60 protein-coding genes, 2 tRNA genes and 3 pseudogenes are annotated in these 98,672 nt (G+C 63.8%); 19 read left to right on the top strand and 46 right to left on the bottom strand.

What is annotated here, in order from left to right; translation table 11 throughout:
* The first annotated feature begins 535 nt into the window (after positions 1-535).
* The gene (locus DSM100688_RS10560; RefSeq protein ID WP_152359051.1) at positions 536-1,510 is read left to right on the top strand and encodes a DUF5692 family protein; all 975 of its coding nucleotides are present in this window, start codon (positions 536-538) and stop codon (positions 1,508-1,510) included.
* Positions 1,511-1,960: 450 nt separating this feature from the next.
* On the opposite strand, the gene DSM100688_RS10555 is transcribed toward DSM100688_RS10560, so the two are convergent.
* From DSM100688_RS10555 to DSM100688_RS10515, 9 genes are all read right to left on the bottom strand, one after another.
* A complete protein-coding gene (locus DSM100688_RS10555; RefSeq protein ID WP_152359050.1) occupies positions 1,961-3,229 on the bottom strand; it encodes a diacylglycerol/lipid kinase family protein in 1,269 nt (422 codons plus the stop codon).
* Positions 3,230-3,314: 85 nt separating this feature from the next.
* A complete protein-coding gene (locus tag DSM100688_RS10550) occupies positions 3,315-3,683 on the bottom strand; it encodes a hypothetical protein (protein ID WP_152359049.1) in 369 nt (122 codons plus the stop codon).
* Between the two features lie 292 nt (positions 3,684-3,975).
* A complete protein-coding gene (locus DSM100688_RS10545) occupies positions 3,976-4,374 on the bottom strand; it encodes an Rv3654c family TadE-like protein (protein ID WP_239519437.1) in 399 nt (132 codons plus the stop codon).
* A 77-nt stretch (positions 4,375-4,451) separates the two neighbouring features.
* Entirely contained in the window at positions 4,452-4,838 is a 387-nt protein-coding gene (locus tag DSM100688_RS10540; RefSeq protein WP_152359060.1) for a TadE family type IV pilus minor pilin, read from the bottom strand.
* A 5-nt stretch (positions 4,839-4,843) separates the two neighbouring features.
* Positions 4,844-5,086, bottom strand: coding sequence for a DUF4244 domain-containing protein (locus tag DSM100688_RS10535; RefSeq protein ID WP_239519443.1), 243 nt, complete (start codon positions 5,084-5,086; stop codon positions 4,844-4,846).
* 399 nt (positions 5,087-5,485) lie between these two features.
* A complete protein-coding gene (locus DSM100688_RS10530; RefSeq protein ID WP_240811858.1) occupies positions 5,486-6,103 on the bottom strand; it encodes a hypothetical protein in 618 nt (205 codons plus the stop codon).
* Positions 6,104-6,164: 61 nt separating this feature from the next.
* Positions 6,165-6,884 (bottom strand): type II secretion system F family protein, encoded by a 720-nt coding sequence (locus DSM100688_RS10525; protein ID WP_239519438.1) that lies wholly within the window; start codon positions 6,882-6,884, stop codon positions 6,165-6,167.
* A 97-nt stretch (positions 6,885-6,981) separates the two neighbouring features.
* Positions 6,982-8,178, bottom strand: coding sequence for a TadA family conjugal transfer-associated ATPase (locus DSM100688_RS10520; RefSeq protein WP_152359047.1), 1,197 nt, complete (start codon positions 8,176-8,178; stop codon positions 6,982-6,984).
* Entirely contained in the window at positions 8,166-9,188 is a 1,023-nt protein-coding gene (locus tag DSM100688_RS10515; protein ID WP_163146951.1) for a P-loop NTPase, read from the bottom strand. Before DSM100688_RS10515 ends, DSM100688_RS10520 begins: the two co-directional genes overlap by 13 nt.
* A 1,059-nt stretch (positions 9,189-10,247) precedes the next feature.
* On the opposite strand from DSM100688_RS10515, the gene DSM100688_RS10510 reads away from it, so the two are divergent.
* From DSM100688_RS10510 to DSM100688_RS10500, 3 genes are all read left to right on the top strand, one after another.
* Entirely contained in the window at positions 10,248-12,485 is a 2,238-nt protein-coding gene (locus tag DSM100688_RS10510) for an RNA degradosome polyphosphate kinase (protein ID WP_152359045.1), read from the top strand.
* 238 nt (positions 12,486-12,723) lie between these two features.
* Positions 12,724-13,884, top strand: coding sequence for an NUDIX hydrolase (locus DSM100688_RS10505; RefSeq protein ID WP_420837505.1), 1,161 nt, complete (start codon positions 12,724-12,726; stop codon positions 13,882-13,884).
* 1 nt (position 13,885) lies between these two features.
* The gene (locus DSM100688_RS10500) at positions 13,886-14,569 is read left to right on the top strand and encodes a hypothetical protein (RefSeq protein WP_152359057.1); all 684 of its coding nucleotides are present in this window, start codon (positions 13,886-13,888) and stop codon (positions 14,567-14,569) included.
* 757 nt (positions 14,570-15,326) lie between these two features.
* Here the strand turns inward: DSM100688_RS10500 and DSM100688_RS10495 are convergent.
* A complete protein-coding gene (locus DSM100688_RS10495; RefSeq protein WP_152359043.1) occupies positions 15,327-19,301 on the bottom strand; it encodes a glycoside hydrolase family 2 TIM barrel-domain containing protein in 3,975 nt (1,324 codons plus the stop codon).
* 257 nt (positions 19,302-19,558) lie between these two features.
* On the opposite strand from DSM100688_RS10495, the gene DSM100688_RS10490 reads away from it, so the two are divergent.
* Positions 19,559-20,431: a glycerophosphodiester phosphodiesterase gene (locus tag DSM100688_RS10490; protein WP_152359042.1), complete on the top strand. Its 873-nt coding sequence runs from the start codon at positions 19,559-19,561 to the stop codon at positions 20,429-20,431.
* A 654-nt stretch (positions 20,432-21,085) separates the two neighbouring features.
* Here the strand turns inward: DSM100688_RS10490 and ilvC (DSM100688_RS10485) are convergent.
* The 14 genes and pseudogenes from ilvC (DSM100688_RS10485) to DSM100688_RS10420 all read right to left on the bottom strand — a co-directional run bounded on the left by ilvC (DSM100688_RS10485) (position 21,086) and on the right by DSM100688_RS10420 (position 41,337).
* Complete coding sequence (gene ilvC / locus DSM100688_RS10485) at positions 21,086-22,138, bottom strand: ketol-acid reductoisomerase (protein ID WP_100497085.1); 1,053 nt, start codon at positions 22,136-22,138, stop codon at positions 21,086-21,088.
* Between the two features lie 545 nt (positions 22,139-22,683).
* Entirely contained in the window at positions 22,684-23,736 is a 1,053-nt protein-coding gene (gene ilvC / locus DSM100688_RS10480) for a ketol-acid reductoisomerase (protein WP_152359041.1), read from the bottom strand.
* 411 nt (positions 23,737-24,147) lie between these two features.
* Complete coding sequence (locus DSM100688_RS10475; protein ID WP_152359040.1) at positions 24,148-25,512, bottom strand: MFS transporter; 1,365 nt, start codon at positions 25,510-25,512, stop codon at positions 24,148-24,150.
* Between the two features lie 500 nt (positions 25,513-26,012).
* Positions 26,013-27,794 carry an MFS transporter gene (locus tag DSM100688_RS10465; RefSeq protein ID WP_163146952.1) on the bottom strand — a complete coding sequence of 594 codons (1,782 nt, stop codon included), beginning with the start codon at positions 27,792-27,794 and terminating at the stop codon, positions 26,013-26,015.
* A 281-nt stretch (positions 27,795-28,075) separates the two neighbouring features.
* Positions 28,076-29,248: a LacI family DNA-binding transcriptional regulator gene (locus DSM100688_RS10460; RefSeq protein WP_152359037.1), complete on the bottom strand. Its 1,173-nt coding sequence runs from the start codon at positions 29,246-29,248 to the stop codon at positions 28,076-28,078.
* Between the two features lie 202 nt (positions 29,249-29,450).
* Positions 29,451-29,828 carry a fluoride efflux transporter FluC gene (locus tag DSM100688_RS10455; protein WP_152359036.1) on the bottom strand — a complete coding sequence of 126 codons (378 nt, stop codon included), beginning with the start codon at positions 29,826-29,828 and terminating at the stop codon, positions 29,451-29,453.
* Positions 29,825-30,847 (bottom strand): CrcB family protein, encoded by a 1,023-nt coding sequence (locus DSM100688_RS10450; protein ID WP_239519439.1) that lies wholly within the window; start codon positions 30,845-30,847, stop codon positions 29,825-29,827. Before DSM100688_RS10450 ends, DSM100688_RS10455 begins: the two co-directional genes overlap by 4 nt.
* A gap of 103 nt (positions 30,848-30,950) precedes the next feature.
* Positions 30,951-32,237 (bottom strand): adenylosuccinate synthase, encoded by a 1,287-nt coding sequence (locus tag DSM100688_RS10445; protein ID WP_152359035.1) that lies wholly within the window; start codon positions 32,235-32,237, stop codon positions 30,951-30,953.
* Positions 32,238-32,795: 558 nt separating this feature from the next.
* Positions 32,796-32,866 (bottom strand) — tRNA-Gly (locus tag DSM100688_RS10440).
* Between the two features lie 344 nt (positions 32,867-33,210).
* Complete coding sequence (htpX, locus tag DSM100688_RS10435) at positions 33,211-34,161, bottom strand: zinc metalloprotease HtpX (protein WP_152359034.1); 951 nt, start codon at positions 34,159-34,161, stop codon at positions 33,211-33,213.
* 257 nt (positions 34,162-34,418) lie between these two features.
* Positions 34,419-35,879, bottom strand: a complete 1,461-nt coding sequence (locus tag DSM100688_RS10430; RefSeq protein ID WP_152359033.1) for an FAD-dependent oxidoreductase — start codon at positions 35,877-35,879, stop codon at positions 34,419-34,421.
* 340 nt (positions 35,880-36,219) lie between these two features.
* Positions 36,220-37,911, bottom strand: a pseudogene (locus DSM100688_RS10425) (HAD-IC family P-type ATPase); the annotation flags it as partial.
* Positions 37,912-38,058: 147 nt separating this feature from the next.
* Positions 38,059-38,688: pseudogene (locus DSM100688_RS12390) on the bottom strand (hypothetical protein); the annotation flags it as partial.
* 567 nt (positions 38,689-39,255) lie between these two features.
* Positions 39,256-41,337, bottom strand: a complete 2,082-nt coding sequence (locus tag DSM100688_RS10420) for a trypsin-like peptidase domain-containing protein (protein WP_152359032.1) — start codon at positions 41,335-41,337, stop codon at positions 39,256-39,258.
* A 238-nt stretch (positions 41,338-41,575) separates the two neighbouring features.
* Between DSM100688_RS10420 and tgt the strand changes: the two genes are divergently transcribed.
* The gene (tgt, locus tag DSM100688_RS10415) at positions 41,576-42,901 is read left to right on the top strand and encodes a tRNA guanosine(34) transglycosylase Tgt (protein WP_152359031.1); all 1,326 of its coding nucleotides are present in this window, start codon (positions 41,576-41,578) and stop codon (positions 42,899-42,901) included.
* A 236-nt stretch (positions 42,902-43,137) separates the two neighbouring features.
* Positions 43,138-44,805: a gamma-glutamyltransferase family protein gene (locus tag DSM100688_RS10410; RefSeq protein ID WP_152359030.1), complete on the top strand. Its 1,668-nt coding sequence runs from the start codon at positions 43,138-43,140 to the stop codon at positions 44,803-44,805.
* 315 nt (positions 44,806-45,120) lie between these two features.
* Here the strand turns inward: DSM100688_RS10410 and DSM100688_RS10405 are convergent, their stop codons facing one another.
* A complete protein-coding gene (locus DSM100688_RS10405) occupies positions 45,121-45,366 on the bottom strand; it encodes a hypothetical protein (RefSeq protein WP_152359029.1) in 246 nt (81 codons plus the stop codon).
* Positions 45,367-45,599: 233 nt separating this feature from the next.
* Between DSM100688_RS10405 and DSM100688_RS10400 the strand changes: the two genes are divergently transcribed.
* Positions 45,600-45,685, top strand: a tRNA-Leu gene (locus DSM100688_RS10400).
* A 362-nt stretch (positions 45,686-46,047) separates the two neighbouring features.
* Positions 46,048-46,779, top strand: a complete 732-nt coding sequence (locus DSM100688_RS10395; RefSeq protein ID WP_152359028.1) for an SDR family oxidoreductase — start codon at positions 46,048-46,050, stop codon at positions 46,777-46,779.
* Positions 46,780-46,955: 176 nt separating this feature from the next.
* Here the strand turns inward: DSM100688_RS10395 and DSM100688_RS10390 are convergent, their stop codons facing one another.
* The 6 genes from DSM100688_RS10390 to DSM100688_RS10365 all read right to left on the bottom strand — a co-directional run bounded on the left by DSM100688_RS10390 (position 46,956) and on the right by DSM100688_RS10365 (position 55,249).
* The gene (locus DSM100688_RS10390) at positions 46,956-48,590 is read right to left on the bottom strand and encodes a glycoside hydrolase family 43 protein (protein WP_152359027.1); all 1,635 of its coding nucleotides are present in this window, start codon (positions 48,588-48,590) and stop codon (positions 46,956-46,958) included.
* A 126-nt stretch (positions 48,591-48,716) separates the two neighbouring features.
* Positions 48,717-50,102: a GH1 family beta-glucosidase gene (locus DSM100688_RS10385; protein ID WP_152359026.1), complete on the bottom strand. Its 1,386-nt coding sequence runs from the start codon at positions 50,100-50,102 to the stop codon at positions 48,717-48,719.
* A 5-nt stretch (positions 50,103-50,107) separates the two neighbouring features.
* Positions 50,108-51,046, bottom strand: a complete 939-nt coding sequence (locus DSM100688_RS10380) for a carbohydrate ABC transporter permease (protein ID WP_152359025.1) — start codon at positions 51,044-51,046, stop codon at positions 50,108-50,110.
* Positions 51,047-51,069: 23 nt separating this feature from the next.
* A complete protein-coding gene (locus DSM100688_RS10375) occupies positions 51,070-52,209 on the bottom strand; it encodes a carbohydrate ABC transporter permease (protein WP_152359024.1) in 1,140 nt (379 codons plus the stop codon).
* 155 nt (positions 52,210-52,364) lie between these two features.
* Complete coding sequence (locus tag DSM100688_RS10370) at positions 52,365-53,657, bottom strand: ABC transporter substrate-binding protein (RefSeq protein WP_239519440.1); 1,293 nt, start codon at positions 53,655-53,657, stop codon at positions 52,365-52,367.
* A 542-nt stretch (positions 53,658-54,199) separates the two neighbouring features.
* Positions 54,200-55,249 (bottom strand): LacI family DNA-binding transcriptional regulator, encoded by a 1,050-nt coding sequence (locus DSM100688_RS10365; protein WP_152359023.1) that lies wholly within the window; start codon positions 55,247-55,249, stop codon positions 54,200-54,202.
* 737 nt (positions 55,250-55,986) lie between these two features.
* Here DSM100688_RS10365 and DSM100688_RS10360 point away from each other — a divergent pair.
* A pseudogene (locus DSM100688_RS10360) lies at positions 55,987-57,336 on the top strand (amino acid permease); the annotation flags it as partial.
* Positions 57,337-57,789: 453 nt separating this feature from the next.
* Here the strand turns inward: DSM100688_RS10360 and DSM100688_RS10355 are convergent.
* The 5 genes from DSM100688_RS10355 to yicI form a co-directional block, all read right to left on the bottom strand.
* Positions 57,790-59,025 (bottom strand): AGE family epimerase/isomerase, encoded by a 1,236-nt coding sequence (locus DSM100688_RS10355; RefSeq protein ID WP_152359021.1) that lies wholly within the window; start codon positions 59,023-59,025, stop codon positions 57,790-57,792.
* A gap of 220 nt (positions 59,026-59,245) precedes the next feature.
* Complete coding sequence (locus DSM100688_RS10350) at positions 59,246-60,523, bottom strand: serine hydrolase domain-containing protein (protein WP_204316733.1); 1,278 nt, start codon at positions 60,521-60,523, stop codon at positions 59,246-59,248.
* A 152-nt stretch (positions 60,524-60,675) separates the two neighbouring features.
* On the bottom strand, positions 60,676-61,818 hold the full coding sequence (locus tag DSM100688_RS10345) for a glycosyl hydrolase (protein ID WP_152359019.1): 1,143 nt from the start codon (positions 61,816-61,818) through the stop codon (positions 60,676-60,678).
* A 189-nt stretch (positions 61,819-62,007) separates the two neighbouring features.
* The gene (locus tag DSM100688_RS10340; protein WP_239519441.1) at positions 62,008-64,233 is read right to left on the bottom strand and encodes an alpha-galactosidase; all 2,226 of its coding nucleotides are present in this window, start codon (positions 64,231-64,233) and stop codon (positions 62,008-62,010) included.
* Between the two features lie 183 nt (positions 64,234-64,416).
* Positions 64,417-66,630 carry an alpha-xylosidase gene (yicI, locus tag DSM100688_RS10335; RefSeq protein WP_152359018.1) on the bottom strand — a complete coding sequence of 738 codons (2,214 nt, stop codon included), beginning with the start codon at positions 66,628-66,630 and terminating at the stop codon, positions 64,417-64,419.
* A gap of 187 nt (positions 66,631-66,817) precedes the next feature.
* On the opposite strand from yicI, the gene DSM100688_RS10330 reads away from it, so the two are divergent.
* From DSM100688_RS10330 to DSM100688_RS10320, 3 genes are all read left to right on the top strand, one after another.
* Positions 66,818-67,753 carry a hypothetical protein gene (locus DSM100688_RS10330; RefSeq protein WP_152359017.1) on the top strand — a complete coding sequence of 312 codons (936 nt, stop codon included), beginning with the start codon at positions 66,818-66,820 and terminating at the stop codon, positions 67,751-67,753.
* 70 nt (positions 67,754-67,823) lie between these two features.
* The gene (locus DSM100688_RS10325; protein ID WP_152359016.1) at positions 67,824-68,474 is read left to right on the top strand and encodes a YesL family protein; all 651 of its coding nucleotides are present in this window, start codon (positions 67,824-67,826) and stop codon (positions 68,472-68,474) included.
* A 207-nt stretch (positions 68,475-68,681) separates the two neighbouring features.
* Positions 68,682-70,019 (top strand): ATP-binding protein, encoded by a 1,338-nt coding sequence (locus tag DSM100688_RS10320; protein ID WP_152359015.1) that lies wholly within the window; start codon positions 68,682-68,684, stop codon positions 70,017-70,019.
* A 79-nt stretch (positions 70,020-70,098) separates the two neighbouring features.
* Here DSM100688_RS10320 and DSM100688_RS10315 read toward each other — a convergent pair whose 3' ends face one another.
* The 5 genes from DSM100688_RS10315 to DSM100688_RS10295 form a co-directional block, all read right to left on the bottom strand.
* Positions 70,099-71,121 carry a LacI family DNA-binding transcriptional regulator gene (locus tag DSM100688_RS10315; protein ID WP_152359014.1) on the bottom strand — a complete coding sequence of 341 codons (1,023 nt, stop codon included), beginning with the start codon at positions 71,119-71,121 and terminating at the stop codon, positions 70,099-70,101.
* A 219-nt stretch (positions 71,122-71,340) separates the two neighbouring features.
* Positions 71,341-74,112, bottom strand: coding sequence for a glycoside hydrolase family 2 protein (locus tag DSM100688_RS10310; protein ID WP_152359013.1), 2,772 nt, complete (start codon positions 74,110-74,112; stop codon positions 71,341-71,343).
* Between the two features lie 157 nt (positions 74,113-74,269).
* The gene (locus DSM100688_RS10305; RefSeq protein WP_033492665.1) at positions 74,270-75,166 is read right to left on the bottom strand and encodes a carbohydrate ABC transporter permease; all 897 of its coding nucleotides are present in this window, start codon (positions 75,164-75,166) and stop codon (positions 74,270-74,272) included.
* Positions 75,163-76,212, bottom strand: coding sequence for a carbohydrate ABC transporter permease (locus tag DSM100688_RS10300; RefSeq protein ID WP_152359012.1), 1,050 nt, complete (start codon positions 76,210-76,212; stop codon positions 75,163-75,165). The genes DSM100688_RS10305 and DSM100688_RS10300 overlap by 4 nt, the downstream gene beginning before the upstream one ends.
* Before the next feature lie 228 nt (positions 76,213-76,440).
* A complete protein-coding gene (locus tag DSM100688_RS10295) occupies positions 76,441-77,838 on the bottom strand; it encodes an ABC transporter substrate-binding protein (RefSeq protein WP_152359011.1) in 1,398 nt (465 codons plus the stop codon).
* A 496-nt stretch (positions 77,839-78,334) separates the two neighbouring features.
* Here DSM100688_RS10295 and DSM100688_RS10290 point away from each other — a divergent pair, with 496 nt between their 5' ends.
* Both DSM100688_RS10290 and DSM100688_RS10285 read left to right on the top strand, forming a co-directional pair.
* Positions 78,335-80,296, top strand: a complete 1,962-nt coding sequence (locus DSM100688_RS10290; protein WP_163146954.1) for an ABC transporter ATP-binding protein — start codon at positions 78,335-78,337, stop codon at positions 80,294-80,296.
* A 512-nt stretch (positions 80,297-80,808) separates the two neighbouring features.
* A complete protein-coding gene (locus DSM100688_RS10285; protein WP_152359009.1) occupies positions 80,809-81,915 on the top strand; it encodes an ATP-binding protein in 1,107 nt (368 codons plus the stop codon).
* A gap of 372 nt (positions 81,916-82,287) precedes the next feature.
* On the opposite strand, the gene DSM100688_RS10280 is transcribed toward DSM100688_RS10285, so the two are convergent.
* Together DSM100688_RS10280 and DSM100688_RS10275 are read right to left on the bottom strand one after the other, a co-directional pair.
* Positions 82,288-84,369: a beta-galactosidase gene (locus DSM100688_RS10280; protein WP_152359008.1), complete on the bottom strand. Its 2,082-nt coding sequence runs from the start codon at positions 84,367-84,369 to the stop codon at positions 82,288-82,290.
* A gap of 240 nt (positions 84,370-84,609) precedes the next feature.
* Positions 84,610-86,007, bottom strand: coding sequence for a GH1 family beta-glucosidase (locus tag DSM100688_RS10275; protein WP_152359007.1), 1,398 nt, complete (start codon positions 86,005-86,007; stop codon positions 84,610-84,612).
* Positions 86,008-86,263: 256 nt separating this feature from the next.
* Between DSM100688_RS10275 and DSM100688_RS10270 the strand changes: the two genes are divergently transcribed.
* The 3 genes from DSM100688_RS10270 to DSM100688_RS10255 all read left to right on the top strand — a co-directional run bounded on the left by DSM100688_RS10270 (position 86,264) and on the right by DSM100688_RS10255 (position 90,986).
* Positions 86,264-87,574 carry a GDSL-type esterase/lipase family protein gene (locus DSM100688_RS10270; RefSeq protein ID WP_420837504.1) on the top strand — a complete coding sequence of 437 codons (1,311 nt, stop codon included), beginning with the start codon at positions 86,264-86,266 and terminating at the stop codon, positions 87,572-87,574.
* 4 nt (positions 87,575-87,578) lie between these two features.
* A complete protein-coding gene (locus DSM100688_RS11950) occupies positions 87,579-89,876 on the top strand; it encodes a sialate O-acetylesterase (RefSeq protein ID WP_239519442.1) in 2,298 nt (765 codons plus the stop codon).
* Between the two features lie 654 nt (positions 89,877-90,530).
* A complete protein-coding gene (locus DSM100688_RS10255; protein ID WP_152359006.1) occupies positions 90,531-90,986 on the top strand; it encodes an Hsp20/alpha crystallin family protein in 456 nt (151 codons plus the stop codon).
* Between the two features lie 336 nt (positions 90,987-91,322).
* On the opposite strand, the gene DSM100688_RS10250 is transcribed toward DSM100688_RS10255, so the two are convergent.
* On the bottom strand, positions 91,323-93,248 hold the full coding sequence (locus DSM100688_RS10250; protein WP_152359005.1) for a glycoside hydrolase family 13 protein: 1,926 nt from the start codon (positions 93,246-93,248) through the stop codon (positions 91,323-91,325).
* A 607-nt stretch (positions 93,249-93,855) separates the two neighbouring features.
* Here DSM100688_RS10250 and DSM100688_RS10245 point away from each other — a divergent pair.
* Positions 93,856-95,064, top strand: a complete 1,209-nt coding sequence (locus tag DSM100688_RS10245) for an ROK family protein (protein WP_152359004.1) — start codon at positions 93,856-93,858, stop codon at positions 95,062-95,064.
* A 413-nt stretch (positions 95,065-95,477) separates the two neighbouring features.
* On the opposite strand, the gene DSM100688_RS10240 is transcribed toward DSM100688_RS10245, so the two are convergent.
* On the bottom strand, positions 95,478-97,847 hold the full coding sequence (locus tag DSM100688_RS10240) for an alpha-galactosidase (RefSeq protein WP_152359003.1): 2,370 nt from the start codon (positions 97,845-97,847) through the stop codon (positions 95,478-95,480).
* A 210-nt stretch (positions 97,848-98,057) separates the two neighbouring features.
* The gene (locus DSM100688_RS10235; RefSeq protein ID WP_152359002.1) at positions 98,058-98,507 is read right to left on the bottom strand and encodes a nucleoside deaminase; all 450 of its coding nucleotides are present in this window, start codon (positions 98,505-98,507) and stop codon (positions 98,058-98,060) included.
* Between the last annotated feature and the right edge of the window lie 165 nt (positions 98,508-98,672).

Below are 98,672 nucleotides of genomic sequence, written 5' to 3'. Positions count from 1 at the left end.
CCCCGTCGGCCACGCCCGCGCTCTCTCCGCCGCATTCTCGTCGCCCACGACCATCGCCACCGTGACCATTCCGACTCCGCCCCCTCGCCGTACTCTCGCATCATCCCACCACAGCCGACCCCCCACAAGCCCAACCACACGCCACACACAACCAACCCCACACCCCCGCCCCAGCCGACTCCCCTCACCGCGAGGGATCCGCCACCGCAGGCGACCAAGGGGAGCACACCCGACCATCCCCTGCGTGGCAGAAAACGCTCGCTGGGAGGTCTCCCAGCGAGCGTTTTCTGCCACGCCTGTCTCGTCGTGGCGGTTTTCACTCGCTAAATGGCACCTCAGCGAGCGAAAACCGCCACGCGCGACAAAGGCGCACACGACGTCACGCAGTGAATTGACATACTGTCAACATCGTCCTATACTCGATGCCGCAATACATTGACACTTTGTCAACACGCGCAACGGAGAGCGTTTCACGGCAGTTTCACGTCGCCTCATCGCCCCTCGCCGCGCACGGAAGAGTAAAGAAAGGACCATCATGCTGTTTCAGGTCTATGGCGACAACGCCGTGTGGCAATGGCTCGGCTGGATACTTGTGTTCTGCTGCCTGATCGGCGCGAACGAACTCGCCCGCCGCACCAAAACCGGCGGCATCGTCGCGTTTCTCGTCGTCCCCGCAGTCCTGACCGTCTACTTCGTCACGATCTACGTGGCGGCCGCAGCCGGCGCGGACTGGGCGCTGAACAATCCGACCTACGTGCACATGACGTCATGGTTCCACTACGCGAAACTGTACGCGGCCACCGCCGGCTGCATCGGCTTCATGGCGCTCAAGTACCGCTGGGGCAACATCGGCAAGTCCGACTGGTTCAAATGCTTCCCATTCGTGATCGTCGCGATCAACATCCTCATCGCCGTCGTTTCCGACTTCGAATCCGCGTTCCGCGCGTGGGGCACCACGTGGGTGTCCACCGAGGGCGTGACGCTCATGGGCGGCTGGCACAACGTGTTCAACGGCGTGGCCGGCCTGATCAACATCGCGTGCATGACCGGTTGGTTCGGCATCTACGTGTCCAAGAAGAAGGACGACATGCTGTGGCCGGACATGACGTGGGTGTTCATCGTCGCCTATGATCTGTGGAACTTCTGCTACACGTACAACTGCCTGCCGACGCACTCGTGGTACTGCGGTCTCGCGCTGCTGCTCGCGCCGACGGTCGCGAACTTCTTCTGGAACAAGGGCGGATGGATTCAGAACCGCGCGAACACGCTGGCGATCTGGTGCATGTTCGCGCAGGTGTTCCCGATGTTCCAGGATTATTCCGTGTTCTCCACGCAGTCGGTGAACAATACGAACGTGAACCTTGCGGTGTCTCTCGTGGCTCTGACGGCAAACGTGCTGGCACTGGGCTATATCCTGATCCGCGCGAAGCGGCAGGGCGTGAACCCGTGGATTCAGGAGGCCTTCAAGGGCACCCGCGACTACGAGCAGGCCATCGCCCGCGCCGAGTAGGTTTCCGTACCTTTCTCGTCTCCGTCCCGGACGTACCACCACCCTTTCCCCGCGCATACCGCACAGCCCTTCCCCCTGACGGACATGCAGCCGATTTCCCCACCCGAATCGGCTGTATGTCCGTTGAGAAGAGACGCGATACTGAGCGCAACCCACCCATAAGCTCTTTTTTCGTCTCCACCCCTTCAACGGACATACAGCCGATAACGATGTGGAAAACGGCTGGATGTCCGTTGAAGGGGTGGGCTGCATCAAGGATCGGGAAGCATCGCTTGGTCAGATGCAAGCTCCTCCAGCACAAGTCCCGCTAACGCAAGTCCCCCAACGCAGGTTCCTCTAAGCAATCCCTCTAATGCATGCAATCCCCTCTAACGCACGCAATCCCCCTAACGGGCATACAGCCGATTTTGCGTTGTAATCGGTTGTATGCCCGTTAGAGGGGATTGCGCGTTATGCGCGCAGAAACTCGCCGGTTACGGGATCGCGGCCGTCGCGTTCGATTGCGGCGAGTGTGCGGCTGCCGTCATCAAGTTCGTGATCGCGCGCCACGGCTGGCGGCACCAGCACCCGTAATGCACGATCCTGCGCCGTGACTTTCACCGGCAGATGACCGATGTATTCGCCGTCGGCCATGAGCACCGGCGGCTCGTCGCCCTCCGCGGCCCGCGTGATCTCGACCTCGCGCACGCGTTTCCACCCGAACACGTGCGAGGCGAGCAGCCGCCCGTTGTATCCCTTGGAAATCGCATCCGCGATCTCCAGCACGTTCGGCATGTGGTCGATCCACACCAGATCCAGCAGTCCGTCCGCGAACCGCGAATACGGCGACACCTCGAGTCCACCGCCGATATGCCGCGAATTGGCCACCGTGATCATCGGCGAGATGATGTCCCGTTCCTCGACGCTGCCGTCCGCGAGCACGGCTTTGATGTGGTACCCGTACTGCTTGAGATGCGCGACCTCGACGAGGACGGCCGCGAAGTACCGCAACGACCCGCCCGGCAGATGCGAATGGTTGGCCCGGTCGTTGATGCTGGCGTCGAGACCACAGTTGAGCATCCCGCCATAATACCGGTCGATCGGCGGCCTGACCGTACCGTCCGCCTCGTCATCGTCATCGACGCCGACGCGGCCCATGTCCGGCGACATCGTGCCGCTACGGTTACTGACGTCACCGCGGCGGCCATGCGCCGCCGTCGGCATCGTCACGTCATCGTCATCGACGGCGTCCGCTCCGCAGGTCAACAGATTGCCGGTCGCCGCGTCGACCGCATACCCTCCCGGCAGCGATGTGACGCGACCCATGTCCACATCGATGTGACTACCACGTACGATCGCCCCGACGATGCCTTCGACCGCCGTCGCGATACGGTTGACCGGCAGGCCCAGACCGCGCGCGAAGTCGTTGCCGGAGCCGGTGGCCACGATGCCCAGCGGTTTGCCGCTGGAGCCGACGGCATTCGCGCCCAATGCGATCATGCCGTCGCCGCCGACCACCACGAGATGACTGTAGTCGTCGCGATGGTCGCGAGCGTTGCGCAACGAATCGTCGAAACTGGTGCCGGTCAGGTCGATGATGTCGAATCCATGCCGACGACCGGCGTCGTCCAGCAATGCCATGACCTGCGCGTCGATCTTGGCGCCCCTGCCCTTGTCGGACACAGGGTTGCCGATCATCGCCACCACGGTACGCGGCGTGCCGCTGCTCACATCACTCATACCGCCCACGATAAACCATGCGCTGCGACGCGCGCCAGCGACAGTGACGAATTATCCGTTCGGTTTCGCACGGCACGAACGGATGTCACTTCGCCGCGGCGAGTCCTTGTTCGATCAACGCGCGGATCGCCTCGGACACCTTCATGCCATGCTGCTTCGCATATTGTTTCACGCGTTGTTCCCCGTCGGGGTCGATGCGGAACTGCATGATTTTGTCGGCCCGCACACGGCCGATCTTCAGCGGACGCCCGCGACGAAGCCACTTGCGCTCCTGCGGAGTCAGCTCGCGCCGCCAAGCTTTTCCCTCGCGAATCCGCTGCTCCGTGGCCTCTTCGGAAAAATCGATATCATAGCCACGTTCGGCCTCCTCTACCGCCTGCTGGAACCGAGCGGCGACTTCGGGCGGAAAATCAGAGTCCTCATAAATCGGTACACCGTGGTGGTAGTAAACCATCGGGCGCTCCTTTCTAGCTTGGCAAGATATCGCTTACGTATCGGCATGGAGTGAATCAGCCACCACCGGTCATCGTCATAGACCAGAATCACTTCAAGCATTACGCCATGCTGAGTAAAACCCAGCAGCATCTCCTTCGGGGGCTCCTCCTGCATATGTTCCTGATGCCAGTAGTGCTCCACCACATACATCGAGTCCTCCAACGGCACGCCGTGCTTGAACGCCGACCGCTTCACGCCGATCCCATTATTGTAATACATAAATATCCCTTTCGGCAACGGACATGCGCGGATTATTCGCAGTCGACCGGGCCGGCGCGGGCACTGCGCGACACCTGCGCGGCGAACGGAACCTGCGTCGGCACGATGGTCGTTACCTGCACGTCCTCCGCATCGACGACGCAGGTCCGCAACCGCACCTCGTTGGCGGACGCCGTAACGCGCGCGATCACGCATGGATCATCGGAACCATTGCGCAACGCGTTCGCAGCCGACACGGCGACCACATCGGCGACGGCCTGTGCCCGCCGCTGGCACACCAGCAGATGACCGGCCGCCGCGACCACGCTGAGCATGACGCCGACAACGAGGATCAGCATCGCGCCGGCGACCGTGCCGGACCCACGATCGGATTCATACGAGATACTGCATATGACGCCGCGCATGACCCGGTACACACGGTCACGCATCATCCTGCGCACGTTGCGCGCCACCGTAGTCCGGCCCGGTTTTCGTCGTCGCACCGGACTACGGGGGCGTTGCCGCGCGGTCATGACGTCACCCCGGTCGCGGCCGCACTCACCCGCGTCGGCAGGACGCCGAGCGGATCGGGAACCACCGGGCACTGCACGACCACCGTCACCTGGTCTGATGCGCGGCGCACCGATGCCATCGCTCCCGATCCGGCTACCGCCCGAGCCACGGACTGCGGATCGGCGTCATCGCCGGCGACGATGAGTTCACGTACCGCCGCCGACGCGGCGTCCTGACAGTCCATCGACACGACGACCGCACGCGACAGACACAACAGCAGCGCCGCCACGGCAACGACGGCGGGGAGCACCACCGCGAATTCCGCGGTGGCCGCACCCTCATCCGCCGACCGGTCGATATCACGATGCACGTCATCGCTATCGCATGCTTTTCGCCGTATCATCATGGTCACCCGACGTTCAGCGCTTTCTTGACGAGGCCGGTCAGCAGCGTTTTGATGCCATCCGATTTGAGCACGGCCATCAGCACCGCCGCGAAACTGGTTGCCGCGACGAGCACCACGGCGTATTCGGCGGTGGCCGCGCCTTCCTCTGGTTCGGCGGTCAACGTGCGTAGCCGGGCATCCAGACAGCACAGCGCACGACTGCCACGTTCGTACAATTCGACGGCGGATCGTCGGGCTTGCGCCATCGGGCCGACCGTCCGGTCAACATTGATCGTTACGTCACTCATAGCGTTCCTTTCACTCGAGCACCGCACCCACATTGGTTGCGATGCTGCCACTATGGCCGATCGGCCGGCTGTGGCAGGAGGAAAACGGACTATGTGGTCGAAAGGTATCGCGGTTATCCACACCCCGGCGTGTCGTCCACATTGATTGTGGATAACACGGCCCATGCGGGGCCGTCACCAATCCCCACAACGGACAACCAGCCGAAAAACAAGACCGAATCGGCTATATGTCCGTTGAACGCTGACGTCAGCAGCGGACACAAGGCCGTCCTACATGACTATGGCCGACACCCTTAACGGACATACAGCCGATTAACCAGACGTTTCCGACTGTATGCCCGTTAGTGAAGAGGGCCGTTACGGCATGAAGGATGCAATGGAGGGGATGATGCCGATGAGGATGAAGGCGGGCAGAAAACACAGACCCGTGGGAATCAGCAAACGTACCGACAACCGGGCGGCGTGCTCCTCGATGCGGGAACGCTCATCCGCATCGCATTGATCCAACGCCGCCTCCAACCGCGTCACCGGCGGAGCGCCACGCGTCCACGATGACTCCAACGCGTGGCGCAACATATCGAAGACCCGCCGTCTCCATGCATCGTCGGCCGCAATGTGCAGTGCGGCGCCCGAATGGGCACCATGTCCCCGCGTGCAATATTTCGCCCCCACCGTCACGACGTCGACAGCCGTCACAGCAGCCATCCCCGCACGCCATGCCGCATTCCATTCGTTCCCCCGTCGCAACGCATCGGCCACGCGGCACAGTCCCGTACCGACTCCATCGTCGTCATCGCCGATCGACTTCCCCACAGCATCCAACGCATACGGAATGGACGCACCCTGCCGCAACGCGACAGCCGTCAACGACAACACCGTCGTCACCGAAATTCGACCCGCCGCCGCGCCGCACAGCCATCGTCTATCAGCATCGACCAGCCGCCGCCGCGGAACATCATCTCTTGCGAGCGCCACCGCCGCACCCGTACAGCACGCGGCCAATAGCCCATACCACACCCGCCTACCTCCGCATCCGTTATTCAATGTCGCGCATCATCGCGCGCATCCACGCCATGCCAATCGCATAACAGATCGCACCAAGCATCAAGCATCCCCATCCCTGCGCCGAGCCAAGCAGAAACGCCATCGGCCGCGCGCCCAAAAACTCGCCGAACAGCACCGTGACCGCCGGCAATGCAGAGAGCAGCCGCACCGTGGCCTGCGGCACGGCGAACGACTGCGCGCGTAGATCGTCCAGCAGCCGGGATCGGCGATATGCCGCGCCCACCGTCTCCAGGCATTGCGCCATCGGGCAGCCTAATGCATCGCTCAAACGTGCGGCGACGGCGATCTCGCAGGCCACAATGCCGATGCTTGCCGCTGATTCTTTGGGCAGTGCGCGTTCGACCAGCAGCGCACGCACCCGCGATTCGGTCAGCCGTGCGACGGCGAAACGGCGACCCAACTGCGTTTCGAATGCCTCGACAGGTGTCGCCCCGCTGCGCAACGACGCGCATGCCGCGGCGATCACCGCGGCGATGCCGATACGACCTGCGGATGTGACGGCACGATCAGTCCGACCGCACCGCACGGACACGTCAGGATCGGCAACGGTCCGGCGAGCGTCGTACGGGCACCCGCAGGAACGCCCGACGGTCAGCGATCGCAACCGTCGCGCACACCGGTCGGCATCATCGCCGATCATGATGGCCATCATCACCAGCCCCGCGGCCATCGCCGCAGTCATATCGCTCATCGGCATCCGATCCTCCCTCGCGCATCCGCACGCAACCCATGCACAGCCACGCGACCCGACCGCACGGCCCGTCCGCGCAACCGCAGCCGGCCGCCGGTCATTCCAGCCATCGCGCCGCAAATGGCCGCCACAACGGGCCGATCATCGGCACGCCGATGCCGTCCCACACGGCGATCACCCGACCGGTCAGCCCCGCCACACCGCCATGATCATCGGCATGCCGCCCGGTCATGCCGTCATCGACATGATCGACGTACTCGACGCGCTCGGCACCCCCATCGCCCCGCACGCAAACCGCACCGTCACACGCGCCCACGCTCCCGCGCGCACTGCCTGACGTTCCGCACGACGCACCTCCTGACACACCGTCCGTCAGCCATCCAATCTGCGCGATATGCCGCCGCCCGGCGGCGTCACGTTCCACGTGAAGCACCACGTCAAAGGCATGCCGAGCCAGCATCGCGGTCGCCTCCACCGGCAATCCGGCAAGCAATCCCAACGACGCCAAACGCGATGGCACACGCGCGACATCATCCGCGTGCAGCGTCACCATGCCGCCACGATGCCCGGAATTGAACGCACGCAGCAGATCGGCGATCTCCTCGCCCCGGCATTCGCCCAACACCACACGATCGGGACGCATGCGCAACGTGGCCTTGACCAGCTCCGGCAGCCCCACGGCGCCGGCGCCTTCGACGTTCGCCTCGCGCGTGACCAGCGACACGCGATTTCCACCGCCGATATCGCCCAGCTCGCGTACCTCCTCCACGGCGACGATACGTTCCTCAGGAGGGCAACGCACCAGCATCGCCTTAAGCAGCGTGGTTTTGCCGGCCCCGGTGCCGCCGGTGACCAGCACCGTCGCGCGTCGGTCGACCAGCGCACGCATCAGCGGCAACCAAACGGCCGGCAGGAAACCAGCCGCGCACAACGCCTCCAAGCTGGGCGGCGAACGTGCGGGAAACCGAATCGACAAGGCGGCACCCTGCGGCACCAGCGGCGCGATCACCGCATGCACGCGCACGCCGTCCACGGAACAGGCATCGGCGATCGGGCAGGCGTCGTCCAAACGGCGGCCAAGCTGCGCGCACAACTGCATCGCGTAATCGCGCACCATGCCCGCCGAGCGGAACGGCACCGGCAGACGGCATTCCTCCATGCCATGGCCACGGTCCACCCATACGCGACCATCACCAGTCACGGTCACATCCGTCACCGCAGGATCGATCGCAAGCCCCGCCAGTGGTCCCAGCATCAACGGAGTCGCCGATCCGCCGGCGGTCACGGATCGCATGGCGCACCGCCCAGCAATCCGTCAGCCCATCGGACCATCGCATCGACCGCCCGCCGGTTCGTGGAGCCGACCGACTGGATGCCCAGCCCGGTCAGCACGTCGGTGCGCAGTTTCGGATCGTCGGCGAGCGGACCGGCAACGTCGCATCCGAGATAGTCGGCCGCCTCATCCGGCGACACCGCACCACGCCGCCGCTCCGCGCCACGCGGCCACGCACCGACCACCAGCACATCCGCGCGGCCGTCAGCCCCCGCAACCGCACCTCCACCAGCGCCAGAACCGATACCGCCGCCCGCCGCGCCCACGTCATCCCGTCGGTGCCGCAACGCGTCCAGATGCGTTCTGGCGCGGGCCAACCCAAGCACGGACAGCTCCACCACGACCAGATGCGCATTGCACGCCAACTCATCGACTTCCGCGACGATTGCGCCCCGCCCGGCATCGACGATAGCGACGTGGTTTGCGTCGGCCAACGCACGAATGGTCGCCTGCGCCTGCCACCAGTCAGGAGGCGGACCGTTCCACGAATCGAACGCCAGCAGCCGCACACCGTCCCAACTCGGCAGCTCATGGTTCAGCGCATCGCCTTCCACACGACCGAGCGGCGCGTCGATCGTCTCGAACCTCGTGCCCGGATCGTTTTCCATGCCCAGCAGCACGTCGAGCCCACCACCGACAAAATCCGCGTCGATCAGCGCGACGGATTCGTGGCGCGCATGCAGCGCACGGGCGAGCATGGCCGCGACGACGCTGAGCCCTACGCCGCCACTGGGCGAGGTGCAGGTGATGATGTTGCCGCACGTGGTCGGCATCGGCTGCTGCGGGTGTGCCGGTTGGATTGGTGCACGCTGTGGCTGGACGACCGGCAGGTATGCGGATTGCCGTTGCGATGATCGGATCGACGGGGACGACTGGGACTGCTGCCACGTCAAGGATGACTGACGCGCGGGAGACTGCGGCGGTGCCGTCTGCTGCGACGACGTGCGATCAGTGTGATAGGTGATGTTCATGCTCCGATTCAATCGCAGTGTGATCGATGGACGTTGGCGAAACGAATGATGTGGTCGAAAGGTCGCCAGGTTATCCACAGGCCGGCGTGTTATCCACATCGATTGTGGACGGATCGCACGTGGAATCATACGATCGTTGTCATTGCGCGGCTCAGCGGCGCATGCCACAACTCCCTTCAACGGACATACAGCCGATTCACCCACCCAAATCGGCTGTATGTCCGTTGAAGGGTGTCTGTCAAGGGGGAAGGGAGGAAGAAGAAATAGCTTGCGGAAACAAAGCACAAACAAGCTCTGCTTAATTCCTTAATGGACGCACCACTTCTTAACTGGTACATAACTTCTCAACGGACATACAGCCGATTCACCCACCCAAATCGGCTGTATGTCCGTTAAGGATTAAGCATGTCCGTTAAAGGTTAGGGGGAGACAGCAAAGGAAGTGACCACGCGACAGTAAAACAGGACAGCCCTTACAAACGCATACCGGTCGCAACAAACAGGTCGCAACAAACCCAACCCCGTACAAACGAAAAGGCCCGCCGAAGCGGGCCTTTTCCCCAAAAGCAGCTGGAGCAGAATCTCTGCACAACATCATCGTCGTAACGGTAAGTCTTTCCAATGCCCGTTCAACGTAACAGTCTTTCGTGACCATACACTCATTGTGGGCTCTGCTCTGTTCAGTTGTTTTGGTACTTCCATAATCTAGTCGCGGCCCGCATCACGCGCAATTCGAGCACCGGTCATGTGCGCTTTTTTGCCGAACTGGTCGATCGCACACCACGACGCAAAACAAATGTGCGACCATGCGCGCATCGAACCGGTTATCTGTTCCACATTGTGCGTTTCGCACGTCCGCGCGGCGTGTCGCGCAGCCTCTCGTGCGTGGCGGAAAACGCTCGCTGACGCCGCGCTTAGCGAGCGTTTTCCGCCACGCACGAGTCAGCCGCCAGCCCAGCCGCACCCGCGATCCGCCCGACCGCCGACAAACGTGAACGCCCGTTGAATTATGAGACGTTTTCTCGCGTTGCGCACATTCCAGCGCATAAAGTAGGGCAGTATGGCACAGATATTTGACGCACCCTCAAAGGCGATTCTCCGCAGCCAGATCGCGGAACACATCGCCGAAACGGACAAGAATGACCGCCGTGAGACGCGTCCCGACGAGCAGCCGTTGCCGCCGGACCGCTTCTTCGACCGTGAACTGAGCTGGCTCAAGTTCAACAAGCGCGTCCTCGAGCTCGCCGAGGACGAGGACCAGCCGATCCTCGAACGCGCCAACTTCGCCGCGATCTTCGCCTCCAACCTCGATGAGTTCTTCATGGTCCGAGTCGCCGGACTCAAGCGCCGCATCGACTCGGGCATCGCCGTCCCGTCGGCCAGCGGCCTGAGTCCGCGCCAGCAGCTGCGCGCGATCAGCGACCAGGCCCACCGCCTACAGGACGAGCACGCGCACTACGTGATCAACCACATCCTGCCGGAGCTCGCCAAAGAGCGCATCGTGCTGCTGAGCTGGGACAAGCTCACCGCCACCGAGCAGGAGCGCCTGTCCCGCTACTACCGTCAGCAGGTCTTCCCCGTCCTCACGCCGCTCGCCGTCGACCCGGCCCACCCGTTCCCGTACATCTCGGGCAACTCGATCAACCTCGCAGTGCTCGTCGAGAACCCGACCTCCGGCAAGTCGCACTTCGCCCGCGTGAAGATCCCGGGCAACCTCAACCGTCTCGTCCCGGTCGACGACATGACCGAGGACGATTCCGCCGAGGTGCGCTACGGCTTCATCACGATGGAGAACCTCATCATCGCCCATCTGGAATCCCTGTTCCCGGGCATGATCATCAAGGAGGCGCGCTCGTTCCGCGTCACCCGCAACGAGGACATCGACGTCGAGGAAGATGACGCCGAGAATCTGCTCAACGCGATGGAGAAGGAGCTGCTGCGCCGCCGCTTCGGACCGCCGATCCGCCTCGAGATCTCCGACGCGACCAGCCCGTTCCTCTCCCAGCTGCTCGCCGACCAGCTCGGCGTGAGCGCGGACGAGGTGTACCGCCTGCCGTCGCCGCTCGACATGACCGTCCTGTTCGAGCTGCAGGGCATCGATCGCCCGGATCTCAAGTACCCGCCGTTCATCCCGACCACGAACCGCCAGATCGCCGAGGTCGAGTCGAGCCGCGCGCAGGACATCTTCGCCGCCATCCGCGAGCGCGACATCCTGCTGCACCACCCGTACGACTCGTTTTCGACGTCTGTGCAGGCCTTTCTGGCACAGGCTGCTGCGGATCCTAAGGTTCTAGCCATCAAGCAGACGCTGTACCGCACCAGCTCGAACTCGCCGATCATCGACGCGCTGGTCGACGCCGCGCACGCCGGCAAGCAGGTCCTCGCGCTGGTCGAGATCAAGGCCCGCTTCGATGAGGACGCGAACATCATGTGGGCGCGCAAGCTCGAACGCGCGGGCGTGCACGTGGTGTACGGCATCGTCGGCCTGAAGACGCACTGCAAGCTGAGCCTCGTCGTGCGCCAGGAGCAGGACGGCCTCAAGCGCTACTGCCACGTGGGCACGGGCAACTACAACCCGAAGACCGCGCGCATCTACACCGATCTGGGTCTGCTGACCTGCGATCCGGTCGTCGGCCAGGATCTGACCCGCCTGTTCAACCAGCTGTCCGGCTACGCGCCGAAGTCCAGCTTCCACCGTCTGCTCGTCGCGCCGCGCACGATCCGCTCCGGCCTCATCCAGCGCATCCGCCGCGAGGAGGACGCCGCCCGCGCCGGTAAGGAAGCGTGGATCAAGATCAAGGTCAACTCAATCGTCGACGAGAAGACCATCGACGCGCTGTACCGCGCCAGCCAGGCCGGCGTGAAGATCGACATCGTCGAGCGCGGCATCTGCGCGCTCAAGCCGGGCGTTCCGGGACTGAGCGACAACATCCGCGTGCGTTCGATCCTCGGCCGTTTCCTCGAGCACAGCCGCATCTACGCGTTCTGCAACTCGGACGGCCCGCAGATCGGCGAAGGCCCGATGTCCGGCCCGGAGGTGTGGATCGGCTCGGCCGATCTGATGCACCGCAACCTCGACCGCCGCGTCGAGGCGCTCGTGCGCATCACCGCCCCGGAGCAGGTGGACGAGCTCATCAAGTACGTCGACCTGCAGATGTCCGACACGATCGCGTCGTGGCACATGCAGCCGGACGGCACGTACGTGCACGTCAGCCACGCCGACGATGGCAGCCTGCTGACCGACAGCCAGGAGCTGCTCATCAAGCGGCACACGCGTCGCCCGCGCACGAACAACTGACGGCGGTGCGTTTTCGACACGGCGTGTGTGACGTGACGAAGACGAAGTGCGTATCGCGGCGACGTGACGTCGTCGCGACCGACACCGTCACGTCGCGCACGTGATAGGATTGTTCACGCTAACAATTCGATATTCGATGGCCGATCCCATTGTGGGGTCGGCCATCGTCGTTTCGGGGACGACTACGTAGCAGTTGCAACTGCAATACAATGGGAGGATGGGCAAAGTGAGACGCATCGTGGAAGCGGCCGGAGGCATTCTCTATCGCATGATGTCCGACGCCGACCAGCCGTCCGATATTCCTGACATTCCCAGCGGTTCCGGTAACGCCGGTCCGATTGACGGTTCGATCAACACGACCGCGGACGCGACGGCCGACGCAACGGCGAATGCAGCCGCACTCGACCACACCCCAACCCCAACCGACATCACCGACCGTATCGAGGTCTGCATCGTCCACCGGCCGAAATACGACGATTGGAGCTGGCCGAAAGGCAAACTCGAGCTCAACGAATCTCACCGCCACGCCGCCGTGCGCGAAATCAGCGAGGAGACCGGCATCTCCGTCGAACTCGGACCGTATCTCGGCGAGATCGAATACCCGCTGGCCGAGGAAGGCAGCAAGAACCGCCATTCCAAGGATCGCACGGTCGACACGAAGCACATCCTGTACTGGATGGCCCGCCCGATCGACGCCGTCGAGGCCGAGCAGCTCATCGACGCGTTCGGACCGGTGCACCGCGCCGATATCGGCGAGATCGACGACATCCTGTGGGTGTCGATCACCGAAGCACGCAAGATCCTGTCGCATTCGACCGACAAGGACGTGCTCGCGCTGTTCGTCGACCGGCTGCAGGAAGGCGCGGCGGACGCACAGAATGTGATCATCGTGCGACACGCCAAGGCCGAGGCGCGCAAGACATGGAACGGCACCGACGAGAACCGGCCGATCACGCCGCGCGGGGCCGCCGCCGCATACGCGCTCAACCGCGAAATCGCCTGCTACAATCCGACGCGGCTCAGCACGTCGCCGTGGATGCGCTGCCAGGAGACGCTGCACGTGTTCTCATGGCAAACGAACCGGCCGATGAACCATCTGGACGCGCTCACCGAGGACGCTTTCGCGGAGAACAACGAACGCGCATGGGACTGCTTCCGCGAGGAGATCAGCTACGCGCTGGAGCATCGCGAAGGCGTGGCGATCTGCATGCATCGGCCGGTGATCGGCGGCATCTTCGACCATCTGCGCGAACTGTGCGCGTCGAAGTCCCTGACGAAGCGGCTCATCGCGAAATCGCCGTACATGCCCACCGCCACCGCGGTAACCTTGTGCGTTGCAGGTTCGCCTGAACATCCGCGCATCATCGATATTCAGAAGGTTTCGCCACTTGTCTACTAGCTTGCATCATGGATCCGGCTCGGTCGTCGCGAGCCGCACCGCGTTCACGCCGACCGGCTCACCGCGCCCGAATCGTCCGGGACAGCTCGATCCCGCCATCGTCGCCGGGATCGCGGGCGGCGCCGATCCGAGCGTGATCAGCGAGATCAGCCACACGTCGGCGGCCGCACTGCTTGACCGGGTGCATCATACGGCCGATCCCGAGGTCGTCGCGCGCGTGCTGACATTGGTCGATCACGAAGGCATCGATCTGATCGCGGAACTGTGGAGCCATGCGGAACCGGATTCGCTGCCGGGGATTCTGTGGCGGCTGTATGTGTTGCGCACGTGGATGCGGCGGCATGACGCATCGATCGCGCGGCTGTGGCGGGTCGGCGAGCCAGTGGCGACGGCGGCGTCGGCGATCGCGGGCGTGGATGATGCGCCGACCGAGGCGGACATCGCACGGACGGCGGATTCGATTCTGGCTGGCGCGTTCGTGGGCGATTTCGCCGTGGCGCTGGAGCGGGCGGCCGCGTTCACCGATGTGGTGGCGCTGGGACTGCGCGTCGAGGCGAAACATCTGAGCGGCGGCGGGCAGCGGGACAAGGCCGCGCGGCTGCTGCACACGTCGGGGAACCTGATGGTCACGTCGCGTGATTTCCGGCACGGCGCGAATCTGTGGCGCCGTGGCAAGCTGGAATAGCAACCTAGTCATGTGCCTTTCTTGAAACTGAGAGGCAGATTCCGTGATGCGCATGGGTCTTTCCGCAAACTGAGAGGCAGCCGCCATCACGTCAGACGCGACTCACAGTACTTTTCGGGGGTATATCATGTGATATGACTCCTGTGTCTGCCTCTCAGTTTGGAGAAAGACCCCGGCAATCTCGGAAATTTGCCTCTCAGTTTGAAGAAAGCTGATCCTGGTTGATTCCGATCGGAGGGAACAACACGCGGATGCTCATCGCCCTGGCACCCGCTATACTGAGTATTCGCGTCGGGCCGTGCATAGCCCCGGGCTCCATTTTTTGCCGCTGCGAGCGGCCTTTGCGCCGACAGGCGCTTTCACGGTTCGACGCTTCATCGCTTGCTTATGTATCTTCTGACCACTTGTGTCATACTGTGCGCCCCTATGCACACTCCCCTTCAACGGACATACAGCCGATTTCACCGTCGGAATCGACTGTATGTCCGTTGAAGGGGAGTGACATTCCTAAGAGGAACGTAAAAACACAACAACATCCTCGCCGTCCCCTTCCAGTCCTGTCCCTCAACGGACATACAGTCGATTGACCCTACGGAATCGACTGTATGTCCGCTAAGGGGGAGGCCGGACGCCCCGCGTCTGAGGAACTCGCACAAGCACACTCCACCCAGCCCCTAACAACTCCGCCCAGCAAAAAACGGAATACAGCCGATTCCGGTGGCGAAATCGGCTGTATGTCCGTTAGAGAAAGACGACGCTACGCGACGGCGGGACGCAACGCCACGGCGAACGTGAACTCGGCCTCGTCGAGGCGGTACTCCTCCGCCAGCGCCGGTCCGCAGCTGTTCGAACCGATGCCGGACTGCATGTAGTCCACGCACACCACGGTCGAATCCGCACGCTCCAGCTCGCTGTTATGCGCCTTGCGCGTCAGCTCCTCGGCCGTGTACGGCAGCGTCTGGAAGTCGAACGTCCGCTCGCCGAACACCGTCAGCTCCACGCCGTCACCGGACACGGACGCCCAGTCGCAGTCGTGGTGGTTGCCGTTCTCCTGCGGCTTGATGTACGGCTCGAACAGCGATTCCGGCGTGCCGGAGAACACGCCGTGCCAGCTGGCGCGATGCTTGTCGACGTAGCTTTCGACCGGACCGAGACCGCAGTAGGCCACGTCGCGCATCGACTTGGGCACGAACAGGCGCAGGCCGAAGCGCGGCAGGAACGGAAACGCCGTGTCGCGCGTCACATCCATCGACAGTTCGACGGTGCCGTTCGGGTGGATCGTCCATGTCGCGTCGATGTCGGCGATGCGCTGCACGATCGGTGCGACCAGTCCGATGCGCGCCTGCACCGTCACGTCGCCGGCCACCGCGACCACGTCGACGTCCGCATCCGCACCGTCGCCGAACGACGCCACGAACGTCGGCTCGCCCTCGGTCTGCGCGGCGGTATCCGCGTCAACCAAGTCCACCGCGGACACCTCGCCGGTCTCCGGCGCGACCACGTCGTCCTCGTCCACAAGCACACTGACATCGTATGCACGGGCGTACGCGCGGTCGTACTGCGCACGCTGCCACTTTTCGCGGATGTACTGGTCGTTGTCGGTCGGTGCACGCCAGACGTTGAGTTCCATCGGACGGTCGAGTAGCGACCGGTTCGCGAACGTCATCGTCGAGAACAGACCGGTGCGCTTGTCGATGACGTAGCGGAAGTCCGGCGATTCGATGGTGACGCTGGCGTCGTCGTCTTCGACCGTGAGCAGCGGCGGAATGACGGAACCGGCCGCGCAGGCGTTGCCGGATGCGTCCTCGGCGGGCACGTCGTCGGAGGGCGCAGCGCATGCACAGTCGTCGCCGCAACCATCACCGCATCCGCACCCGCAGCCAGCGGCAGCGACCTCACCGGCACCGCCAGCCTCCTCATCGTCGCGCGCGGCGGCGAGCAACGCCACGACCGTCCGGTTGCGCGGGTCGGCGGTCGGCACCGCGACCTCGTCGAAGCCGAGCGGGAATCCGGCGAGCAGCACGCCGTCGTCGGTCAGACGATATGTGCGCACGAGCAGCGTCACCTTGCCGGCGGCCGCGCCCAGTTCGTCGATCGCCGCACGGATCGCGGTCGGCAGTTCCACCGTCGTCTCGCCGTGCGGTTCGATCGCCGGCATGCCCGGCGTGTAGTTGCCGGGGTGCTCCGCGCGGTACGCGTCGCCCGCGGCCGCGTCCTCCTCCCAGGCCGCGTTGACGACCGGCCGGCCGTCGACCACGAGCGTGAAGTCGAGGAACAGACCCGCGTCGGCGGTGTTGAGGAAGTCGTAGTAATTGTGCAGCGTGACCGTGCCGGTGGCCGCATCGAATCCGGCGACGCGCACCGGCCGGTACACGTTCTTGAATTCGAGCAGGCCGGTGTGCGGCGTGCGGTCGGGGTACACGAGGCCGTCCATGCAGAAGTTACCGTCGTTCGGGTATTCGCCCGAATCGCCGCCGTACGCGTATTCGCGCCGGCCGGCCGGGCTCGTGCCGCGGTCGATCGCGTGGTCGCACCATTCCCAGATGCAACCGCCGACGAGTCCGTCGTACCGCTGGATGCGGTCGAAGTAGTCCTCGAGGTCGCCCGGGCCGTTGCCCATCGCGTGGCAGAATTCGCACAGGAAGTACGGTTTGACGCCGTTGTCGCCATCGTCACCGCCGAACATGCCGTCGCGCTTGCCGTCCGGCGTGCGCGGGCCTTCCTCGCTGAAGTACTGGTCGATGTCCTTGATCGACGGGTACATGCGCGAGTGCACGTCGAGATGACTGAAATCGTATTCACGGTCGGCGGTCACATAGCGGGCGGACTCGTAGTGCGTGAGTCGGCTCGGGTCGAACGCCTGCGTCCATGCGAGCGCGGCCTCGAACGTGCAACCGTATGCACACTCGTTGCCCATCGACCAGAAGATGATGCTCGGACGGTTCTTGTCGCGTTCGACGCAGCGCTGCACGCGGTCAACGGTGGGCGCGGTGAAGGCCGGGTTGTCGGCGATCATACGCGGCCAGCGCGCGGCGGACGCGTCCCAGCTCGTGTCCTCGGCGATCTCCTGATCGGTGCCGTGGCTTTCGTCGTCGGCCTCGCCGATCACGTAGAAGCCGAGCCGGTCGTACAGGTCGTAGAAGTGCGGCGCGTTCGGGTAGTGGCTGGTGCGGATCGCGTTGACGTTGTGCTCTTTCATGAGCGTCAGGTCACGCATGATCTGCGCCTCGCTGATGACCGGCCCGGTGACGGGGTCGGAGTCGTGGCGGTTGACGCCGTGAATCTTGATCGGCTTGCCGTTGACCTTGACGACGTTGCCGTCGACGCTGACCTCGCGGATGCCGACGTGGTCGGTGATCGTCTCGTTCGCGGTGGTGTAGACGATGGTGTACAGGTACGGGGTTTCGGCGGTCCACAGCTTCGGATCGTCGACGACGAGCCGCGCGTGGGCGGTCGGCAGGAACGCGCTGTCGCCGGCGGCGGAGTCCGTATCGACGATGGTGGGCGACGCGGTGCCGGTGGCGATCGCGAGGTGCAGTGCGGCTTCCGCGTCGGTCGGTTCGGTATCGTCGGCGATCTCGTCGATGGATTCGATCGTGCCTTCCTCGAGGTCGTCGGCGGCGGATTCGTCGGCGGCCTCGGCGGCGTCGAGCAGCGCGTCCTCGGCCTCGCCGTCCGCATCGTCCGCGGGATCGGCAACGTTGTCATCCGACTCGGCATCGCCATCGTTCGCAGCCGTGCCATCGTTCGCAACATCGGCATCCGCAACGCCGTCGATCGGCTCGGCCTGCGTCTCGGCGACCAACTCGCCGTCCGCATCGAACAGCTGCACGGTCACCGGCACGTCCACGTCGTCGAAGAACGCGAAGTCGACGTCCACGGTCGCATGGTCGACCGGCGACGCGTCGTATTCGGCGTCGGTCAGATCGTCCAGCAGACGCGGGTCGACATTGCGCCAGATCGCGGTGTGCGCGAAATAGTCGCGGATCGCGTCCTCCGGGCGATCCAGCAGGTACACGTCGCGGAAGATGCCGGACATGCGGAACTTGTCCTGATCCTCCTGATAGCTGCCGTCGCACCACTTGAGCACGAGCACGGCGAGCATGTTCATGCCGTCGACGAGTGCGTCGGTCACGTCGAACTCGCTGGTGGAGTGCGAGACCTGCGAATAGCCGATGAACGTGCCGTTGAGCCACACGTAGAAGCACGAGTCCACGCCCTCGAAATCAAGGAAGGTGCGCGGCGCGTCCGGGTTCGGCGTGTGCTCGAACTCGTGGATGTAGACGCCGCACGGGTTGTCGTGCGGCACGAACGGCGGGTCGAGCGGGAACGGGTAGTTGACGTTCGTGTACTGGTGGCCGTCGAAGCCGTGGTTCTGCCAGACGCTCGGCACCGGGATCGCGGTGAAGCCGGCGGCCTCGCGGCCGTGGCTGACCGCCGCGCGATGCTCCCAGACCTCGGCGTCGGCGTCCGTGCCGACTCCGTCGAAACCGTCGTCGCAGAACGCGGGCAGCCCGGCCTTGCGGGCACGGCGCACATCCGCGTCGAGATCGTAGATGCTGGCGTAGTACTTGAAATCCCAGTCGCCGTTGAGCAGCGTGAACCGGTCGGAGTTCACACGTCGCTCGCCGACCGTGTCCATGCGGCGCGAGGCGGGGATGTAGTAGGCGCGGTTCGGCTCGGTGCCGACGTGCAGGGTGTCGAGATCTTCGTAATACCGTGGGATGAACATGGGTTCGGCGCTCCTTCGGGCTGGTTGGACGGTATCGATGATAACGCTACCATCATGCGTTGTCCGGCGCACTCGCGACGCGCGCACCGGCCATCGCGCTCTCGTGACACACGCCGGCCGCCGCACTCTCGCGATGCACGGCACCCCGACCGGCCACCCCGATTGTTCCCGGAATCAACCCGGAGAACGATGCCCCGCGCGGCCCGCCCGGCCGATAATGAAGGTACCGATACGAACGGTTCGGCAGGGAGGTGCAGATGACGAATCATCACGACTGGAAGCAGTACGCGCTGCAGGCCGTCGTACTGGCGGCCGTGACCGCGCTGGCGTTCGGCATGATCGTCGCGGCGATGCCGCACCGGATGCCCGCCGACCCGCACACGTGGGTCGTGCGACCGCTCGCCATCGCCCATCGCGGCGACGACACCGCCCCGGAGAACTCATTGCGATCCATCGCCAACGCGGCCCGCAATGGCGCCGACTACGCCGAGATCGACGTGCGGCTCACCGCCGACGGCACGCCGGTCGTCTTCCACGACCGCCGCACCGGCCGCCTGTCCCTGCGCGGGCGCGATGTGCCGGTGTCGTCGCTCACCGTACGGCAACTGCAGCGCATGGTGATGAGCCAGCACGGCGAACGGTACCGCGTGCCGACGCTGGCGCAGGTTATCGACGTGGCGCAGCGGACGTCGAGCGACATGGATCTGCTGCTTGATCTCAAAACGAACGTCCGACATGCGCGACGGCTGACCGATGCGGTCGCCGCACAGATCGAACGATACGGTTTCGCCGACCGGGTGATGATGATGTCCACGAACGACGAAATCGTGACGATGATCCGACGGCGGCACCCGGATTGGATCGTGGGTAAATGCGTGAGTCCTGCCGGGCGGACAGCCGTCGAATGGACGCGCGACGCGGATTTCGTGGTGATGCGCGGCGATCGGGTGACGCGTGAGATCGTGGACCACGCGCATCGCGACAACCTGTCGGTCTATGCCGGCGTCGGTGGCGACGCGCGGCAGGCGAACCGGTGCCTGGGACTCGGCGTCGACGGCGTGCTCAGCGACAGCGCAGGCATCGCGCTGCGTGCCGCCGAACGCCACGAAACCCGGCTGGCGCGCGGCTGAATCACGCGACTGTCCCGCGGCTGGTCCGCGGCTAACCGGACATCGATCGTCCGACCGAATCACGAAACTGACATCGTGCAACTGGATCACGCGATTAGCCGGACGTCGATCGGCTGACTTGCAGCTGATCGGACTTGGTCATCCAACCTCGACTGACCGGACGTCAGTCGTCCAACCGACCACGCGACCGACCATCCATCTGCTTTTCAGCACACCCAGCCATCCCCATCTCATCCGCTTCTCCCCCTTAACGGACATACAGCCGATTCGGGTGGGCAAATCGGCTGTATGTCCGTTAGGAGGGGGGGGGAAGAAGCCTCACTAACGGAACAAGAATCATCCCCATGCATAACCGACGTAAGTCCACACACGCCAACGTCAGCCCCCCCACACACAACAACGGACATACAGTCGATCCCACGGGAGAAAACGGCTGTATGTCCGTTGAAGATAGCGCCTTCATTGACTGAAGATAGAGCCTTCACTGACTGAAGCAAGAATCACCGCATACAAAACACATGCAAAAACGGACATACAGCCGATTCCGTACGGGAAATCGGCTGTATGTCCGTTAAGGATGGATGACCGGCGGCGACTTACTCGCCGCCACGACGATCACCGCACAGACTCACTGTGCAGACCCACCGCACAGACTCACTGCACCTGGGCGCGGGCGATCTTGCCGGTGAAGGAGTTGGCCTCGTCGGCGTCCTTCACGCCGTCCTTGTTCCAGGAGAACATGGCACGCAGCTTCGGGCCGACGGTCTCGATGCGCTCGTTGGAGTACTTCTCCTGCAGCTCCTTGAAGTGCGGGGCGCCGGCATCCTGGTCGTCGATGAACTCCTTGGCGAAGGAGCCGTCCTGAATGCGCTTGAGGTGGTATTCCATGCGCTTGCGGCAGTCCTCGTTGATGACGGTGTTGGTGTAGTCGCCGTACTGGGCGGTGTCGGAGCAGGACCAACGCGCCTTGTTCAGACCGCCCTCGTTCATCAGGTCGACGAGCATCTTGAGCTCGTGGCAGACCTCGAAGTAGGCGATTTCCGGCTGGTAGCCGGCGTCGGTGAGGACCTCGAAGCCCATCTCGACGAGCTTGTTCACGCCGCCCATGAGGACGTTCTGCTCGCCGAAGAGATCGGTCTCGGTCTCCTCCTTGAAGGTGGTCTTGATGGCGCCGGCGCGCAGCGCACCGAGGGCCTTCGCGTAGGCCAGGGTCAGCGCCCAGCCGTCGCCGCGCGGGTCCTGCTCGACGGCCACGACGACCGGAACGCCACGGCCGGCGGCGTACTCACGACGCACGATGTGGCCCGGGCCCTTCGGCGCGACCATGAACACCGGGTGGTCCTCGGTCGGCTTGATGTAGCCGTAGTGAATGTTGAAGCCGTGGGCGAACGCGACGGCGGCGCCCGGCTTGATGTTGGGCTCGATGTCGTTGGCCCAGATGGTGCGCTGGTACTGGTCCGGCGCGAGGATCATGATGACGTCGGCCTCGGCGGCGGCTTCCGGAACGGACTTCACTTCGAGGCCCTGCTCCTTGGCGAACTCGACCGACTTGGAGGTCGGGCGCAGGCCGACGACCACGTCGACGCCGGAATCGCGCAGGTTCAGCGCGTGGGCGTGGCCCTGCGAGCCGTAGCCGATGATGGCGACCTTCTTGCCGTCGAGCACGGAGAGATCGGCGTCGTTGTCATACCAGATTTGTGCAGCCATGTAAGCACTCCTTGTACTTGCGTGCCGTCGTCCACAAGGATGCGGCGCGGCACACGGTGTTGTGTGGTTGCGCATGATGTGATGCGCGTTTGGGGGTTCGGGCGCGGTTCACCCGAGCGGTCTCAAGCGTGAGGATTTTGTCCTCGAAACTGCTCCCCATCCTACCGGCAACCCCGCCGCCATCCGGTCATCGTCCACAACGTGAGCCACGTCACGTTCCAAACGTGGACATCGCACGCGCGTCCCGGTCCGATCATACGGTCGTGCAGCCGCACACCGTCACTCAGTGCGCGCAATCGACTCACCTGCGCGTACTGAGTGATGATTCCGCACCCCGAACCATCACTCAGTGCGCGCCGACCATACGATTGCGCGCACATAGTGACGATTCGCTGACGGTTCGTTGACGATTCTGACGATTCGTTGACGATTCGCACCGCAAACGCAAAACAGCCGCCGCCCCCAACAACACGGGAGCGGCGGCTGTTGCAAAAGCCGTCTGCTATCGGCTACCTGCGCCTAGCGACGCAGCGGAGCGGCAGAAGTCACTGCACCTGGGTACGCGCGATCTTGCCGTTGAAGGACTCGGCCTCGTCCTGATCCTTGGCCGGGCCGTTGTTCCAGGAGAACATGGCGCGCAGCTTCGGGCCGACGGTCTCGAGGTGCGGGTGCGAGTACTCCTCCTGCAGCTTCTTGAACTTCGGGGCGCCGGCGGCCTGATCGTCCATGAACTCCTTGGCGAAGGAGCCGTCCTGAATGCGCTTGAGCTGGTACTCCATGCGCTTCTTGGTCTCCTCGGTGATGACCGTGGAGGTGTAGTCGCCGTACTGGGCGGTGTCGGAGCAGGACCAACGGGCCTTGTTCAGACCACCCTCGTTGGCGAGGTCGACCAGCATCTTCAGCTCGTGGAACACCTCGAAGTAGGCGATCTCCGGCTGGTAGCCGGCCTCGGTCAGCACGTCGAAGCCCATGTCGCACAGGTGGTTGATGCCGCCCATCAGCACGTCCTGCTCGCCGAACAGATCGGTTTCGGTCTCCTCGGTGAAGGTCGTCTTGATGGCGCCGGCGCGCAGCGCACCCAGAGCCTTGGCGTAGGCGAGGCACAGCGGCCAGGTCTTGCCATCCGGGTCCTGCTCGACGGCCACGACGACCGGGACGCCACGGCCGGCGGCGTACTCACGACGCACGATGTGGCCCGGGCCCTTCGGCGCGACCATGAACACCGGGTGATCGGCCGACGGCTTGATGTAGCCGTAGTGGATGTTGAAGCCGTGGGCGAAGGCCAGCGCGGCACCCGGCTTCAGGTTCGGCTCGACGTCCTCCTTGTAGACCTTGGCCTGGTACTGGTCAGGCAGCAGGATCATCACGACGTCGGCCTCGGCGACCGCTTCCGGCACCGGCTTGACCTCAAGGCCCTGCTCCTTGGCGAACTCCACGGACTTGGAGGTAGGACGCAGGCCGACGACCACGTCGACACCCGAGTCACGCAGGTTCAGCGCGTGAGCGTGGCCCTGCGAGCCGTAACCGAGGATGGCGACCTTCTTGCCATCGAACACGGAGAGATCGGCGTCCTTTTCGTACCAGATAGTTGCTGCCATGATAGGCACTCCTTTATGTTGCTTGTGGGCGTTGGTAAGTCGCCCGACAATCGGTGAGATTGGTAGGGCTTTCGACGTTGGGATTGTGTCCCGTAGAGGAAAGTCATCGTCTCCTGCCGCACTGTTCTAGTCCGGTAGGGGTTGGCGTGGATGATCACGTCCAAATATTGAATGATTGGTTTGATTGGTAATGTTTGGATGATGTGACGACGTGATTACTTCGTGAAATCAACGTCCGTGCTGAGCCGTCAAGCGGACGACGAACTTCGTTCGTCCTTCGCCGCAAGCGGCTCACTTCGCCTAGTGACAGTCCACAGGACTGTCACTTTAACGGCTCAGCAGTGGGCTTCCGCAGGCGAAGTGAGCGATCGCAAGACAGGCGATCGCGAAGCCGACAATCAGTCGTTGATTTCACTTCGTGAAATCAACGTCCTTAGTCTCCTTGCAAGTGAGCACCGCGACGAGGCAGCAGACGGCCATCACGCCGAGGTAGAGGCCCACGGAGTGCACGCCCCAGTGGGAGCTGAGCCACGTGGCGATGGTCGGCACGAACGCCGCGCCGACGATCGCGGCGAGGTTGTAGCCGATGCCGGAGCCGGAGTAACGCACATTCGCGTCGAACAGCTCAGGCAGGAACGCGCCGATCGGTCCGAACGCGGTGCCCATGAGCGCGAAGCCGACGCACAGGAACACCATGTTCGCAAAGAAGTTGCGCTGGCCGACGACCTGGCCGTTGAGCAGGAACGGGAACAGCAGCGCGAACACGACGAGCAGCACCGACGAGGTCACGATCACGCGACGACGGCCGAACTTGTCGGCGTTCACGCAGGAGATCACGATGAACACGGCGAACACGCAGATCGCGATCATCAGCATGAGCAGGTACTCCTGATTGGTGAATCCGAGATCGCCGCCGCCCTCGGCACCGGTCTTCGTACCCCATGCGAGCGACCATGTGGCGAGCGTGTAGAACAGCGTGTACGTGACGGCCACGAGGAACGTCGCCTGCAGCACCTGCTTCCACGACTTCCTGAACACCTCCACGACCGGGGCCTTGACGACCTGCTGCTGCTCCTGGGCCATGCGGAAGATCGGCGTCTCCTCCATCTGGACGCGCACGACGAGACCGACGACCACGAGCACCGCGCTCAGCAGGAACGGCACACGCCAGCCCCACGCGAGCATCGCATCGGCATCGTTGAACGACTCGAGCACGAAGTACGTGCCGTTCGACAGGAAGAAGCCGATCGGCGCGCCCAGCTCCGGGAACGAGCCGTACAGCGCGCGCTTGTCTTCCGGCGCGTTCTCGGTGGCGACCAGCGCTGCACCCGACCATTCGCCGCCGAGGCCGACACCCTGCACGAATCGCAGCAGGCACAGCATCGCGACCGCGCCCACGCCGGCCGTCTTGTAGGTCGGCAGGCAGCCGATCAGGAACGTGCCGACGCCCATCGTCATCAGTGAGACGACCAGCGTGGCCTTGCGCCCGAGACGGTCACCAAAGTGGCCGAAGACGAGCGAGCCGAGCGGTCGGGCGATGAACGCGATCGCGAACGTGAGGAAGCTCGCCAGCATGGCGACGGTCGGGTTGGTCTTGTCGGAGAAGAAGATGTGCGGGAAGTAGTTCGCCGCGGCGGTGCCGTAGGCGTAGAAGTCGTAGAATTCGATAGCCGTGCCGACCATCGAGGCGGCGATGACGGTCTTGACCGAGTCGCGGGCGACGGATTTCAGCTTGCTCGCCACGGCGGTGCGCGTCGTGGATTCCACTGCTGACATGTGATGCTCCTGTAGGTCTGTGTTGTGTTGTTTGTCGGGGTTCGTTACATCCTGTGCGATTGCGTTCGTGTGCTGCTTGTGATTCTGACCGGTGACCTTGTGGGGCGTATCAAAAAAGCCCCGCCGTTCAGGCAGGGCTTCTTGCGAAGATCGCGACTTCTCGCTTGCGCCCTGCCTTCGTTGGCGGGGCTTCAAGCTGTATGCCGAATCAGTCCGCCAACGAAGACGGAATAATAATTCGTGCGGACAGCAGAGCGTTGTTCACGGACAGAACGTTGGACTCAACGGTTGCAGTGTATCCAGTCATCGCGGCGAACCTCCTTTCGGTATCGAACGTTACCACCGAGCTGTGTGCTCGACTGGCTCCATACGATAGGAGCGGCCGCCGTGGCGAACCAGCGCATGTTCACTATGTGACCCTCGCGCGGTGATCCTTGGCACGATCACCGCGCATCACGCAACCGATCACACGGATGCGCCGGATGCCGTCAAGGACGACGTCACGCGGCCTTCGGCGCGAGCGCGGCGGCGATCAGCACGACGACGATCGCGACCACGAGCAGCGCGACGTAACCGAACGTCATCACCGCGACCACGCCAAGGCAGGCCGCGAGCACGACGCCCCACGTATTCGCCGCGTTGAACACCGCGAGATACCGCGCGTTGTCACGCGGATCCGGAATCGTCGCGGCGACGACGTCCTGGTTGAACACGTCATACAGACCGAACGCGACCCCGGCGACCGCGCCGTACACAAACAGTCCGACGTTCGCGACCGCGGGAGCGATCAGCAGTCCCAGTACCAGCGGCAACAGGATCGCCGCGGCGTATACCGCGCACGCCACGATCACGACGGTGCGCGTGGCGACGTCCTTCGCCTCGCACCATTCGCCAAGCCGGCCGGACCAGCCGGCGGCGACAGCCGCACCGACCAGCGTGCCGAGTGCGATCATGAGCATCGCCACGCACACCGGCCAGATCAGCGGCGCGGACGACACGGCCGACCGCGCGTCCATGTACCACGCGGCGAGCACATAATGCCGCACGATCAGCCACTGGAACACGGTCATCAGACTCACGCCGGTCATCATGCAGATGCGCGCGATATACGCGCGACGGAAGGCGGCGTTCTCGTCGCCGGCCGGCAGCGTCAACACCGTCTTCACCGCAGCCTCCGACGAGTACTTCTCGGCCGCGATCGACTCGCTCGTTCCTTCCTTCGGCCATACGAGCACCGGCACGACGCCGGCCAGCACGAACACGAGCGCGGTCAGGCCGAACGGCAGGGCGCCGTCGATCGCAATGCCGCCCACGCCGAGCGCCACGCCGAGCATCTGGCCGACCATGAGGCCGATGCCGCGCCAACGCATCGCCCGTTCGCGGAACTTGTCGGGCAGGCGTTCGCCGAACGCGGCGGCGAGCGGCGCGGCGAGCATCGCGTACGTGATCTGCAGCAGCAGCCAGAAGAACAGCAGACCGCCCACGTTGGCAAGCGCGCCGAGCGGCAAGACGAACACCGCGCTGAGCAGACCGCCGGCCAGAATCCACGGGGTGCGGCGGCCGTACTTCGTGCGCGTGTGATCGGAGTGGACGCCGACGACGATGTTCGCAAACAGGCCGACGATCGAACCGACCGCGACGACGATCGCGAGCCACGGCAGCGGCGCGATACCGGCCATGCGCGAGGCTTCCTCGGTGGCCGACAGCGATGCGCCGGCATGGGCGGTTCCGGCGAACGGGTTGCCGTACATGCGGTCGACGAGCGCGGGCAGCGCGACCATGTTGAGCATGGCCCACGGCAGGGTGCGCAGCAGTGCGGCGAGCGTGAAGCTCACGGTGAGACGGTGGACCGCCGGCTTGGCGGGCCGGCTGCCGTCGGCGGCGACCATCGGGTCGCGCATGTCGAGGAAGGCGGAGGATGCGTCGGCGATCGGCGTGGGCGGGATCGCGGTGGCGACGGCGGGCGATCCGGCGGTGGACATGCGCACGGCCTGCGTTTCGGTGTGCGCGGCGGAGTCGTCGGGCTGTTCGCGTTCGATGTGGACGGCGAGGCGCGCGATGGCCTTCTTGTCTTCGGGGGTGAGCGCCTTATCGAGGTCCGGGCGGTCGTCGATGCCGGGGCGGATGTAGATCTGGCCGGGCAGCGGCTTGGGCTGCGGCGGCTGTTGCGGTTCCTGCGGTTGCTGCGCGGACTGTTGTGACTGTGCGGATTGCGATTGCTGCGATTGCGCAGACTGCGATGATTGGCTTGCGGATTGCTGGTTGTACTGACTGTCGGTCATAGTTCGGCCACCTCTCCCGTTCTGCATATGATTCTTCTCTACGCAGCTATGGTAACGGCCGCCCTCAACGATTCCTGCTCCCGTTCAACGGACATACAGCCGAAAACGGTACCTAAATCGGCTGGTTGTCCGTTAGAGGGCGGGGCATATTGCACAAAGGAACGTCCTCAAAGATCGTCCACTCGTCTGCGTCCCCATTGTTATCGGACACGCAAAACCACTAACGGACAACCAGCCGATTCGGACCCGCTTTTCGGCTGGATGTCCGTTGGGGAAAGAGATCACCGCGTGGAGTCGCCGATCCGCAACGTCAGCGGCAGCAGATCAGCGGTACCCGCACCCGCCGCACCGGACGAACCGTCCGCACTGCCCGCAGACGCACCGGCGCCCGTCGATCCGGCCGCATCACGATCGGCATCGCCGGCACCGACGGCACCAGCCGCACCGCCAGCACCGCCTGCGATCAGCCCGGTCATACGTGCCGCCACGGCCGCCGCCAACCCCTCGAAATCCTGCCGTACCGCGGTCAGCCGCACGCCCGCGGTCCCCGCCAGATACGTACCGTCGTACGCGACGATCTGCACGTCGTCGGGAATCCGCACACCGCAGCGGATCGCCTCCTGCACCGCATACGACGCACCGAGATCCGAGCTCACGATCGCGTCCACGGCATCCTCGCCGCGACCGTCGCCCGCGCCGCCGAACCAGTCGAACACATGATGCGCGGCAACCGCATACCCTTCGAAATCACCGACTTCGCCGGCCTCGACGTAATCGTAGCGCACGCCGGCCGCCTTCAGCTCGCGTTCGAGCGTGAGGTAATACCGCACGGTCGGGAAGGTCGTGTCGCGCACGCCCGCGCCCACGGTGTCCGCGCCGCCGACGGCCAGGTCGTGGAACTGCGAACGCGGCCCGCCGATCATCACCACATGCCGCGCGCCGGTGCGGATGAGCAGTTCGGCGAGCATCCGCCCGCCCTGCTCGTGGTCCGAACCGACCGACGGAATCCCCGTGCCGAGGTACCGGTCGAACGCGACAACCGGCCGCCCGATCGATGTCCAGTAGTCGGTCGGGTGCGCCGTGTGCGCGGCCATGACGATGCCGTCCATCATGTGTCGCTGCAGCATGTCGATGTACTCGGATTCGCCGGTGTCGGAGTCGGCCGTGGAGCACAGCATGGTGCGCAGGCCACGCGCGGAGAACTCGCGTTGCAGCGCGGCGGTGAACGTCGCGAAGAACGGATGGCGGATGGTCGGCACGATCACGCCGATCGTGTTCGTGCGGTCGCGGTACAGGTTGCGCGCGAGTTCGTTGGGGATATAGTTGAGTGATTGCATCGCCTCGGTGACACGCGCCCGCATGTCGTCGGACACGTATCCCGTGCCGTTCACCACCAGCGACACCGTACTCAATGACACTCCGGCCTTCTTGGCCACATCACGCATGCCGACCATGGCACACCGCCTTTCCACATCGAATTGCGAGTCAACCACCACTCAATTACCGACTGGTATGTATTCTACTCGAACCGGTTCGGCGGGGATGCCGTGTCGTGCATCGTGTCGTTCGCCATGTCGTGACGACTGCGGACAGCTGCGGACGATTACGGACGATTACGGACGTCCGCTGCGGACCGACCGCAACTGACGTCTCAGCTCACGACTGCGTCACCGCGATGCAGAACCACCCGGCGGCGACGCATAGCAGCGGCACGACGATCGTCAGCGCGCAGTACAGCGCGGCCATGCCGAACCGTTCCTTGCGCGTGAGCGATACCATTTCGTTGATCGCGGTCGAGAACGTCGAGAAGCCGCCGAGGAACCCGGTGACGAACAGCAGGTACGTGTGCTGGTCGACGGTCTGGTATGCGTAGGCCGCCGCCGCGATGCCCGCGCAGAACGTGGCGATGACGTTGATCACGAACGTCGACAGCGGGAACGCGTTGTTCCACAGCCGTTGGATCGACGTGTTGAGCACGAAGCGCGTCACCGCGCCCAGGCCGCCGCATGCGGCCACCAAAAGGAACGTCGTCATTGCTCGTGAGCCTCCCCTCGTATCGGATCGGCGACCATCGGGATCTCGTCGGTCACGGGATCGGGCTCGAACGACGGCACCAGCGTCGTGGCCGGCTGCCCGTAATCCCCCTCCGGTGCCGTGGATCGCACGACGTTCGCGCCGTCGCCGCGACGCATCTGCTCGTGCAGCGCCCGCACCGACCGTTTGGCGGCGAGCGACAGCGCCAGTTTCGTGCCGATCCACGCGACGATCAGGCCGCACGCGAAACTGACCAGCGTATAGAACAGGAACCCCGCGATCTGCCCCTTGTGCGCCGACGTGAGATCCTCGATCGCCATCGCCGACAGCGTCGAGAACCCACCGCACATACCCATGCCGACGCCGCGGCTGGTGAGCTCGCGGACGCGCTTGCGGATCCACGACGCCTGCGACATGTACGCGCTGAGCGCCGCGAAAATGAAGCACGCGCACATGTTCGCGATGAACGTGGACGGGTGGAACGCGTGGAAGAACCCGCTCGGCGCGGCCGGATTCGGCAGCAGCAGGTTCAGGCCGTAGCGCAGGCCGGTGCCGACGAAGCCGCCGACGAATACGACGAGATACAGCATGCCGTCCGCGAGCGGATTGAACCGCGCCTGCATGCGTTTCATCGGGGCCAGTGGGATCTGCGGAGGAGCGGGCTGTCCCTTGCCGAGGAAGGCCGCAATGGGGCGGCCGGACGACGCGTTGATGCGGGTGGACGCAAACTCGGTGGTGACCGGTGACGGATCGGCGGTCGCGTCGCTGGACGCGGACGGGGCGGCGTTGTTGGTGGTGACGACATCGGTACCGTCATGCGGCATAGTGTCGTCGGTACTGTCAGTACTGACGACATGATCGGCACCATCAGCACTGTCATGTGGCACGTCATCATGCGTCGCACCGTCAGACGACGACGCAGCATCGGCGATCGTCAGATCATCGTCCGCCGGCGTTGCTCCGGGCATGACCGGCTTGAGTATCGGCATCTCCAGAGACGGCAGTTCTTCCTCGGTCATGACGAATCCCTTCTCTATAACGAACGCGGCGGAACGGTCCCACAACGGCGATCGGCCGGTCGACCAAACGGCGACCGGCCGATCACATCAGCCAACCAGCAGGTCAGTCGATCAGCGAGTGGACGGAGATGATGTGGTCACGCTGCGGGCCGGTGCCGATCGCGGAGATGCGGCAGTTCGACAGCTCCTCGAGACGCTTGACGTACGCCTGGCAGGTGGCCGGTAGGTCCTCGAACGCGTGCACGGCGGAGATGTCCTCATCCCAGCCCGGCATCGTCTCATAGATCGGCTTAGCGACGGCGAACGCAGCCTGATCGGTCGGCATGTCGTCGTACCGCTCGCCGTCCACGTCATACGCGACGCAGATCGGGATCTCCTTGAGCCCGGTGAGCACGTCGAGCTTGGTGAGGACGATGTCGGTCAGGCCGTTGACCTGGCTCGCGTAACGGTTGACGACCGCGTCGAACCAGCCGCAGCGACGCGGACGGCCGGTGGTCACGCCGTACTCGTGACCCTGCGCACGCAGCCAGTCGCCGGATTCGTCGAACAGTTCGGTCGGGAACGGGCCTTCGCCCACGCGGGTCACGTACGCCTTGGAAACGCCGATCACGCGGGTGATCTTGGTCGGACCGACGCCGGTGCCGGTGCACGCGCCGCCCGCGGTCGGGTTGGAGGACGTGACGAACGGGTACGTGCCGTGATCCACGTCGAGCATGGTGGCCTGCGCGCCCTCGAACAGGACGGTCTTGCCCTCGTCGAGCGCCTTGTTGAGGATCAGGCCGGTGTTGGCGACGTACGGCTTCAGGCGTTCGCCAAGCTTGAGCAGTTCGTCGGTGGTCTGGTCGACGTCGATGGCGCGGCGGTTGTACAGCTTGACCAGGATCTGGTTCTTCTGGTGCAGGCTGGCCTCGACCTTGTCGTGCAGGTGGTCGGCGTTGAACAGGTCGTGCACGCGAATACCGACGCGGTTGATCTTGTCGGCGTAGGCCGGGCCGATGCCGCGGCCGGTGGTGCCGATCTTGTGCTTGCCGAGGAAGCGTTCGGTGACCTTGTCGAGCACGCGATGATACGGCGCGATGACGTGCGCCGCCTCGGAGACGAGCAGACGCGAGCAGTCGACGCCGCGCGACTGCAGGCCGTCGATCTCCTCGAACAGGACCTCCGGATCGACGACGACGCCGTTGCCGATCACCGGGGTGACGTTCGGGCTGATGATGCCGGACGGCAGCAGATGCAGCGCATACGATTCGTTGCCGACGACCACGCTGTGTCCCGCGTTGTTGCCGCCGTTGAAACGCGCGACGTAATCGACCTTCGTCCCGATCAGATCAGTCGCCTTGCCCTTGCCTTCGTCGCCCCACTGAGCGCCGATCAACACGATTCCAGGCATTTCACACCTCCGCCACATCGCCAATTTCCGCCGTCGAATAGGTTACCTTACGGCCTCTACTGCCGCCATCCCCCGTCTCATCTCGGCGGCGCTCCGTGTGCCCGCCGCCGTCGGCACTCCCCGTCTCGGCTCGCCCCGTCTCGGCTCGACCTCCTACTTCCTAACGGACATACAGCCGATTTACCCGCCCTTTTCGGCTGTATGTCCGTTAGGAGAGAGGTCTCGGCCTTGTAACGGACATACAGCCGATTACGTTGCCCGAATCGGCTGCATGTCCGTTGGAGTCGAAAACGCGTCCCGGATGGCCGCACCGCGACATCCTCCCCGCTTCTCCGGCGCAAGAAATTCGGGAAAACAACCCTTTCGTCCCGAAATCCTTGCACTGACCGGATCTCAGTGCACGATATTCGGGGAATTATCCCCAATCTCCCGAATTTCTTGCACTGACGCTCGCTCAGTGCAAGAAATTCGGGACGATCGGCTTCATATCCCGAATTTCTTGCGCATCAGCTATACACAGTACAAAAAACACAAAAGGCGGCAACCGCCGCCCATCGGAGCGAATGACGGGAGTCGAACCCGCCTCTACAGCTTGGGAAGCTGTCGTTCTACCGATGAACTACATTCGCGATGTCTCACCGACGCGAGACACAAGCAGACAGTATAGCAGACCGTCGGCCCACGCGTCGCCGTCCCGCACTGGCAAGCAAGCAGTCGCCCGTCGGTGCCGACCGTGTCGTCCTGCACATCCCACCCTGTCGCGATTCTCGATTCGCCGATTCGTCAATCCATCAATCCCCCATCAACGGACATACAGCCGAAATCACGCCCGTAATCGGCTGTATGTCCGTTGGAGTGACGGAAAGTTACAGCAAGAGACAGTAAGCAATGATGGGAAAGTTACAACAAGCGACAGCAAGCGACGGAAAGTGACGGAAAACAGAAAGCGACACAAAAAAACAACAAAAAGCCGTTAGTACCGCACCTGCGCCGGACCATAACCGGCACCGCCCACGCCGGCGTCCGCGGCGCGCATCTCCTGGGCCATCTGCATCAGCCGCGCAATCCGCTGCTCGGTCGGCGGGTGCGTCGAGAACAGCTTCGAAAAACCGGCCGCGGAGAACGGATTCGCGATCATCATCGCCGCTACCGACTGCGTGCCCGCGGTCTTCGGCATCGGCGTCGTCTGCGCGCCGTACGAGATCTTGTTCAACGCCGACGCCAGCGCCTCCGGATCACCCGTCAGCAGCGACCCGTCCTCGTCCGCATCGTATTCGCGCGTCCGCGAAATCGCCATCTGAATCAGCGACGCACCGATCGGCGCAAGAATCGAACTCAACAGCACGCCGATCAGACCGAACGCACCCGAATCACCGTCACGGTCGTCGCGCGAACCACCACCGAAATACATCAGCGAATAGCCGAGATACGTGATCACCGTCGCCATCGCCGACGCGATCGCCGACGTCAGAATGTCGTGATTGTACACATGCATCAGCTCGTGGCCGAGCACACCGCGGATCTCACGTTCGTTGAGCAGCTGCAGGATGCCCTGCGTGCAGCACACCGCCGCATGCCGTTCGTTGCGGCCGGTCGCGAACGCGTTCGGGCTCATGGTCGGGGCGATATAGATGCGCGGCATCGGCTTGCCGGCCTTTGCGCTCAGCTCACGTACGATGCGGTACAGCGCAGGGGCTTCGGCCTCGGACACCTCCCGCGCGCGCATCGACGCGATGGCGAGCTTGTCGGAGAACCAGTACGACCCGAACGTGGTGATCAGACCGATGACGATATACATGCTCAGCGTGCTGCGGCGGCCGCCCGTGGCCCACCAGATGAGCATGATCACTGCCCACATCAACGCGAAAAGCAGCGTTGTCTTCAGGCCGTTGAAGTGGCCGTGCACCCGCAGTTTGCCGTTCATAATGCACACAGTAAATTCACTGTCTGAGTGTTGGCTGGATGGATGCGGCATGTCCGCCGCCAGCGGAACCGGAGCGAAGCGCCGCGACGAACGACGGCGTATTGCAATACGCATACGACGGCACATATACGACGGGCGGCCGGTCGCGATTCCATCGCAACCGGCCGCCCGTCAACGTCAGACGTTAGATGTCAGACATCAGCAAACATCAGGAATCAGCCGCCCGCCGCAACCATCAACGTCAAACGCAACCCGCATCACGCATGCGCCAGCGCGCGCATCTGATCCGGATCAATGACCTTCTTGTGCTCGCGGCCTTCCTTCGCGCCTTCCGCACGCTCGAACGCGTCGACCTTCTTCCAGCCGGCGAAATCGATCGGCTTGACGCCGCGGCTCTCCAGCAGTCGGTCGATCGACTCCGGGTCGCGGTCTGCCGCCACGCGGCCGCCTTCCGCGGCCTTGGCGAGATCCTCGAGCATGTTGGTCACGATCATGAGCGCGTCGGACTTGGTCGAACCGATCAGGCCGACCGGGCCGCGCTTGGCCCAACCGGTCGCGTACAGGCGTTCGCGCACTTCGCCGCCGTCCGCGGCGGTGGTGATGCGGCCGTCGCCGTTCGCATTGGCCAGATGCGCGCCCTTGTGGTCGTACACGATGCCGGGCGCTTCGGCCGGCTGGTAGCCGATCGCGTGGTACACTGCCTCGACCGGGTAGTCGGTGAACTCACCGGTGCGGTGCATCTTGCCGTCGGCGCCGGTTTCGGTGCGCTCGACGCGGATCGCGGTCACCTTGCCGTCCTCGCCGAGGATCTCGGTCGGGGCGGAGTTGAAGTGGACGTAGTACTTGCGGTCGGCCGGGTTGCCTTCGAAGTCAACGTCGCCGTCGTCCTCCATGTCCTCGGCCATCTCGCGGATCGTGAACAGCTCCTCGACCATCTGACGGGTGAGCTTGTCCTGACCGGCGACCTCGATGGTGTCATCGTCCAGTTCGAAATCGTCCTCGTTGATGATGAGCTGCACGCCGGGCAGCTTCTCCATCTCACGCAGCTCCTGCACGCTGAACTTCGCCTGCGCGACGCCGCGACGGATGAACAGATGGAGCACCTTCGCCTTGTTGCTCTGAATGCCCTCGTAGACGTTGTCCGGGATGTCGGTCTTGGCCTTGAGGTCGTCCGCGTTGCGCATGAGCTCGCGGGCCACGTCCATCGCGACGTTACCGCCGCCGATCACGGCCACGTTCTCGGCCGTCAGCGGCCATTCGCGAGCGCCGGTCGGATAGCCGTCGTACCACTCGACGAACTTGGCCGCGCCGTACACGCCGTCGAGGTCCGCGCCAGGCAGGCCGAGCGGCTTGTCCTTGACCGCGCCGGTGGCGAACAGCACGGCGTCGTAACGGGCAAGCAGCTCGTCGAGCGTCACGTCCTTGCCGAACTCCACGTCGCAATACAGGTGGATGTTCGGGTTGTCGAGCGTTTTTTCGAGCGCGGACGCGATGAACTTGATGGACGGATGATCGGGCGCCACGCCATAACGGACCAAGCCGAACGGCACAGGCAGCTTCTCGAACAGGTCGATGCGAGCCTCGGTGCCGAGACCGAGCTCCTCGCCGAGCTTCTTGAGCTGACGCAGGAAGATGTCGGAGGAGTAGACGCCGGCCGGACCGGCGCCGATCACTGCGATGCGCAGTTCATTATTGTCAGTATTCACAGTTTCAGTCACGCGTTACAGCCTATCGCAAGCCGCCGAATCGCGGAAGGGGTGATTTGGACGGCTGCATATCGGCACAACTGCCAGCGGGAATCAGCCGACTTGCCGCTTGAGACGCGTGGTATGTTCCTTTCTGCAAACTGAGAGGCAGATTCGCGGCCTCACAGTGGTCTTTCTCCAAACCGAGAGGCAGCTTTCCCCTCCACGCACGGCTGATCTACCCTCGAAATGGGTCATCACAACGGGAATATGGCACCGTCCCCACGAAGAGCTGCCTCTCAGTTTGGAGAAAGATCCTTGCGCATCATGCAATCTGCCTCTCAGTTTGCGGAAAGCCTCTCATTCACGTCGATCACTCCCGATCCAGGAGGGCAGTGAGAGCCCAAAGGATGGAGACGACGTCGATGGCTTCCTGCAGGAAGGCGCCGACGACGACCGGGATGAGGTTGAAGGCGGCGGCGAGCATGCCGATGAGGGCGAGGCCGAGACCGAGGAGCACGGCCTGCAGCATGACGCGCCTAGTGCGGCGGGCAATGGCGATGGCCTGCGGCACGGCGGCGATGTCGTCGTTCATGATGACGACCTGCGCGGATTCCGAGGCGGCGGTGGAGGTGCCGTCGGTCATGGCCACGCCGATGTCCGCGACGGCGAGGACGGGCGCGTCGTTCACGCCGTCGCCCACCATCATCGTGACGGGATGCCCGGCCCTGTTATGCTGAGGCCAAACGGAACCATCACACTCAGACTTTCTGCGACCGCCACGAGACGGGATCACGTCGTCCGCATCATGCCGCACACTTTGGGCATGGTCTCCGACCTCGCCCGCATCCCGCACCGCCGCAACCTTGTCCTCCGGGAACAGTTCGGCGTGCACCTCATCGATGCCGACTTCGCGGGCGATGATCTCGGCGGACGCCCGCTTGTCGCCGGTCAGCATGGTGAGCCGCCCCACACCCAGCGAATGCAGTCGCGCCAATGCCTCGCGGGCGTTCGCACGTGGTACGTCGCGCAGCACGATACGCGCGACCAACTGCCCGTCGACCGACACATAGGACGCCATCTCATCCGGGGCTAGCATGCCAAACCGAGTACGAATCGTCACGTCCGACGGGTTCGCGGCATCACCGGCAACCGGCTGGAACCCGTCATCACGGGCGTTCGCGAAGGACAGTCGTCCCACACGCACCGCGTGTCCGTTCACCGATCCGGATACGCCCCGACCGGCGTCCTCCCGAACCTTCTTCACGACCGGCAAATCCTGCCCATGCCCGAATGCGTCCGCTCCGGGGTCCGGACAGTCCCGCTGCCCGCCCGCAAACCGCGCCCGCAACCGCTTCATCGCCGCCTCGCCGGCCGCCGCGATGCCCCGCGAGAGGATATGCACCGAATATCCCTCGACCACGCCAGCCATCATCAGCACGTGATCCTCGTCCAGCCGGGTCTCCACCCCCGGCAGCATGTCCACGCGCACGACCTGCGGCTGCTTGACGGTCAGCGTACCGGTTTTATCGAAGAACACCTGCGTGACCTGCCCGAGTCGCTCGAGTACGTCCTGCGTCTTGATGAGCACCCCGGCCTCCGCAAGCCGCCCGGTTCCGGCGATGTACGCGACCGGCGCGGCGATGAGCAGCGGGCACGGCGTGGCCAGCACGAGCACCTGCGCGAACCGGGTCGGCACACCGGACACCGCCCACGCAACGCCCGCGATCACCAGCGACAGCACCGTGAACGGGACGGCCAGCCGGTCGGCCGTCCTCACAACGGCCGGACGAGACTCCTGTGCGGAGGACACGAGCGTCATGATGCGCTGGTACTGCGAGTCGACGGCCAACGCGGTGACGCGCATGGTGAGCGTGGTCGATCCGTTGACCGCGCCCGACATGACACGAGCGCCCGCGAAGACTTCGCGCGGCACCGGTTCGCCGTTGATGTTGCTCAGGTCGAGCGTGGCGAAGACGGACATGAGCTCGCCGTCGACCGGCACGGTTTCGCCGGGCAGCACGACGAGCACATCACCAACGCGCACCTGATCGACCGGTACGGTGCGCAGATGACGCGCGTCCGTGGAACCATCACCACCGGCCGCTGCTGACCGATGGATGCGCTCATCGCTGCGGCGCACGATGGAACCGCACTCTTCCGGATCCCGACCGGTGATGGCGCAGACCGCACCGGGGTCGTCAGCGTGCATATCGTGACGTCGAATCACACCGGCCGTTTCAGCAGCATGTTTCCGCACACCGGTCGCCGCAATAACGTCAGACTCTCCCGACGTCCCATTCACTCGCCGAAATCCGGCATCGGATACGACCGTCCGCGTTCCGGACTCATCATCAGCCGCCGTTCGCGACATCCCACCGCCGCGGCCCACGCCCGGCAACGCGACCACGTGCGCGGTCTGCGGCGCAGCCTGCATCAATGCGGTCAGGCTGTGTTCGGCCTTCGCCTGCGCGTATTCCTCGATCGCCTCGCCGGACGCGATCATCAGCATGACCGCCCAACTCGCCCAATACTCACGCACCGCCACGGTCGACAGGATCGCCACGACCGCGAGCAGATCCACGCCGACCTGCCCATGCCGAATGTCGTCGATCATCCCGCGCACAGTATCGAATACGACGATCAAGACCAGCGCGATGATCAGCCACTGCCCCACGCCGGGACCACCCAGCACAGGCAGTCGGACAGACGACAGCCCGACCGGTCGCCACTCGCCCAGTAACGTCAACGGGATCGCCGCCACGATCACGATCGGCAGCATCGGCACCAACCGGCAGATACGAAGTACAGCTTGGAAGAATCTGACGATGAACGTGTTCATCATTACTCCTTACGCTCGCATACGGAGTCGATCGCGGCGGCGACGCGGGTATGCAGACGCGTGACCGGCCTCGATCGGCAGTTCGGTCACGCCTTGTTAACCCACCGGCGACGTTGCCGAACGTCACACGCACCTCGTGCGACGCCCCACGCGATCATCCGATACACGGCGTAAAAATGACATCTTCAGTTATGACGTTTCCCATGATGCCGGGGCCCCGCGACTTCGTGAATCATCGAGGAACCAACCTGCGTCCAACCGGCATCCGGCCAACGCCCAACCGACGCCCGGTCATCCGCAGAAGACCGTAACTCAACAACAATGCATCCCTCCCATTGAGTTACGGTCGTCCACGGCCCCAACAACGACCGTAACTCAACATCATCGTCGTGATCGTATTGAGTTACGGTCGTCTGCGCATACAAAAACGACCGTAAGTCAACATGATCATCACGATACTGTTGACTTACGGTCGTTTGAGTTGCAGTCGTCTGATCTACGCCCGCTTGCTTTACGGTCGTTTGACTTACGCCCGTTCAGGGACGTTCACGACTGGCGCCCCGCGGTTTACCACAGGCCGAACGGATCGGAGAACCCGCCGTCATCCCCGGTGCCGCCGTCGCTGTTGCCGTTACCGTTGGATCCGTTGCCATAGCCGTTCGAACCGTTACCGGACCCGTTGCCGTTGTTCGACCCGTTGCCGTCGGAGTTGCCGTTCGACGAGCCGTTCGAGCCGGAGCTGGACGAGCCGTTCACCGACGACTCCTCCTGGTCGAGTGTCACCTCGACGTCCATGGTCTTGCCGTCGCGCACGATGGTGAGCGTGGCCTTGTCGCCGAGGGCCGCGGCGCGCACGAAGCCGAGCAGCGCGTAGTGGCTGTTGACCGCGTTGCCGTTGAACGCGACGATCGTGTCGCCGGCCTTGAGCCCGGCCTTGTCCGCCGGGCCGCCGGAGACGACTGCGGAGCCGCCGGTGGACGGGGTGGTGATCTTCGCGCCGGAGCGGGTCACGCCGTCGGCGGTCACGGTGTCGGTGGAGACGACCACGCCAAGCGCGACGTGCTTGACGGAGCCGTTCTTGATGATTTCGCTAGCGACGCGCTTGACGAGGTTCGCCGGGATGGCGAAGCCGATGCCGATCGAGCCGGCCGACTCGGACGAGCTGGCGGTGGACGCGATGGACGAGTTGATGCCGATCACCTGGCCGGCGCCGTTGAACGTCGGGCCGCCCGAGTTGCCGGGGTTGATGGCCGCGTCGATCTGTACGGCGTTGGTGACGATCTGGTTGTTGTTGTCGTCGGTCACGGTCACCGGGCGGTTGAGCGCGGAGACGATGCCGGTGGTGGCGGTGTCGTCGTAGCCGAGCGGGTTGCCGATGGCCATCACGGCCTCGCCGACCGCGAGGCTGTCGGAGTCGGCGAATTCGACGGCCTTGAGGTCGCTCGGCGCGTTGTCGAGCTTGAGTACGGCGAGGTCGGTGGTGGTGTCGGTGCCGACGACCTGCGCGCTGTACATGTTGCCGTTCGCGAGGGTGACGGCGATGGACTGGGCGCCGGAGATCACGTGGTTGTTGGTCACGATGTGGCCTTCGGTGTCGATGATCGCGCCGGAGCCCTTCGCTTCGCCGTTGCTCAGCGTGGTGGTGATGGACACGACGGAGTCGGACACGCTGGATGCGACGGACGCCCAGTCGACGGCTTCGCCGCTCTTGGTGGTGGCCGAGCCGGAGCCGGACTTGTTCGAGTTGACGCTGGTCAGCGAGCTGGAGTTCGGGACGGTGACCCAGCCGCTGGTCAGGCCGTAGTAGCCGACGCCGAGGCACAGCGCGGCGGACACGAGCGCCGCGACGACGCCGATCACGATGCCGTTGGCGGTCTTGTTGCCGTTCTTGGCGGACGGCTGACCCGGCTGTCCGGGCTGACCGTTGTTGGCCGGGCCGAACGGGTTGCCGTACGGCGGGAACGGCGGCTGCTGGCCGCCTTGCGGCGCGGCGTTGGGGGTCTGCTGGTTCTGCTGCGGCTGGCCCTGACCGGACTGACCGGCGAGGAACGGGTTGCCGAACGGGTTGCGGTTCGTGTTCTGGCCGTTCGCGTTCTGCGCACCGTTCTGGCCGTTCGCGTTCTGGTTCGCGCCGCCGAACGGGTTGCCGAACAGTCCGCCGAACGGCTGGTTCTGCTGTGCGGACTGGCCGTTGGCCGCGGGCTGACCGGCGGGCTGGGTCTGGGTCGGCGTCGGACCGTACGCGCCGTATTCGGGCGCCGGACGGTACTGCTGCGTCGGCTGATCCGATCCAGACGCCGCGGAACCCGCGGAACCCGCGGAAGTCGACGACGACGTGGGCGATTCGGACGACACGTACGGCGATGCGGTCGGTGCGGACGACACGACCGTGCTTTCGCCGGCCGCGGCCGCATAGTTCGGCACGTCGGTATGCACGGCGTCGCCGGTGGTCGGGGCGGCCGGCATCGTCGGCATCGTCACGGTCGGCTGTTCGCCTTCGTTGGTGGGGATAACGGTTGTTGCGGCCGGGTCGCTGCTGTTCTGCCCTGCGGCCGTCTGCGCAGGCGAGGCCTGCTGCGCGTCGCCCTGCGACTGCGCGGACTGGGTGCCGTTCGCGGCGTTCCAGTCGTTGTTGTTCTCTTCAGCCATTGCTGCTCCTTAGGTTGTTGCCGGGCCTCGCATCGCGTCGCGCGCGGCGCCCGCGTATGGGATCCGGTGAACTGCTACCTAAGAGTAAAGATACTTGCTCTGGAAGTTTCCTGAATGTTCGTTGGAAGAAACAATCAAGTTTGCTGCCGACCTTCGCAATGCGTCGCGCAAGCGTTGCAAACCCGGGGTTGCCGCGTCTTCGCGCGTCCGTTACGGGGCTTCGCCTAGAGTGAATCACATGACGAATCCTGAGCACACGAATCCGACGAATCTGGTGGAGCATCCGCGCGGCGCGGCGCCCGGCAAGCCCGGTGACCGCAGCGCGTTCGGCTTCGAGACGATCACCCGTCTGCCCGACGCGGCGGACGGCAAGGGCCGCGGCGGCGCGCGCTACGGCCGTACCGGCATCCTGCACACGCCGCATGGCGACATCCATACGCCCGCGTTCGTGCCGGTCGCCACGCAGGCCGCGATGAAGGCCGTACTGCCGGAGACGATGCGGGCGGAGGGCGCGCAGTGCATGCTGTCGAACGCCTTCCACCTGTACGAGCGGCCGGGCGAGGACGTGCTCGATGCTGCGGGCGGCCTTGCGAAGTTCATGAACTGGGACGGCCCAACGTTCACCGATTCGGGCGGGTTCCAGGTGCTCTCGCTGGGCGCGGGGTTCAAGAAGACGCTCGCGATGGACGTGACCGGCATGAAGTCGGACGACGTGATCGCGGACGGCAAGGAACGGCTTGCGTTCGTGGACGAGGACGGCGTGACGTTCAAGTCGCCGCTCAACGGCTCGCTGCACCGGTTCAGTGCGGAGATTTCGATGGGCATTCAGCACAAGATCGGCGCGGACATCATGTTTGCGTTCGACGAGCTGACCACGCTGATGAACACGCGGCGGTATCAGGAACAGTCGGTCGAGCGCACGTACCGTTGGGCGCAGCGGTGCGTCGCGGAACACCAGCGATTGACTGCGGAACGTTTGGGCAAGCCGTATCAGGCGTTGTACGGCGTGGTGCAGGGCGCGAACTACGAGGATCTACGCCGGCACGCGGCCGAGCAGATCGCGTCGCTGGACTTCGACGGCGTGGGCATCGGCGGTGCAATCGAGAAGCGGATCATCGGCGACACCTGCGCGTGGATCTGCGATGCGATGCCGGAGAGCCGTCCGCGCCACGTGCTCGGCATCGCCGCGGTGGACGACATCTTCGCGTGCGTGGAGAACGGCGGCGACACGTTCGACTGCGTGGCGCCGGCGCGATGCGGCCGCAACGGCGCGATCTTCACGCGCGACGGGCGCTACAACGTCAAGCGCGCCGAGTTCAAGACCGATTTCGGCCCGCTCGAGGAGGGCTGCGACTGCTACACGTGCACGCATTACTCGAAGGCGTACGTCGATCATCTGCTGCGCGCCCGCGAGTTCAACGGATTCACGCTGGCGACGATCCACAACGAGCACTTCTTCATCAAGCTGCTCGACGACATCCGCGAGTCGATCGACGGCGGCTACTTCGACGAGTTCCGCGACGCGACGCTCGCGCGCTTCTACGCGCACGGTTCTCGCGGCTGATCATCGTCCGCACACGGGCAACCCTTGTCTACACACAACCGGCCGGCGTCCAAATGTCACTCAGTGCGCGCAATCTCGACACCGGCGCGCACTGAGTGATGTTCGGCGCCCCGTATTCATCACTCGGTGCGCGCACCCGAGCCGATCGCGCGCACTGAGTGATGAAACCGATCAATCATAGCGACGCGATCCACATACGCCGACCAGACAGGGCACGTCGGCGCGATAATGGACACATGACATCCGCAACATTCGATCCGCTCACACAGCGGTATCCGTCCCAGCGTTACCCGATCTACGCGAACCGCGCGATGGTCAACTGTTCCGAGCCGCAGGCCTCCGCGGCCGGCCTGCAGGTCATCCTCAAGGGCGGCAACGCGTTCGACGCAGCCGTCGCCGCCGCGGCCGCACTCACCGTGGTCGAGCCGACGTCGAACGGCATCGGATCGGACGCGTTCTGCATCGCATGGAGCGCCCGCGAACAGCGGCTCGTCGGCCTCAACTCGAGCGGCCCTGCTCCGCGAGGCATCTCCATCGAGCGCGTCGTCGCGGACGGTCATGCCACGGCGAACGGTCGCATGCCGTATCTCGGATGGACGCCGGTCACCGTGCCTGGCGCGCCCGCCGCATGGGCCGCGCTCAACGAACGCTACGGTCGACTATCGCTCTCCGACGATCTCGCGCCGGCCATCGACTACGCCCGTAACGGCTACGCGGTTAATCCGAATCTCGCGTACTGGTGGCGGCGCGGCGCCGACAGTTACCGACGGCACAACGACGACGGCCGGTTCGACGAATGGTTCCGCACGTTCACACGCGGCGCCGACCAGCGCACGCCGGCCGCCGGCGAGATCGTCACGCTGCCCGATCACGCGGACTCGCTGACCGACATCGGCGCGACCAACGCGCGCTCGTTCTACGGGGGAGACCTCGCGCATGCGATCGATCAGGCGAGCCGCAAAGCCGGCGGCTACCTGCGGTACGACGATCTGGCCTCGTACGCGCCGCGCTGGGTAGACCCGATGCGGCTCAACTATCGCGACGGTTGGCAGGTGTGCGAGATTCCGCCGAACGGGCAGGGCATCGTCGCGCTCATGGCGCTGAACATCATGCGTAACTTCGACGTCACGCATGATGATCGCACGCTCACGTACCACCGGCAGATCGAGGCGATCAAACTCGCGTTCGCGGACGCGTTCGACACGGTCAGCGATCCGGACGACACCGGGTTCGACTACGCGCGGTATCTTACGCCCGAGTACGGCGAGGAGAAGGCGCGGCTGATCGGCGAGACGGCCGAAGTGCGTACGACGCGCACGCCGTCGAGTTCGGGCACGGTGTACCTGTGCTGTGCGGACGGCGAGGGCAACATGGTGTCGTACATCCAGTCGAATTACATGGGATTCGGGTCGGGGATCGTCGTGCCGGGGACGGGCATTTCGTTGCAGAATCGCGGGGCCGATTTTGCGCTCGATCCGGCGCGGGCGAACGCGCTCAAGCCGGGCAAGCGTACATATCACACGATTATTCCGGGATTCCTGATGCGTGATGGGCGGCCGGTCGGGCCGTTCGGCGTGATGGGCGCGTACATGCAGCCGCAGGGACATGTGCAGGTGGCGATGAACGCGATCGATTTCGGGATGGACCCGCAGCAGGCGCTCGACGCACCGCGCTGGCGGTGGGATCACGGCAATGCGATGCGCGTGGAGACGCGGTTCGACGATGCGATTGCGCGGGAGCTGGCGCGGCGCGGACATGAGGTCACGGTCGGATTGGAAACGGCTGATTTCGGTCGCGGCCAGATGATTATGCGAGTGGACGGCGACGGTTGGATGCCGGACGGCGGCGTATCGCTGGTCGGAGGAACCGAGTCGCGTACCGACAGCAACATCGCGTGCTGGTAGCTCCGCACCGTCAGGCGCTGCTCCTTTCCGTGAGAGAAGACCTCTTGCCACCCCGGCACGGACCAGCTCGCAGGCATGGCTCCCCTCTATGAGGACATTGCCGTAACGCAAACCGCAGAGCGGTTTGTAGGCAATGTACGAGCCGGCAGGCGAGTCCACAAACAGACAGCCAAAGGCCGTCCGCAGTTGCAGGACGAGCCGTCTTGCCGCTCCAGACGCGGACCGGCTCAGGCATGGCTCCCCTCTATGAGGGGAGCTGGCAGCGCAGCTGACTGAGGGGAGCCTCAGGGATACGCGGCCTCCCCGCCACAGACTTCAGCCGATCCGCCGCTCCAACAACTCCTGCTGACGTCCTTCGAGAATCATCCGCTGGCAGGTCGGGCAGATCGGACCGTACGCATCGGTCCGAATTAACGTATCGAATCGATGGCAGATGCGGCACTCGCGCAACGAGCACAGGCCGACGACGCTTGCGGCGACGGCGACCAGCATGGCCGTCGCAACCCACGCGCAGAGCAGTAATATGGCTGCGCATACCACCATGACGATCATCAGCGTCATGCACCGTGACCGAGACTGCAGCCGATTCATTGCGTCTTTCCACCCCATAAAACTTGGACGATACGGTTTCACCATACAGACAGGCACCCCCACACGACGCGCCGAAAACGGCGGAAACACTGGAGTCATGGCCGTACACACGCAACCCATGCCGCTCATCGCGCACGACGCTCACACCGCGACACGCCGAAGTGGCGCAAATCGCAGGTCGGGTGTAAGTTAGTCGATTGTCTGCGAGTGTGGCGGAATGGTAGACGCGCTGTCTTCAGGTGGCAGTGAGTGTATGCTCGTGGGGGTTCAACTCCCCCCACTCGCACCAGCAAGAAAGGGCTGGAACCGAATGGTTCCAGCCCTTTTGCTTTCTCGAACGGGCAGACCACGAGTGTCGCGCTAGACCTCGCCGCAGTCTGTTCCTCGCCCCCCCCGGTCTCACCCCCTCAACGGACATACAGCCGATTCCGACCGGCAAATCGGCTGTATGTCCGTTGAGAAGCCAGGAGATTGAGAGGTTTAAGGAGGCGAGAGGCTACAGGCACGTGCATCCGCAAAGTATGTCCGTCAGGAAAGGAAGGATGAAGGGGAAGGATGAACGTGACGCATCACCGCGCCATCCACAGGGCAGCCCATGAGACAACCTGTGAAAAACGTCCCACGGACAGTCCATAAATCAAGGAGGACCGAATGGCATCGCTCAACGGCAGCCGCATACTTGTCATCGGCGGCACGTCTGGTTTCGGGTTGGAAATCGCACGGCAGGCGCTGCAGTACGGCGCGCAGGTCGCGGTGATCGGCCGGTCGACTGAACATGCCGCGGCCGCCAAGTCGACGCTCGGCTCGTTCAGTTCGGCCGATTCGGTTACTGCGGACTCACTGGACGCGACGGACGCGACGCAACTGAAACGGTTCATCGAAGCGCATGATCCGTTCGATCACGTGGTGTCGATGATGGGCGGCGCGATGGGCGGCGGATTTCTGGATAACAGCGAGGATGCCGTGCGTACGGCGGTGGATGGCAAGTATCTCGTCGCGCTGCGCATCGCGCGGACGGTGCTGCCGCATATTGCCGACGGCGGATCGCTGACGCTGACCGCCGGCTCCGGCGGCCGCCCGTATAACGCGTCAGGTGCGGTGCTCGGCAATCAGGCGATCGAAACACTGACGCAGGGACTTGCGATCGAGGTGGCGCCGCGCGTGCGAGTGAACGCTGTGGCACCGTGGTGGACGCCGACCGGACTGTGGCGTGATCTGACGCCGGACCAGCTTGCGGCGCAAACCGCGCAGATGACCAACGTCAACCCCCTCAAGCGTCTCGGCACCGTCGGCGAAGTCGCGGACGCCTACCTGTTCCTGATGCGCAACGGCTTCATGAACGCCGAAACCATCCACGTCGACGGCGGCGTCAGCGCGCTGTAACGCGGCCCACGCAGCGTTGGCAAGTGCGCGTCGGCGGCACCCCGTACCACCATCGGAACCACAAAAAATGCGGCGGACCCTGCAGGAGGTGTCGCAAGGTCCGCCGCACGCTTATTTGACTGTCGCCATTGTGCGTCACGCGTACGAAACACGCAGCGGGGCACACGGTGGGCACATCATTCGCTCGTCTCCCGATAATCGAAATAATCGAATGCCGCGGTGGCGCCGTATCCGGAATAGTCAACGGCCGCCAGACCGACGAACGCACCGGTGAAGAAGCCGCAATGCCCCGCCGGCGCGGCCTCGTCGGACAGCACGGCCGCATCCAACGTCACCGACAATGCGAACCACGTCTGTCCATCGAAGGAATACTCGTACCCGTATGACCGTGTACACACCGCCGTCCTTAACCAAACCCATTCCACATCATCGGGTATGGCGACGGCTTGATCACGCAGATAGGTACGGTATTCGCCCCGTACGCATTCGGCGACGTCGATCACCCGGCATCCGCGCGATTTGTCATAGGTCACGAACACCCACGACCAGCACAGATCGTTGTAATAATTGGTCAGTCCCGCCATCGCCTGATACGTGTCAGGATCGAACCGCATCTTTGTCTCCGCCCGGAATGCGAACGCCTGCCATCGCCGCGCCACCAGCGACAGTTCGAACGCATCGCGCAAGGATCCTTGTCCGCGCAATTCGAGACGACCGCGGCCGGTCCGCCCCATCCGCTCATCGAACGGCATTCGCAACGTGTTCCAGTCCAGACCGAGTCGCGGTTCATCGAACTCGTCATGGTGATGCCGGGCCGGGGAAACCGAATCCCCCGCCGCAGGGGACTCGACATCCGGCACATCGACGACGTCGCGTCCCGCCCGGCCGCCGACGATTCGAGGCCATCCCTCGTCATCCCATACGACCTCCTGCAACGAGGTCTCGCGTCCGAGCGTGCACCATCCGCGCGGGGCCACGGATGATTCGTCGTCGTGGTGCCAGGGTCTGCCGCACAGCGACGCGTAATACCAGCGCCCATCGGGAGTATCGACCAACGATCCGTGACCCTGTTTCTGCAATCGCTTCCGCGGGGTCTCGTAGTTGCTGATAAGCGGATTGCCGGGCATCGCTTCGAACGACAGCGCCGCCAACGTCGCCGACCGCGCGACCGCCTCCTGATGCGTATAGGTCGTACCGCCCTGCGCGACGAACAAATAATACAGTCCGTTTCGTTTGTACAGATGCGGCCCTTCGATGAATCCGGTATCGTCACCGCGCCAGATGGTCCGCGCGGTTTCCGGCTTCAACCGCATGGTGGTCGGGTCGAACTCGGTGACGGTGATGCCGTCGAACGGATGATGCCATTCTCGATGGTCCCATGTCTGCTGCACGAGATATTTGCGACCGTCGTCATCGTGGAACAGGCTCGGGTCGAAGCCGACGCCGTTCAGCCGAACCGGCTTGCTCCACGGGCCTTCGATGGATGGCGCGGTCGTCACGAAATTCGTCACGTCCTTGAATGGGTTCGCCGGCTGGCGTACCACCGTATATATCAGCCAGAACAGACCATCCGCATATGACAGATCCGGCGCCCAGACGCCGCCGGACGAAGGGATGCCACGCATGTCGAGCATCGACGAATCGCGCAAGGGGCTGGGGATCGTCTCCCAATGCTTGAGATCGCGCGAATGGTGCAGGCGCACGCCCGGATACCATTCGAACGTGGAGTTGGCGATATAGTAGTCGCCGCCCACGCGAATGATCGACGGATCGGCATGAAAGCCGCGCAGAATCGGGTTTTCAACTAGCATGACACTCCTTTGGGCGATAATAAAATGTCACGATGAACGAGATATCGAGATGAATATAGAGAGCGTCACGCACCGCCGCCTGATGCGGGGTGCGTGACGCCATGCGCGCCGTTCCCGGCTATTGCACTATTGCGCCATGTGCGACATCGCGAAATCGCGATACCAGAACGCAGAATCCTTCCAGATACGCTGTTGCGTCGTGTAATCCGTATACAGCAGTCCGAAACGCTTCGAGCAGCCGAGCGCCCATTCGAAGTTGTCGAGCAGGCTCCACACGAAGTATCCGAGCACCGGCACACCGGCGTCCATGGCCTTGCCGACGGCTTCCAGATGCACGCTCAGGTAGTCGATGCGCTCCTGATCGTGCACACGCTCCACGCCGTTCTCGACAACGACCTGGTCGCGCAGTGCCATGCCGTTTTCCGTGATCATCAATGGCAGTCCCGGGAACCGATGTCCGAGTTCGATCAGCAGATCGGTCAGCCCCTGCGGGGTGACCGGCCATCCCATGTCGCTCACCGGCAGATGCTTGTCCACGTCCATCGTGTCGCCGGTACCGGGCACGCAGCCACGGTCCGCGGCGTCATCACGCCCATCCGGCCGCTGGGCGACGGCGACCGACGAATAATAGTTAATGCCGAGCGCGTCGATCGGCTGGCAGATCGTCTCCAGATCGCCCTCGTGCACGAACGACCAGTCGGAGTACGCCGAAGTCAGTTCCTTCAGCTCGTCCGGGTATTCGCCTTCCAGCATCGGTGACAGGAACACGTCGTTCGCCACAACCTTGCGCCGATGCACAGCGGCCGCGTCTTCCGGCGCATCCGACGACGGGTACGGCGTGGCCAAGTTCAGCACGACGGAGATCTGCGCGGAGTCCGGCAGCGCCGATCGCAGCGCCTGCACACCGAGACCATGCGCAAGGCTCAGATGATGTGCCGCCTGCAATGCCGCGCCCGGATCCTGAATGCCCGGCGCGTGTTCGCCGGTGCCGTATCCGAGGAACGAGGCGCACCACGGCTCATTCAGCGTCGTCCAATATTTGACGCGATCGCCGAGCCGTTCTGCCATGACATGCGCATATTCGGCGAAATACTGCGCGACGTCACGGTTCAGCCAGCCTCCACGGTCGGCGAGGACCGCCGGCAGGTCCCAGTGATACAGCGTCAGCACGGGCTTGATGTCGTGCGCGAGCAGACCGTCGACCAGCCTATCGTAGAAGTCGAGGCCGGCTTCGTTGACGTCGCCGACGCCGTTTGGTATGACGCGGCTCCATGCGGTGGAGAATCGGTATGCGTCGAGTCCGAGATCGGCCATGATGCGGATGTCGTCGTCAAGGCGATGGTAGTGGTCGCAGGCCACGCGTCCGTCGGTGCCGTCCGCGATCGCGCCGCGTCGTTTGACGAACCGATCCCAGATCGACGGTGATTTGCCGTCCTCGTTCCACGCGCCTTCGATCTGGTAGGCAGCGGTCGCCGCACCCACGAGGAAATCGTCAGAGAACTGTCTGGTCATCGAGATCATCCCTTCACTGCACCGGCCATGATGCCGGAGACCAGCTGCTTGCCCGCGACGAAGAACAGGAGCAGCAACGGCAGGGTGGTCAATACCACGCCCGACATCACGAGCGTGTAGTCGGTGAAGTGCGCGCCCTTGAGCGTCGCGGCGGCGAGGGTCAGCGTGGCGTTCTTGTTCGACCCGAGGATCAGCATCGGCCAGAAATAGTTCGTCCACTGGCCGATGAACGTGAACAGGAACAGCATGGCGGCGGCGGGACGCGCGGCCGGGACGCCGACCGACAGGAACGTGCGGAACATCGAGGCGCCGTCGACGCGGGCCGCTTCGATGAGCTCGTAGGGCAGGGCGTCCTGCAGGTACTGCGTCATCCAAAACACGCCGAACGCGTTGACGAGCGCGGGGATGATGACCGCCCACAGCGAGCCGAACAGGCCGGCCTTGTTGGCGAGGATGTACAACGGCACGACGCTCAACTGCTGCGGGATCGTCATCGTGCCGACGACGATGGTGAGCAGCACGTTCTTGCCGCGGAAGCGCAGCTTGGCGAACGAGTAGCCGGCGAGTGTGCTGAAGAACACGGTGGAGATGGAGACGATCAGCGACACAAAGAGCGTGCCGCCCAGCGCGTTCCAGAAGTCCATCGCCTGGAATGCCGCCGCCATGTTGCGCAGCAGTCCGCCGCCCGGCTTTAGTGCTTCGACGCCGTACTGCGTCGCGGTGCTGTCCTGCGACGCGATGGAAACCGCATAGTACAGCGGCAGCATGAAAATGAGGATGACGATGGCGAGCGCCGTGTACGTGCCGGCGCCGGCGCGGCGGCCTTCCGAGGTCACGCCGAGATGGTTGCGTTTGCGCGCCGCGGCACGGGCGACGCCCTTGCCGTACGCCTGTTCCAGCGTCTGCACGCCGAGATCGTCACGTTTGGTGTCTTGCTTACCCATGATCGATGTTCCTTCCTACCCTGCTACTGTGCAGAAGATTGCGCGGTCTGCTGTTCGGCCAGACGGCGACGGCCTTCGACGCCGGAGCGGATGGCGAACTGACGGTCGCGTTCGGCCTGCGCCGCGCGCTCGGCGGCCACTTCCTTGCTGACCTTGGCCATGCCGCCCGATGCCATGCGGTTGGTGATGAAGAAGTTGAGGATGGCGATGAGCACGATGATGATGAACAGCAGCCAAGCGACGGCGGCCGCGCGGCCCATGTTCGGCTGGCCGATGGTCACGTTGTTGAAGCCGAGCGTCCACAGGTACATGGAGAGCGTGAGGTACTGATGGTTCGGACCACCGTAGCCGGACGTGCCGTTGTGGAACATCTGGGCTTCGTCGAAGATCTGCAGGCCGCCGATCGTGGAGGTGATGATGACGAAGATCAGCGTCGGACGCAGCATCGGCAGGATGATCGAGCGGAAGATGCGCCACTGCTTGGCGCCGTCGACCACGGCGGCTTCAATCACGTCGGCCGGGATGGCCTGCATGGCGGCGAGGATGATCAGCGTGTTGTAGCCGATCCAGCGGAAGTTGACGATGGTCGCGATGGCGATGTGCGACCAGATCGTGCTGGCGTGCCACATGATCGGGCTAAGTCCGACGGCCTGCAGCAGGACGTTCACCGCGCCCATCTTGTCGGAGAACATCTGCGAGAAGATGATGCCGGCCGCGGACGGGGCGATGATGTACGGCAGCAGCACGCCCATGCGCCAGAAGGTCTTCGCCTTGAGGTTCGCGTTGAGCATCCAGGCCAGCCACAGCGCGATGATGATCTGCGGCACGGAGCTGAGCAGGAAGATGGAGAACGAGTTGCGCAATGCGATCCAGAACGAATCCTGATGCAGGACCCACTGGAAGTTGCCCAGCCAGGAGGCGGTGGTGCCGCTGTCGCCGCAGACCTGACCGCAGACGGCCCAGCCGGAGTCGCCGGTCAGCGTGTTGTACTGGCGGGTGGCGATCCACACCGTGTAAAACAGCGGGAACAGGCCGACAAGCGCGAACAGGATGAAGAACGGCGCGATGTACAGGTACGGAGAGGCTTTCCACTCAAGCTGCCCGAGTCTGGTTCTCAGCGAGGGGCCGGGCGTTCCCTGCTGCTTGGTGTTGCGTGACGACATGTGCTTCCTCCTATCACGCTGCGGGTCAATGGGTGATGCGATGGATCGGACGGGCAGAGTGAGACTGCTGCGCTGATTTTGGATATAAAAAAGGTGGGATCAGCGTTGATTTCAGGACTGACCCCACCTATATGGGAGAGGATGAGGAGCGGTGGTTACGACAGGGACTTCACGTCTTCGACGTACTGCTTCCACGCCTGGTCAGCGGTCTGCTCGCGGGTCACGTCGACTCGGCTGAGCGCGTCGGTGAACTTGGTGTCGAGATCGTAGTAGCGGGTGCCGCGGTACGGGGCGACCTTGATGGCGTTGGCACGATCGGAGAAGATCTTGCCGATCGGCGCGTTGTTGAAGTAGGAGTCGGTCACGTCGACGATTTCCGGATCCTCGGCGGCGGTCTTGGAGCTCGGGAAGCTGCCGGTGGCCTTGAACGCCTTGACCTGCTGCTCGGGGGCGGTCAGCCACGCGGCGAGCTTGGCGGCCTCGTCCTTGTTCGGGGAGCTTTCCGGAACGACCAGGAAGGAACCGCCCTGATTGGCGCCGCCGCCCGGGGCGACGTCGGCGACATCCCAGCCCTTGAAGTCCTCACCGGTGTTGCCCTTGATGGTGTTGCCCAGCCAGGACGGGCACAGCGTGGTAGCGAAGCCGTCATCGGTCTTGAACGCGGCGTTCCAGTCGTCGGTCCAGTTGGTCAGGTGGGAGGACATGTCGGTGGTGGCGGTCAGCTGATCGTACAGCTTCTTGACTGTGTCGTCGGTGGCGACGATCGTGCCGTCCTTCTTCTCGTAGACTTCCTCGACCTGGGTCTTCATCACGCCCCAGACGGCGGCCATCGAGTCGTACCACGGCAGACCGGTCTTCTCGTGGTACTGCTCGCCGACCTTGAAATAGGTGTCCCAGTCGGCGTTGTCGCCACCGAGCAGCTTGGCGACTTCGTCGCGGTCGGTCGGCAGGCCGGCCTTGGCGAACAGGTCGGAGCGGTAGCACACGGCGGTCGGACCGATGTCGATGCCGGCACCGACGAGCTTGCCGTCAGCGGACTTGGCGTCGGCTTCCTTCCAGCTCAGCCAGTCGTTGTCCTTGGTGTAGGAGGTCAGATCGACGAACTTGTCGGGCATGGCGGTGATCGACGGCATCCATGCAGCATCGGCGGAGTAGATGTCGTAGGCGTTGGTGCCGGAGGAGATGGCGGTGTTGAACGCGGAACGGGCGTCGTCGGACGAGGCGACCGCGGTCTCTTCGATCTTGACGTTCGGGTGCGCCTTCTCGTATTCGGCGTACAGGTTGGCGCCCTTCTCATCGAAATTCAGGCCACCGGAGAAGCTCTGGATCTTGATGACGACCTTGCCGTCCTTGGTGGTGGACGAGGAATTCGAGTTGCTGCCGCAGGCCGCGACGCCCATGAGGATCGCCATCGAAGCGGTCAGGGCCATGATCTTCTTCGCCTTCATTTCCCTTGTTCCTTTCTTATCACCCGGCACTGCCATGTGCCCAGCTTGTGTTGCTGCGCAGGTGTTGCGCCCTCTCCGGTATCCGTTTCGGAAAGTACTTACACTATAGATTCGAACCGGTTCGAATTCAAATCGGCAAAGTCTGCAAACGCTTGCAACCATTGAATTCAAACCAGTTCGACGGCGTGTCGCAAGGACCTCAATGTCCAAACCGGTTCGACATTTTCGCCCTATCAGCGCGACGGCATCCGGCAAAAACCGCGTCCGTCGCATCCGCACGACTCACAAACCCCTGAGTGGCGGTTTTCTCTCGCTGGGGCATGCCCCAGCGAGAGAAAACCGCCACTCAGGACACGGCCAGTGCAACCCACGCATCCGACCGATCCGCGAAACGGTCAGGGAGCATCAACGCCGCCGGACGCACGGTCAGACACGTCCGGCGCCCCCAGCCGACAAACATCCCAGCCACCGCCAGGCACACAGCCGAACGACCGCACAGCCACGCCACGGAACACGCAACGACATCACCGGAGCGCGGAACGTCAACGCGTCGTCGAGCCAATCCGCAACGTCATCGGTACACGATCCGCACCGGCGTCATCGACTTCCCCCGCACTCGGCCCTTCGACCAACTGCATCAGCCTACGGGTCAAGAGTCGCGCGATCGCATCAAAATCCTGACATATGCTGGTCAGACCGCCGCCGGACAGCCGCGTCACATACGTACCGTCGTACGCCACGATCTGCACATCCTCCGGCACGCGCAACCCGCGGGAACGAGCCTCCTCGACGCACAACGCGGCCGTGATATCGGCGCACACGATCGCATCCGCATCCGGGTAACGATCGAACACGTCATGCGCGGCACGGGCGTAGGAATCGAAATCATCGACCTCGCCGGATTCCATGAAGCTCCAACGAACGCCCGCCTGCGGCAGCATCGACCGAAAGACCAGATATGAGGACAGCGAATGATACGACGTACTCAGATACTCCGCGTCGGCACCGGATGCCAGCAGATCAGCCAGATCATGAAACTGCGATCGCGGCCCGCCCAGATTGACGACATGCCTCGCCCCGGTTCGAATCAGCAGATCGCACACCAGCCGGCTCCCCTGCTCATGATCGGAACCGACCGTCGGCACGCCCATGCCGAGATACCTGTCGAACGCCACGACCGGATGACCGATACTCGTCCAGTAATCCGCGGAATGCGAGGTGTGCGCGCCCATGATGATGCCGTCCATCATGCGCCGGCGCAGCATGTCGACGTACTCCTCCTCGCCGCGCTTCATATCACTGGTCGAGCATGGCAACGCCAGCATGCCGCGCTCCTCCAATGCGGTCTGCAGCGAGGCGAACAATGTCGCGAAGAACGGGTGACGCAGCGTCGGCAGAATGACACCCACCGTGTTGGTGCGGTTTTTTGACAGGTTGCGCGCCAGCTCGTTCGGCACGTAATGCAGGGCGTCCATCGCCCATTCCACACGCGAGCGCACGTCGTCCGAAACATGCTCGCCGTTGTTGATCACCAGCGATACCGTGCTCAGCGAAACCCCGGCCTTCTTGGCAACATCGCGCATGCCGACCACCGTTCACCACCTCGTTTCATCAGGCTGCGACGCACCCCCCCCGGAACATTCGCGATCGACAGTTGCGTTCCGCAGGCGCGCAGGCATTTTCTTTCCGACATCAACTTATTATGCCAACATTATGCCAAAGTCGGCGACGCGCTCAGCCGATGTGGATTCGGAGCGCTTCTGCGCAATCCACGGCGCCGGTTCCTCTTCCTCACAACGGACATACAGCCGATTTCGGCCGGGTAATCGGCTGTATGTCCGTTGAGGAGGAAAGAGCGGAGAAGAGCGTACTGCGAGTCGCGAGCCAGCCCGTCAGCATGCCACGAGTCATCTATCTGGGGCCAACGTGCCGTTCATCGCACCAACTCACCGCCTACCGCGCCTCGCCTACCGCACTGCGCCGCACTGCATCCCGTCGCTTACCGCACCGCACTGTGCCGCACTGCATCCCGCCGCCTACCGCACCCGGCCACATCGCGCCTCGTCGCCAACCACGTCCCACCGCATCCGCCCCCGCCCACTCCCCGCAAAAATCGGACACGATACACGGCGGATACGGCGAACGGCCTACAATAGCGGCCATTGCATACGGTTGCATTGCCGACGATACGCGACGCCACGCCAGCAGCACGGCACGCCATCGTTGCACATGCACACCACGCATACGGACCACGTATACGAACTGCGCATACGGACCACGAGAGAAAGAAGCATCAGGCATGGCAGAGCAGCATGCACCGACCGGCCCCGGCACCGGCCTGTTCTACGGCTCGAGCGAATCGATCAGCCTCGCCGGCCCGAGCATCCTGCTCGCCTATCTTGTCGGCGGCCTCGCGATCTTCATGATCGTGCGCGCGCTGTCCGAGATGTCGGTCGAGGATCCGAAGGCCGGCGCGTTCAGCTACTACGCGAGCCGCTACTGGTCGAAGCGCGCGGGCTTCGTCTCCGGCTGGAACTACTGGTTCAACTACATCCTCGTCTCGATGGTCGAGCTGTCGGTCGTCGGCAGTTTCGTCAACTACTGGTTCCCGAACATCCCGCAATGGGTGTCCGCGGCCGTGTTCCTCGTCGTGATCGCCGCCGCGAACCTGCTCGGCGTAAGCAAGTTCGGCGAATTCGAGTTCTGGTTCGCGATCATCAAGATCGTGGCCGTCGTCGCGATGATCCTCGGCGGCCTCGCCGTGCTCGTCGCCGGCCTGCCGACCGACTCGGGCATCAAGGCGAGCTTCGCGAACTGGTTCGCGATCGACGGCGGCTTCTTCCCGCACGGCCTCATGCAACGCACGGCCGACGGCCAGTGGACCGGCCTGCTCATGGCCCTGTGCGTCGTCATGTTCAGCTTCGGCGGCACCGAACTCATCGGCATCACCGCAGGCGAGACCGAAAGCCCGCGCACCACGATCCCGCGCGCGACGAACGGCATCATCTGGCGCATCCTCGTGTTCTACATCGGCGCGATCGGCGTGATCATGGCCGTGGTGCCGTGGAACACGATCGACGGCAAGTCCAGCCCGTTCGTGCAGATCTTCGACTCGGTAGGCGTGCACGCGGCCGCCGGCATCCTCAACTTCGTGTGCCTGACCGCCGTGATGAGCGTCTACAATTCCGGCCTCTACGCGAACTCGCGCATGCTGTACTCGCTCGCCAAGCAGGGCAACGCGCCGGCGTATCTGGGTCGCCTGAACTCGCGCGGCGTGCCGGTCGCGGGCGTGATCACCTCCGCGATCATCACCGCACTCGCCGTGGTCGTCGTGTTCCTGTGGCCGGAGTTCGCGTTCAACTATCTCATGTCGATCGCGACGATCGCCGGCGTGATCAACTGGTCGATGATCATGATCACGGAAGTGCATTTCCGTCGCGTGGTCGCGGCGGGCGACGGTCCGGCTGAGTTGGCGGGATTGCACGGTTCCGAAGCGTTGGATGCGATCCATTTCAAGCTGCCGTTCGCGCGCGTGATGCCGTACGTCGTACTCGCGTTCCTCGCGCTCGTCGTGGTGCTCATGTGCTTCTCGCCGAGCTACCGCGTGGCCGTGATCGCCGGCGTGATCTGGCTGGCGATCCTGCTCGCCGCGTACCAGCTCACGCAGGTGCGCAAGTAGCGCACGTCATTCGTCACTCCCCAACGGACATACAGCCGATTGTGGTGGGCAAAACGGCTGTATGTCCGTCAACCCTGACGGACATACCCAACAAAAAACGGACATACAGCCGATTCCATAGCCGGTTTCGACTGTATGTCCGTTGAGAAAAACGACAGCGTCCAAGAGACGTCCAGTGGTGGCTCGCGACACCGATCCGCCCCTTACGTCAGCACTCCTCTCCTCAACGGACATACAGCCGATCGAGGTGGGCGAATCGGCTGTATGTCCGTTAGACAGAATGCGAATCAACGCTCAGCTCAGCCGCGCCCTTAGCGCGATATCGCGCCTACTCACTCCTCAATGCACCCACCCCTCAACGGACATACAGCCGATTCCGCAGTCAGTATCGGCTGTATGTCCGTTGTCGTTATGTGTCAGTCACGCACGCGTCAGTCAGTCGCGCGCTCGCGCTTACCGCTGCAACTCACGCGCGGTGGCGACGGCGATCGACAGCGACGGATCGGCCAGCGGAATCATCATCGACTGCGTCGCGTGATACAGATCCGACTTGCCCGGCCACACGGTGCCGATCACGTGGTTCTCACGATCCAACTGGTGGAACCACGAACCGTGCACGTGATCGATCACATACTCATCGGCGTACTGCAGGAACGTCGCGTACCAGTCGGCGTACTCCGCCTTGCCGGTCACGTGCGCCAGCGTCGACGACGTGTTGATCGCCTCGGCGAGCGTCCAGTGCATGCGGTCGTGCACCACCGGCTTGCCGTCCCAGTCGGTCGTGTACACGATGCCGGGCGCACCGTCCGCGTCCCAGCCGTCCGCGACGGCGCGACGGAACAGATGCTCGGCCGCGTCGATCAGCTCCGCCTTGCGCGTCTCGTCAAGACCACGCGCGCTCAGCGCGTACTGCGTGATCAGTCGCGCCCACTCGATGCCGTGGCCGGGCGTTGCGCCGTACGGCTTGAACTGGTCGTCCTTCTTGTCGGCGTTGCATTCGAGGTCGAGCGACCAGTCGGAGTGGAAATGCTCGGGGATGCGCCAGTGGTTGTCGGACGCCCAGCCGAGCACGTGGTCGATGATGCGGCCGGCGCGCGTGCGCCACGATTCGTCGCCGGTCACGTCGGCCACGGCGAGGAACGCCTCGACCGAGTGCATGTTGGCGTTGAGGCCGCGGTACGGATCGAGTTCGGTGAAGTCCTCGTTCCACGTGTCCACGGACAGGCCGATCTCGTCGTCCCAGAACCGCTTCAGGAAGACCTGCTGTGCGTCGGCGAGCAGTTCGGCGGCGCCCGGCCGGCCGAGCAGCGTGGCGGACGACGCGGCGAGCAGCACGAACGCGTGCGCGTAGCACTGCTTGGTGCCGATATGGCCGCCGTCCGGGGTGACGGCCGCGTACCAGCCGCCGTTCGCGTCGTCGTGCAGCTCGCCGGTGAGGCCCTTGAGGCCGGCGTCGACCAACGCCTCGGCCCCCGGATGGCCGACGAACGCGGCCAGCGAGTAGACGTGCGTCATGCGGCAGGTGATCCACGTCTCGCGGTTGCGGTCCTTCCACGGCGTGCCGTCGTCGCCGAGCCAGTAGGAGCCGCCGCCGGGCGACGGGAACGCGTGGCCGAAGTTCATGAGGCTGTCGCGTTGCGCATTCAGCCAGGTCTTGTTGTCGGGATTGTCGAGTGTGTACTGAGTCATATGATCTCCTTGCGTCGGTCGTCGCTGAACCGGTTAAGTATTACTGATCATACGACTGACGGACGATGCGACACGCCGTCCGGACCGTCCGGCGGACGACGATACGCGCGACACGCCGCTCACCTGATCACGACACGCTTGATACGACCCGAACATCGGCGACGATCCGCCGATCCGGAAAACGCATCAAGCGCGTCGTGATCACCCGGCCGGCGTGTCGTCACTCCAGATGCGCGTTCACGATGTTCTTCACCTTCCGCGTCACCGCGATCGTCCCCGCGTTGGTCAGCTGAATCATGAACAGGAACGTCGTTCCCGTCGCCGGATCGTTGCTGAAGTACGTGCCGAGCCACCCGTCCCAGCCGTATTCGCCGACGCGCGAGATCATCGTCGACTTCCCCGGTTCCTCCACGATGCGCATGAACGTGTTGTAGTTGCACCCTGGCTGCCAACCCTCGAAATCCGGGTAATGCCGCGCGAACAGCGCCCCGGACGTCATCATGCGCACGGTCGCCGGCTGCAGCACGCGCACGCCGTCCAGTTCGCCGCCGCCGAGTAGCATCTGCCCGAACCGCGCGAAGTCGTCGACGGTGGAGCGCAGCCCCGCGCCGCCAGCCTGATATGCCGGGTCCTCGGTCGCCGCGTATGGCACGCCGAGATGATCGGTGACGATCTCACGCAGAGGGCCGCCCGCGTTTGCCGGGTCGATCGGATTGTCGGGATTGTCGTACACCGCCGCCAGACGATCGATCCGATCGGCCGGCACGTAGAACGCGGTGTCGCGCATGCCGAGCGGCTCGAACAGTTCGTCGCGCAGGAAGTCGCCGAACCGCCGTCCGCTCACGACCTCGACGATCGCGCCGATCACGTCCGCGCTCGTGCCGTACATCCAGCGCGAGCCCGGCTGGAACCGCAGCGGGCAGCCGCCGAGCCGGTTCGCCAGTTCGACCGTGCCCATCGGATGCGGCCCGTGCAGCCGCGCGTCGAGTTCGTCGAAGACCTTGCCGACGAGGCGCCCGGCCTCGAAGTTCGCGTCGCCGTACGGCAGGCCCGAGGTCATGGTGAGCAGATCCTTGACGGTGACCTCGCGCTCGGCCGGCACGGTGCGTTCACCGTCGCCGATAACTGAACCGGTTGAGCCAGCCTGATCGGTCGGGATGTCGTTGGTCAGCCAGTCGCCCGCCGAACGATCGTCCGCGAACTCCGTGGTGACGCGCTGCCCCTTGAATCCCGGCAGATACTCGCTCACCGGCGCCGCGAGATCGAGCAGTCCGCGTTCGACGAGCATCATCGCGGCCGTGCCGGTCACCGGTTTGCTCTGCGAATACAGGCGGAAGATCGTGTCGCGGGTCATCGCCTCGCCGCGCTCGATATTGCGCATGCCGGCGCTGGCCTGCCATCGTTCCTCGCCATGCCGCACGGCCAGCATCGTCGCGCCGGCGATCTCGCCGCGATCGACCGCCCGGTCCATCGCGTCCTGAATGAGTTCATTGGTCATGGTCATATCCCCCTTCTACGCTCGACGACACGCCGATCAAGTGATCACGACACGCTCGATACGTTCCGCACATCGGCCGTATCAAGCCGATCCCGAAAACACATCAAGCGTGTCGTGATCACCCCACCGGCGTGTCGCACAACCACACAACATCACACATACATATCCGGCAGCGTATCCGCCAACCGCATGAAATCATCGCGCACGAACCTGCGGAAATCCTCGGCGTACGGCGAGTCCACGGTCGGCGTGCCATACGCGCCGGTGTCCTCCGCCCCGTCGAAATTGCACCACGGCAGGTACCACAGCGCGCGGCGTGTGTACTCGTTCGCCTTCGCGGCGCTCAGCAGGAACGTCGTCCACGGCGTGTTCGGATCGTCGCCGTACGCAGCCGCGAACTCACGCGGCGACCCAACCTCCGTAACCGCCGCCAGCCGCCCGCGTTCCTTGCCGAGCCGCCCGATCAACGTGAGAATGCGCACGAACTTGTCGTGGCGTTCGCGCGGATCGGCCGCTTCCGGACCGGAAAGCGGGCGGTCGATGTCCCAGTAGTCGTCGAGTCCGAGCACGTCGACGTATTCGTCGCCCGGATAGCCGCGCAGATAGCCGGCCTCGAGCGTCTCGTCGTCGGTCATGTCGATGCGGCTGCGATCGGGCGAATAGGCGTACAGCACATGATGCACGCCACGCACATCGCGCAGGTACTCGATGGTCATGCGCCACAGCGCGGCGAACTGTTCCGGCGTGGTGTCGGTCGGCTGCGCGGGCGAGCCGGGACACCACCAGAACCAGTCGCCGGTATGCTCATGGAACGGGCGGAAGACGATCGGGATCGGCTCGCCGGCGGCGTCGCGCACGCTCAGCAGGAAGTCGGCGAGATGGTCGAGCCAGCCGATGTACTTGTCGTGATGCGCGCCGCCGGGCAGCACCGCCGCGACCGATTCGGGGGCAAGGTTGTCGCCGTAGCCGCCTCCGGTGATCGGATTGACCGAATGCCAGCTGAATGTGACGATCGCGCCGAGTTCGACTGCGCGGCGGGCTTCGCTGCGGATGTCGGCGAACGGCACGTGGTCGATGTTCTCGTCCCAGCCGAGTTCGATGCGGCCGAGGTCGGCGCCCCACACGGCGGGGTATGAGCCGGTGACGGCGAGCGTGTCGGAGTCGGCGTCCGTGGTGTGGTGGGCGGAGGTGTCGCCTTGATGGCCGAACATGGCGAATTCGCCGGCGTGGGCGTGCAGGGCGTCGAACAGCGCACGGGTGCGCGGGGTGAGTTGCGGGTCCACGGGGGTGGTCATGTGATGCTCCTTTGCTGTTGATGACGGCGGCGTGGCGGCGGATTGGCTGCGACACGCCGGCCATGTGATCACGACACGCTTGATGCGTTCCGCACATCGGCCATATGCAGCCGATTCCGAAATCGCATCGTGCGTGTCGTGATCACTCCGCCGGCGTGTCGCTGCGCGCGCCGCCCGCCCGACCGCCGCTCAGATCGCCTCGAACTCAAGTACGATCGCCTGCATCGGCCACAGGTTCGGCAGTTGCAGCCCGACGCTGCCGAGCAGCAGTCCAGGCGCAATGAATCCGCCGTCCTCCTGCGCGGCGGTGAGCCATTGCGGCGTCACCCATCCCCAGTGCGATTCGCCGATCTCGCGCCGCATCCGCACGCGATAGGTGCGTGCCGGGTCAAGTCCGGTCACGGGCAGCCGCTCGGCCAGCCAGTCGCGGATGTTGTCGGTGGTGGCGACGACCCATACGGCGTGCGTGCGGTCGTCGTTCACCACACCGCGCGCCCGCAACGACGGGTCCTTCAGGTCGGCGTGCATCACGCGGCCGGTGTGCAGCAGTCTGCGCAGCTCCTTGTACAGTGCGACGAACGATTTCAGCACGTCGATCTCGGCGTCCGTGCATTCGAGGATGTTCCACTCGAATCCGGAGCAACCGGTTAAGGAGATCGCCGCACGGTAGCTCAGGTCGGTGGCACGGGCCGTGGAATGCGCAGGCGACGGGCCGACGTGCGCGCCGATCATTTCGGGCGGCACAATGAGTTCGGTCCAGCGCTGAATGTCGACGCGGTCGCGCGGATCGTTGGAATCGGACGCCCAGATGCGGTCGGCGTGCTGCAGGATGCCCGCGTCGGTGCGTGCACCGCCGGACGAGCAGCTTTCGATCTCGAGCCCAGGGAACCGTGATTTCAGTTCGTCGAACAGGCGATAGCAGGCTTCGGTCTGCTCGTGCAAGCCGAAGTGTCCGTCGTGCATCGGCTCGGTGACCTCGCGGTTGTGATCCCACTTGATATAGTCCACGCCGAGCCGTTCGACCAGCGCGGCCATCTGATCGCGCACGTGTGCATACGCGTCCGGATTGGCGAGATCGAGTACGTACTGCGTGCGATATGACAGGTCCTCCCTACACGGAACCGCTTCAGGTGCGGCAAGTATCCAATCCGGGTGCTCACGTGCCAGATCGGAGTCGAGGTTGACCATCTCCGGCTCGAACCACAGGCCGAACTCCATGCCGAGGCCGTGCACGTGCGCGGCCAGACCGTCAAGCCCGGCCGGCCACACCTCCGGATCGACCACCCAGTCGCCGAGCCCGCGCGTGTCGTCGCGGCGCTCGTGGAACCAGCCGTCGTCGAGCACGAACCGTTCCACGCCGACCTCGGCCGCGCGATCGGCGAGTCGTTTGAGCGTCGCCTCGTCGTGGTTGAAATACACGGCCTCCCACGTGTTGAGCGTGAACGGACGCGGCTTGGCCGTGACGTCCACATGCCCCGGCAGCGAGCGCAGCCAGTCGTGGAAGCGGTCCGCGATGCCGTCCAATCCGCGCGACGAGTAGGAGAAGCACACTTCCGGCGCGGTGTAGCTTTCGCCGGGCGCGAGCCGCACCTCGCCCGGTCCGAGCAGTTCGCCCGCACCGAGCATCGGTTCATGCGCGGGCAGATTGTCGACACGGTACGTCTGGTTGCCACTCCACGCGAGATGACAGGCCCAGATCTCGCCCGACTGCGAGCGCGGCGTGCCGACTGAAGCGATGAACATCCATGGGCTGTCGTGCCCGGTCTTGCCGCGGCGGCAGTCGCGCGTGACCGAGCCGACCGGCAGCGCGGCGGTGGCGGGTTGCTTTTCGAGCGGCCAGCGACCGGTGAACTGGGTGAGCGTATCGACGCGTTTCGGCATGGGCAGGGTGGCGTCGAGCCAGTTGACGGACAGTGGTTCGGCCGCGTTCGCAACGGTCTGCGCGACTGACTGGTCGGCGACTGGATCGGCCGTATTGGTGATCGTATGCCGTGCGATGACCAGCCCAGATGCGGTGATGCGCAATGCTGCGATCAGACGCAGTCCGTTGACGTCGTCCGTTGCGGTGACGGTGATCGATGACTGATCAGCGATGGTCTCGACGTGCGTCCAGCGCGCGTAGACCGGTCGGTCGCCGCGACTCGCCTCGAGTCCGGCGCGTCCGGCCCAGCCTTCCGCTCCCTGCGGGATGAGCGACGGGCGCCATGCGGCGTCCGGCTTATTCGGCGGCGTGTCCTTGAGGGTCATCGCGTCGAGCGCGGCAAGCGCGGACTCGCTGAGCGGGCAGCCGTCCGCCGAACCGGCGACGTCACGTCCCCAGTACTCCACCTGCGGCATGTCGTCCGCCGGGGTCTTGAGTATCACGCATACGCCGCCACCACGCAGCACCGCGTGAGGTCCTTGGTCAAACATCATTGGTCTCCTTATGTCATGGCTTCTGTCACGTCGGTCACGTCCGTCATATCGCGGGCGACACGCCGATCATGTGATCACGACACACCCGATACGTTCCGCACATCGGCCATCTACAGCCGATCCCGAAAACACATCGTGCGTGTCGTGATCACTCCTCCGGCGTGTCGCCTCACGCGCCGCCCCTCAGAACTGCGCGTCCCCGCGCACCCACAGCGGCACATAGTCGAACCCGACGCCCGTCTCACGCCGCCACGCGCCGGCCGCAAGCTCCACGACCTCGCCGGTGAACCAGTTCGTCCAGCGCCCCGCCGGCAGGTAGTACTCGACGTCGCCGGCCCGCGAGAACACGGGCGCGACGAGCAGGTCGGGCCCGAACATGTACTGCCGGTCGAGCTGCCACGCAGCCGGATCGTCGGGAAACTCCATGAACATCGGGCGCATGATCGGCGTGCCATGTTCGTGCGCCTCCTCGCCGCACCGCACCAGATACGGCAGGAGCCTCTGCTTGAGCTTGGTGAACTCACGCAGCACCTCGACCGCGCTCTGCCCGGCCGGAATCTCACGCCCGTGCTCGCGATCCCAGTCGTCGAACAGCCACGGCACGCGGTACAGGCGCGAGCCGTGCAGACGCGAGTGCGAGCTGAGCAGGCCGAACGCCACCCAGCGCTTGTACACGTCGGAGTCGGGCACGGTGTCCTCGAAGCCGCCGATGTCATGGCTCCAGTAGCCGAAGCCGGAGCTCAGCAGCGACAGGCCGCCGCGCAGGCTCTGCGCCATCGCCTCGAACGTGGACTCGCAGTCGCCGCCCCAGTGCACGGGTTCCATCTGGCCGCCGACCGTGGCCGAGCGCGCGTACAGCACCGCTTCGCCTTCGCCGCGCTCCTCGGTGATCGCCTCGAACACGATCTGGTTGTACAGCTGCGTGAACCAGTTGTGCATGAGCGCCGGGTCGGTGCCGTCGTGCCAGACGACGCCGCGCGACGGGATGCGTTCGCCGAAGTCGGTCTTGATCGCGTCGACGCCCTGCCGCAGCAGCCCCTTGATCTTGCCCTTGTACCATGCGCGCGCGTCCGGGTTGGTCACGTCGATGATGCCCATGCCGGACTCCCACATGTCGGTGCGCCAGACCTTGCCGTCATCTCTCCTGAGCAGGTAGCCGGCGGCTGCGGCCTCGTCGTAGACGGCGGATTCCTGGCCGATGTACGGGTTCGTCCACACGCAGATGTGCAGGCCGAATTCGTCGTGGAACCGCTTGAGCATGGCGGTCGGGTTCGGGAACTGATCCTCGTCCCACGTGAAGTCGCACAGCTGGAACGGCTTCATCCAGAAGCAGTCGTAGTGGAAGGCGCTGAGCGGGATGTCGAGGTCGCGCATGCGCATGACCATTTCGGAGACGGTCTGCTCGTCGTAGTCCGTGGTGAACGAGGTGGACAGCCACAGGCCGTAGCTCCATTCCGGCACGATCGGCGGACGGCCGGTGAGCGCGGTGTAGCGGTTCAGTATTTGCTTGGGATTGTCGCCGCGAATGACGAAGAACTCAATCGATTCACCCGGGACGGAGAACTGGACGGCCGCCGCGTTTTCGGTGCCGACTTCGAACGACACGTGACCGCGGTGGTTGACGAGGACACCGTAGCCGCGGTTGGTGAAGTAGAACGGGACGTTCTTGTACGCCTGCTCGCTTTGCGTGCCGCCGTCCGAGTTCCATACGTCGATGGACTGGCCGTTCTTGACGAACGGGCCGAAGTGTTCGCCGAAGCCGTACACGTTTTCGCCGACGCCGAGGTGCAGTTGAACGCGCATGTAGCGGTCGGACTCGTCGGCGGCGCGGCCGGTTTCGCTCGCACCGAACTCGCCGACCGGGTCGCTGGCGACGGGTGCGTCGGGGTCGAGCGTGAAGTGGGCGATGGCACGGCCGTTGGCGGCGGTGAGCGGGGTTTCGGCTGCGGTGGCGTCCGCGGCAGCCGCAGCGCCCGGCGCACCCGCGGCCGTGTGCAACCCAAGGAAATCCATGGAGAACGGCGTGCCCTTGGCGATGGCAACCTTGAGGTCGCCGGTGGTCAGCGTGCCGTCGCCGGTCGTTTCGTCGATGGCGGCGACACCGACCGATGCATCGTCGCCGGGGACGATCGGGAAGCCCTGGCCGACGGATTCGCCGCGCCAGCGTTCGATGTTCACGCGCGCGACGCCCTCCATCGGCGACGACACGGTAATGGTGAACGTGGCGAGGTTCATGGTATGGCCGACCGACAGGATCCTCGTGCTCGGCACCAGCGCGCGCAGTGCGGACGCGTCATCGCCGCCGCCGTATGCCGTGGTCGTGATCCGGTAGGTCTCCTCGCTCGCCGCGCGCTGCACATGCGGGCGGACGCACCAGTAGCCGTCAGTGAACTTCATCGTCGCTCCTTTGCTTGATCCTGTGCTGTTGATCAGGTCCGCGTCAACCGTGTCCGCGAATCGTAAGTTTTTCGATAAAACTATATCGCGACCACCAGCATATCTTAATCGGTTAAGCAACACGCGGTTTGTTTTGTTATACTGAATGCGTCCACATACACGACAGCAACGCGGCAAGGGTGTGATCATGACTGAGAATCGGCGGAATACCAACGATACGCAGGATCAAGCCGCGCAGAACATCACGGGCCACGCAGCACGGGCCACTTCCGATTCCGACGCACAGACCGCCGCATCACAGGCCGCCGGTGGCGAACCGCCGCGGAACACCGCGCCGCAGCAGGGCAACACGTCGGCGTCACGGCGTCACCACCCACACGACGCAGCCGGTATCATCACCGACGATCAGGCCGCGGCGATCAACACACTGTCCGGCGGCATCGCCTACCGCGGCAAGTCGCGCGTTGCGACGCTGATCGCATTGCCGAACGACCGCAAATGGCCGTATTTCCGCGATCAACTGCTCGCCCGTACGCTCGCTGTCGCGGCGGCCGTCGCCATCATCGTCTATCTGGCCGTGCAGATCCTCACGCCGGTGGCCGCACCGCAACTCACCGTCGCCGTCGTACGCGGCGCACTGAGCGATCAGGACGCGACGACATTACAAACGCAGGTAGCTCAATCGCTTAAGTTGCCGGAGGGGCGCGAGGGCGGCGTCACCATCGACGCCGGCTACGATCTGACCGACAACAACAGCCTGACAAAACTGCAGACGCGACTGTCCGCCAACGAAATCGACATGATCGTCGCCTCGGCCGACGATTTCGCCAAACTCGCCGGGTACGGCTACTTCCAGCCAATCACAAAGACACTCACCGCCAGCCAGAAGTCCGCGCTCAAGGACGCGTTCGCCTCGTTCCGCGGCTACGACGACTCCCGCGACACCGACATCGACTACGACGGATCAGGCAAAGGCGCAAGTGAGCAGTACGGGCTGCGTCTCGCCGACGCCAAGGACTGGGACGCGCTCGGCTCGGCCGATAAAAGAGCGCTGACCGGGGTCATCGTCGGCGCGAAGAACAGCGGCAACGTACAGCGGTTCATCGACTATCTGTTCCAGTGACCGTGACGACAGCCGCAGTCTCGATCACGGCAACGCAACGACAGCAGCAGTACCAGCAGGGGGGCATCACATGAGAATCGCACAGCAGGACAATCCGTTCAACGCGTTCATGTCGCGCGTCGGCGACCTCGCGCTCGTCAACATCGCATGGGCGGTGTGCTGCCTGCCGGTCGTGACGATCGGCGCGTCGACGGCGGCGATGTACGAGGTCGTGCGCAACCTGCACGAGGACAACGATGCGCACGTGATCCGGCAGTTCGGGCGGGCGTTCACGCGACGGTTCGGCGCATCGCTCGCGTTGGAGCTGATCGCGGCCGCGTTCGTCGGACTCGGCACGTTCGACCTGTGGTATCTGACCAAGGTGGAGGCGAACGCGCAGTTTGCGTCCGTTGCATACGGTGTCATCATGGCGATCGGTGTCATTGTGATGGCCGGCGCCGGATTCGTGTTTCCGGTCACGTCGCGGTCGAAGCTGGGCGTGGGCGCGCAGATCGCGCAGTCGTTCCGTGTGGCGTTGGCGCACCCAGTGGTCACGTTGGAGGTGCTCGTGCTGAACCTGCTGCCGATCGCGATCGCGACGTTCGTGCCGGGTGGATTGTTCCCGGTCGTGTTCTTCTGGGGACTGCTGCTCACCGCCGCCAGCGCCTGGCTCATCATCCGGCTCATGCTCGAGGCCGGCATCATCGCCCTCCCCGCCAAGTCCGCCGCCCCCGAAGACTGATCCCCGGACGCGGACCCCGTCCCTCACACTCTTTCCCCTCAACGGACATACAGCCGATTTCACCCCCAGTTTCAGCTGTGTGTCCGTTGAGATGTAAAAACGGGAATACAAAGCCATTATACTTATGTAAAAACGGGAATGAAAAAGCATAAATTATTATGTTTTTCCGTAATCTCCCATATTTTTCAACACCTGAAGGACGCGCTCATGATCACACGCAAAGCATACGCGGAACTCGCGGAATGGAAGCGTCGGAAAACCCGTCAGGGGCTCCTCGTCACCGGCGCGCGACAGGTAGGAAAGACAACGCTCATCAGGCAATTCGGCGCCGACAACTACCGCCGCGTCGCGGAGATCAACTTCATCGAAACACCGCAGGCCGTGGAAACCGTCAGCAAAGCCACCGACACGAACGACCTGCTGCTACGTCTGTCGGTGCTGTCCGGCGTGCAGATCACGCCAGGCGAAACGCTGTTGTTCCTTGACGAGATTCAGGCATGCGAGGACATGCTCACGTGGCTGAAATTCCTGTCCGGAGCCAAAGGGCTGGATGTCATCGTCTCCGGATCACTGCTCGGCATCGACGTGTTCAATGTGCGCTCGATTCCCGTCGGTTTTCTGCAGACCATACGCATGTATCCGCTGGATTTCCGAGAGTTCTGCGCCGCATGTTCCCTGCCGGAGTCGGCAATGGGCACCGTCGCCGACTGCCTGCAGGATCATCGTCCCATCCCTGGTTTTCTGCATGCCAAGCTGACCGACCTGTGGTACAAATACCTGCTGATCGGCGGCATGCCTGACGCCGTGCAGTCCTTCATCGATTCGTCCGACATCACCACGGTGCGCAACACGCAGCAGGCCATCTTCGACACCTACGAATACGACATCACCAAATACGTCAACAATCCGGTCGAACGGCGGCACATCAAGACCATCTACGAGATGATTCCCAGCCAACTCAACGCCGAAAACAAACGCTTCAAGTTCTCCAAACTCGGAGAAAACGTACGGTTCGCGCACATGCAAACCGCGTTCGACTGGCTCGCGAACGCAGGAATCGCGCTGCCGACACCACGAGTACAGGATCCGGAATACCCTCTCGTCGCACACGACGACCTCAGCTCGTTCAAACTGTATCTCAACGACGTCGGACTACTCACAGCGCGACTGATGCGCAGCGTTGATCTGGATATTATCAATCACCGTTCGACCATGAATTACGGTTCGATTTTCGAGAATGCCGCTGCGCAGGAACTGTTCGCACAGGGATTCGGCCTGCATTACTACAATCGCAGCAGGATCGGCGAAGTGGATTTCGTCATCCAGCACGGCTTGGATTCCGTCTCGCTTGTCGAGATCAAGTCCGGCAAGGATTACACGCGTCATCGTGCGATGAACAACCTGCTTGCCACCGGCAACTACGATTTCGCACACGCCTACGTGTTCCATGATGGCAATGTCGAGGTAACTGATGCCAGCGACGGTCACATCGGCATCGAATATCTGCCGATCTATGCGATCGGATGGCTAGATCCGACGCACTGATTCCGACTTGCTTGACGGACAACCAGCCGATTGGGGGCACGAAATCGGCTGGTTGTCCGTTAGGAGGGAGGGAACGCCGTCACCCGACGAGCGGACCGCTGGAGTCGCGGAAGACGAGCTCGCTGGGGGCGTCGGTCGTGGATTTGACGTCCTGACCGTCGATCATGCCGAGCAGCATGCGCGCGCACGCGCGACCACGGGCCACGACATCGCGGCTCAGCGCGGTGATGGACGGCATGTTGACCTGGCACAGGAACGAGTCGTCCCACGCGATGATCGACAGCTGGTCCGGCACGCTGATGCCGAGCTTCTTGGCGGTGCGCACGGCCGAGACGGCCATGACATCGTTGTCATAGATGATGGCGGTCGGCGGCTTGGGCAGCGACAGCAGCCGTTCCGTGCACTTGCGCCCGGATTCGGGCGAATAGTCGGTGTGGAAGCAGCTGTACTGCAGGTCGAGTTCGGCGGTCTCCTCCATGAACGCGTTGTCGCGGATGAAGGTGTGGCTCAGTTCCTCGGGTCCGGCGATGCGGGCGATGCGCTGGTGTCCGAGCTCGTGGCAGTAGTCGACGAGCAGGTGCGCGGTGCTCTGTTCGTCGTCGGACAGTGCGGTCAGGCCGCCGGCGACCGACGAGTCGCACAGCAGCAGCACCGGCATTTCGGGATGTTCGGAGAACAGTTCGACGCGCGGATCGCCGAGTTCGATGTTGGTCAGCAGCACGCCGTCGACGCCGCCGGTCGCGATCCAGTCGCGCAGCACGTCCATTTCCGCCTGCTGGTTGCTGGCGTAGCGGATGGTCAGCGAGTAGCCTTCCTTCTCCAGTTCGGAGGTCAGGCCGGCGATGAGCTCCATCGTGTACGTTTCGACAGACAGCACCTGCGTATCGTAGGTCATGACCATGCCGATGGACTGCACGCTCGCGTTGGACAGCGATTTGGCGGCCATGTTCGGACGCCAGCCCATTTTGTCGGCGACCTTGAGTACTTTGTCGCGCGTTGCGGCGGATACGCCCGGCTTGTCGTTCAGGGCGTAGGAGACGGCACTGCTGGATACGCCGGCGGCTTTGGCCACGTCGGAGATGGTCACCTTTGACTTGAGCATGGTTCCGTTCTCCTTTCTTACTGTAGCGGTTGAGTACGGTTATGACTGCTACTTATTGTACCGACGATGTGGCGTGGAATGACTGTGTGTTATGGGATATGACGGTCTTGGCTCCCCGACTGTCAGCGGAGCTGGCCGAGGGACGAGAGGGCGATCTCGCCCTGCTCCCCTCAGTCAGCTACGCTGACAGCTCCCCTCGGAGAGGGGAGCCGAAAAGGGTCAGCGCTTGAGATCGTTGGCAGTGCGCAGCACGTTCGACGCGGCGAACGCGGCCGGGTCGAGTCCGGCGGCGGCCGTGATGTGCCACGTCACCGATTCGCCCGGCAGCAGTGTGACCATGCCGCCGTCGATCGACGCGTCCTGGTCGACCTTGTCGACCATGCAGAACACGTCGCGAACGTACGCATGCGCGGTGACGGTCAGATCGTAGCCACCGTTCTCATTGACGACAACGTTTGCGTCGATCGGCGTACGGTCGAGCTGCTGGTCGATCACGTCGGCCGGGTTGTAGATCACGCGCGCGAACTCGGCCGCACCGTCGGCACCGTCAGTCACAGCACCGTCAGCGGAGCCCGCGACCGGCGTCGCCACGAGAATCTCCCGCGACGGATCACCGAACGTCACCACCGACTCGTCCAACGTCAGCGTCACATGCCCCGGCTTGCCGGCCTCGAACGTCACGTCGAACGACTGCGACGCAAGCACCGCATCGTCGGCGATGTCACGGCGTTCCACCGTCCACGTGCCGCTCCACGCCGCACGCGTATCGTTCGCCACGACGAGCGCGAGCTGATCGGTCGCGGTCGGCACGCCCTCCCAGCTGTGGTCCTCGCGGTACTGCTCGCTCGTGCGCGGCTGGATCGTCGCGAAGCACGGCGCGAAGAAGTCGCGCGACGCGTACCACAGAGGCTTGCGGTGGCCGTAGTAGTCGACGGCCGCCCACGAGACGACCGGCCAGTCGTCGTTGAGCTGCCAGATCAGCGCGCCCGCGTTGACCGGTTCGAGCGAACGCATATGTTCCACGCCGAAGCGGATCGCCTGCGCCTGCTGCAACTGGCACGCCCAGTGCCAGTCCTCGATCGACGCCCACTCGTCGGTCGGGATGAGCCAGCTGTGCTCGCCGTCGGACGGCTTACCGTTCACCACGCCGCCGTAGCTCACGTCGTTGATGTTGCCCGGCGTCAGGTGCGAGCGCATGCCGCGGGCGAGCTTGATATTACCGCCCATGGCCTTCTGGTGCACGAGCATCTGCTTGCCGAACGGCTCGAGCGTCTCGTCGTGCACGACGCGGGTGAGCGTGCTGAACGCCGGCGGCGCCTGGTAGCCGAACTCGTCGGCGAAGCGCGGCGTGTAGTCGGCGTACTTGCGGTAGTCGACGCGATTCCACACGTCCCAGATGTGCATGGTGCCGTCCACATCCTTGTTCGCGTCGACGAACTTGGTGAAGCTCATCGGCGAGCTCGGCAGGTAGACGTGCGTCGGGTCGAGTTCGGCGAGCAGCTTCGGGAACAGATCGGCGTAATAATAATCGCCCCAGCCCTTTTCGCCGTAGCCGTACTCGTTGGCCGGCTTATCGTCGTCGCGCAGCGCCTGCTTGAAGCCGCCCCACTCGGAGTAGGCCACGTAGTTCTCGTTCGAGCCGTTCCACACGGTCAGGCTCGGGTGCGAGGAAAGTCGGCTGATATGCTCACGTGCCTCGGCCTCGATCTCGGCCTTGGTGTCGGCATCCTCCGGATAGGCGGCGCAGGCGAGCATGAAGTCCTGCCAGACCATCACGCCGAGTTCGTCGGCGAGGTCGTAGAATTCGTCGGATTCGTAGATGCTGCCGCCCCAGGCGCGCACCATGTTCGAATTCGACTCGACGAGATCGGCAAACCGCGCCGCGTAGAACGCACGGTCGCCGCGCGACAGGAACGCGTCGATCGGCACCCAGTTGTAGCCGCGCGCGTGCACCGGCACGTCGTTGACGTAGATCTGGAACGGGCGGCCGATCTCGTCGGCGCGGGTGTCGACGTGGACGGTGCGGAAGCCGACGCGGCCGGTCCACTTGGCGTCGGCGGACACGTCCGCGGGCGCGGCAGAAGCGCCGGCGGTCACGGTCACGTCGTACAGCGGCTGCTCGCCGTAGCCGAGCGGCCACCAGCGGCGCACGTCCGGCACGACGGCGGTCAGCGTCGCGGTGTCGCGTCCGTACTCAACCTCGCCGGAAACGGTAACGTTCGCACCGAACCCGGCCACGGTCACGCTCACCGGCACCGGCTTCTGCTGCACGTGCGCGTCGGCCGAGGTCATGACGCGGCCTTCGCCCTCGCGTTCGATCTCGACGGTGGTGGTGAGCACGCCGGAACCGTCGGGGCGCACATCGACGAGCGGGCGCACGGCGGCAAGGCGCACGCCGGACCACGAGTCGATGCCGATCTCGCGCCACATGCCGGCGTTCGCGACGTCGATGCCCCAGTCCCAGCCGAACTGGTAGCTCGGCTTGCGCAGCTGGTTGAACGCGTGGTGTTCGGTGTGCGGGTAGTAGCCGAGCACGCGTTCGCGACGGTCGGATTCACGTACGGACGACGCGAACGTGACGGTGAGTGTGTTCTCGCCGTCGCGCAGCTGGCCGAGCGCGTCCCAACGGTAGGAGCGGTGGTAGTTCTGCGCGTAGCCGACGAACTGGCCGTTGATCGCGACGGTAGCGACGGTGTCGAGCCCGTACGCGACGAGATCGTGGCGGGTGCGACCGTTCGCATGCCATACGAACGTTGTCTCGAACTGCCAGTCGATGTCGCCGATCCACTGCTGGTAGTTCTCGTTGTCGCCGTCGAACGGCTCGTCGATAAGACCGGCGGCGAGCAGGTCGAGGGTGACTTCGCCGGGGACGGTGGCGGGGATGCCGGCGGCGATGGCCTCGCGGACCTCGGCCGGGGCGACCTGCGGGTTGAGCGCGCGAACCGTCCAGCCTTCGGTGAGCGAGCGGAAGGTTTCGGGAGTGTGGGTCATGATGAACGTCCTTGTTGTGATGACGGGTTGGAATGGATTGTATACGTTACGTGATGATGCGACTTGAGGGGAGCGGGAGCGTCGACTCCTTACTCCCCTCAGTCAGCTGCGCTGACAGCTCCCCTCAGAGAGGGGAGCCAAGGCGATACACGGCGGATTATTCCTTGACGGCGCCGGCGGCGACGCCGTTGTAGATCTGCTTCTGGAAGATGAGGAACAGGATCAGCATCGGCAGCAGCGTGATGACCACGCCGGCGCAGATCAGGTTGTACTGGCTGCCCATCGGGCCGGTGAAGGAGTACAGCGCGATGGCGACGGTCTTCAGGCTTTCCTTCTGCAGGTAGAGGTTCGAGGCATAGTACTCGTTGTACACACCCACGCCCTTCAAAATCATGCAGGTGACGATGGCCGGCTTGAGCAGCGGCAGCAGGATGCGCGAGTAGATCGTCCAGTAGGACGCGCCGTCCATGATGGCCGCCTCGTCGAGCGAGGTGGAGATGTTTTCGAAGTACTGGATGAACACGTAGATCGAGATGACGTCGGTGCCGCACATCATGAGGATGTAGCCCCACATCGTGTTGACGGCGTGCATCTGGACCATCATCTTGTACATCGGGACCTGCATCGCGATGCCCGGGAGCAGCGCGGCGACGGTGAACAGGCCGCGGATGACGGCGTTGCCGGGGAAGGTGAAGCGGGAAAGCACGTAGGCGAGCATGGTGCCGATGAGCGTGGTGATGACGAGCACGACCACGAGCACGGTGAGCGAGTTGCGGAACGCGATCGCCATATTCGACGCCTTGAACGCCTGTACGTAGTTCGCGAAGTTGAACCAGTTGCTCGGCATGGTCATCACCGAGGTGCTCTGGTATTCCTTGGTGGTCTTGGCCGCGGTCACGAAGCAGCTGACCAGCGGGACGATCATCCAGAACGCCACGAAGATGAGCGAGAAGTACTTGATGAAGACCAGCAGGCCGTTCTTCGCCTTGTACCAGAACGAGTTGCTGCGGGCCGCGCTGCGCGCCTTGGCCTGTGCGACGACGTCAGTCATCATGCCACCGCCTTTTCCTTGTTGTTACGGGAGCCGTTGCGAACGATCGGAGCGTTCTTGAGCGCCATCTTGCGGCGCTGCTTCTCGATCTTCGCGGCCTTCTTCTTTGCCTTGGCGACACCGTCGTCGGCATCGCGGAACACGTACTTGAAGAACATCTGCTGCAGGACCGCGCAGATCAGGATGATCATGAGCAGGACCACGGCCATGGCGGACGCGAGGCCGACCTTCTGGCTGCCGTGGGCGAGCTGGTCCATGAGGACGAAGTACGTCGCGGTGCCGTTCGCGCCGGTGGTGATGACGTACGGGCCCTCGAAGGCGGAGAGCGAACCGGTGATCGACAGGATGATGTTGAGCACGAGGATCGTCTGGATGCCCGGCAGGATGATGTGCTTGAACTGCTGCCACTTGTTCGCGCCGTCGATTTCGGCCGCCTCGTACAGCGTCTTGTCGACCGACATGATCGCGCCGATGAACAGGATGACGTTCTGGCCGAGGTAACGCCAGATGGACGCGCCCACCAGCGACCAGTTGTTGATGCGCTGATCCTTAAGCCAGTAGGGCAGGGAGTCGAGCTGGAAGCCGCACCACTGCAGTACGGTGTCGAACACGTAGCCGCGGGTGTAGAAGAACTTGAAGATGAAGCCGACCGCGATGCCGTTGATGAGGTACGGGAAGAAGTAGACGGCCTTGAAGAAGCCGCCGCCGCGCACCTTGAATGCGAGCATGGTGGACAAGTAGAGCGCGATGGCGACCTGGATGAGCGCGCCGGCCATGTAGTAGAGGCTCAGCTTGAGGGACGACAGCGTATCCGGGCGGGTGAAGACCTCGATGTAGTTCTGCAGGCCGACCCACTTCGGGGTGCCGATGTACTTCATCTTGTAGAAGCTGTAGCCCACCATGTTGAAGAACGGCAGGTAGGTGAAGAAGACGAGCAGGGCGAGCGGAATCGCGGAGAACGCAACGATAATCCCTGTCTTACGCCAATCCTTTGGCTGAATGTTGTCGGGAATTTCGGTGACTGCCGTTCCCGCTGTTGACGAGGCCATGGGTCCCTCTCTTCGTGTGGTTTCCGCGTTCGGTCCGCGCTGTGTTGACGTGCGATGTCGTGCGCTGATGTACGTTGACGTGTGCCGGACGGGGTTGGTGATGTGCGATGGTTGGGAAAGTGTGGAGATGGGAACGGGCAGCCCCCGGCGTTGCCGCTGACGACTGCCCGATCGGGTTTGGAGGAAGGTTGGAGATGAAGTTGGGTTATGGGTTGGGTAAGCGGAGGCTTACTTGACGACCGTGGTGTACTTGACGTCCACGTTCTCGGTCTTCAGCGCGGCGTTCCACTTCTCGTTCCACTCCTTGACCAGGTCGTCGTAGGACTTGGTCTTGTTGGCCGCGTTCTCGACGATGGACTGGACGCGGGCGTCGCCCGCGGCGTTGATGTTGAGCTCGGAGTCGGAGTTGAGGTCGTTGAAGAGGTCCTCTTCGCCTTCGACGGCCGGCTCGTCCTCGACGAAGGTCACGTCCTTGAACTCGGAGTAGACGTCCGGCAGTTCGCCATCGAGGCTCTTGGCGACCGGCAGGCCGCCCTCGTTGGTGGAGAAGTTGGACTTCTCGGTCATCCACTTGACGAAGATCATCGAGGCTTCCTGGTTCTCCTTGGAGGAGTCCTTGTTGATGCCGTAGGCGTAGTCGCCGGTGGAGGAGGTGTACTGCTTGCCGTCGACGGTGATCGGGAACGGCATGTAGGCGATGTCATCGGCGTTCGCGCCGACCGACTTGATCTGGGAGACGGCCCAAGAGCCGAGCACCATGGTGGCGATCTTGCCGGAGTTCATCTGGGACTTGGAGCCTTCCCAGTCGGTGGTGGAGAAGTCGTCCTCGATCAGGCCGTCGGCCACGGCGTCGTAGAGGATCTTGTAGACGTTGTAGGCGTGGGTGCCGTCGCCCGGATCGGAGAACGGATCCTGGGTGTGCAGCAGCTCCTGGCTCATGTACTTCGGGTCGCCGGTGGCGGTGCCGCCAATGTAGGCGTCCCAGGCGCCCATGGTCCAGCCGGCCGCGTAGTTGGTGTACAGCGGGATGGCGTCGGTCTTCTCCTTGATGAGCTTGAGGTCGTTGATGAACTCCTCCGGGGTCTTCGGGTTCTCGGTGATGCCGGCGTCCTTGAAGACCTTCTTGTTGTAGACGATACCGACCGCGTTGCCGGTGGAGGAGATGCCATAGACCTTGCCGTCGTACTGCTGGCCGTACACGTAGTGCACCTGATCCTTCAGGGTGTCGACGGTGCCGTAGGGCAGGAAGTAGTTCTGCAGTTCGGAGGCGTCGACGGTCGGGATCATCATCATGTCGCCCCAGTCGCCGCCCTGCAGGCGGGTCAGCGCGGCGTCGCCGTAGTTGGTACCGCCTTCGACCTTGACGGTGATGCCCGGATACAGCTTGTTGAACTCCTTGAGGTACTGCTTCCACGTGGTGCCGTTGTAGGAGTCCTGCAGCATGTCGGTGCGCTGGGTGAACAGGTTGATGGTGGTCTTGATGTCCTTGCCGGTGGTGCCGAGCTCGATCTTGTCGTAGGTCAGGTCGGTGGCGCCGTCGGAACCGTTGCTGCTGCCGCAGGCCGCCATGCTGATGGCGCAGACGGCGGCGGTGGCCGCGGTCACGATCTTCTTGAGTGCTTTCATTCCTGTCTCCTTTGCCATTTCAGTAACTGAATAGGTGAAAGCCTTCAGTCCCTTTTCCTGGTTTCCGCCGTCGCTCAGCAATGAACTTTAGCGGCGAATACTTCGCAAATCCTTGCGTTTACTGGGTTTGCGTTGTTGGTATCAATATAACACCGCACTTTTGGTTTTGTCAACCGGTTAAGTAACTCCGTTAAACATACCGACGACCAGCGATCGCAACAGTATCGGTTCAGACTGATGTCGATGCTTCACAATCGTTGCAATCATTGATCTTGTGCGTACGTTCATAGCCGATAGGTACGTTCGTACTTAACTGAATCCATAAGTTTATCCGGTCGTTTTCCCGGCGTGTCGCGCGGCTTGCGCCCGCAAAGCGCGTCGCCATTACCTTAACTTTCTTCAGTAATGTATGCCATTTACTGAACCGGTTACGTTATCCCTTGTATTTACTAGTCTGTTACCGCAAACACCGCAACGAAGCACGCGAGGAGAGTCAATGTCCGCACCGACTGACGAACCCACCCCCGACGATCTGCAGTCCCCCGCACAGACCGCAACCACACCATCCACAACGATTGCGGATACTGCCGCATCGCCCACCGATACTGCCACATCATCGGCCGCGGCAACCGTAGGAAACACACGCAGCGACGGCGACGACCGCTGGACCGCCGACGTCCCGCCGGACACACCGTGGTCGTTCACCGAATACATCAACGCCTACCGACGCAACGCCGGCCACCCCGTCCACATCCTCCTGAGCTTCTTCCGCGGCTCCGGCGGCCGGCTCGCCATCGCCACGCTCGCGCTCGTCGCCAAACAGTCGCCGTGCTGGGTGCTGCCGATCGTCACCAGCAACATCATCAACATCATCACCTACCGTGACCAGCACGACCTCAGCGAACTATGGGTCAACCTCACCGTCGCGCTCGTCTTCGTCCTGCAGAACGTACTGAGTACCTGGACCGTCGCCCTGCAGTTCGGCCGCGTCAACCGCAACATCGAACGCAAGCTGCGCGGCAGCCTCGTCGTCAAACTGCAGCAGCTGTCCATCCGCTTCCACAACGAAACGCAGTCCGGTCGCCTGCTGTCGAAGGTCATGCGCGACGTCGAAAACGTCGAGGTCCTCATCGACCAGACCTACCGCAGCCTGCCGATCATCGCGCTCGACATCACCATCGCCATCGTGGTCACCGCCATGCACAGCCCCACCGTGCTGCTGTTCTTCGCGCTCACCGTGCCGGCCGCCGTCATCGCGATCTACTGCTTCCGCAAGCCGATCCGCCAGTCAAACCACGACTTCCGCTCCCAGATGGAACAGACGCAGGCCGCCGTCGCCGAAATGATCGAGATGATCCCCGTCACGCGCGCGCACGGCCTGCAGCACGTCGAGATCGACCACATGAGCAAGCGACTCAACCACATCCACGACACCGGCCTGCGGCTCGACGTCGTCAACGGGCTGTTCGGCGCGACGAGCTGGGTCGTGTTCCAGGTGTTCCAGCTCGGGTGCCTCGCGTTCACGTCGTACCTCGCGCTCAACGGACGCATCCAGATCGGCGACGTGGTGCTGTTCCAGACGTACTTCGCGCAGATCGTCAACTCGATCTCATCGCTGATCAACCTGTACCCGGTGCTCACCAAGGGCATGGAGTCGGTGTCGTCGATCGGCGAGATCCTGCAGGAGACGGACGTGGAGCGCAACGCGCGCGACGTGGAGCCGGCGCGGTTGCGCGGCGACGTGGAGTTCCGGCATGTGGACTTCCGCTACAGCCCTGACTATCCGATGGTGTTGCGCGACTTCTCGCTCACGGTGCCGGCCGGGCAGTCGCTCGCGTTCGTGGGCGATTCGGGGTCGGGCAAGTCGACGCTGCTCAAGCTGCTCATCGGGTTCGGCGTGCCGCAGGCCGGATCGGTGCTTGTGGACGGGATCGATTTGAAGGAGATGGATCTCGACGCGTACCGTCGGCAGATCGCCGTGGTGCCGCAGAACACGATCCTGTTCTCGGGCACGCTGCGCGACAACATCATCTACGGGCTCGGCGACGTGAACGACGCCGAGGTGGAACGCGTGGTGCGCGAGGTCGGGCTGGACGACGTGGTGGCCGAGCTGCCGGAGGGATTGGATACGCAGCTCGGCGAGCACGGTGGGACGCTCTCGGGCGGGCAGCGGCAGCGGATCGCGATCGCACGGGCGCTGATCCGGCATCCGCGCATCATCATCTTCGACGAGGCGACGAGCGCGCTCGACTCGGCGTCGGAGCGCAAGGTGCAGGCCGCGATCGACCACATGATGGGCCAGTGCACGACGTTCATGGTGGCGCACCGCCTGTCCACGATCCGCAACGCCGATCGGATCGTGGTGATGGAGCACGGGCGCGCCGTCGAGTCCGGCTCCTACGACGACCTCATGGCCGCCCGCGGCAAGTTCTACCGCCTCAAAACCCTGCAGGAGTAGGGGCTTGCGGCGCGTGGCGGAAATGTCTCGCTGAGCCGGCGCTCAGCGAGACATTTCCGCCACCCGCCTTAACGGACATACAGCCGATTCGGGCGGGGAAATCGGCTGTATGTCCGTTGAAGGGGAAACGAATAAGGACTTGGGAACGTCCCAACACCGGGCAAGAACCTCTTCATCGGCCCAGCGTCCTCTCACCGCCAATCCTCTCTCTAACGGACATACAGCCGATTTCACCCCGCTAATCGGCTGTATGTCCGTTGAAAGGTTGAGGCATCGCCACCACGAAACGCGCTCACGCAGAGCAACCTTGCGCAGAGCAAAGTCGCGCAGAGCAACCTCGCCTTCCGTGGCCCGACTCCTCTCCCTGATCGCCCCTCCCCTCAACGGACATACAGCCGATTCGGGTGGGGAAATCGGCTGTATGTCCGTTGGCAAACCCTCCCCTTATCTTTTGATATTTTTGATATTTTTGATATTTTTGATTTGGCTACATTCAACGCTAAGGAGGCCTTATGCGGGCGACGGCGAATCCGTTCAAACCCACGGCAGGAGGGGAACCGCCGCTGCTCATCGGCCGTTCCAAAATCATCCGAGATTTCGAAAAAGGACTCGACAACGGCGTAGGAGCACCAGGACGAATCATGCTGATCACCGGTCCACAAGGAACTGGCAAGACAGTACTGCTGACGGTCTTCGGCGACAAGGCGCGTGACAGAAAATGGGACGTCATCGAAGAAACGGCATCCGAAGGCCTCTGCGAACGTCTGGTCAACGAACTTCGCAACAAAGACCGCCTACTCGACCGACTCAGCATACGGCCATCAATCAGTCTCAGCGGAGCAAGCATAAGTCTTGGCGAAGCCGAGCTGTCGCCGAAACGCATGCCCGAGACACTACGCAACGCCATGTCCGAACGACTCGACCTACTCGGCAAGCATCATGCCGGACTGTTGATCTCCATCGATGAAACGCAGGCTGCGCAACGTTCCGACCTCATCGCCCTAGCTACAGCGATTCAGCATCAGATACGAGAACGACGAGACATCGCCATCGTATTCGCAGGGCTGCCGCAGATGGTCTCGGACTTGTTCAATGACGATGTCATCACGTTCCTGCGTCGCGCGAAAACCAACGTACTCACCGATATTCCGATCGCTGACGTACAGGATGCGCTCGGACGCACCTTCCGGACCTCCGGTATGACCATCAGCGAGGATCAACTTCATACGGCCGCGCAGGCGACGGAGGGGTACCCTTACATGATCCAGCTCGTGGGATACCACATCTGGGATGTTGCCGACATGCGAGACTCGGACATCGTGTCGGATCGGGACGTTCACGATGGCCTCGCCGAGGCGCGAATCGATCTCGACAATGCCGTATGCATTCCGGAACTGCACGGATTGTCCCGCAACGACAGGGCCTATCTGGAGGCGATGGCCCAATCCGATACGCCATCAGCCACCAGCGACGTCGCAAGGAGAATGGGTAAGACGGATAATTACGCCGCTACGTATCGGAAGCGGCTGCTCGACGCCTATGTCATCAAGGAAACCGAGCGTGGAGAGGTTGACTTTGCGGTACCGTTCCTGCGCGAATACCTGCAACGGCAACGATAAAACGATAAGACAGCGAAGACACGTTCCGTTGCGTTTCTCGTCTCTTCCTCTTTGCTGACGGACATACAGCCGATTTCACCCCGCTAATCGGCTGTATGTCCGTTGAAAGGTTGAGGCATCGCCACCACGAAACGCGCTCGCGCAGAGCCACCTTGCGCAGGGCAAAGTCGCCTTCCTCGACCCGACTCCTCTCTCTGATCGCTTCTCCCCTCAACGGACATACAGCCGATTCGGGTGGGGAAATCGGCTGTGTGTCCGTTGAAAGGGAAACGAATAAGGACTTGGGAACGTCCCAATGCGCAATCTCGCTTCTCTCTAACGGACATACAGCCGATTTACGTGCCCGAATCGACTGTATGTCCGTTAGAGGGCCTAGGCCCTGGTTTCGATCAGGCGGACGCCGTAAGGGGCGAGCGTGATCTCCGTTCCGATCGAGACCTCGGCCGGAGTGTCCGCCGCGCCGCCGTCCCCCAGCAGATCAACGCCGTCACAAGGAACGACGACAGCCTGCGACTGCGCGGTGTGGTTGAGCAGGAACGTATACCGCGTGCCGTCGGCAGCGATGCGCACCGTGATCTCGGTGCCGGCGGGGCTGGGCATCTCGCTGATGCCGGTGCCGTCCAGCAGGTCGTCGACGATCGTACGAGCGGCCATCTCGTCCGGCATCGTGCCGACGTACCAGCAACGTCCATCGCCGAAGTCATGCGCGGTGATCGCCGGCGTACCGGCGTAGAACGCGTCTCCGCCGTACCGCGCGAGCACGCGCGTATCGTCGTCGGGATGCATGATGTCGCACAGCAGTCCGCATGCACCGAACACATCGTCTCCATCCGCCGGCGCCGGCGCATCCCCGCACACCAGCGGCACGGCCATGTCCGGCGGCAGCGCGTCGGTCTCCTCCGCCCATACGCCGGCCACGTCACGCAGCGGCACCGGGCACTCGCCCTGGAACAGGTTGTCATGCTCGTCCACGAGTGCGCTCATGGTCGTCAGCAACAGTCGGCCGCCGCCGCGAACGTATGCACGCAGCCGATCGGCCATATCGCCCCGCAGCATGTACAGGCACGGCGCGAGCACGATAGCGTACGCATCGATGTCAACGTTCGCAGACACCACATCCACGGCGATGTTGCGCCGCGCGAACTCGGCGAAGTACCGTTCGCATTCGTCCACATAGTCGAGGCCGCGGGTCGGCCCGACGCACGCCTCGAGCCCCCACCAGTTCTGGAAATCGAACAGTACGGCCACGCGCGCCGCACTGCGCGATCCGAGCAGCCGCGAACCGAACCGCTTCAGTTCACCACCGAGCTGCGCGACCTCGCGGAACACACGCGTCCGGTTCGACCCGTCGATGTCGATCACCGCACCATGGAATTTCTCGCAACCGCCGCGCGAACGCCGCAACTGGAAGAACTGCACCGAGTCGGCGCCGTGCGCCACCGCATGCCAGCTCATCTCACGCATCTGGCCCGGAGCCTTGAGATAGCAGTATTCCTGCCAGTTCTGCCGGCTCGGCGTTTGTTCCATGAGCAGGAACGGCTGGCCGTGCTTGAGGCCGCGGATCACCTCGTGCCAGAACGCGGTGCTCGACGGCTTGGTGTCGCGCTGCGGGTAGCAGTCCCACGAGGCGATGTCGAGGTCGTCGCCCCACGCCTGATAGTCGTAGTTGTCGAAGCGCCACATGAAGTTCGTGGTGACGGGCGTCGCCGCGTCGTGCTCGCGGACGGCGAGTTTCTCGAGGTGGTACGCCTCGCGGATCGAGTCGCTGAAGAAGCGGCGGTAGTCGATCGTGTAGCCGGGCAGTACGGCGCGGTTGCCGTCGATGCCGTCGCCGGCGAAGTCCGGCAGTCCGATCTGGTCGAACGACTGGAATGTGCCGCTCCAGAACGCCGTGTTCCAGGCCGCGTTGAGATCATCGATCGTCGCGTAGTGCTTGCGCAGCCACTGCTGAAACGCTTGAGTACACCGTTCGCAGTAGCAGTATCCGCCGTACTCGTTGCTAATGTGCCAGCCGACAACGTTGGCAAGATGGCCGTATCGTTCAGCAAGTTTGCCGGCAAGCGCGGCCGACAGCCGCCGGTAGACGGGACTGTTCGGGCAGGCGTCGTGGCGTTCGCCCTGCCGATGCTTGCGACCGAAGAAGTCGACGCGTTCGACCTCGGGATATTCGAGCGACAGCCATGACGGCAGCGCGCCGGTGGACGTGGCCATGATGATGCTCATGCCGGCCTTGGTGACCGTGTCGACGATGCGGTCGAGGCGGCTGAAATCGTATTCATGTTCACTGGGCTGCAGGCTGGCCCACGAGAACACGTTGAGCGTGACCTCGTTGATGCCGGCCTCGTGGAACAGTTCCATGTCCTTGGCCCAGATCTCCTCGGGCCACTGTTCCGGGTTGTAGTCACCGCCGTAGAGCATGCGCCCGTCGGCTGCTGACACCGTTGTCATCGTCATGATTATCGGCTCCTTTACCTTGCGTTATCGCCGGCAGCCGCCGGCTGTCATCATCGTTCCCGGCAAGTCCATCGTGTCCGTGATGTCATCGTCATGATGTCATCGTCGTGGCAGAAAACGCTCGTCTACAGGGCACTCAGCGAGCGAAAACCGCCACGACACAACGGAGTGGCGGAAAACGCTCGCTCAGAACCGGCTGAGCGAGCGTTTTCCGCCACGCGCACTCGAATCAGCGCCCCGTCACAGCACCGGCAGCTCGCGTCCGGCAATGAGCTTCCGGTACCACTTGAAGCTGTCCTTCGGCGTGCGCTCCTGCGTCTCGTAATCCACGTAGGTGATGCCGAAGCGCTTGGTGTAGCCGAACGCCCACTCGAAGTTGTCGAGCATCGACCACACGAAGTAGCCGCGCAGGTCCACGCCGGCCTCCATCGCGCGGCGGGCCGCGTCGAAGTGCTTGGTGAGGTAGGCGATGCGCTTATCGTCGTGCACGGCCTTGACGGTGTCGCCGGTCGCGGGATCGGTCTCAGTGACGAGCTCGTCGGCGCACGCGATGCCGTTTTCGGTGATGAACATCGGCATCTCCGGGTAGTTGTTGTGCACGCGCACGAGCATGTCGTACAGGCCGTTCGGGTCGATGTTCCAGCCCATTTCGGTGTGCTCGCCCGGTGTCGGCAGCCAGTCGATGTCGCTGCAGCCGGGGAACGTGCTCGCTTCGGTGGACTGCGGGAACTGCGGTCGGTCGCTCATCGCGACCAAACCGGTTGAGTAGTAGTTGATGCCGAGCAGGTCGATCGGCTGGTGGATCTGCTCGAGGTCGCCGTCCTTGACGAACGACCAGTCGCAGATGCCCTTGGTGACGGCGAACAGTTCGGCCGGATAGTAGCCGCGCAGCATCGGGTCGAGGAAGACGCGGTTGCCGATCAGGTCGGTGCGGTGCACGGCGTCCGCGTCGCCGCGGTTGAACTGGAGGTTGAGGGTGACGGCGACCTTGGCCGCGTCGCCGAGTTCGTCGCGCAGCTCCTGCACCATGAGGCCGTGGGCGAGGTTGAGGTGGTGAACCGCTTCAAACGCGGCCGGGCCGCCGCCCAGGCCCGGCGCGTGCTCGGTACCGCCGTAGCTCAGGTAGGAGGAGCACCACGGCTCGTTGAGGGTGATCCACGTGTCGACGCGGTCGCCGAGGCGCTCGGCCACGCGGCGCGTGTAGTCGGCGACGCGGTAGGCGGTGTCGCGGTTCAGCCAGCCGCCCTTGTCGCCGAGGTACTGCGGCAGATCCCAGTGGTACAGCGTGGCGCACGGCTTGATGCCGTTGGCGAGCAGCTCGTCGACGACGCGCTCGTAGAAGTCGAGACCGGCTTCGTTGGTCGGACCGCCTTCGGTGGGCACGATACGCGGCATGGCGATGGAGAAGCGGTAGGCATCGACGCCGAGCTCCTTGAGCAGTGCGATGTCTTCCTTGTAGCGGTGGTACGAGTCGGTGGCGACGTCGCCGGTGTCGCCGTTGACGGTATGTCCGGCGGCGTGCGAGAAGGTGTCCCAGATGGACGGGCAGCGGCCGTCTTCATTGACCGCGCCTTCGATCTGGTACGACGCGGTGGCGGTGCCGAACATGAAGTTGTCGGGGACGGTGGGAAGGCTCATCGGTGATTCCTTTCTGCTTGTGTGATGCTGTTGCGTTGTTCCCGGAGGATTCCGGGAACGGTCCGATTGGACGCCATCGTTAGCGACCGATCGGTAACTGTATTTCGTCCTCAGACAGTGTATCATAATTTTTATTAACCGGTTAAGGTGTTGCGCGACACGGGATTACGTCACTCGACCATCGCCCCTCGCGGCGCATCGCCACCCCGGCTGAACCGGCATCATTCCACATCAATGAGGAGCAACGAAGATCGCCATGAACCAGACCGCAGACACCAGCGCCACGCAACACGCCGACCACAACGACAGCCGCACCGTCATCACGCTGAACCATCCGGCCCTGCGCACGATGGGCCGCATAGACGACGCTGATCCCACCCGACCGGTCTGGGTCTATCCGTACACGCAGACCGCGTTCCGTTTCACCGGCACGTCGCTCACCGCCACCGTCGTCAACCACTGGACGTACGGCGACACGCAACTTGGCGTCATCATCGACGGCGTGCAGACCAAGGTCCGCATCCCGTCCGGCGCCACGGACCCCGACCACGCGCCCACATACGGCCCGGTCACGGTCACACTGGCCGACAACCTGCCCGACATCGAGCACGAGGCGATCGTGTTCAAACGGCAGGACGGCCAGCATTATCTTGACATGCTCGGCTTCGGCCTCGACCCCGGCGCGCAGGTGATGCCGCCGCTCGACCCCGCGCCGACCCGCCGCATCGAAGTCTTCGGCGACTCGGTGTCTTGCGGCGAGCGCAACGAGGCGTCGCTGTACGTCGGCAAGGCCGACCCGGACGTCGACTTGAGCGGTTACAGCAACGCGTGGTACTCGTATGACGCGATCGTCGCGCGCAATCTCGGCGCGGCGTTGCACGACACGTCGCAGGGCGGCGCGTCGCTGATCGACGGCATCGGCTGGTTCTGCGGGCCGAATTACGTCGGCCAGGAAAGCATCTGGGATCGCATCGAGTACAACCCGGCGCTCGGCGAGACGAAACCGTGGGATTTCTCGCGGTACACACCGCACGTCGTGGTAGTCGCGATCGGACAGAACGACGCGCATCCGAACGACTTCATGGCGAACGACTACGACGGGTTCGAGGCGGCGCACTGGCGTACGCGGTACGTGGATTTCCTGCGGTCGATCCATGCGCAGTATCCGCACGCGACGATCGTATGCATCACCACGCTGTTGATGCACGATCCTGCGTGGGACCGCGCGATCGACGAGGCCGTGCGGTCGTTCAACGCGACGATCGACGAGCCGCCGACGGCACCGTTCGGCACGACTCCGTTTGCGAACGCTGGCACTGCGGATGCCACGGATACATACGCACGCACTGATGCCAGCGTTGTCAGCCATGACAACGCTGCTGCACACGACGTCAACGGCAACGATTCCGCCGTCTCCCGCGGCCGCGGTCCCGTCGCGCACCACTTCATGTTCGCGCGCAACGGCGCGGCGACCCCGGGTCATCCACGCATCGCGGAGCACGAGGAGATGGCCCGCGAGCTCACCGCGTTCATCGAGTCGCTCGGCGACGACATCTGGAAGGACTGAGATCATGAGTGAAACATCACGTGAAACTGCCTCCGCCGCAGCCACGGCCACATCGCCCGACACCACGCCGGAACCGTCCGCCATCGCCACCGGCCCGGCCCCCGGCGCGAACATGTCCGGACTGGCCGCCGGAGCCGAGTCCGATGCCGTCGACAAGCCGATCGGCGCGCCGGAACTGCGCCCGGCCGCGATCTTCTCGCACGACATGGTGCTGCAACGGCACCGGCCGATCCCCGTGTTCGGCACCGGCACCCCCGGCCGACCGGTCATCGTCACCCTGTCAGAAGACGGCGCGACCATGCCGCTGACGCTCCATGTCAGCCAATCGTCCACCGCACAAACCGATCGCGTCAGCGCGTTCGGCACCATCGACGCGTACGGCGACTGGCTCGTCACGCTGCCCGCGCTCGAGGCCGGCGGCCCATACGAGCTGACCGTCAGCGACCGATCCGGCATCACGCTCAAATACCTGCGCGTGTACGTGGGCGAGGTGTGGCTGGCCGGCGGGCAAAGCAACATGGAGCTCGAGCTGCGCAACAGCGCGGGGGCGGATGCGGCCGTCGCGGCGAGCACCGACCCGCTGCTGCGGTTTTACAACACGCCGAAAACCGGCGTCGTCGACACGGACGCCGAGGATCACGCGGTCTGGCAACCGAGCGGGCCGGACACCAGCGGCTACATGTCCGCAGTCGCGTACTATTTCGCGCGGAAACTGCGCGCCGAACTGGGGCCGGACATGCCGGTCGGCATCGTGGACTGCTATATCGGCGGCACGTCGATCACGTCGTGGATGAGCCGGGCCACGCTGGAGACGTGCGAGGCCGGACGCGGCTATCTCGCGCGGTTCGACGCGGCGATCGCCGGCAAGACGGACGAACAGTTCGAAACTGAAACGGTTGCGTGGAAGATGCGGTTCGACGCATGGAACGATGCGATCGGCAAGGCGCGTGCGGCTGAACCGGACATCACGTGGGACACGCTGAACGCACGGTACGGCGAATGCCCGTGGCCGCCGCCGGTCACGCCGACCTCGCAGTACCGGCCGACCGGACCGTTCGGCACGATGGTCGAACGCGTCGCGCCGTACGGCATCGCCGGGTTCCTGTGGTATCAGGGCGAGGAAGACGAGGCGTACTGTGACTCGTACCGTGAGCTGCTGCCGCTGCTGATCGGCGAGTGGCGCGGGTTGTGGGAACGTTCGAACGACGGCGAGGGGAAGACCGACGCGCTGCCGTTCCTGATCGTGCAGCTGCCGCAGTGGATCGACAAGACCACGGCCGCGGCACACGCCGACCCGCTGCATTGGCCGGTGATCCGCGAGGCGCAGTGGGATGCGGCACGCACGATTGCGAACGTATACACGATCACGACGATCGACTGCGGCGAATTCGACAACATCCATCCGACCGACAAGCGTACGCCCGGCGAACGGCTGGCCGACTGCGCGTTACGGCACGTCTACGGGCGTACGGACATCGCCGTGGACGGACCGGAACTGATCGGTGCGACCGTTGGCAGTGCGGCCGTTACCGGTACCGTTATCAGTACCGTTACCAGTGCGCGGGACGATCATGATGCCGCACGGACTGCGGATAGTGCATACGTTACGGACGATGCCAACGATAGCAATGTCCGTGTGGATGACAGTGCCGACGCTGACGGCGATGAATCACAGTGCGACCATACCATTACAGTCGCGCTGCGGTTCGATCATGCGGATGGACTGCATTTCGACGGCACCACTCCGGGAACGTACGGCGATGCTGGCGCCGATAACGACAACGGCGGCGACCATAACGACGGCAATGACAGCGGCAGTAACGCCGGCAACGGTGGCGCGGACAGCGGCGCCGACGGCACGCACGGCACCGGGATCATCAACGGCGCCGGTATCGCAAACGGTACTGACGATAATGGCAAGAGTGCAGCATCCCGCCGCTATCGCGAGGCCGGACAGTCGGGATTCGAGCTGGCCGGCGCGGACGGCATCTACCATCCCGCCGACGCCACGATCCACGGAGATACGGTCGTGCTGCACGCGAAGGGCGGCACGGTCGATACGCACAGCCGCGACGGCGCCGATGGCACGGCCGACGCAGATGACACGCTCGGCACGGTTGGCACGCTCGGCACGAATGATGAGGGAGATGCCGAGCATGCGGTCAACGGCAACGGATCACACCGCGATGCGACTGCGGTGATGCGACCCGTTGCCGTGCGGTATGCGTGGCGCAGCTGGGGACCCGCCTCGCTGTTCAACGGCGACGGTCTCCCCGCACCGCCGTTCCGTCGCACGCTCTAGCTATCTCCCCAACGGACATACAGAGCAGCCCGCATCCTCTCTTACGGACATACAGCCGATTTTGGCGGCCGAATCGGCTGTATGTCCGTAAGGGGATGGCGGGAATCAACACCCGGGCCACATCCTTAGCGCCATCACCCTCACCCATCAACGGACATACAGCCGTTTCACCTACCCAAATCGGCTGTATGTCCGCAGACAGGACAGGAATCAACGCTCAGTCATATCCGTAGCGTCATCGTCCTCACTCCTCAACGGACATACGGCCGATTCGGCCATCCAAATCGGCCGTATGTCCGTTGAGAGAACGGCGATATCCAGACGATACGCGACTCACCCTCAACTTACAACCCCCATCCCTGACGGACATACAGCCGATTTCGACCACGCAATCGGCTGTATGTCCGTTGAGGAGTGCAAACGGAGGCATCCATCAAAACTTGAGCCACATAGACTCAAGTTTTTTCACCGTGGGTAAAATCCGCTACCGTCCCACGCCAACCCGCCTATATTGAGAATCGCAAGGCAATGAAGGAGCCCCGGTGAGGGGTTCCGGAAGCGGCCACGATACCGGGCCGCCGATCGAAACGAGGGTTTTAGTCGGCGGCCGCGGAAGCCAAACCGCTCCTCCTCGCAATGCAAGGAGTATTGATTATGGCGATGTTTCCGGCTTTGATGAATGACACGATGTTCTCGGATCTGTTCGATGATCCGTTCTTCGAGGGTTGGCGCAACACCGACAACACGGCCACCGCCGCGATGCCGGCCAACATGATGTCGACCGATGTTCGTGAGAAGGATAACTGCTACGACGTTGATATCGACATGCCGGGCTTCGATAAGAACGACATCTCGGTCGAGCTGAACAACGGTTACCTGACCGTGTCGGCTCATAAGGACGAGGATCACGACGACAAGGCGCAGGACGGCAAGTGGCTGCGTCGCGAACGCTACATGGGCAGTTGCTCGCGTAGCTTCTACGTTGGCGAGGACGTGAAGGAATCCGATATTCACGCCAGCTACAAGAACGGCACGCTGTGCCTTGAAGTCCCGAAGATGCAGGCTCAGCCGCAGGTTGAAGCCAAGCACACCATCGCAATCGAGGGCTGATTTCTAGCTTTTCGATGTCACGAAAGTCGATGACATAAGCCTTAAGGGGAACGAAGACGCGAGTCTCCGTTCCCCTTTTCGTCGTTCTACGTCCCTTGGACTCATCTCCTCACTCCCTAACGGACATACAGCCGTTTCCAACGATGCAATCGGCTGTATGTCCGTTAGGAAGGAGACAACAGATACACAGAGAACCACGCAGGACGACAGCGGCAGTACACGTGCACATCACCCATCACCGGCCAACGCACACATCACCCCTCCTCTCAACGGGCATACAGCCGATTTCGCAGGGCAGATCGGCTGTATGTCCGTTAGGGGAAGAAGGCAGACGTCTTACAGACGCACGACCACGCCCTCCCACGCGGCCAACTCACGCTTGGCCAGCGACGCGACGGCATGCGCCGCGTCGTACGTCGCGATCACCACGTCATCTTCCGCAACAGTCGTCGAACCTGCATCGCTCGTCATCGCACCAACCCAGTTCGCCGCCGCTCCAGCATCGCTCACCGACCCACCGTCGCCGTCAGTCACGTCACCATCACCAGCCGCACCCTCGAGCAGCGCAACCGACTCGGCCGGCAGATCGACCGTCCGCCCGGACAGATTGATCATCGTCAGCAACCGTTCACCATCCAACTCACGCACAAACGCGTACACGTGCGGATCATCCGCATCGATCAGCGTCCACGAGCCGGCCGCGACAGTCGCGTTCTCATGCCGCAACGCGATCAGCCGCTTGTAGAACGCATACACGGAATCCGGATCGTCGAACTCGGCGGCCGCATTGATCTCCGCATGGTTCGGATTGACGGCGATCCACGGTTCGGTCGCGGCGTCCGGCGCGGTGAATCCGGCGTATGTCGAACCGTCCCATTGCATCGGCGTGCGCGAATTGTCGCGGCTGCGCGCGGCGAAACCGGCCATGATCGACTCGGCCGACTGCACCCTCGCCTCCTCGACGCGCTGACAGTACGCGTTGAGCGTCTCCAGATCGCGGTACTGGTCGAGGCGCGTGAAGTGCGCGTTGGTCATGCCGAGTTCCTCGCCCTGATACACATACGGCGTGCCGCGGTGCATGTGCAGCATAAGGCCGAGCGCCTTCGCGGAACGCACGCGGTTGTCCTCGGAGGAGTCATCGCCCCACCGCGAGACGACACGCGGCTGGTCGTGGTTGCCGGTGAACAGGCTGGCCCAGCCAACGTTCGCAACGGCGGACTGGTAGCCGGCCATGATCCGCTTAAGCTTCGGCAGTTCGAGCGGCAGCGGCTTCCACTTGACGCCCTCGCAGTCGAAGTCGACATGTTCGAACAGGAAGAGCATGTCGAGTTCGCCGTTGGCCGGATCGGTGATGTGCTCGTTGCGCGCGGGCGTGATGCCGGGCGCCTCGCCGACGGTGAGGAAGCCGTCGCGACCGTCGAACACCTCACGGCGCATTTCGGCGAGGAACTCGTCCTGCCGCGGGCCGTCCGCGCAGAACGGGCTCGGGTTCGAGTAGCCCTCCTCGCCCACCGGGCCGTCCGCAATCTCGCTGCCGGGCTCGCCGGGCAGGTGACCGGCGGAGTCGACGCGCTTCGAGATGAGCGTGATCACGTCCATGCGGAAGCCGTCGACGCCACGATCAAGCCACCAGTTCATCATGTCGTACACGGCGCGGCGCACGGCCGGATTCTCCCAGTTGAGATCGGGCTGCTTCTTCGAGAACTGGTGGAAGTAATATTCGCCGCGCGTCTCGTCATACTCCCACGCGGAGCCGCCGAAGTACGATCCCCACTGGTTCGGTTCGGCGCCGGGCGTGCCGGGCGTCTTGCCGGGGCGGGCCGGACGCCACCAATACCAGTCGGCGTGCGGATCGTTCTTGTCGCGCGACGCTTGGAACCACGCGTGTTCGTCGGACGTGTGGTTGACGACGAGGTCCATCACGATCTTGATGCCGCGCCGGTGCGCTTCGGCGAGCAGCTCGTCCATGTCGGCGAGGGTGCCGAACAGCGGGTCGATGTCCTGATAGTCGGAGATGTCGTAGCCGTTGTCGTCCTGCGGGGACTTGTAGACCGGGGACAGCCAGAGTACGTCGACGCCGAGGTCGGCGAGGTAGTCAAGACGGCTGGTGATGCCTTTGAGATCGCCGAATCCGTCGCCGTTGGTGTCCTGGAACGACCGCGGGTAGATCTGGTAGACGACGGCGTTCGACCACCACGGGTTCGGGGTGGCGCCGTTCGTGCGAACGTTGTCGGGTAGGGTTTGGCGGGTGAAGGTGGTCATCGTCGGCTCCTTTGCTGCATACGTGGGATGGGGTGCGATCGTTGGCATGCGATGCGCATGTTACGTTGGGCAACAGGATAAGCGGCGACGGTTTTCATTCCCATCCGGCGCGATCACCGGCGCGCCGGAAAGTAATTCGGTCGACGCACCTCTCGGGAGCGCACATACCACCCTGACGGACATACAGCCGTTTTTCACCCACCCAAATCGGCTGTATGTCCGTCAGAGAGCGAAGCAAATAGCATCCAGGCCGCCGTCCGTACGCATCATCCTTGCACACCACTCACTCCTCCCCTCTTACGGACATACAGCCGATTACACCGTTGGAATCGGCTGTATGTCCGTAAGAGGGGAGGTGGAGATGCCCATGGACGACAGTTCGTGACGCTGATTGCTTTATTCTTCAACGGACATACAGCCGATTTCATCGATATAAACGGCTGTATGTCCGTCAACAGTAAACGCCGCGCGGAGTACGTCCAGCACGTCCCGTAGTAGTTTGGTGACCTAGGAACGGATAGCCGACCAATAAGACCGTTCGACCAGCCGACCGGCACGTCGCCGGCAACCGACAGCCGGCAACAGTCGCCAACGAGGAGGTTCACCGATGCCGCAGGAGTTTCCGCACTGGTTCGACGGATCGGAGTACATGCATCGCGTGGCGCAGGCGATCGCGCAGTACGGGCCGATCGCACGCACCACGCTCGCGCAACTGCTCGGCCTATCGCAGGGCGCACTGTCGCGCATCACCGGCGACTTGATCTACGCCGGCGTCATCGAGGAACTGCCAGGCGATGCGGTGCCGCGAGGCCCGCTGCCGCAGGGGTTCACCGCGAAGGAACCGTCGGATCGGCGCGGCCGACCGCAGACCGCATTGTCGCTGTGTGCGAACGCTCGCACGTTCATCGGCGTCAAGGTGCACGGCACGTCGGCCATCGCGGCCGTGGTCAACGCGCATGGCGCGGTCGTATCCGGACGGCACGAGATCGCGTTCACCAACCAGTCGCCCGAGTCGGTCGTTGCGGTGATCGCACGGCTGGCGGACGAGTGTCGGCAGGAACTAACGGCGGATCCATTGACAACGTTGCCAGAGCCGACGGCGATCGGCGTGGCGATCGGCGGTCATGTACAGGACGATGCGGTGGTTACGTTTGCACCGTTTTTGCATTGGGATGGCGACATCGCGTTGGGTGCGATGGTCGAGGCTGCGACCGGGCTGCCGTGCGGCGTGTACAACGATATCGACGCGCTGCTGGTCGATGCGAGTTGGTTCGGGCCGGGCGTCGGATTGGAAGCGTTCGCCGTGCTCACGATCGGCGTGGGCGTGGGCTATTCGTTGGCGATGCGCGGCGAACCGGTCACGTATCCCGACAAGAGTTACGGACTACTCGGACACGTGTTGGTCGATCCGGAGGGGCCGCGTTGCGTGGCCGGTCATATCGGATGCGCGCAGTGTCTGACGGATGATTCGATCGCGGATCAGTATTCGCATATGATCGGTCGGGCGTGCGCGTTCGCCGATTTCGCGCGCGACGCGCGGGCCGGGGTGCCGCAGGCGACGCGACTGGTTGATCTGACGTGCTTCCGACTGGGTTCGCTGATCGCGACGGTGGCGAACATCGCGATGCCGTCGTCGGTGATGATCGCGGGCGAGTCGGCGTTCATCGCGAAGATGGGCATGGGTTCGATCCGTGACGGCATCAACCGGTATCGGCACAGTCAGGCCGCGCCGGTCAAATTCACCGTCGTCGACCATGACTGGCAGCTCTGGGCGAAGGCCGCCGCGTCGCGCGTCATCGCGCGATACATCGGGTGACCGGGAAGCGGGGGCTCCCCTTCTGCTCCCCTCAGTCGCCTTTGGCGACAGCTCCCCTCGGAGAGGGGAGCCACAGCGCGACCCGCCCCACACAGTCCGATCCCAGAAGGCCCCACTCCTCCACCTTTCAACGGACATACAGCCGATTTCACCACCCGAATCGGCTGTATGTCCGTTGAGGAATGGAACGCATAAGCATCTGGAATCATCATCAACGCCACAGACCCCTGCCCTCCTTAACGGACATAGAGCCGAAAAGGGCGGGCAAATCGGCTGTATGTCCGTTGAGGAGAGAGAGGCGTCAGCACCAAGGAACGCCGCAATCGCCCACTCCCCTCACCCGCTCTCTCCAACGGACATACAGCCGATTTGACTGTCGTTTTCGGCTGTATGTCCGTTAAGAGCAAGAGCGATCACTGCTGGATGGCAGTAAACAGCACGCTCTGTGCAGGATGCAGCGCCGGCGGCCGCAAACCGTAGGTCTCCAACGCGCGACCGGTCATCAGCACGCCGTCCGACGTCCACCATCCCAGCGGCGACTGCCCGTTGCCGATCCTCAACCCAGCCAGATCCAAGTCCAACCACAACGGCTGAATCCGATACGTCGCAGCAGGATCCAACCCCGGCACACGAATCGGCGCAGCCGGATACGTGGCCGACGTCGTCAGCTGCGTGAACCGGTAGAACGCGGCCGAACGATCCGGCTTCACCATACCGTCCACACGCACCGCCGGATCGGCGCAGTCCGCATGCACGCACGTATCCACCGCAAACCACTCGCGGTGCTTCTTGAACTCGGCCACCCACTCGCCCAGCTTCGCCACGTCGGCGTCCGACTCCTTGAGCAGGTTCCACTCGATGCCCATATGCCCGAAGAACGCCATCGCCATGCGCATCTCCTGACTGGTCGCGCGCTGCGTGGAATGCGCCGGGCTCGCGCCCACATGCTCGCCCATCATGAACGGCGGCACAAGCAGCGACGTGTAGCACTGGATGTCCGCACGCTCCACCGGATCCACGCAGTCGGACACCCAAATGCGGTCCGCCAGCTCGAGAATCCCCAGATCCACGCGCCCGCCGCCCGACGAACAGCTTTCGATCTCCAGTCCCGGATGCGCGGCCTTGAGATCACGGAAGATCCGATACACCGCCAACGTTTGCGCATGCACGGCGGGACGGCCGGTGCGCGGCGACACGGCCTCCGTTACGAGCTTGTTGTGGTCCCACTTGATGTAGTCGATTCCAAGCTCACCGACCAGCGCATCCATCGCGTTGTATACGTATGCATACGCATCCGGGTTCGTCAGATCGACGACCTGCTGCGATCGTCCCTGCATCGGCAGCCGGTTCGCGGTCGGCCGCAGCACCCAGTCGGGATGCGCGCGGTACAGATCGGAATCCAGGTTCGCCATCTCCGGCTCAAACCACAGGCCGAACTCCATGCCGAGCCCATGCACATACTCTGCCAACGATCGCAGACTCTTCGGCCCGTCCGGCCATACATCCTGCGCGATCCGCCAGTCGCCCAGACCGGACGTGTCGTCGCGACGCGAGCCGAACCATCCGTCGTCCACCACGAACCGTTCCACGCCGGTCGCCGCGGCCTTGTTTGCCAACGCTGTCAACGTCTCGTAATCGTGGTTGAAATACACGGCCTCCCACGTGTTGAGGATCACCGGCCGCGGCTTGTCGGCGACGCCGAGCGCACGTCGCGCGTCGTGATGCACGTTGCGAAGGTATGCATGAAAGCGCGCGGCAACCTCATTGAGCCCGTCACCGTACGACCCGTACACCCACGGGGTCGTGTACGTCGCGGCGTTGGCGAGCACGATCTCGCCGCCGAGCAGGATCTCGCCGCCGCCGATCAGACCGGTCGTGTACGGCAGCCGTTCCGCGGACAGGACGCTGTTGCCGCTCCAGCCGACGTGCACGGCGTACACGTCGCCGTGTTCGAAACCGAAGCCCGGCGCACCGGCGGATAGCAGCAGGCTCGCGTCGAAGTCGGGTCGGCCGGCCATCGAGAGTTTTTCGAAACGGCCGACGGTGAGCGGCTGACGCTGCGGATGGCGTTCGCGCAGGTGATGGCCGGTGGTGGTGAGGATTTCGGACGCAACGGCGGGCAGCGGGAAACCCAGTTCGATGCGGCCGACGTCGAGGCTGCCGGCGCCGAGGTTCGTGACGTCGAGTTTCTGACGGACGAGTCCGGATTCGTCGAGTTCGCAGGTCCAGATGATGCCGACGCCCTGTTCGTGGTCGACTGCTTCGACGGTGATGGTCGGGGTCGGCTGGGGGTTCTCGTCGCGGACGACGACGAGCTGGTCGCCGACGGTGACGTGCGCGGTTGCGGCCGACGCGGACGACTCGGCTGATTCAACCGACTCGGCTGATTCAACCGACTCGGCTGACTCAACCGACTCGACCGCCCCAACCGCGGGCAGACTGGCCGTGACTGCCTCGACCGCGAATTTGCAGTGCAGTTCGACGCCATCGCGACGGACCTCGAACCGCGGCGCACCGATCCACGATTCAGATTGCGTCGGCAGGACGGACGGCCACGGGGTGTCGTCGAGCGCACCGGAGACACGCTGCGGGTGCAAGGCGTCGTACAGGTTGATGACGGTGGACGGTTCGGCGAGCGGGCGGCCCCAGTGGACGAAGCGCGGCAGGTCGTCGCCGGGGAAGATCAGGGCGACGGCGACGTTCGCGACGGATTGTTCGGCGTAGACGGCGGTGAGGTCGGTGCCGTCGGCGGCGGTGCCTTGGAATTGTTCGATGCGCAGCATTGCATACCCCTTTGCGGTGATGGTTGGAGTTCGTTCCGTTACCGATGGTACGGCAGCGCGTTTTCCTTGCCATCCCGCGGAGTGTTCGCCGTAGCTGGAAAGTAATTCATCGGCGCGATGGCCGGCCGTCCCGGCCTAGCCATCCGGCTGCCCAGTCAGTCAGGCAGTCAGATGGCCATCCCGGCACCGCTTTGCGTGTGCAACCCGGGATTACCGACGCGCGGCGAAGAAGTCGGCGAGCACGCGCGCGCACTCCCCCTCGCGCACCCCGCCAATCACCTCAGGCACATGGCCAACATGCGGATCGCGAGGAATATCCCATATCGATCCGCACGCGCCCAGCTTCGCATCCCACGCACCGAACACGATCCGCCCGACATGCGTCTGCACACACGCCCCGGCGCACATCGGGCACGGCTCCAACGTCACCACGAGCGTACAATCCGCCAGATTCCAACCGCCGAGCCGTCGTGCGGCATCACGCATCGCCAGCACTTCGGCGTGCGCCAACGGATCGCCGTGCGTCTCCCGCGTATTGCGCCCCTCGCCGATCACCCGCCCGTCGGCATCCAGCACGACCGCACCGACCGGCACTTCGCCGTCGCCCGCCGCCTCGTCCGCCAACCGTAGCGCGCACACCATCGCCTCGTCATTCGTCATGCACCCCAGTGTACGGCCCCGGATTGCACACACTCGCGCCCGTCTGCGCGTGGGCAACCCGGGGTTACCCCGGATCAAACCGTCATATATACACGCTCAGGGGATCGTCAGCGTGGATAACCCGCGGTTACCCACACATGCACGCCCTCGCCCATCCCCGCACCC

Origin of the sequence: Bifidobacterium ramosum (assembly GCF_009299505.1) — a bacterium.
GTDB lineage: Bacteria > Actinomycetota > Actinomycetes > Actinomycetales > Bifidobacteriaceae > Bifidobacterium > Bifidobacterium ramosum.
This window is presented reverse-complemented; position numbering and strand designations above follow the sequence as displayed.

What these genes read in the sequence shown, in the direction of transcription:
- DSM100688_RS10560 (WP_152359051.1), top strand. Translation starts at nt 536, where the DNA reads ATGCTGTTTCAGGTCTATGGCGACAACGCCGTGTGGCAATGGCTCGGC.
- DSM100688_RS10555 (WP_152359050.1), bottom strand. Translation starts at nt 3,229, where the DNA reads ATGAGTGATGTGAGCAGCGGCACGCCGCGTACCGTGGTGGCGATGATC.
- DSM100688_RS10550 (WP_152359049.1), bottom strand. Translation starts at nt 3,683, where the DNA reads ATGGTTTACTACCACCACGGTGTACCGATTTATGAGGACTCTGATTTT.
- DSM100688_RS10545 (WP_239519437.1), bottom strand. Translation starts at nt 4,374, where the DNA reads ATGATGCGTGACCGTGTGTACCGGGTCATGCGCGGCGTCATATGCAGT.
- DSM100688_RS10540 (WP_152359060.1), bottom strand. Translation starts at nt 4,838, where the DNA reads ATGATACGGCGAAAAGCATGCGATAGCGATGACGTGCATCGTGATATC.
- DSM100688_RS10535 (WP_239519443.1), bottom strand. Translation starts at nt 5,086, where the DNA reads ATGGCGCAAGCCCGACGATCCGCCGTCGAATTGTACGAACGTGGCAGT.
- DSM100688_RS10525 (WP_239519438.1), bottom strand. Translation starts at nt 6,884, where the DNA reads ATGAGCGATATGACTGCGGCGATGGCCGCGGGGCTGGTGATGATGGCC.
- DSM100688_RS10520 (WP_152359047.1), bottom strand. Translation starts at nt 8,178, where the DNA reads ATGCGATCCGTGACCGCCGGCGGATCGGCGACTCCGTTGATGCTGGGA.
- DSM100688_RS10515 (WP_163146951.1), bottom strand. Translation starts at nt 9,188, where the DNA reads ATGAACATCACCTATCACACTGATCGCACGTCGTCGCAGCAGACGGCA.
- DSM100688_RS10510 (WP_152359045.1), top strand. Translation starts at nt 10,248, where the DNA reads ATGGCACAGATATTTGACGCACCCTCAAAGGCGATTCTCCGCAGCCAG.
- DSM100688_RS10495 (WP_152359043.1), bottom strand. Translation starts at nt 19,301, where the DNA reads ATGTTCATCCCACGGTATTACGAAGATCTCGACACCCTGCACGTCGGC.
- DSM100688_RS10490 (WP_152359042.1), top strand. Translation starts at nt 19,559, where the DNA reads ATGACGAATCATCACGACTGGAAGCAGTACGCGCTGCAGGCCGTCGTA.
- ilvC (WP_100497085.1), bottom strand. Translation starts at nt 22,138, where the DNA reads ATGGCTGCACAAATCTGGTATGACAACGACGCCGATCTCTCCGTGCTC.
- ilvC (WP_152359041.1), bottom strand. Translation starts at nt 23,736, where the DNA reads ATGGCAGCAACTATCTGGTACGAAAAGGACGCCGATCTCTCCGTGTTC.
- DSM100688_RS10475 (WP_152359040.1), bottom strand. Translation starts at nt 25,512, where the DNA reads ATGTCAGCAGTGGAATCCACGACGCGCACCGCCGTGGCGAGCAAGCTG.
- DSM100688_RS10465 (WP_163146952.1), bottom strand. Translation starts at nt 27,794, where the DNA reads ATGACCGACAGTCAGTACAACCAGCAATCCGCAAGCCAATCATCGCAG.
- DSM100688_RS10460 (WP_152359037.1), bottom strand. Translation starts at nt 29,248, where the DNA reads ATGGTCGGCATGCGTGATGTGGCCAAGAAGGCCGGAGTGTCATTGAGT.
- DSM100688_RS10455 (WP_152359036.1), bottom strand. Translation starts at nt 29,828, where the DNA reads ATGACGACGTTCCTTTTGGTGGCCGCATGCGGCGGCCTGGGCGCGGTG.
- DSM100688_RS10450 (WP_239519439.1), bottom strand. Translation starts at nt 30,847, where the DNA reads ATGACCGAGGAAGAACTGCCGTCTCTGGAGATGCCGATACTCAAGCCG.
- DSM100688_RS10445 (WP_152359035.1), bottom strand. Translation starts at nt 32,237, where the DNA reads ATGCCTGGAATCGTGTTGATCGGCGCTCAGTGGGGCGACGAAGGCAAG.
- htpX (WP_152359034.1), bottom strand. Translation starts at nt 34,161, where the DNA reads ATGAACGGCAAACTGCGGGTGCACGGCCACTTCAACGGCCTGAAGACA.
- DSM100688_RS10420 (WP_152359032.1), bottom strand. Translation starts at nt 41,337, where the DNA reads ATGGCTGAAGAGAACAACAACGACTGGAACGCCGCGAACGGCACCCAG.
- tgt (WP_152359031.1), top strand. Translation starts at nt 41,576, where the DNA reads ATGACGAATCCTGAGCACACGAATCCGACGAATCTGGTGGAGCATCCG.
- DSM100688_RS10410 (WP_152359030.1), top strand. Translation starts at nt 43,138, where the DNA reads ATGACATCCGCAACATTCGATCCGCTCACACAGCGGTATCCGTCCCAG.
- DSM100688_RS10405 (WP_152359029.1), bottom strand. Translation starts at nt 45,366, where the DNA reads ATGACGCTGATGATCGTCATGGTGGTATGCGCAGCCATATTACTGCTC.
- DSM100688_RS10395 (WP_152359028.1), top strand. Translation starts at nt 46,048, where the DNA reads ATGGCATCGCTCAACGGCAGCCGCATACTTGTCATCGGCGGCACGTCT.
- DSM100688_RS10390 (WP_152359027.1), bottom strand. Translation starts at nt 48,590, where the DNA reads ATGCTAGTTGAAAACCCGATTCTGCGCGGCTTTCATGCCGATCCGTCG.
- DSM100688_RS10385 (WP_152359026.1), bottom strand. Translation starts at nt 50,102, where the DNA reads ATGACCAGACAGTTCTCTGACGATTTCCTCGTGGGTGCGGCGACCGCT.
- DSM100688_RS10380 (WP_152359025.1), bottom strand. Translation starts at nt 51,046, where the DNA reads ATGGGTAAGCAAGACACCAAACGTGACGATCTCGGCGTGCAGACGCTG.
- DSM100688_RS10375 (WP_152359024.1), bottom strand. Translation starts at nt 52,209, where the DNA reads ATGTCGTCACGCAACACCAAGCAGCAGGGAACGCCCGGCCCCTCGCTG.
- DSM100688_RS10370 (WP_239519440.1), bottom strand. Translation starts at nt 53,657, where the DNA reads ATGAAGGCGAAGAAGATCATGGCCCTGACCGCTTCGATGGCGATCCTC.
- DSM100688_RS10355 (WP_152359021.1), bottom strand. Translation starts at nt 59,025, where the DNA reads ATGACTCAGTACACACTCGACAATCCCGACAACAAGACCTGGCTGAAT.
- DSM100688_RS10350 (WP_204316733.1), bottom strand. Translation starts at nt 60,523, where the DNA reads ATGACCAATGAACTCATTCAGGACGCGATGGACCGGGCGGTCGATCGC.
- DSM100688_RS10345 (WP_152359019.1), bottom strand. Translation starts at nt 61,818, where the DNA reads ATGACCACCCCCGTGGACCCGCAACTCACCCCGCGCACCCGTGCGCTG.
- DSM100688_RS10340 (WP_239519441.1), bottom strand. Translation starts at nt 64,233, where the DNA reads ATGATGTTTGACCAAGGACCTCACGCGGTGCTGCGTGGTGGCGGCGTA.
- yicI (WP_152359018.1), bottom strand. Translation starts at nt 66,630, where the DNA reads ATGAAGTTCACTGACGGCTACTGGTGCGTCCGCCCGCATGTGCAGCGC.
- DSM100688_RS10330 (WP_152359017.1), top strand. Translation starts at nt 66,818, where the DNA reads ATGACTGAGAATCGGCGGAATACCAACGATACGCAGGATCAAGCCGCG.
- DSM100688_RS10325 (WP_152359016.1), top strand. Translation starts at nt 67,824, where the DNA reads ATGAGAATCGCACAGCAGGACAATCCGTTCAACGCGTTCATGTCGCGC.
- DSM100688_RS10320 (WP_152359015.1), top strand. Translation starts at nt 68,682, where the DNA reads ATGATCACACGCAAAGCATACGCGGAACTCGCGGAATGGAAGCGTCGG.
- DSM100688_RS10315 (WP_152359014.1), bottom strand. Translation starts at nt 71,121, where the DNA reads ATGCTCAAGTCAAAGGTGACCATCTCCGACGTGGCCAAAGCCGCCGGC.
- DSM100688_RS10310 (WP_152359013.1), bottom strand. Translation starts at nt 74,112, where the DNA reads ATGACCCACACTCCCGAAACCTTCCGCTCGCTCACCGAAGGCTGGACG.
- DSM100688_RS10305 (WP_033492665.1), bottom strand. Translation starts at nt 75,166, where the DNA reads ATGATGACTGACGTCGTCGCACAGGCCAAGGCGCGCAGCGCGGCCCGC.
- DSM100688_RS10300 (WP_152359012.1), bottom strand. Translation starts at nt 76,212, where the DNA reads ATGGCCTCGTCAACAGCGGGAACGGCAGTCACCGAAATTCCCGACAAC.
- DSM100688_RS10295 (WP_152359011.1), bottom strand. Translation starts at nt 77,838, where the DNA reads ATGAAAGCACTCAAGAAGATCGTGACCGCGGCCACCGCCGCCGTCTGC.
- DSM100688_RS10290 (WP_163146954.1), top strand. Translation starts at nt 78,335, where the DNA reads ATGTCCGCACCGACTGACGAACCCACCCCCGACGATCTGCAGTCCCCC.
- DSM100688_RS10285 (WP_152359009.1), top strand. Translation starts at nt 80,809, where the DNA reads ATGCGGGCGACGGCGAATCCGTTCAAACCCACGGCAGGAGGGGAACCG.
- DSM100688_RS10280 (WP_152359008.1), bottom strand. Translation starts at nt 84,369, where the DNA reads ATGACGATGACAACGGTGTCAGCAGCCGACGGGCGCATGCTCTACGGC.
- DSM100688_RS10275 (WP_152359007.1), bottom strand. Translation starts at nt 86,007, where the DNA reads ATGAGCCTTCCCACCGTCCCCGACAACTTCATGTTCGGCACCGCCACC.
- DSM100688_RS10270 (WP_420837504.1), top strand. Translation starts at nt 86,264, where the DNA reads ATGAACCAGACCGCAGACACCAGCGCCACGCAACACGCCGACCACAAC.
- DSM100688_RS11950 (WP_239519442.1), top strand. Translation starts at nt 87,579, where the DNA reads ATGAGTGAAACATCACGTGAAACTGCCTCCGCCGCAGCCACGGCCACA.
- DSM100688_RS10255 (WP_152359006.1), top strand. Translation starts at nt 90,531, where the DNA reads ATGGCGATGTTTCCGGCTTTGATGAATGACACGATGTTCTCGGATCTG.
- DSM100688_RS10250 (WP_152359005.1), bottom strand. Translation starts at nt 93,248, where the DNA reads ATGACCACCTTCACCCGCCAAACCCTACCCGACAACGTTCGCACGAAC.
- DSM100688_RS10245 (WP_152359004.1), top strand. Translation starts at nt 93,856, where the DNA reads ATGCCGCAGGAGTTTCCGCACTGGTTCGACGGATCGGAGTACATGCAT.
- DSM100688_RS10240 (WP_152359003.1), bottom strand. Translation starts at nt 97,847, where the DNA reads ATGCTGCGCATCGAACAATTCCAAGGCACCGCCGCCGACGGCACCGAC.
- DSM100688_RS10235 (WP_152359002.1), bottom strand. Translation starts at nt 98,507, where the DNA reads ATGACGAATGACGAGGCGATGGTGTGCGCGCTACGGTTGGCGGACGAG.